This is a genomic window from Paenibacillus sp. FSL H8-0261, from assembly GCF_045040645.1.
GTDB lineage: Bacteria > Bacillota > Bacilli > Paenibacillales > Paenibacillaceae > Paenibacillus_AQ.
The window spans coordinates 2,825,897-2,941,239 of record NZ_CP150297.1 but is presented as its reverse complement, the minus strand read 5'-3'; the positions used below and the strand labels follow the sequence as shown (position 1 = coordinate 2,941,239).

The window sequence follows — 115,343 nt, the reverse complement described above, 5'->3', positions numbered from 1 at the left end:
TAGTTAATAAAAGAAAGGCCGCTTTGTCCTATTCAGGAACTTAGCGGCCTTATATCACTTTTTTTATTCTGAAAAATCAGCTAGCTTCAATATGACTGGGCAATGATCACTACCCATGATCTGACAATCAATTTGAGCATCAATTACATTAGGTGCAAGTCTAGAAGAAGCTAAGAAATAATCAATTCGCCAGCCCACATTCCGCTCTCTCACCTTCGGCATATAAGACCACCATGAATACACTCCCTCTAGCTCCGGGTGAAGATATCTGAACGTATCTATGAAGCCCGACTCTAGCAGTGTGCTCATTTTCCCTCTCTCTTCATCCGTAAAACCGGAGTTCCCACGGTTAGCCTTTGCATTCTTGATATCAATATCTTCATGGGCAACGTTTAGGTCTCCACAGACAACAACTGGTTTACGCTTATCCAGTTCTAAGAGATAATTACGGAAACGGTCCTCCCATTCCATTCTATATTCCAAGCGAGACAGATCTCGTTTGGCATTAGGCGTATAGACGTTGACCAGATAAAAATGTTCGAACTCTAATGTAATGATCCGGCCTTCTGCTTCTTCATCTTCTTCCATCCCATATCTCGCAGAGATCGGCTTGATTTTAGTGAATATTGCCGTACCGGAATAGCCCTTCTTCACTGCGTAATTCCAGTATTGATCGTATTCTTCGCCATGCTCCAGTGTAATTTGCCCTTCCTGAAGCTTTGTTTCTTGAACACAGAAGATATCCGCATCTACTTCTTTAAAATAGTCATTAAACCCTTTTTTGACACAGGCCCGAAGGCCATTAACATTCCATGATACCAGCTTTATCATCCGCTTTTCTCCTTGCATTTTGCTTTAATTATTCTCAGTTTATCATAGTTTTATATCCTAATCATTCAACATCCATGATACAATAACAAAATTGACTCTATACAAATATTAATTATTACGTGAGGTAAAAAAACTTATGAATGCACCAACACTATTACGAGGGTTTAACTTTTTGTATTTTGCGTTGCTGGCTATGTTCATTCCTTTTCTGCCAGTCTATCTAGGGGAGCAAGGTCTTAATCCGGCGCAAATTGGATTCATTATTGGTACTGGAGGGTTTGTTACCATTATTGCTCAACCCTTATGGGGGATGATCAGTGACAAAACAAGAACGATCCGCAAAGTGCTGTTAATTCTGTTGTTATGTTCTGCGGTGACGGGATACTTTTTATTCGATTCTAGCAGCTACGTGCGACTTATTCTTTTTGCGATGCTGCTCTATTTCTTCTTAATGCCTATCGATCCGCTAGCTGAAAGCTTGAATTTCCGGATCTCTGAGGCAGCTGGAATTAGCTATGGTTCGATACGTACATACGGTGCGTTGGGGTACGGTGTTATGGCCTTACTCACAGGTTATGTGATGAGTTATTTCGGTTCACAAGGTATGGCCTTGCTGTTCGTCGCGATTAGTCTTACAAGCTTTGTGGTCAGCTGGTTCATGCCAGATGCTCCGGTGACCGGTAAACCGGTCACACTTGACAGCCTGAAGCATTTTCTTAGTAACAAAGAAACACTGCTATTTCTAGTACTCATATTTATTAGCTCCGTTCCCGCACGAATGAACGATACCTTCCTTGGGGTTTATATTCGCGAGCTTGGTGGCAGTCCTGAATTAGTTGGTCAATCGTTCTTTATCGCCGCAATGAGTGAAATTATTGTGTTTGCCTTAAGCTTTTGGTGGCTGCGCAAAGGAAAAGAGTTAATCATTATTTCAATTTCTGGAGCCTTTTATTTTCTTCGTTTCTTTATTTCGGCCTGGATATCTGATCCGCATTTATTAGCTTATCTACAGATTTTACAAATCCTTACCTTCCCGGTATTCTACTCCGCAGCTATTCAGTATCTATATAGTATTGTGCCTGTGGAATGGCGTGCTACGGGTCAAACTGTGTTGGCGCTACTATTCTTCGGTGTATCAGGTATTCTCGCTTCTTATGCTGGTGGAGCATTATATGAAGCCTTTGGCGGTAAGGTCCTTTACTTAACAATTTCCGTGATGTCATTTATCGGTATGCTGTTCGGATTGATATTGTACAGAATCTATGGAAGTAAACACGCCAATAAAAAGAATATAGCCACTCATTAATCTTTCGACAATTAAACGGGTATGTCCCATAGCCATGTAGACGGCTGACGGACATACCCGTTTTCTATGAATAAGTATCGTAGTGTCCGCAAAAACAAGCTCCTTGTCCCCTATCAAAAAGTGCTAATTCACCGTGTCATTCGCTCTCCCATCAATAGATTTATCGCATAGTATATCCTATCAAAAGAAAAGGAGGTCGTTACTATGGCCATCGTATTACCGCTTCAATTGTTTGTTTTAGAACCTGTCATTGGCAAATCATATTATGAAAACCTTGCAGGTGGTATTAATGCTGCAGTTACAGTAAACAATATCTCGGACCATCCGGTACAACTGGTATTAACCCGTGTGAATGCTCCAGTTATCACTTACACGATTCCAGCATTCAATAGTCTTACACTTCAAGTTCATGCACTGTTGGTTGCAGCACTCTTAAGTACTCCTTCGGGCACAACATTCGGATTTATTGAAATCTCAACATCAGATTTCTAAGATTCATTTCACAATGCTCTCTAAAGCATCTCTAGTTGATAATTCAGCTAGAGATGCTTTTCTATGAACTTCTACCTAAGTCATTCTTTATGCTGCTCCATAAGCTGCTTCAGTTTGATTTCAGTATTTGAATCCGCAGCAGGCGTATAAATACTACAACGTAAATCTGTGCTGCCTTGAACCTGTAGTGAGGTTAAATGAAATAACATTTTCCCTGCTTTGGCATGTCTGAATTCCAATAGCACATCTGGAGCAGAGCTTACACGACTTTGTTCCCACATTTCATTAAACGCTGGATGCAGTTCCTTTAATTCCTCAATAAATTCATCGTACCAACGATCCTCTACATATTGTCCGTAATAAGCTCTGAAGATGGATAGATAACCACTTACGAAGTGTTCCCAATTTACAGCTAAACGTCTGAACTCCTTACGAACAAATAACAAACGAATCATGTTTCTCTCCTCGATGGGCAACTTAGAGAAATCTAGAAACACATGTGCTGCAGCCTCATTCCAACCTACAATCCCGCAACGCCGGTCTGAAATAATCGTAGGACAAGTCTTAAGCTCCTGTAAAATTTTCTGTAGAGAAGGACTTATTATAGAGGATTCCTCTTGCTTAAATAAAACGTTCCCTGTTCCAGTCTCTAGTGCTAGTGCAAAAAGATATTTCCTCTCATCATTAGTTAGCTTTAGGGCAGTCGCAATACAGTCCAGAACAGACGAAGATACTTTAATATCCCTGCCCTGTTCTAGCCACGTATACCAGGTACTGCTTACCCCCGCTAACTGTGCAACTTCTTCCCTGCGAAGTCCAGGCGTTCTCCTGCGTGTGCCCTCTGGCAGCCCAGCAGAGCTGGGTGAGATCGCAGCACGGCGTGCTTTTAAGAAATCTGATAATGCCTGCAATCTCGTCTGATTAGCCATACGCTTACTCTCCTCTCTGTTACATTCTTTAGTATAGTACAAATTATACTAGGATAAACGATAACTTGTAATAGGATAAAATAAGTGGAAAAATACCTATATACACTTCTTGAGGAGGTTCATTATGGAACGCGTAGTTATTACAGGTATGGGCTTAATCTCGCCCCTTGGAAATACAATAGAACAATTCTGGGATCGTCTAGTTTCTGGTGAGTCGGGTATTTCCCCAATCACTTCATTTGATACCTCTAACTTTAAGACAAAGATCGCGGGAGTCGTGAATGATTTCGATGCGGAGGCCAGATTTGGCCGTAAAGAAGCACGCAGAATGGATAGATTTAGTCAGTTCGCCCTGGCAGCCGCTGAAGATGCCTGGACACATTCCGGTCTACAGCTTGATAAGATTGACAAGGAACGTCTCGGGGTTTATGTAGGATCAGGCGTTGGTGGAATTCAAACTTTGTTGGAACAAGGGAATGTGCTAAAGGGCCGCGGACCAGATCGGGTCAGCCCCACTTTAATTCCCATGATGATCTCTAATATGGCTGCGGCGATGATCAGCATTAAATTAGGAGCTTTAGGTCCTACAATGTCTCCAGTAACTGCCTGCTCTATTGGAAATACGGCAATCGGTGAAGCCTTCCGGTTGATCCGTTATGGAGGTGCCGACATCGTAATTGCTGGTGGATCAGAAGCAGCCATTACTGAAATCTCTTTAGCCAGTTTCGGCAATGCCACCTCCTTATCCACTCGAAATGAGGAGCCGATTAAGGCCAGTCGGCCTTTTGACGGGGAACGTGACGGATTTGTTATCGGTGAAGGTGGCGGAATAGTTATTCTGGAGTCACTTTCTCATGCGCAGCGTAGAAACGCCAAGATTCACGGAGAGGTTATCGGTTATGGTGCCAGCTCTGATGCCTATCATATGGTCGCCACCCATCCAGAAGGAATTGGTGCTTATCAAGCGATGAAGCTGGCCCTGAATGAAGCTAATCTCCAGCCCAAAGAGGTGGATGTAATTAGTGCTCATGCCACGAGTACAGTAGTAGGTGACCGCTCTGAGACCCTTGCGATAAAGAAGTTATTCGGTGATCAAGCCTACCAGATTCCCGTAACCGCTAATAAGTCCATGACTGGACACGCCTTAGGGGCGGCCGGTGGCCTAGAAGCCATTGCCCTAATTAAGAGCATTCAAGAAGGAATCATCCCACCTACCATTAATCAGGAGGTCAAAGATTCCATCTGTGATTTAGATTATGTCCCGAACATTGCGCGAAAATCTGATCTTACTATAGGCATGTCTAACTCCTTTGGTTTCGGTGGGCATAATGCTGTCATTGTGATTCGAAAGTTTGAAGATTGACCACTCATCCATAAAACGGGGTTCCAGCTTAGTCATTCTCAGGACTAATTGGAACCCCGTTTTCTACTGCAAATTTCAAAAAAATCTATTATTCCATCGTTGATACGTGGCTCCCCCAGATAGAGATACCTTCCTTGGAAACCGCAGTAAACGTCATAACGTTACTAGCTGTTGCTTCATTCCACTCTTTCAGGAACACCCCATTATAAGTAGAACCGTCAATGGTAAGCTCAGCAGTATGATCATCAATAAGCTTCCATTTCCCTTTTACTGCTCCTTTAATCTTACCGCTTTTAGTTAATTCAATTAGCTCCGACTGCACGATATCAGCCGTAATGTCTTTGTTATGGTTTACATATTTATATTCGCCTGAAATTTGCTCTTTTGTGTATTTCTCTATGCTCTCTCCGCCATAGCGGTGCGGGGCTACAACCGGCCAACCCTCACTGTTCATAAACATCTGATGAACTCTTACCTCGTGCTTTTCTCCACGATTCGGGAACCGTGTATGGAAGATCAGATAATACTTGCCATTCTCTTCATCATAAAACGCTGAGTTATGACCTGGTGATACATATCCTTCTCCACTCACTGGCAGCTCGTCATCTGTATTCAAGAATTCGAAATTCCCCATTAGCTTCACTCCATAAGGAGCATATGCTGGATCATCGAACAATACGGATGGCGATCCTTGTGCATTAATCATATCTTGACCCTCAGAATCTTCGAAAGGTCCATCAGGCGCCTTTGAACGAGCTACACGGATGTTATATCCACCGTCTGCAGCCAGACCACCGTAGGATAGGAACAGATAGTAGTAATCCGTTTCCGGACTGTACAGCATATATGGAGCTTCTATCCGAGCATGGTTCGCACCCAGAAGCTTTTTGCCATAACCTTGATCTGGCAGCGGGAAACCTGTATTAGCATCTAGTTCCATAATAAAAATACCACCGGAGTAAGAGCCATAGACCATCCACAGCTTCCCTTCTTTATCAAAGAACACATCCGGATCTACTACATTCGGCTTTTGAGTGGCATCATATATTTCTCCATCATCACCCTTGCCCATCATACCTGACTTCAGAATGATTCCTTTATTCTTATAAGGTCCCTCAATATTGTCCGACACAGCTATGCCGAGTGCAGACAACGGGGAATCCCCTTTACAAGCATTGTAATACATATAGTATTTGCCATCCGCCAATTGGATAACATCGGGTGCCCATAAGGTATCCGTCTGTGCCCATTTTAATGCTTCAGCAAACTCCTCTTTGACATTAGGAATGAGAACGTTTCCTTCTACCACCCCAGAGGACAGCTGAGTCCAAGACATCAGATCATTTGATTTAGCAGATGCTAAATGAGAGCCGAACACATAGTATTTGTTATCTGTCATAATGATCGACGGATCATGTACAGATACATTTTTGAAGACAGGCTGCGCAGAGTCAGCTACGTTATTTGTGTTGCTGGAACTAGCTGAATTGTCATTGCACGCGGTTACTGCTAATAATGAAACGCTGATCATTGTAGTCATAATTGCTTTTCTCATCGTTATACCCCCTATGTATGCCTTTTCATTTTGAAACGAAAACGAACAATAGTCAATCCTTTTATTTAATTAAGTTCGTATTAATTCATATTTATTTAAATAATAGTGAACATTCATACACATAAAAAAAAACGCCAAGCCATCGAAATGGCCTGACGTTTCCTTTTATATTTTTCGTAAAATAATCTGTTTAATTAGCGCCTTCTTGTACCAAAACTGGCTCTGGATAAGCATTCTTAAGCACACGTTGTCTGTTCTTAACAACTGCCGGCGGTTCCACCTGAGGAGCCATCGGATGCATTAGCCAAGACTTCACCATATGGGTATCCGAAACCTTATACATTGGAGGCTCTTTCTCCATATCGATTTGCATAGCGTAAGTGCTACGTAGTGCGAATGCATCGCCCTTAGGCGGTTTGATCAAATCTGGAGGAGTACCAGGAATGGCTGTTAGCAAAGATCCTTTGCTCTCTAGACTTGGCATGGAAGCTAGCAAGCCCCAAGTGTATGGGTGTCTTGGATCGTAGAAGATCTCTTCCGCTGTTCCCATTTCAACAATTTGTCCGGCATACATTACAGCTACACGATCTGCCATTCTTGCTACAACCCCGAGATCATGGGTGATAAAAATAATAGCCGTATCAATCTTCTTTTGCAATTCCTTCATCAAATCAAGGATTTGTGCTTGGATGGTTACGTCGAGCGCAGTAGTCGGCTCATCCGCAATCAGAAGCTTAGGGTTCGCAGCAAGTGCCATTGCAATAACAACACGTTGACGCATACCACCACTGAATTCATGTGGATATTGATTGAAGCGACGTTCTGGAGAAGGAATACCTACAAGATTGAGAAGCTCAATCCCACGTTTATTCGCATCAGCCTTGGAGATGTTCTCATGTTTAAGCAGCACTTCAGTAATTTGTCTGCCGACCTTCATCATTGGGTTCAGAGAGGTCATCGGATCTTGGAAGATCATACCGATCTCTTTACCGCGGATCTTCTGCATCTGCTTCTCTGTCTTGCCAATCAAATCTTGTCCATCGAACAGAATTTGTCCGCGTTTATATTCTCCTGGTGGTGTAGGAACTAGCTTCATAACCGCTTGTGAGGTTACACTTTTACCCGAACCTGACTCCCCAACAATCGCTAGAGTTTCACCTTTATCTACATGGAAGCTAACACCACGGATCGCTTGTACCTCTCCGCCGTGTGTTTTGAATGATATCGCTAAGTCTTTTACCTCTAAAAGGCGCTCCATCTTGTCACCCTCTCATTTCCTCGTCAATTATGATAATGATTCTCAGCATGTTGTAAGCAATAAGTATTATTTTATCTAGTTTTAAGGGTTCTAGTCAAGATTTTTCTGAAAAAAATACGGCTAACCTCACACTTTAGTACTAGATCTAATTATTGCGTGCTCAATAGTTGCGATAGCTCCTCTTTAAAATACGTAAATAGAGAATAAGGAAGAACTACTAGGTGCTGCTAAATACAATAAATGGTATGGAAGGAATACTGCCATGATTCTAAAGCCCACTATCAAAATATACACGAATAATACAACCAAAGCAAAAGTTACATGGTCATGTACATCAGTAAGCAATGCTATTTGTGCATAAATGATCATGAAACAAACGTAGTATCGACAGCAGCTACAGCAAACTTACGGTATCAATATGTACACTCAGCCGTTCAAATATAAGAATTCTCCCCTACTGTTGCTCAGTCTCCCTATCTGTCATGTTGTAGTTGTGTCAAAAATGTGTTAATTCATGAACCGCTTCCAGCCCTCAAGCAGATTATCATGCGCCCACTCAAGGTGACCTTGGCTATCGTACTTACGCGAATAACACTCGATGAAGTAAATTAAGTCGATATATAAGTCGTAGAGTTTTTTACGGGCATGTTCGTTTGGGCTGTCGAAGCTATTCCCGTAACCTCTGCAGAAATGCTCTGAATTCTCAATATAGCGAAAATAATATTCCATAAGTGGATCGCCCCAAAGTGCCCGTTCCCAATCAATCAATGCAACAATGCGGCCCTCTCGCACAAACACATTGCCATCCCATAAATCCCAATGTATTAGACGAGGCTCAACGACTGCGTCCATAACATGTAAGTGACTTTTGATCTCTGCCTCTACAGTTTCTAACGGAATGGGCATTTCTACCTTTAAACGACGTGCATCTTCAAGCAGGTTCATTATCAAATGCTTAAAAGTTTCCCGCCATGAAGTTCCTTTTACTGGTGTGGACGCACTAAATAATCCGAAACGCTCACCAGGAATTTCATTAATTAAACGGGAATAACGACCTAACTCTTCCTCAATACTTATTCTCTGCTGCGAAGTTAGCGCTTCCTTAATTTCATTATAGGGCTGGCCAACTATTTTCTCCATGAAAAAAAACTCACTTGAAATCATTTCTTTACTGTTATCATAAGCGTATACCTCAGGCACAGGTACTGTCCCTTTTGACTTCATCAGTCGCATCGCCGCAACCTCTACAGACATAATATCATGCTCGTAACTAAGGGTATCTGCTTCAGCTGACGGTGCTATCTTAAGAATCATGTCTCTTCCATCTGATAATAAAAGGTCATATGCTGCGTTAAAATAACCACCTGTCAGTTCAGTACTTCGCTGAATGCTCACATGGCTTCCAAAAGTAACACCTACCAAATCATTCTGTTGCTCTGTCGTTAATTTTGTTTTAGTAAAGCTCTCCAAGATCTCACCACCATAATGAAATAAGTATCAAAGGATAAACAATCCTTCTCCATTTGATTGAAAATTGTTAAAATTAGAACAAACGAGTCTCATTAGCCTGCTTTTCATGAAAGAGAGGAAACGATTAACATGATTATTAAACCTAGAACACGCGGCTTTATCTGTACTACCGCACACCCGCAAGGTTGCGCTCGTCAAGTAGAGCGGCAAATCGAATATATCCAGACACAACCCGAGATCAAAGGACCACGCAAGGTGCTTGTCATTGGCGCCTCTACAGGATATGGCCTCGCCTCACGGATTACAGCCGCCTTTGGGGCTGGAGCCAGCACAGTAGGCGTCTACCGCCAGAGCAGCAGCAATGGAGCCCGTACAGCCTCTGCTGGATGGTACAATTCAGCAGCCTTTGAGGAACTTGCAGAGAAAGCTGGACTTCAATCCTACAGCGTAACCGGTGATGCCTTCTCCAAAGAAACTAAGGATAGAACCATACAGCTGATTCGCAGTGAATTGGGACAAGTTGATCTAGTCATCTACAGCGTTGCTTCTGCCCGTCGAACAGATCCTGTGACGGGTGAAGTTTATAACTCCGTAATTAAACCTATAGGAGATACCTACACGAATAAAACCGTAAACTTTCATACGGGTGAAGTCAGTCAAATTTCTATTGAGCCTGCTACAGACAAAGAAATCGATGATACCATTCGAGTGATGGGTGGTGACGATTGGCAGCTTTGGATTGAAGCTCTTCATCAAGCCGGAGCTTTGGCCGATCATGCCACCACCATCGCATTCTCATATATCGGGCCGGAGATTACCCAGTCTGTATATCGGAAGGGAACGATTGGACGCGCAAAAGATCATCTAGAATTAACAGCACACACTCTTAACGATGAACTATCTAGTATAGACGGTCGAGCCTATGTAGCAGTTACGAAAGGACTGGTCACACAGTCTAGCTCAGCAATTCCTGTCGTCCCCCTGTACACTTCTGCGCTATACAAAGTCATGAAAGAGAAAGGACTTCATGAGGGTTGTATTGAGCAAACCTATCGGTTGTTTGCAGAACGTCTTTATGCGATCGAAGGGACTTCTGTGGACGAAGAAGGGCGTATCCGAATCGATGACTGGGAGATGTCCCCGGATGTACAGAATCAAGTGACTCAAATCTGGGATAAACTCACGACAGACAATATCTATGAATTGACAGATCTAGAAAGCTACAAACAGGAGTTTTTCCAGTTATTCGGATTTGAGACTGAGGGTGTAGATTATGAAGCTGAGACTGATCCAGACGTAACGGTTACCAATCAGCGGTAAACAATACATTATGTTGCGGACTATCTTCTAGCAGATGTTAGTGGTTGCTCAAGTGCATACAATTCTTCTTCAATGGAAATCATCTTTTGCTCAATCACTTTACGGGCATCTGCCAGTGCCTGATTATAAATATAAGGTGAGAGTTCTTTGAGCATAAAATCAAGAAGATTCTCACTTGCTAATTGGCCAATTTCGCTAGACAGCTCCGTTTCAAAATAATCCTGAATGCTGGATGTAATTTGTAGTTTGTGTTCTCTCTGTATTTTTATCGGCTGCATGATCGTCCTCCAATTTGTATGGTTTAAAATTCAGATTATTAATACAGGAAAAATGACGTGCTTGCGCACGTCATTTCTTATATCTATACCCCTTAATCTAAACCCACCACATTTCTGCTAGTGGCTCCTCAATCAATACTTGTTGAAGATTACTTACAGCTTTGGAGAAGCCTTCTTCAACAGACATCAATCCATCTTCATGCTCAATACTGACCACATAATCATATCCTACCAAACGAAGAGCGCTCATAATATCAGCCCAAGTCTTAAGATCATGTCCAAAGCCAACCGAACGGAACTGCCATGCACGGTCAAGCATTTTGGTATAAGATTGCATATCAGTTAAGCCATGCATATTGACATTGACTGGATCAATAACTGTATCTTTAGCGTGGAAGTGATGGATTGCGCCTTGGCGGCCTAAAATATGAATTGCCTGCACCGGATCAATTCCTTGCCACCACATATGGCTCGGATCAAGGTTAGCTCCGATTACTTCACCCGCAGCTTCTCTCAACCGCAGTAGAGTAGCAGGTGTGTGAACGGAGAATCCGCCGTGCAGCTCAAGACCAACCTTCACATCATGCTCTGCGGCAAAGGCTCCCCATTCAGTCCAGTAAGGAATCACTTTATTTTCCCATTGCCAATCCAGAATTTCTTGATAATCATTTGGCCATGGAGCTACCGGCCAGTTCGGATACTTGGCACCCTCATGATCACCTGGACAGCCAGAGAACGTATTAACGACTGGAACTCCTAGCTTCTGCGCCAATTTGACCGAGTTCACAAAGTCCTCATGATCCTTCTGGGCAAGCTCTTTTTGTGGGTGTAGGGGATTTCCGTGACAGCTCAATGCACTGATCGTCAATCCACGGGATTCCACAGCATGTTTGAATTCTTTCAATGCTGTCTCATTCTCGAGAAGCATCTTAGGATCACAATGGCTGTTACCAGGATTCCCTCCTGTACCAATCTCTACCGCCTTTAGACCTTTGGACGCTACATAATCAAGAGCATCCTCCAGCTTGCGACCCCCAAACAAGACCATAAATACTCCAAGTTTCATTGTAAGTCACCTCTTTTGCAAATAGTTTACTTACCTTCACCATACATATCGAAGTCTTTTACTACTTGATTCTTCTCAGCAGATTCAAAAATAGCTTCAATCAAATTCTGAACACGCATTACTTCGGCATTCTTAACGATTGGCTCAGCTGTTCCCTCAATAACGGCTGCGAAATTGTCATAGAAGCTAGAGCCTAGCTCCGCAGGTTGAGGTAAAGCTTCTGTAATCGTAGCCCCTTCTGAAGGAGGCGCCATAGTTTTGGTTAATCCAACACCAGCACGTATAGGCTTAGGCTCGATCTTTTCACCTTCATTGTTTCTGGTTACTAAACGTCCAGTTAAAGACCAATCTTCGATAATGCCCGTTCCTTCAATACCCTTCACATACCATCTAGGCAGCGTAATAAAGTTAGTTGTCCCAACCTCAACGATAGCTTTAATTCCATTCTCAAATTGCAGGATGGCTTCAAATCCATCATCTACATCATTGCCTAGAATAAAGCTCAGACTGCTGCTCACACTGATGACTTTGCTATCGATCATAAATAAGAGCTGATCTAATAAATGAACGCCCCAATCTAGCAGCATTCCTCCACCTTGTGCCTTGACATGGCGCCAGTCTCCTGGAATACCATTCGCTCCGTGTACGCGAGATTCAAGCTGGAACAAAGAACCGATGGTCTCTTGATCATACATTTTTTTGATGGTTAAGAAATCCTCATCCCAACGTCTGTTCTGATGTACCATGAACACACGTCCTGCTGCATCCGCAGCAGCGAGCATATCTTGAAGCTCTTCCTTGGACATAGCGACTGGCTTCTCACAAATAACATGTTTGCCAGCTTGTAGCGCACGTATAGCGATTTCTTTGTGTACATCGTTTGGTGTCGCAATAAGAACAATCTCAACTGCAGGATCTGCTAATACTTCTTCATAACTTTCATATACCTTGTAACCAGCATTGATGGAGTCCGCACGACGTGCTTCAAGCAAGTCGTATGTCCCTACCACTTCTAGGGAGTTAGTATCCTTAATTAATTTCGCGTGATAACTTCCCATTCCACCAAAGCCAACGATGACTACGGAATGTATCTTTGAGCTCATGACTTCCACTCCTACTTCCCTATTAATTATCTGATGTGCCGTCAAAATACACAGCGCGACCTGTACGTGAAGATTCATAAATAGCTTCCAAGATTTGAGTAACAACGAGGGCCTGCTCAGGTTTAACTACAGGTTCCTTGTCTTCTCTAACCGCCTCAAGCCACAAGCGAGCTTCACGATCAGATTCATTTTCCTGTCCCCCATCGAAGAACGCTACTCCACCAGCAGACAAGTCCACTTTGGTCTCATACAGACGTCCACCACGGTCACCGTTTAGGCGCAGACCATCCTTCATATCTGCACCACCTTCTGTACCTGCAAGAAGCGTCTGAGCTTCTCGATACTCAGATACATTTAGTGCCCAGCTAGATTCAAGTACAATTGTAGCACCATTTTCCATGGTAATAAATCCAAAAGCTGAATCTTCTACCTTAAATTGCTCAGGATCCCAAGGACCAAAGGCATTTCCAGCGTTCTTTCGGTTACTCAGCTTATGGAAAGACGAGCCCATAACACTGCGTGGTTTATAATTATCCATCATCCATAAAGTAAGATCAAGTGCATGCGTACCGATATCGATCAGTGGGCCGCCGCCTTGCTTTTCTTCATCCAGGAACACGCCCCAAGTAGGAACCGCACGACGACGAAGGGCAATTGCTTTTGCATAATAGATATCACCTAGTTCGCCGTTTTCGCAGAGTGCTTTAAGGTATTCACTATCCGAACGATAACGGTTCTGGTAAGCGACAGACAACTTCATCCCCGTACGCTTCGCAGCATCCAACATTTCTTGTGCTTGGGCAGTGGTTTTAGCCATTGGTTTCTCGCACATTACATGGTTACCTGCTTCCAATGCAGCAATAGTAATCACGGAGTGACTGTCATTTGGTGTACATACATGAACAATATCAAATCCGCCAGCTTTCAAAAGCTCAGTGTAATCTGTATAAACAGCAGCGCCTTCAGCGCCATAAGTCTGAGCGGCTTTCTGTGCACGCTCTTCTATGATATCGCAGAAAGCTACCATTTCAGCATCCTTCTGACGTGACAAACTTGGCATATGTTTCCCATTTGCGATACCACCGCAACCTACAATAGCAATTCTCAACTTATTAGACATTAACTTTTCCTCCTTGATTTGCGTATGCTTTTACCCATTTCAAACTATCTTCTACACTTTCTAATGGTGAACGACTGCAGAAATCCTGCTCTACTACCGCCCACTCCACATTTGCCTGTACAGCTGCATTTAAAATTGCAGTAAGGTTCACTTCACCTTCACCTAGTACAACAGTTTCCGGAGAGCCGTCTTCTTTTTTCTTCAAATCCTTCAGATGGATGATCGGCAGTCGACCTGCATATTTATTGATATATTCAACTGGATCATAGCCTGCATGATGTACCCAGCAAGTATCCATTTCCACTTGCAACAGGTCAGCCGGCACCTCTTCAAACAATCCATCAAAAGCAGTACGGTCACTATCACCATATTTATCTGTTAACTCGAAATCATGATTGTGATACAGAAGAACTGCTCCGCCCGCTTTGCACTTTTCTCCAATAACCTTCAGATTCGCGGCAACCTCTACATAGTTACGTTGTTCTTCTGACAAATAAGGAACAATCAAATTTGGATTTCCAATCTCAAGATTGTAAGAGATCTCTGCTTCTGTATCATTCAGCAATGCGTCATATGGACGATGTGCGCCGAGCGCAACTAGTCCAAGCTCATTTAGCAATTGTTTGACTTCTGCTGCGGTGCGGCCGAAATAGTGGAAAAACTCTACGCCTTTATATCCAAGGGCTGCTACCTTACGCAGTGTTCCTTCAAAATCCTGTTCCAATTCTTCTCTAAGCGTGTACAATTGCAGACCTATCTTCAGCATTTTCTAATCACTCCAATGGGTTTAGGGTTAGCTTACTAATTCATTTAAACTTCTTTCTGCTGCTCGTCCCCAAAGAGATCAACAGCAGCAATCACTTGAACAATAATGCTGTTGCAGAATTGACTAATCTGATTCCCATTAGTTTCCTTCAACTGCCATTCTTGTTTGCATAGCTAATATCGACTCCGTATAGCGTGGATGGTCGATTTCTTTCTTTATTGCTTAGGTACATAGTAATATGAAAGCGTATATAATAAAATGAATAATATGATTAAAACATGAACAATCTGATTATCATTTCTAGACATCAAGGAGGACACATGAATCAATCAACTACCTGTCACGTTTTATCTGCTGGATTTTCCTTTCACCGCAAACCTTTTCATATGTCACATAGCCATGGAAATCAGAACTATTTAATTCGTCTGCAAACAGAGGGCCGAAGCCGAGCAATGATCGACGGTGTGATGACTCCAGTAGAGAGCGGCGATATCATGCTGTTTGCTCCTAATGATCCTTACTATTTAATCATTGATAAGGAAGAGTATCCTGTGGGTAAGCCGCGGATTGAAAGCGGAGATTATCATATTTTTTGTGAAGGAACTTGGATTGTTGAATGGTGGGAACGTGCTCAGAGACCCTCACTCTTAAGTGTGCCACTTAGTGAGAATTTCCTCGGCTTATTTCGTCAACTGATTCTTGAGCACAGACGTCTTTCCGATTTCTCACCAGCGATATCTGCCTGTTATCTGCAAATCCTGTGTATGGAAATCGACAGACTCATTACAGATCAGCCAGCGATTACGCCTAAAGGCTATCTAGCTTACCGAATGAAGCAATATGTTGAGGAGCATGCAACCTTACCTTTTCTGTTGGAGGATGTTGCCGCACATGTAGATATTTCCGTCTCCCGTGCCGTTCATTTATTTAAGGAGGCCTTCGGGACCAGTATTATCAAATATGTAAATGATGTCCGGCTAGAGATGGCAAGAGAACGAATAACCTTCAGCCCGATGCCGCTGGAGCAAGTAGCAGAAACCTGCGGTTTCGCGAACTATACTTATTTTCACCGTGTATTCCGAAGTCGTTTCGGCATGTCCCCTAGACAGTACCGTGTACACAGCAGAACTCAAGTATAATATAGAGGTGAATTGCATCAACAAAAATAGGGCTATCCCTATAGTAGATAAACTACTAGAAGATAACCCTTGCTTCTATATTCAAACAATACTCATGTTAATGAGATGATTATTCTTTTTCAGCTGAAATGATCAGGAACATCGGCCTGCGATCCTCGTCCTTCATCCACGGATCATTGCTCATTTCATCAGAAGGCTTAGGCTCCTTAACTGCTTTGATAGCAAACCCGGCTCCAATCAAGTCATTGAAGTAGGTTGAGATTGTGCGATGATATTTAATCACATTTTCTGTTAAGAAGGTCGTTTCACGCAACCCCTCAGACTGATAATGATCTACAGGCCAATGAAGACGATTGCCTTGGTCATCCACATACCAATCCTGTTCATTTCGAGAAGTAAAGATGGGATGCTCCACTGAAAATATAAAGCTACCGCCTGGCTTAAGGTAAGTATGAACCTTGCGACAGATAGCTTCAAAGGACTCTACATAATGCAGGGCCAATGAACTGATGACCACATCAAATTGTTCGCTCGCAAATTCAATATCTTCAATCGGCATCTGGATATATGAAATAGCTGGATCGTCTGTTTTTTCACGCGCTTCTTGAAGCATTTTTTCAGAGATATCTACGCCAACGACTGAGCTTGCCTGCTGCTCGCGTGCATATAGACAATGCCAGCCAAATCCGCAGCCTAAATCAAGAACACTTTTATTATGTAAGTCTGGGATCAGAGGTTGTAATACATGCCATTCTCCAGCTGCTTCAAGCCCACCAATGGAACGAGGCATTTGTTTATAGGCTGAGAAGAAATTCGTATCGTCGTATTTATTTTGTTTCATCAGTTATATATCTCCTATCCATAATGTCTTCCATCAGTATATTCTTAGTGACGCATTATTTTCAAATCGCCAAATAAAAAGGAGCATCATCTTGGAAGATCCGCTCCTTGTGTTTGTTCTTATTCAATTGCTGTTGTTTGCTCGGCGTTAACCGTACATGCTGTGAAATGGCGCCATAATCTCCATTGGATCTTCGACTTTGAGCTGCGCACCAGGTTCCTGAGCGCTCTGCCTTTAACAAGGCTTTTTGAGTCTTGGTTCGTGCCATGTGGCACCACTCTCCTATTCATAGATGAACTATTAGACAACTACAGTTTAACATAATACAGACTATGAGCGCAGCCAGAATTCCGTTACAATGAGATCACTGCTAGTTTTCTTACTTATCTAAATAGATTCGGAGGTTTTTAGTGATGAAATACGATGTTTTGTACGAGGGTGCTTTTGCAATGTTAAAGGTATATTTGGACCCCGGCGAAAGTGTTAAAGCTGAGATGGGCGCAATGGTTGCCATGTCTCCTAACGTAGAATTAAAAGGAACCGCTGATGGAGGCGTAATGCGCGGTCTGGGAAGAATGCTGAGCGGTGAAAAGTTCTTCTTCCAGGAACTCAGAGCTATCCGTGGTCAAAGTGAGGTCCTACTGTCTCCTGGATCATTAGGTGATATCCAAGCTATCGAATTAGATGGTTCCTATAAGCTGTTAGTTCAAAAGGACGGATTCTTAGCCGGAACGGAAGGCATTCAAGTAAATACCAAAATGCAAAATTTAACACGCGGACTTTTCTCTGGTGAAGGCTTCTTCATTGTAGAAATCAGCGGCAGAGGAACAGTATTCCTGTCCTCCTTCGGAGCGATCCACGCCATTAATTTAGCACCTGGTGAAGAGATGATTATCGACAATGGACATCTCGTCGCTTGGCCAGATTATATGGACTATAAGGTAGAAAAAGCAGCCTCGGGTTGGTTGAACAGTTTAACCAGTGGTGAAGCGTTAGTCTGCCGATTCCGCGGAGAAGGTGTAATCCTCGTTCAGAGCCGTAACCCTGGGAGCTTCGGAACGTGGATTAAATCCTTCGTACCCACTCGAAGCTAAGAAAAATGTCATAGGCTTTCTCATAATTAGGATTTCCTTTAACTGTTTAAAAGGCAAGATAGCGCTGCTCCGGTTTTCAAGAAGCGCTGCTGTGCGTGCAAATTAAGGAATATCTCCCTATAATTCAGAGATGTCTGCGCATTTGACTACTAATTAGGGAAATCCTCCCTATAATTCAACTTATTTGTTGTGAAATATAGATATTTGTCCGATTTATAGGGAGGATTTCCCCATTTCCATTCGTATCGGGCAATTATCAGTTATTTAGAGGGAGTTTTTCCCTAATTCTTTTCCGAAAAAGAAGCTGCCCCCTAAGTAGTACTTACTACTTCTGAGACAGCTTCTTCTTTTAGGTAGAAAGCGGCTTAAGAAACCGCTTTGTTTGCTTTTTCTTTTTTGCAGCCTGTTCGTTTACATGTGTCATAAGTGCCCTTGAAATCAAGGCGGTGATCCGTGACGTTAAAGCCATATTCACGTTCCACTCTTTTCTCCAGCTCCACCAGCCAGTCATCCTTAATTTCCTCCAACCTGCCGCACACGCTGCATATCAAATGATGATGCATGTGAGAATGATCATTCCCGCGCAGATCGTAACGAGCGACTCCATCTCCGAAGTTCATCTTTTCTACAATGTGAAGCTCGCATAAGAGCTCAAGTGTACGGTATACCGTTGCCAGCCCTAAATGCGGATAACTGTTCTTGACAAGCATATATACTTCTTCTACGCTGAGATGATCTTTCTCATTGTCGAGCAATATGTTCACTATGGCCTCACGCTGGGGCGTTAATTTATATTTTTGCGCCGCAAAAAGCTGACTGATATTTGAAATTTGATCCATTTGATCTCCTACCTTCCCGGAATGATTTAACATCCGTATCCACTGAGACGCACCCATTTATGCATCAAATATTAAACGTAAATAGTAATCTTTACGATATAATCATATCAAAAATAATCACGAATGAATAGAGCCTGACATCATTATAACATTTCAGCTCTCTTATCCAAAGTTCTTTCATCCATTCCTGCCTATTTTTCTGCCAAAATCTACTTTTTCGTGAAATATTATAGGTTTGACCGCAACCTTTCCATATTTTTCTGCGTTTAAGTTTGTGATAGCGGCCACGAGGCCTATCCATACAACGAGGTGAAATAACCATGAATATGAAAAAAAGAACGTTAGCCGCGATTACAACCGTTACGATTCTCTCCTTCTCTTTGGGTGGCCAAATATTTGCAGCCGGAAATACCTTTAAGGATATTGATAATATAAACGGCAAAGAAAAAATTATTTCTTTAAAAAATCAAGGCTTGATCAAAGGGGTTAGTGAATCCCAATTCTTGCCCAGCTCCAAAGTAACAACAGCACAAGGGATCCAGTTCATTTCGGGTGGACTCCAGCTTAGTCTCGCGGCTATTGATTTCAACAAAGCTCCCGTTGCCAGTGGCTTGTTCACGAAAGTCAAGGATAAAGCTTGGTACGCTGAAGCCTTTATCAATGCGTATTACAATCATGTCGAGCTTCCTAAGGATATTGATCCAACCAAAACAATGACCAAAGAAGAGTTCACCAATTATCTAGTGCAAGGGGTCGAAGGCATTGGGAATCTGCCGATGATCAATATAGTGCCCGTAGATATCGCTGACGATGCTGCGCTGAATCCTTCTTATCAAGGCAGCATTCAACGTTCTCTTAAATACAAGATTAATAGTTTAGACGCCAATGGGAAGTTTAATCCAAAAAGTGAAATCACTCGCGCCGAAGCTGCGATTATGCTCTATAATGCTTTGGAATTTCTGAAGACCGGTATTAAATCCTAACCTAGAAGCGACACACCAATAACATTGAATGGTAAACAAGAAAAAGCAGCCCAGGTATAGTCCTGGACTGCTTTTTTGCGTCTTGATCGTCTTCTATACTTCTTCTCCACTAATTCTGTTCAGAAATTGTAGAGCACGAGGATGCTGCGGATGCTCAAGAACTTCTTGCGGAGTCCCTTGCTCTAGAATATGGCCTCCATCCATCAGAATGATCCGGTCAGCCACATCCGCAGCAAATTTCATCTCATGGGTCACTATCACCATAGTCATTCCCTCTGCCGCTAACTGTTTAATAACCTTAAGTACTTCCCCCACCAACTCTGGATCAAGCGCAGAGGTAGGCTCATCGAACAACAGCACCTCTGGATCTACTGCCATGGCACGAGCGATAGCTACCCGTTGCTGCTGGCCACCAGACAGTTGGTGCGGATAAGCATCCGCTTTGTCCGCCAAGCCAACTTTAGTTAACAACTGAAGGGCACGTTCGCGTGCTTCGTCCTTGGATCGTTTCTGGACCGTCACCTGCCCTTCCATCACGTTGCCTAGTGCAGTCATATGCGGAAAAAGATTATAGGACTGAAAGACCATCCCTGTTTTTTGGCGTAATGCCAAAATGGACTTCTGGGGAATTTTCTTGTTATCCGTGAAATTAATTTTAATATCACTGAGCGATAAGCTTCCTTGATCAGGGACTTCAAGCAGATTAAAGCAGCGTAAAAGCGTTGTTTTGCCTGAACCCGATGGGCCAATAATGACCAGTACCTTGCCGTGCTCCATTTCGAGATCAATGCCCTTTAATACCTGCAGCTCACCGAAGGATTTATGCAAATTAAGTATTTCAATCATAATTGTCTCCCCCTTTAGCTCGCAGAGTAACGACTCAGTCGTTTCTCCAAGTAATTTTGCAGTGCTGATAACACTGAGCAGAATAGTAAATAGAACAATCCTGCCTCGCAATAGATCAGCAGTGGCTCATAGGAGGTGGAAGCGACCTGCTGTGCTGTTCTAAACATCTCCGTATAGGTAATGGTCGCTGCCAGTGAAGTGTCTTTGACCAAGCTAATAAAGGAATTCGATAACGGCGGTACAGAAACACGGGCAGCTTGTGGCAGTATAACACGGCGCAGTGCCTGGGTACGAGTCATCCCAACGGAGAAGGCCGCTTCCCACTGACCTTTATGTATAGACAGGATAGCAGCACGTATAATTTCTGATGAATAAGCCCCTACACTAAGCGTAAATCCAATGGTTGCGGCTATGAAAGGGTCGAGCACGATTCCAACTGCCGGCAAACCATAGAAAATAATAAACAGTTGCACCAACAAAGGGGTTCCACGAATGACCCATACATAAAAGCGAGCGATCAGCTTCGGAAGTACCCACGGGGAGAGACGAGCTAATGCAGTCAATATCGCTAAGATCAGTCCCAGTGCAAATGATATCAATGCCAAAGGAATGGTAAAAGCCACCCCAGCTTTTAGCAGGGGTAGCAGTGAATCTAAGAAAATTTGTATTTTGCGGTCATCCATTTTTAGACATCCTTTTTTGGCTCCAAGCTGGTTAGCTTCTGAAACCTTGTATTATTTTGAAACGTCAGCACCAAAGTATTTCTCAGAAATCTTTAAGTATGTGCCATCGCTCTTCATTTCAACAATTGCATCACTAACTGCTTTTACCAACTCATCGTTGCCTTTTAAGAAAACAGCTGCGCTTTGCGAACCGTCAGGAATCTCATCTACCACTTTAATTTTCACATCAGGCTTTTGCTTTTTCAGGTCCAGATAAGACAAACCATCATTTACAGTCGCATCAATACGGCCTGAGGTCAATAGGTCCATCGCTTGATTGAACCCGTCTGTAGCAACGATTTCAGCACCGTTCTCACGGGCGATATCGGACAGGTTACTGGTTAGAGATTGTCCAGCTTTTTTACCCTTAAGATCTGCAAATGTTTTGATATCCTCATTGTTTTCACTCACTATCAATACCGCTTTAGATACGATATACGGTTCAGAGAAATCATATTTCACTTTACGATCTTCATTAATGGATACTTCGTTAAAAATAACATCAAAACGCTTGGCATCCATCCCAGCAAAAATGCCGTCCCACTGTGTCTCAAAAAATTCTGGTTCAACACCGAGGCGCTTCGCTACTTCCTCAGCAATTTCTACGTCAAAGCCGGTCAGTTTCCCCGAAGCGTCATGATAAGTAAAGGGTGCATACGTCCCTTCTGTTCCTATACGCAATTTGCCGCTAGCTTTAACAGCTTCCAGACTGTTTTGCGCAGTGGCTGTATTTCCACCATTCGTTCCAGCTGAAGAATTTTTAGAAGTATCGGTATTCGAATTATTGCCGCAGGCCGCTACAAACACCACGGTTAACGCCAATAGAATAGTTAAACTTAATTTTTTCATTATTAATTCCCCTCTCTTTACCCGGAATTCATCCGGTAAATTGTATACTACACTGGCTGATGTTTACCGTCAATGATTTTTTCCGATTATATTCATCGGAATTGTAATATTAGGTAAATCTCTACCCTTATATTACCCATTCTTAGAATAATCCTTCACAAGATCCTCTCTTTACATCTCAGAAAGATATGGTATATTTATAAACAAATTAAATATGGAACTGTTATTTCACTAGGGGAGTCGGCCGACTGAGACGGAGCTTCAAGCTCCGGACCCTTGGAACCTGATCTGGATCATACCAGCGGAGGGAAGTGGAGCAGAATTTTCATCCCATGCATTTTTAGTGTTCCTATGCTGAATGAACTTTTTGACCCATTTATTTCCCACCGGAAATGAATGGGTCTTTATTTGTTTACAATCAATCACAAAACTTAAGCGTAGGCTTTCGAAGCAAGTTTTGTACGATGCTTTCCAAGAAGCCAACGCTCACAAAACTTTTTAGGAGGTTCGATCATCACGACAATCCTATCCATTCAAGGCTTAACCTACTCTTTTCCGGAATCAGAACAACCCCCTGTATTCGCAGATCTATCCATGGATATCAGGCAAGGTGAGTTTGTTTCTGTCATTGGGGCTAGCGGATGCGGAAAAAGTACGCTTTTCAAAACTATAGCAGGCTTACTCGAACCCACTCATGGGAAAATAATAATTCATTTGAACTCGTCATCCTCTACTCGCTTAGGTCAGATCTCATACATGCCTCAGCAGGATTTGCTGCTGCCTTGGAGAACTGTGCTCGACAACTGTCTTTTGCCCTGGGAGATTAAACCAAGGTTTAGTAAACAACAGACGATCTCTCACATTCGGGAAATGCTGTCACGCTTCGGTTTGGCCGATGTAGAGAGGGCTTATCCCCATGAGCTATCGGGTGGCATGAAACAGCGAGTCGCATTTCTACGAACGCTTGTAGCTGGCGGCGGGGCCGGTCTTATGCTGTTAGATGAGCCATTTGGAGCGCTCGACGCTATGAACAAACGTGAGATACACCGTTGGCTGTTGGAGCTTTGGGATGAGCTGGATCAAACTGCGATGCTCATCACCCATGATCTAGAGGAAGCGCTGTTACTAAGCGATCGGATTTATTTATTGTCTGGAGGCATGCATAGCGAATTACAGGAGATCGTCGTTGATTTACCGAGGCCAAGACATTACAAGATGAACTATGAACCCCGGTTTATAGCGTTACGGGAAGAGTTGGAGCGGAGACTGTATGCAGCCCATACCTTTTAAAAAACATCTAAACAATTACGGCCCCTTCATTCTACTGCTATTGTTCATTCTTGTGATCTGGGAATCAGCTGTTCGTCTTCACTTGATTCCAGCCTTTATCCTACCTGCACCTTCTTCAATAGGTATCGCATTGATCGAACACAGGCAATTACTCAGACCGCATTTAATGGCGACACTGCAGGAAATATTGGTAGGTTTTGTTCTCTCGGTTATCTGTGGTTCACTGCTGGGCACCGGAATGTTCTTGTTTCGCCCCCTTGAAAAAGCCATCTATCCGTTCCTTATTATCAGTCAGACGATCCCGTTAATCGCGCTATCCCCCATTTTTATTATGTGGTTCGGATATACGCTGTGGAGCAAAGTGGCTGTTGTGTTTCTAACTGCTTTTTTTCCAGTCGTTGTGAGTACATATGACGGACTTCGTACAAGTGGTCAAGCCTACAAAGACTTATTGTTAACATTTGGCGCAAACCGCTGGCAACTGCTTGCTAAAACCCAAATTCCGCTGGCGCTGCCCTCTTTTTTCTCAGGACTAAAGCTATCCATTGTGTACTGCGTGATTGGAGCAACCATCGGCGAATGGCTTGGAGGCAGCAAAGGACTCGGTTACTTTAGCCGAAGGATGGCCGGAAATATGCAAAGTGCCGAAATGTTCGCCGCTGTATTTCTGTTGTCCGCGCTCGGTGTAGTGTTGTTTCTGATGATAGCTCTGCTCGAACCATTATTTTTAAAGAAAAGAGGATCTAAGCAATGAATGATTTGAATTTCCAAAGAAAATGGCTTATTCCCGTATTTCTCATATGTTCACTCCTAATCTTCACCAGCTGCGGAAAAGCATCCAATGTAAGTAGTCCTCCTGCTAATTCATCTAATAACGAAATTATACAAACGCACAAGCTGAAGATTATGCTCGATTGGTATCCCAATGCCGTTCACTCTTTTTTATATGCTGCTGAGCAGAATGGTTATTTCCAAGAGGAAGGTCTGGACGTAGAGATCCAAATGCCCGCAGACAGCAATGACGCACTGAAACTTGTAGCAGCGAATCAAATCGATTTAGCGTTTAGTTATCAACCTCAGGTGCTCATGGCACGCAGTGAGAACATTCCAGTACGTTCGATTGCTGCGATTGTGAGACATCCGCTTAATCATTTAATGGTACCTCAGGCTGGTGACATTCATAGTCCCAAAGACCTCATAGGTAAACAGATTGGGTATTCTTCCATTCCTCTTTATGAAGCCATGATTCGTACGATGATCCAAAACGATGGGGGTGACCCTAAGGCCAGCAAATTAATAGACGTAGGCTTTGATCTTATTCCGGCGATTGCGACGGGGCAAGTGGATGCCATTATGGGAGGGTTCATTAACCACGAACAATTAATCTTGGAAAAAGAAGGTTATCCCGTGAACTCGTTCAATCCCACGGATTACGGAGTCCCCGATTATTATGAGCTAGTCCTTGTCGCCAGCGATCAAGGAATACAAAATTCTGAATCCTATTTCAAAAAGTTTCTAAATGCAATTACAAAAGGACAACAATTTGTGCAGGATAATCCGGAAAAAGCGTTAAATTTGCTGCTTGCACACGAAGATGAGACCTCTCCACTCGATAAGCAAATTGAAGAGAAGAGCCTAGCGATTCTACTACCGTTAATGAATGCGGGTGATCAAGATTTTGGATATCAAGCGCCAGCGTCTTGGGAGAAGGTAAGACAGTGGCTATCGGACAATGATTTACTGTCTACTGACATCAAAGCTGAGGATTCTTTTATTAATCTTTAAACATTAGCTATTCGCTAATAAAACTTGAGGAGGAATAAATCATGAGTTATCTATCCAAAGTACGGGAATCCAATCCACTGGTCCACAATATCACCAACATCGTCGTAGCCAATTTCTCAGCCAACGGTCTTTTGGCGCTGGGTGCCTCCCCCTTTATGGCGGATGCTCACGAGGAAGTGGTCGATATCGCCGCATTTTCATCTGCTGTAGTTCTAAATATCGGCACACTGAATGACTATGCCATTCAATCCATGGTGCTCGCGGGACAATCTGCGAATAAGCACGGCGTTCCCTTAGTTCTTGATCCAGTGGGTGCGGGAGCCACTTCTTATCGAACAGCGGTCACTCAAAAGCTAGTGAATGAGATGCAGATTACCGCTCTACGTGGCAATGTAGCTGAAGTTGCCAATGTCATTGGTGAAAGCTGGTCTATTAAAGGGGTAGATGCAGGCGAAGGGGATGGCGACGTAGTCGTCTTGGCTGAGACAGCCGCGCGGAAGTTAGGCTGTGTAGTTATCATCACCGGAAAAGACGATGTCATCACAAATGGATATAACACCTACATTGCCAGCAATGGTCACCCAATTCTAACGAAAGTAACGGGAACCGGTTGTCTGCTAAGTGCAGTAGTCGGTGCATTTCTAGCGGTAAGTGAAGGAGCATCTCTTGAAGCCGCAGTCGAAGCTCTCTCCTTCTATGGAGTGGCTGCTGAAATAGCCGCTGAACTAACGACTGGACAAGGTCCGGGGAGCTTTCAAATCGAGTTTCTAAATCAATTGAGCTTGGTCACAGCTGAAACTTACCAAGATAAATCAATAATCAAGCAACTCAGATAACAACCCTAAGGAGTGAACAATGATGATATCTAAAGCTTTAACTATAGCCGGCTCGGATAGCGGTGGTGGCGCTGGCATCCAAGCAGATCTAAAAACCTTTCAGGAGCTTTCTGTATATGGAATGAGTGCTCTTACGGCTGTGACAGCCCAGAACACCCTCGGAGTTCAAGGCGTTTATCCGTTGACACTGGAAGTTATTACTCAGCAGCTTGATTCCATTGGACTTGATCTGAAGCCGGATGCTGTGAAGACCGGGATGCTTTTTAGCAGTGACATTATACGTATCGTAGCAGAGAAGATCCAGCAATACAGCTGGCGTAATCTTGTAGTTGATCCTGTGATGGTTGCTAAAGGAGGTTCCACGCTGCTACAGCAAGAAGCTGTTCAGTCCTTAATCAATCATCTCCTCCCGCTAGCCTTAGTGACGACACCCAATATTCCAGAGGCTGAAATGATTACCAACAGAAGCATCACTACTATAGACGATCGTAAAGAAGCAGCTAAAATCATTCATGCCATGGGCTCTAACTATGTAGTGCTAAAAGGTGGGCATGATACTTCAACTAAGGCTGTTGTGGATCTCCTATATGATGGTCACGAATTCATCTTTATGGAGAGTCAACGAGTTCAGACTAGACACACGCACGGCACAGGCTGCACCTATTCAGCAGCAGTCACTGCCGAGCTTGCCAAGGGCAAAACCGTTCCCGAAGCAACACACATAGCTAAAGCTTTTATACAAGCGGCGATTGAAGACGAGCTGGGCATAGGGGCTGGACATGGACCTACGAATCATTTTGCATATCAGAATAGATTGCGAGGGATGAACCTTGAAGCAAATAGACAGTGATCAACTGCGGGATTTATTAAAAGTCTATTTCATTATGGGCAGTGTGAATTGTCGGATAGCCCCAGCCAAGGTATTAAAAGAAGCCGTCGCGGGAGGCATAACGATGTTCCAATTTCGTGAAAAAGGTACGGGGGCATTAACTGCCCAAGTTAAATTTAATTTAGGAAGACGGCTCCAAAAGATATGTCGTGCTAACGGAGTCCCTTTTATCGTTAATGACGATATTGATCTAGCCATCGCCCTTGATGCGGACGGCATTCATGTAGGACAAGATGATACCCCTGCGCTAGCGATTAGGCAGTTGCTTGGCGAGGATAAGATCGTTGGTGTGTCCGCTCATTCGCTCGCCGAAGCTCGGCAGGCGATAGCGGATGGAGCCGATTATCTGGGCATTGGTCCTGTTTATCCTACCTCTACCAAGGAGGATGCCCAAGCTGTTCGAGGCACATCAGTTATTGAAGAAATACGAAACAGCGGCATTACGATTCCTTTGGTTGGCATAGGCGGGATCACGGTGCACAATGCAGCACCAGTACTAGCTGCGGGTGCGGACGGTATCTCCGTTATCTCAGCTATTGCGGGCGCTGAAGACATCGCCTTGGCAGCCAGAGGATTTGTTCACGAAGTTAATTTAAGCGGGTCATAAGCTCACTCAGCTCTTCTCCGCTCAAATGCCGCCATTGTCCTCGCTCCAAACTATCAAGTGTAATATTCATGATTCTTATACGCTCTAGCTTTAGTACTCTATATCCTAACTCCTTGCACATTCTGCGTATTTGCAGATTAAGGCCTTGAGTTAGGATAATTCTAAACTGACATTCCGCGATCCGAGAGACCTCACAAGGTTTTGTTGTGACGCCAAGAATATCCACACCACTAGACATGGCATGTATGAACTCTGACGTTATTGGCTTGTCTACATGAACTACATATTCTTTTTCATGCCCATTCTCGGAACGCATCATTTTGTTTACGATATCTCCATCGTTGGTTAACAAAATGAGGCCTTCCGAGTGTTTATCTAATCTGCCGATCGCAAAGATCCGTGAGGGATAACCTACAAAATCTATAATATTCCCGGCCACATTTGGCGCAGCTGTACAGGTGATGCCTATCGGTTTATTCAGCGCGAGGTATACCGGCTCCCCTTTACTGCTTGTTATGGGCTCTCCATCAATCCATACGATATCCTCTGGCTCTAAAAGAATATTCGCATCACAGACGATGCCGTTAACAGCGATCCGCCCTGCGGCAATGAGTCGTTTCGTTTCCCTTCTGGAACAGAAGCCTGTTTCGCTTATATATTTATCGATTCTCACTGATGGTCCTACTTTCCTTCTGATACTTGCATCTATCCATAAAAAAACACCTGATTTTAACGATCAAAATCAGATGTTAACCTTCAGGAATAATTGATTTCAAGGGAGCTATTTCGAGCTTCCGCTTTTTTTCACGTTATTGCCCTTGCTTCCACTTGTATCTTTAGCGCCTGGACCCGTGGTTGGAGCACCTTTTGCAGGTTTAACTGGTTTTGCTGTTTTGTTCCAGCGTGTCCAGCCCTTACTCCCCGTACCTCTGCCCGTGCCGCCACCTTTACTTTTTGCACCCATCTTATCACTCCGTCAGTCATTCAGAATTCGTATAGTTTATACACTTCATCTATTTTACCACACTCTCAAACTTTCTGTTTAAGTAATAGCTCAGCTTCGTCTAACGATGCTCTGATTAGTATTTAGCATCTTTATTCATTTCATGAATATCAAAGGTATCTTCATGTATTTCAATCGCGATGACAGTACCCTCTTTTTCGAAAAATTGCACATGCCCTAACCGCTTATTCTCCAACTCCACCCAGCCAGCATCCTCTAATTTATTAAAGTAGTGGTCAGGTCGATAGAGACCTTGTTCTCCCCCTATATTATCCAATTCGTATTTTACGCCTATTTTTATATTGGGGTTACTTGAAGTTGTTGTCACTTCGATTTCCTTTGCTTTCTTAGGAATAGGAATTTCAGCATTTATAGAAGATATTCCGTACTCTTGCTCCTCTTGAGTTGATGATGTACATCCGCTTGTGAATAGTATTAAAGGTAACCATAAAAAAGCTAATAAATATTTATACAGGTATATCAGCTCCTTCCCTAACTTATTTTACCAAATCAACCCATTAAAAAACACCCCATCAAAGACTAAGCTTTGATGAGGTGTCTATTTCGAATCAGCTTTACAGCTTATCCATTTTATTTAGGCTGAATATAACCTTCTGCTTTCAGAAGCTCAGCGATCAATACAGCACCGCCAGCTGCTCCGCGCAGGGTGTTATGGGAGAGACCTACGAATTTGTAATCATAGATGGCATCTTCGCGAAGTCTGCCCGTCGATACGCCCATACCATTCTCAATATCACGATCCAGTTTGGTCTGTGGACGGTTCTCCTCTTCGAAATAAGTAATGAACTGTTTAGGGGCGCTAGGCAGTTCAAGCTCTTGAGGACGTCCTTTGAAGCTATTCCAGAGTTTCAGAATCTCTTCTTTGGATGGCTTTTTCTCAAAAGAAACAAATACAGCAGCCATATGTCCATCCGCTACAGGCACACGGATACACTGCGAAGTAATCGTCGGCGCTTCACTTTTTACGATGCCTTCCTCTTGTACGCTTCCCCAGATGCGCAATGGCTCTTGCTCGCTCTTCTCTTCTTCGCCACCAATGTAAGGAATCACGTTGTCTAGCATTTCAGGCCAGTCAGCAAAAGTCTTGCCCGCACCCGAAATTGCTTGGTAAGTGGTGACTACAACTTTAGAAGGGTTGAATTCTTTAAGTGCATGAAGCGCAGGCACATAACTTTGAATGGAGCAGTTAGGTTTAACCGCAATGAAACCAGTCTCAGTTCCCAGACGTTTTCTTTGCTGCGCAATAACCTCAAGATGCTCTGGGTTAATCTCAGGAATAACCATAGGCACGTCCGGTGTCCAACGATGCGCTGAGTTATTGGAGATAACTGGAGTACCCGTACGAGCATAAGCTTCTTCGAGCGCTTTAATCTCTTCTTTTTTCATGTCTACTGCGCAAAAGATCAGGTCTACGTCCGCAGCTACTTCTTCTACCTTAGAAGCATCTTGAACCATAATATTCTTCACGTTCTCAGGCATTGGAGTGGATAGCTTCCATCTGCCCTTGGCCGATTCTTCATACGTTTTCCCAGCAGATTTCGCACTGGCAGCAATCGCAGTTACTTCAAACCAAGGATGATTCTCTAGAAGGGCAATAAAACGTTGTCCTACCATACCTGTGCCGCCAACTATGCCGGCTCTTAGCTTTCTTGACATCAGAAAATACACTTCCTTTTGATTAACTGTCCTATTGTGAATAATAGGCCGATAATTAATGATATACGGGTCGAGAACATTTGGCGAGTGTTAACATCAAAATAACATTAAAAAATTTAATATTTTCATTTAAACCAGCCTTTTTCCTTAAATCGAGTGATCGCTTCAATCCGATTTCCCACATCCAGCTTATCGAGGATAACAGAAATGTAGTTCCGTACCGTACCGGTGGTAATGTACAGCTCGCTGGCAATTTCTTTCGTATTTTTGCCATCGGCGATCAGGCCGAGTACTTCCTTCTCCCGCTGAGTCAATGGATTCACTTCACCGCTGTAGGCTTCATCCATCAGCTCCGGTGCATACATGCGTCTGCCTGCCATAACATTCCGGATAGAGAGTGCCAGCTCTTCACTAGGACTGTCCTTCAGCAAATAAGCATGAACACCCGCTTTGAGCGCACGTTCGAAATATCCCGCCCGGGCAAAGGTCGTTAATATCATCGTTTTGCAGCCGCTAGTCTTCAGGGCTTCTGCAGCGTCGAGACCACTCATTGCCGGCATCTCAATATCCATAATACAGATATCCGGTTTAAGCTGCTGAACCATTGCAACAGCTTCTTCCCCATTACTTGCTCGGCCTACGACCTTCATATCCTCTTCTAAATCAAGCAAAGAAGCCAACGCCCCGAGGAGCATTCGTTGATCCTCAGCGATTACAATTTTAATCATTATAGGATGACCTCCTGTTCCTGATGTTTGAATGCATTGGGTACTTTAATCACAATTGTAGTCCCGCTATCTCTCACGATATCCATACAGCCATTCACAAATTCAAGACGCTCTCTCATGCCTTGCAGCCCATGACCTTTAAAATAAAGATCATTTCCAGGTATACCGGTCCCATCATCTTTCACTTTAATGACTAGATCCGTGCGTGAGGGGTTAATCTGAATAGAGCAAGACTTTGCCCCGCTGTGCTTCACAACATTAGTGACAGCTTCCTTTATACACATGCTTAGCACATTTTCAGTTATCAATGAGGTATTGGTTAGCTTCGGATTTCCCTCCAGCTTAAAATCAATCTCAGCAGCTGCAAGAAACTGCTGAATATGAATAAGTTCATCTTCAAGCCGAATGCCACGCATTCGCGTAACCATCTCACGAACCTCTTTCAGCGCACTTCTCGCCGTTTGTCGAACATCATTGATCTCTGCTTTTGCTTGGGTAGGATTAGAGTCGATTAGCTTTCCTGCCAAATCACTCTTCAGACCAATTAATGAAAGCTTCTGACCTAATGTATCATGAAGATCTCGCGAAATCCGTTGACGTTCTTCAATCTTAACGAGTTCGGAGATTCGCTTATTCGCATCCTCCAATTGATCTTGTAACTTGCCCTGATTATTTCGGTTATACGTACTGATTGGAAGTAGAATCACTGCAATCATACTTACTAGCACGAACGGTAGTTGACTAATAAACACTGAATTACGCGAGAGCAGCTCATAATTGATTGTAATGATCGTAGTTAACAGATGAATAGAGTACAGTGTGAAGAACCCTACTCGATTCTGTATATTCCCAATAAAAAAGGCTAAAAAAAGCGCAAAATACATATATCCGAACAAAAGCGTCATTGTTATAGAAACTATAATTTGGACACTCGTCCAGAAATAAACCAGCCACCCCTTAGAAACAAAGGAAAGCACATAACAAACAAAAAATACAGCAATCATCAAGATTCCCCAAACTACTTGGTAGGTAGAGGAGGAGCGAAATATAAAATAAAACGGTAGAATGTAAAAAACGACCCACACATAAGGGCTGAGACCTGTGCTTTTATGAAAAATATGATGCCACTTTTGCATGACCGCTCTCCTTTTTACCATACATTACTCTCCTTATTCTAGCACAAATTCAGTGAAAATCTGTTGAACCACTACGATAAATAGAAAAAGATTAGAGCCACGAATGATTTCTCCGGCTCTAACCTTTCTTTATACTCCTATTTTGTTCGAACCTATAGTTATTATTCTCCTTGGAGTCTAGTCTTATGAACTTGCAGGACTTCTCCCGCTACCTTAGGTTTGCTTAGTCTCGACTTTACCTCTTTAAAGCTGATGAAGCACTTATTCTCCTCATCCCAAAGACGGAAGTGTAGAGCCTTCAAGCTAGTGCTAAGCGTTATGGTCGTCGCCTTTTGCAATGGTGGCGTAGCATTATGTGCTTTTTCTAAATTATAGTTGGGTACCTTTGGACTTAAATGATGGACATGGTGGAACCCGATGTTCCCTGTGATCCATTGCAATAGCTTAGGTAGCTTGTAATATGAGCTTCCCTCTACTGCAGCCATAACATAACTCCACTCCGATTCATTCTCGAAGTAGGAATCCTCGAACTGATGCTGAACATAGAACAACCATATTCCGAGAAAACCGGATACAAAGGCTATTGGCAATTGCACCATGATAAAGGCTTGCCAGCCGATCGCCCAAATAAGCAAACCGTAGAGAGCTGCGATAGATACATTTGTTAAATAGGTATTCATCCGTTCTTTACGTCTAGCGCCTTTAGCATTAAACCGATATTGAATCATAAAAACAGCAATAGGTCCTAAACCGAACATCACGAGTGGGTTACGGTAAATCCGGTAATACAGACGTTTCCAGGATGAAGCTGCTTCATATTCATCGACAGTCATAATCCATATGTCACCAATCCCTCTTTTATCGAGGTTACTGGAGCTGGCGTGATGAATGGAATGACTATGCTTCCACTGCCGATAAGGAACAAGTGTAAGTACACCTGTAATCGTTCCGATAATGTCATTCGCCCTACGATTCTTAAAGAACGAACCATGTGTGCAGTCATGGAAAATAATAAAAGTTCGGATTACAAATCCTGCTGCAGGAATGGCCAACAAAAGGGTGAGCCAGTAGGAAACGGATAAAGAGAAATAAGCTCCGCCCCATAACAGCACAAGTGGCCCTAAAGTATTAATGAGCTGTCTTAAGCTCGCGTTGCGGTCGTTTTTTTCGTAAGGGGCTACACTTTTTTTAAGACTGGAGAGCTGTGATGTCTGTTTTGTAGTCATCTTTATCGTTTCCTCCTTGATGTGTCTGGCTAAGGATCTTTTTATCTATCCTAAGTATAGGAGATAAAGTGTCATCCTATAAGTCATAAACATCAAGTAAAGGGTATGATAAATGTCATACTTATGCCCTATTTCCCCCCTTTTGCTATGCAATCCGTGTACTTCTTCGTTAATTAACCTGCCTCGTATGCTCTTCACGATATTCCGTAGGCGTCTGACCGCTAGCTTTTTTAAAGACTTGAGTAAAATATCGCGGATCCTGATAACCAACTAGTGGAGCGATCTGATATACCTTCACATTACTACTTTGCAATATATCCTTCGCCTTCTCCATTCGACAGTGAGTCACATACTCCAAGAACGTATAGCCTGTTATTTGTTTAAATAAAGTACAAAAATGACTGACACTAAGATCGGCAAGCTCCGATACTTCTTCAATACTTAAGTCTTTATAGTAATTACTCTCGATATAACGTTTCGTTTTCTCGATGGAACTGCGTGTATCTTCCCGATTCACAGGTTTACTACCTTGATCCAATCGCTCCCCAAATTCTTCCTTCAACGCAGACATCATTTCACTCAAGGTAACCAAATGGTGCAGCTTACTTAGTAATCCATGTAGAGACCAATCCGAATTTAGATTCAAATGTTCAAAATGTCTGTATAACACAACAACCATTTCCACAAGAAGACGTTCTGCTATCTCTTTAGGAATAGCTTGAGCCTCAATATATAATGCCAACTCATCAAACAATGATGACATTTGGTTTCTATTCAAGGTACGAATACTCTCTATCAACGAGGTCTCCAGCTCTTTTGGATATTTCACTTCTGTATTGTCTGCGAAGGTTGTTTCCTCATCTATATACACCCCGGCAAGACCATAATAGAAACGTTGATACAAAGCCTTCGCAGCCAATGGATACACCGTACTTAATTGATCAATCCCTTGTGTACAGCGGCTGATTCCTACAGAGCAGCTTAACTTGGAGTATCTTTTGATCCCTGTAATTAAATGTTCACCTAGTTCTCTTCTGCTCGCGCTTAAAGATCCAGGAAAGAGCAATATCCACTCCCCGTTATGAAAAGGAAAGACTGTAAGTACTCCATGTTCCAGAGACCACTCTTCAACAATATTACGGATCGCAAACAGCCACAGCCGCTTTTCTTCCACACTCCACTGCCCAGTAAGCACAGAATAATCATCCAATTGGACAACAGCCATGAAATATCCACTCTCAAGTTCACTGTTCTCCAGCCATTTCAGGTGTTCAAGCGGCCTTGCATTTCCCAAAGTAATTTCAGCAAACATCCGTTCACGAGCTAGCATCGACAGCATCTGAACGGAATGCATCATCTGATCGTTCTCTTTTTGCTCATCCAGCCTCGTTTTCGCTCGGTATAGCATTTCAACCAGTTCGTCATGGTCGATGGGTTTCAGCAAATAATCAAAGGCTCCTTGACGCAAAGCTTCTCTCGCATATTCGAACTCCCCATAACCACTTATAAAGATAAATACCAGCTTAGAATTCTTTGGTAATACTTCCTTCATCAAAGTGATTCCGTCAATCACAGGCATACGGATATCGCTGATTATAATATGCGGTGTAGTTTCTTCTATTAAGCGGAGGGCTAGTTCTCCATTTCGAGCCTCTCCCACAATTTCCATCTGGAGATCATCCCATGGAATAGCTACTTTTAGACTACGAAGAATAATCGGCTCATCATCTACGAGCAGTACTTTATATTTCTCTTCTATCTCATCCATTCCAGCACCTCCATGCTTATTGAACACTTGAGTTTTGGATCAGATTCCAGTATTCCATCGATGATGCCTGCACTAGCTTTAAAGCGTGATCTGCAGACATTTCTTCGTTAATCATTTTTTCGATGACACTTAGGAACATTTTCTTAACTTCAGGTGATAATACGTTATCGTAAGGCACAAAGCTCTTGCGGTTCACTTCCATCATTTCCATCACTTGCGCGAATACCGGACCGGTCTTCTCCGGATCAAAAGCAATACGAATGGATGGAATTCTCAGTCCTTCATATACAATTCGGGTCTGAACTTCCTGCGTGTAAAAAGCCTTCATAAGATCCAAAGCGGCTTCCCGTTTAGCTCCATTTAGTTCGGAGGAAAGACCGATGCCGATGGTATATCCCCCTGCAATCGAAGGCTCCTCTCCTTGCTTCAAGGCAGGAAATGGAATAACGCCTACCTCATTCTGAAAATCTGCTGGAGCCGCACTACCAGAAAATAAATTGATATCCCAGTTCCCGTTTAAATACATCGCAGCCTTGCCGCTTGTAAACAAACCGACTGCATTTTCAGTTGAGAGATCATTAGACTGGGGACTAAAGGCACCTTCTTTTATCCATTGATCCAAATGCTCAAAAGCCTTTAAATAGGACTCATTCTGAAAGCTCGCTTGATCTTCACCTGTGATTAGCTTTTGGAACACTTCGGAGCCAGCATAACGATCCATTAAATAATGTGCAAAGATCCCGGCAGGCCAGCGATCCTCGTTCCCGAGTGCAAACGGAATGTATCCTCCAGCCTTGAGCCTCAGTATGACATCATCGAGTTCTTGAAGCGTTGTAGGCGCCCCTAGACCAAGCTTGTTGAAAATAGTCTTATTGAAATACAGTGGTTCAGCGTTTCCTTCGATGGGCAATCCATAAATATGGTTGTCAAAGGTCCATAGATGCAGATCCTTGAATTGATTGGTTAGACCGTTCTCTCGAACAAAATCAGTCAGATCAACCAGCCGATTGGAGCGCACGTACGGCTCTATTTCAGCTCCACCAAATAAAACAAACATATCTGGTGGCGTGCCAGTAACCATCTCGCTTTTCAGCTTTTGTTCACGGTGTATCGTCTGGTCTAGTCCTTCAAAATTGACTTTCACATTCGGATGCGCAATTTGGTATTTATCCACGATCTCTTCAAAGATAGCCAGCAGTGGCCGATCATGCTCTTTGATCCAGAAGTGACGGAAAGTCAGCGTTATTTTTTCTGGTGAATTATCTTCAATCGGTTCGTGATCTCCTAACGTAATAAATAGAACAGCGCCAGATATCAGCACTAGATATATCCACATCCAGCCCCACTTCAATAACCACTTCATGTCAATCTCCCCCTGTTTCCTCTGTATGATCGATTATGGCAGTATTTTTGGTATTCGGATTCGAATCGTTGAACCAAATCCAGGGGATGAACACACAAGTAAGCCATATGGACTGCCGAATCTGATATTCAGGCGCTCATGAACATTCTTAAGCCCTACACCACTGTCACTATATTTCTTCTGGCCGCCTCCCTCGTTATCCCATAGATTCATCATCTTGGCTAAGTCGAAGCCCGGACCGTTATCTTTTACGATAATGATCATATCCGTACCCATTTCATAGGCTGTGATTTCGATGATTCCAGGGTCCTCCATCGGTTCAATCGCATGGTACAATGCATTCTCTACAATGGGCTGAACAATCAGCTTTTGAGTCATAAACGTTCTAAGACCCTCAGGAAGATTTATAATATACGAAAATTTATCCTCGAAACGGAACTTCTGAATATCCAGATAATGACGAACATGTTCAAACTCCATTTGCAGCGGTATCAGCTCTTGATTCTGACTAATACTGATTCGCAGCAGCTTGCCGAGTGAAATGACCATTTTACTAATATCTTTATTACCTTGCAGCACGGCCATCGAATTAATCGATTCTAGTGAATTGTAAATAAAATGAGGATTAATCTGCGCCATTAATGCCTTCATTTCCGCTTCCTTTTTGCGACCCTGCTCCGTCTGCACTTGCACAATCAATTCGTTGATCTGTGTGCTCATCCGGTTAAAGCCATCAATCAGAAAATCACTTTCATCATCCGCACGATATCGTGTAGTGATAGGTGTAAAAATCCCCTGCTTCACTCGTTTCATCCCGTTGACCGCGCTGTTAATGCTATAAACGAGCCTTCTAACAAAATATCGGTCAAACAAAATGGCGGATAACAATGAAACCGTACTCAAAATAATCGCAATATTACGAATAGATATAGATTCCGAAGAGATTAGATTCATCGGTGTAATCGCTGCCAAATACCAGTCTTTATTATGTGAAGGAAGGAAAGTTATGAGTGATTTTTCCCCCTGATAGTTGTCGATGTAATAGTTTTGTTCCTTGGCATAATCATTTTCTAAAAAAGGGAACTCCGTGCGCTGCCCAATATGTTCACCGGATTTGTTAAAAACGATATTCCCCAGCTTGTTCACCAGCAGAATATCACCCTTCTTAAGAGTTGCTGCCTCCCAGAAAATCTGATCCAGTAAATCAGGTTTAACATTCACGACCAAATAGCCTATATCTTCAAGAGAGTAATAATCTTTGATTACTCTGGCTTGCACAAGTACCGGATGGCCCGATAATGCCGAACCGTTCTCACCAGGTCCTGACCATACAGGGCGACCCTCAGCACTTTCCATAGTATGAAACCAGCTTTGCTTCTTCATCTCCTCAAAGGACATCGGCGCATTGTATTGATAAAGCAACCGATCTTTACTATATAAACTAAATGAAGTAATCATCGGATGATTAATGAGTAAATTGTTGAGTTCCTGCTTGCGATCATAGGTGAGCACAAAGTTAGTCTGCTTGAGCGATTGTTGAATAACCGGTTGTGTGATCGCAGAATTTGAGATCGAGGAGATCTCACTAAGGGCGAATTTGAGCTTTCGATCCGTTTCGAGCAGTGAAACCCAGTAGAAGTTACTTGATTTTTTCTCCATAGCGTTAGAGAAGTTAACGTAAGTAACAATCCCCATCAGAATCACTGGAATAAAGACGAGAAGAATAATAGCGAACAAGATTTTACGGCGGAGCTTCATGGTATTCCCCTTCCCCCTGCTGTCTCTGTCCTCTAGTATTCTTCACGAAACCGCCCATTCCCTTGTAAATGTTAAAAGTAAAATCAGCTCTTAATAGCTCCTGAGGTTAGTCCTGCAATTACCCAACGACTAAATAACAGGAAGACGATCAGCAGTGGCAAGGTCGCCGTAAACGTAGCTGACATGATCATTCCATAATCCAGACCGTCGCGATTGGAGAATAACTGCTGGAGCGCGATTTGTATTGTAAAATGCTCTTGGTTCTTTAACACAACCAAAGGCCAGAAGAAGTCATTCCATACGGTCATAAAATTCAGTATGCCTAATGTTGCCATAGCTGGAGTGATAACTGGAATGGCGATGTTCCAGAAGATCCGGAAATGTCCTCCGCCATCAATCCGTCCAGCTTCGATCAGTTCCGTATGTACAGCTGTAGAGATATACTGCCGCATCCAAAAGATCCCAAAGGCATTAACCATTGCCGGAACAATCAGCGCCTTGAAAGAGTCGATCCAGTGGAGCTTGGCCATAATTACATAAGTAGGTAACACACCAAGCTGCTGGGGTACAAATAGAGTGGCAATAACAAAGTAAAATAGAATATTTTTAAACGGGAATTCATATTTAGCAAAAGCATAACCAGCCAGTGTACAGAAAAATACGACCGATATGGTTACCATAGACGAGACGAATAATGAGTTTCCAAGGGCTTGGAAGAAATCCGTTTTATCCAGAACCCGCTGGAAATTATCAAAAAACTGGTTCCCAACCGTAAGCAAAGGGGGGACATGGAATACTGCGCCCCTATCATTTGTGCCAACTACAAACATCCAGTAAAAAGGAAAGATGGACACGAGTGCACCAAGAATCAGAATGAGATAAAATCCTACTTTGCCGAAAATCCCAAGATCATCCGGATCTTTTTTTAATAGACGCACAGTACTCACGCTTTACCCCCTCCTGTATCTCCACCCATGCGGCTTGAAACCAGCATATTAAGGACAGAAAATATAATCGTGACCACAAACAGCAGGACTGCCGTAGCCGCCGCCGTACCGAAGAATCCATTGCGGAATGCCTCGCTGTACAAATAGGTAACCATAGTGATGCCTTCCTGACGTGTAGATCCCGTTCCTGATTGTCCTAAGAATACATAAGGCTCAGTGAACAGCTGCAGGGCGCCTATAGTCGATAGCAAAGTGACAAATACGATGAACGGTTTCAGTAATGGCAATGTAATGAAGGTTAATTGTTGCCTTCTGTTCGCTCCATCAATACGGGCTGCTTCATACAAATCCGTCGGAATACTTTGAAGTCCTGATAGAAAAATAATGGCATTATACCCTGTCCAGCGCCACATCACCATGGTTGAGATCGCGATTTTGACCCCCCACCAGCCAGAGTTGAAGGCCACACTATCTAGCCCTAAACCACTGAGCATCCAGTTGATCATCCCGTTGTTCCCAAACAGCGTACTAAACACCAGGGTAACCGCAACGATAGACGTAATATTGGGCATGAAAAAGAGAACACGGAACGTTTTCTTGAAACGAGTCATCCCCGAATTCAACAATACGGCAATCAAAAGCGCCAATAGGATCTGTGGAACAGTTCCGAGCAGTCCCATAATTAAGGTGTTGCTAAAAGAAATCCAAAAGGTAGGGTCGCTTGTGACCAATTCATAATTTTTCATTCCTACGAATTTCATAGGATTCAAGGCATCCCATTTAAAGAATGAGAGGTAGATCGTAAAGAAGATCGGATATAGTCCAAATATCGAGAACAGAATAAAAAAAGGAGAAATGAAAGTATAAGCGGTGATGCGGCTCCTTCTTTGTTCAGTTAAAAACGGGCGCTTGCTCTCGGCATGCGGACTCGAAATAACAGGCTCAGCCATGTCACACCTCCAGGTAATCTAACGTATTAAGCACAAACGTCTTTGACGTCTCTATAAGGACGCTAAGCGTTTATGCGAGATAAATCCGAATTCATAGAGAATACCATTCTCCATGAATCCGGACCTTCTAGAAATAGAGTGCTTTTATTAGAAATCTTAACTGCGTTCAGCCAGTGTTTTCGCTTGTTTTACAGCTTCATCCCACTCTTTAGCCGGATCAGCCTTTTTCTCTAGCACATTTTTCAGTGCATTTTTGAAGAAGGTATCGGTTTGGTCATGAAGAGGACCGTAGTATACAGGTTTTACACGATTAGCAGCTTTACCAAATTCAACAGCCGTTTGTTGTCCACCGAAGAATTCATCCTTGAAATCTACGAATGCCGGATCTTCGTACAGGGCAGGTATAGAAGGCATCAATCCTTTAGTTTTGAATGATTCCAGTTGATTATCCTTGTTATCCATCCATGCGATAAAGTCATAAGCTTCTTTAGAATGCTTACCTTCTTTAGGGAGTGTCAAGAACGAACCACCCCAGTTACCAGCACCTTCTGGAAGCTGCGCGATTTTCCATTTGCCAGTGGAGTCTGGAGCATTACTCTTAACATTCCCTGCCATCCAAGCAGGTCCCATAACCACTGCAAATGATCCGTCGTTCATCCCTTGTCCCCATTCAGGAGACCAGAGCATCACATTGCTGATCCAGCCTTCTTGGATACCTTTAACTGTGAAATCATAAGCTTTGCGAACTTGCGGATTAGTGTCTCCGATAAAGCTGCCATCCGCTTTGCTGAAATAGATTTCATCCGCAGATTGGTCACGTAATGCGTTAAATGTAAGATCAGTAAGGTCTACAAACGGTTTGCCTGTCTTTTCCTTGAAAGCTTTGGCTACAGCTGCGAACTTGTCCCAAGTATCAATCGCTGCGCCAAATCCTTCGGAGTCACTTGGCAATCCTGCTTCTTCAGCCAAATCTGTTCTGTAATACACAACCGTTGGACCGATATCTGTAGGAAGACCCAGCTGGAAGCTTCCATCTACGGAAGAGGCTTGTTTCCATTTCCAATCCAGATAGTTCGCTTGAATATCTTTGGCTCCTAGATCATTCAGGTTATAGAATTTATCCTGTGCATTAATAAAACGCTCCATGAAACCGATTTCAAGTTGGAAAATATCTGGTGCGCCCGACCCCGCCGATAAAGCAGTGGTCAAATTATTATGGTGAGCCGTTTGGTCACCGGTATTTTGAACCTTGATCGTAACGTTTGGATGTTCCTTCGTGTACTCTTTCGCTAGATCCTCGTAGTTCACGTTACCGAGTGTCCAGAAAGAAAGTTCGATTTTCTCAGCAGGCTCAGTACCCTCGTCTTTTGTAGGTTCATTTGTGCTTGCTGCGTTGTTACCTGTATTTTTACTTGATGCATTATTCTCGGCGTTGTTGCCTCCGCATGCTGCCAGTGAACCTACAAGCATGATAGCGACTAACGAAAGCGCCAAGTGTTTTACTTTATTCATTCCCCTGTACCCCTTTCAAAGGTTTCTCTTACAAGATTTAGTGTACAGGGTTTATATTCTTTTTTTGAGGAGGCAAACTTCCGATTTATGGTGGAAATACTTCTGATTCAATTAAAAAAAGCCCTCATAAGAGGACTCAAAGTTCATTACCATAAAATTTGTTTTCCCCACCAGCGTTTTTATAGGCTCTGAGAACGTTTAGCATGGCCTGTTTCTGACGTTTACTCAGTACTATGTCTTCCTGGTATAAACCCAATCCTGTCAATCGCACAATTGTTTTCTCGGCATTAGCCATCGCCTTTATCATCTTTAAATCTTTAAGATAAACAGTATCTTCATAAACTTCACGTACAGTACTATAAGAAAATGATTTCTTTATTAGAATTCCCGCATTATTAGTAACTTCAAAAACTTCATCATCTGCTCTAATCTTAATCCACTTTGTATCAATCTGACGATTACCTATATAATCAACCACATAATGAAGATTTGAGACAATACCTTCTTCGTTTTTTATGAAATAAACGTAAAAATCATTCTTGTCTATGTTATCAATGGTTGTTTGTGCATAATAGACTGAGAATTCTCCAAACTCATCCCTCTCCTCAATCAGACCAGATAATGCTTTATTGACTTCTTCGGGTGATTTCGTGGGTTCCGGTGGTGTATTCTGCACATTTGAAGAACATGCTGATAAAGATATGACTAGGAGCATCAAATAAAGTGTTTTTCTATTCATGCCTCTTCTCCAGCTCTGTAGCTTGCGCGCTGTCATCGGTAGCATTATGCCCTAAAGTTTCGATAATCTTCTTTTTCAATGTCTGACCTCCAATATATTAATATACCAAGTATATCCAAAAACCGGGTGATAGGGTAGGACATTGTTAAGAGACTACGAATGTACCGCTGCAGCTAACTACATCTACAATGCCGTCGATATGAGTTCCACGATTAACGGTTTGTGATTGTTTTCGTTAGATTTTCCAGCAAGCGTTCAAAAATCGTTGCTAACAAACCACATTCAATTGAATGTGGTCTTAAACATTTACTTCGTATCTTTGACCTTCCTTAAATCAATATTTCATACAGACCTATGCCTACTAATAACAATCCACCGATAAGATCAGAATGTTTACCTAGCCAAGTTTTGGACATTCGATTCCCGATTTTCATTCCGGCAGCAACAGTGATAAACGAAAAGGCACCCACTGAGATCGCTGTGAATGTTGCGTTCACGCCGCTGATCCCTGCTCCAAAGCCTGTAGCAATGCAGTTTATAGCCAACGCCACACCAAGCCAAATCGATTCTTGCCATTTTAAAACATGACGATAGCCAGTATCTGTAGAAGATGTGCTGAGGACGTTGCTCTCTATATCCATGCTTACATTTGAAGTTGGTTTTTTATGCACAGCTCTAATACTCCAGATTCCCATAAACAGAATCAAGCACCCTCCAATGGCATTTCCATTCGCTTCAGAAAAATATTCTGACACATACTCACCTGAAGTTATTGAGATATATGTAGCCAGCATCGACAGAACAGCAATAATCAGATTAGAAAATGTTGTAATTCTTGTGGACCTAGCGCCAAAGGAAACGCCTATTCCTAAGTTATCCAAATTTGAAGCCAACCCAATAATGATGATGGAAAGCCAATGCATATCTAGACCCCCTTAATACATTCATAACTATGTTATGTCTGAGATGGGCGTATAGAATTTTGTCCAAATGTGCTGCTCATAAAATGTTCGTCAGCTTCATTTATATTGGATTTCTCATGCTTCCACAGGTATACTATTTTTATTTCTAACTTCATTAAATGATCAAAAGGAGTTAAATACTTATGCCAATTAACCGCCCGCTGCTAACAGACAGCGATTTCCAAGAAGCCGTTGACCGCAAACTACCTGTTCGTGTATTTCAGGACGATCATTTGGTGAATTCAGGGGCCACTGTTGTCCGCTTCACCGATTCTGATGTAGTTATTCAGTCGAGGGTTAGCGATCTGACTTATTACGCTCGTAAGAGTTGCCAATTTTATGAGGTTAGACCCTAAAAAAAAAGCCGGAACACACTGACCCTTGGGATCAATGCGTTCCGGCTTTTTTCAGCAGACATATGTAGTAGCTCTTACTTAATATTTTTGTATGTGCCATACACTTTCATTTTTTCATTCAAGACTTCCTGAAAACTCTGCTTCTTCTTATTAGATCTCTCTTGTTTAGGATTGACCACGGGCTGAGGTCTAAAAAACTGATGATTGTAAGCCATAAGATTATGTACCATCACATTCATTGAATTCCAACCTCCTTAGGTAATCATTTCCTGAAATACGCGGAGCAACCACTACTACTTAAAAGTTACTTACCCAGCAACATATAGACCGAAACAAGTTTATCACATGTTCATATGAAAACAACCTCCAAGCTGTAAAAACAGCTGGAGGTTGTTTAATTTCAGCTCATTTTCTCAACGCTGTGATGGAAATCTAGCGTTCCCAAAACCTTTATTACTATGATCAACTTGACCTCTCATCAGTTCAAGCAAATATTCGGGATCAGAGTTCATATCTAACATTTCCAACGCATTTTTTGGAGCAAACCCTTCACTTACACTGTGAGTGATCATGGCTAACAGTGGATTAAAATAACCTCTTATATTCAGCAGCCCTATAGGCTTCTGATGAATCCCAATCTGCATCCAGCATAAAATTTCAAATAACTCATCAAAGGTTCCGAGACCACCCGGCAGGGCAATAAACGCATCAGCCATACCGCTCATAACGGCCTTTCGTTCATGCATACTAGAAACCTCAATCAGATTCGTTAGCCCAGAATGCCTAATTTCATCTTTAAAAAGATCCACTGGCATGATACCGACGACTTCACCACCATTTGCCAACACTCCGTCTGCCACCTGTCCCATCAGGCCATTTCTTGAACCTCCATAAACCAGCCTACAACCTTGTGCAGCTATATGATAACCCAACTCTCTAGCCATTTCTGTATATTCTGAATTAAGACCTGGATTCGAACCGGCGAACACACATATTGTAAAAGCCATACCTATCACTCCAGACTGGTTATTATGGTTCAATTGAGATAATTCACTTATTGTACATCAGAATATTAAAATAAGTGTTAAATGAAAGTCATCTTATTGTTTGTATCGTTAATTGGTACAGTTTATTATTCCACTCTGCAGTAACACCTAGTGCCTTAGCCAAAGCTGCCGCTGGAACAAGTGATGCATAACTTACTTTAATGGCACCCTCTTTAAAGATGATTTTCTTGCCTTCTTTCGAGAGCGTCATATCTCCGTCCCATGAGAGGGTATAGCCCAGACTTTCCGCCACTTCCCTAATTGGTACTCTTACACTTCCATCCAACAATATAGCAGACTGCGCGGAGTCGATCTTCTTCCCATCCACGATTACAGTAACAGGCTTCAAGATAGGAGATACAGTAAAAGGACGTGAATCAAGCGCGCTGATTCCAAGTTGACCAAACATATTCGTCCCCCAAGCTACTGCTGTTCCATCCTTCAAAACTGCATATTTACTATTTTCCCCCGTGGCAAAAGAAACCGGATTACTCAAGCCTTTGATTTGTTTAGGTTTAGTAAAGACCCATTTACTGTCGGTTGATGATTGGGTATTCCAAGTCCATGCGGTGCCATCTTTTTTAACAGCTACAAAGCCACCTAAATCCAGCGTAAGTTTGGAGATCGGCTTTATGACTGTGATCTTTTGCAGACCTTGCAATAAAGTGCCAGCTTCCCATACCCAGTATTCTCCTTTTTTATTGGCAACAAGATTGAACCCATTTTTCGTCTGAACAGATACAATATCCGTAAGACCTGGCATCTTCTTCATCATGATTTCGTTATAATTATTGCTGTCAACCGTTGCCCAGACACTTCCATTCTCAGTTAACGCCAGTATACTCCTCCAGTTCATAGAAACGGACTTCACATGGTATAAATCCTTGACTGGGGTCGGCTTCTTCACCGCTTTTGTATTCTCTATTTGCGGGTTAGCGCTCCAAATCCAAAGAGTACCGTTGGTGCGAATTGCGGCCTGATAGTCACTGTTACCGACCCACATTACCTCACTTAAACCCTGAACCTTGGTAGCAGCAGGCAACACTGTAAAACCTACATCAGTGATTTCTGGAGGATTCCACTGGAGTACGCTTCCATCCTTTCTCAAAGCTAAGGTATTGTGCATGCCTGAAGCTATACTGACTACATCGGTCATCCCAGAGATAACCTGAGGAAGCAGCACCTTGTGCTGTTTAGCGCTTACCCCATTGCCTGCTTCTATAGCATTCTTATCCCGGTAATCTCCCCAAGCTTTAACCGTCCCGTCTTCGTTCAGCGCAACATAATAAATTCCACCGATCTCTAACTGCTTCGTACGATCAAGCGCTGCTATGCTATGGGGAGTAATCGTCCACCCTTCAGGACCTACAGTTCCATTTGCAAATTGTCCAAAAACATTGCTCCCCCAAGACCATACGGTTCCGTCAGTCCCCAGTGCGAAGGAGCTCCCTCCCCAAAATCCAGAAGTGGCAACAATCTCCTTAATTCCACTCAGCTTCGCGGATGAGGGATCCGCGCTTATCACTTGTGGGACTGACGTAACAGCCATAAAAGTAGAACAAACAGCCAAACTAAACAGCTGTAGCTTCCTTGCTAATAAGTTCATCTTGTTTTTCCCTTCTTATGATATTATTGTAATTATTATTCATCTTACACTAAGACGCTATTAAGCTGCTCAAAGTTGTATAATTTTTAAATCCCGGGATTCAGATTGCTTTGAATTATGTTATAATTACGCTGCCTTGGATCTACTCTTTTCAATCGCAATACCGGAACCAAATGATTATGGAGGGAAGTTATGCTTAAATTTATAGGTGTTTTACTGCTCTTCAGATTAGTGGGCAACCCTTTTCTGGCTATATTCATCCTGCTTCTTATCTTGTATTTCTTGGATCGGCGATATGTGGGCATCTTCCCCAGCATTACAAAGCCCTTCAAAAGAATGCGTCAAATTTCCAAGTTACGTACAACCATTTCTTTAAATCCTAATGATGTTTCATCCAAATTTGATTTAGCGCGGAGTTTGGCAGAACGTAAAAAATACAGGGAAGCGAAGGATCTCCTACTGCAAATCGAGGACCGTTATGAACAATCTGCTGAATATTGGGTAGAACTCGGACATGTGAATCTTAAGCTAGGCGCTTTGGAGGAAGGCGAAGCACAAATGCTTCGTGGTCTGGAGATCAACCGTAAGGCTCGATATGGACAGCCATATCTTTGGTTAGCGGAAACTTTCCGCCATACGAATCATGATAAAGCATTACATTACGTTACTCAGTATCAAGAAATCCAGTCTTCTTCTTCTGAGGCGTATTATCTGGCTGGCTCGATGTATAAAGCGCTTGGCAGATCAGAGGATGCGAAACGAGCTTTCGAAGAATCCACCGCTGTTTATCGTTCACTGCCTAAATATAAAAAACGGCAGGAGCGCGGTTGGGCGTTGCGCAGCTTTTTCGCCAAGATGAAATAAACTTGACGACTCCTTAACCCAAAAAACGGAGAACACTTCTGATTATCAGAAATGATCTCCTTTTTTTTATAATAAATTGGGGGGAAACGATGTTATTAGTTCGTCACTAATTTCCAAAGCGATAATGCCGACTCCGGATTCCAGTTGGTATCACCGAAACTTCTAAATGTCACTCGAGCTTCATAAACGTTACCCTTGTATTCAACTTTTGTTCCTACAATGTACAACCCGGTTACATTCCAAGCTGCTACATCTGGTAATACGGGTTTCACAAGGGTTGTGACTGTATACAAAGAGCTCTTGTCTGAAATATTACCAGCAGCGTCTACAGCTCTCACATGATAATTGTACGTAGTGGAAGCTTGCACCGATAAATCCGTAAAGGAAGTTCCCTTAGTTTGAGTCAATTCAACACCCTCTCGATACACAACATAATGATCAACACCTACATTATCTTGAGAGGCGTTCCACATCAGATTAACACTATTGTGCTTCACTGACATGGTATGCAGCCCCTCAACCATCGAAGGCTTCACAGTATCTGGTGTTTCCACTGGAGGTATAACCACTTCCGGGTTTGGTGTGCTAACAACAATAATATTACTTGAGCCTGACGTGTTTCCTGCACGATCCACCGCAACAATATAATATGTATAAATTTTACCTGGTTCTACAGTAATATCTTTAAAGCTCGTTGTTGAGGATGTTCCGATTTGTTTCGCTATACCGACGCTATCCCCGCGATAAATCATGTAATGATCTACACCTACATTATCTGTTGCAGCATTCCACATAAGATCTACACTGCTCGATTCTACACTCATCGTGTGTAACCCCGTTACTGTTGACGGCTTCTCCGTGTCTGGTTGTACCCCAGGTCCTGATTCACCGTTCTTTAGATTCACATCAATGACTTGGTAGAAGGCATTCGCTGTATCATCAATATCCCACACCGCCAAAATAACATGGTATCCACTGCGGTCAGTTGGGACATTTACTTTGTGCGTCACAGAACGCTCAGGCTGTTTACCGCCATTTTCAAAAGTTCCAATAAGCTCTAAATCGGAACGTTTAATTGGCGTATTAGGATTCCAACCTTTTTTCGTAATATAGTAATGCCATTTTGTTGTTCTATGTTGTGCTGTATGATACCAAGTGATGTCATTGACTCCTCCAACCATATCGTGCTTAATCCAGCGATCACTTGATTGTTGATCCAGAATTCCTCCGAACATGCCACCCGCAGATGCAATCTTCCCGTCCACAGGACCCGCCAATGGGAAACCCTTTGGTGCCTCTAGACTCTGTGGCTCATATTGAACAGAACCCACATTATTCGCTGCACCAAGCTTCGCACGACTTGCTGGTTCGGATACATAACCGTGTCCTAACGCTTTATCGGTATCGATAAGTCCTACTCCGGCAATAACCCCCGCTGTAATAACAAATGGAGCAACCTTCTTTGCGATACTGCTGTTCTTCATGCTTACTTTCATCATTCATCATCTCGCTTTCTAATTGTAATTTGGAGACTTTGAAAACGAATCCAGTGTTATTATAATTTTCTAAAAACATAATAACAATAACCTAAAGAACCAGACGTCAATGGATAAAAGACCCATGACAATTGAACGGATTAGTAGTTCTCCCCGCTAATAATGCCCCATCGAAACGATTCATTCTACTCAAATAAAAAGCCAGCCACCGATAAATATATCGGTGGCTGGCTGCAAAAAAACAACTTGTTATGACTTCTGATTCATAAATGGGGTATAGTCCCATTTACATATTTAAATCCTGCTTGTTAGCTTCTCCGCTCTGTTTAACCGAAAATGGCCACCAATTTCCTCGGCCGAAGATCCGTACCATTACAGGGACAAAGAACGGCAGGAAGATTAAAGCATACAAGGCCAATCCTACGAGCACCACTGTAGCAATCTGCATCATCGACAATACCCCAGAAGGATACATCGAAGCGAAGGTACCACCCAGAATAACTACAGCTGAAAGGATAACTGTACCCATATTGCGCATAGCGTGTAGAATCGCTTCTTTTACGTCCCATGTTTTATTTTCGTTAAACCGGGCCATTAAGAAAATGCTATAATCCACACCTAGTGCAATCAGCATAACAAAACTAAAGAATGGCGTCGTCCAGGTAATCCCTTCATAGTGCAGAAGATTAACGAAAATTGCCTCTGTAACGCCCAACGCTGAAAAGTAAGTGATCAAAAGTGAAATAATAAGGTAAATCGGCATTACAATTGAACGGAGCAGCAACACTAATATGATGAAAATACCGCTCAGCATCAAGATTACTGTACGCGTATAGTCTTCATTGGAAATATTCCGCAAATCGCTTTGACTGCTTGTAACCCCGCTAATAGCTGTTTCAGCATTTTCAAGCTTCGTACCTTTAACTGCACGATCTACTGCTGCTTGAATATCACCCACACTATCTATAGCCTCTGAGCTGTAAGGATTCTCGGTGAATACCACGTCCAATGTCATCACCTTACGGTCATCAGATAAGTACGTGTCAAATACCTGCTTTATACCTTCAGCTTTAAGTGCCTCAGCCGGTACGAAGAATCCGCTCAGCTCTTCATCCTTAGCCGCTTGAATCTGATTCAAGTATTCTTGTGCCGAGCCCAGACCGCTTGTAATTTGCTTCAATCCATCAGCACTATCGCTTAGTCCAGTGGTTAAGGCTCCAATCTGACCTGTCAATTCACCAAAACCATCTGCAAGCTGCTTCTGTCCGCCTTGCAATTGATCAAGACCACTTGTGATAGATGGAATCTTTTCTACGATCTGTCCTTGACCTGCTGCCGCCTGATCGAGTCCAGATTGCAGTTGACCGATTCCAGCTACAAGCTTAGCTAAACCTTGCGCGAGCGCGGTTTGCCCAGCCGCAGCTTTGGCATAACCGGCATTCGCCTCATTTAAGCCTATAGCTGCACCTTTAAGCTGTTCTGAAACCTGACCAAGACCGGCTGCTAGTTGCGCTGCACCCGTACCACTTTGTGCTACTGTACCTTTGATCGTCAAATAATTTACATCCTGAACAATTTCCGGATAACTGCTCTCTAGGCCAGCGAAGGAACCGTCCAGTCCTTTTAATGCCTCTGCAACACCTTGTAGCTGCTTCGGAAGCTGCCCGAGTCCTTCATCCAGCTGGGTTAAGCCTCCACCGATTTTTTTATAGCCCTCAAGTAACTTCGCATTTGCATCTGCTAACTGTTTAGCACTTGTTGCTGCCTGCTGAAGACCGGATTTGATCTCTCCTGCACCCGCTGAGCCACTCTTAATCCCGCTCTCAATCTGGGTGAGCCCAGCGCCTAAAGCAACAATTCCGTCTTTGAGATCCGCTGTGCCCTCTGTCAGCTTAGCACTCCCTGCAACAGCCTCTGTAAGTTTAGGGGCATTATCGCTAAGCTGTTTACTAGCTTCAGACAAGCCGGTCTGAATTTTGGTCAGACCTTCGTTACTCTGGTCCAGTCCATCAGAAAGAGTACCTACCTGATTCGGAATCAAGAAATCACTAATCAGCTCACCTGTAGGACGTGACATGCTGCGAACGGATTTTACGCTATCCACTTTTTCCAGCTCGCGGCTAATTTTCTCCGCAAGTCCCAGATATTCTGAATTGTCCATACGATCATCATTCTTGATAACGATCTTGCCAGGCATCGATTCACCTGGTCCGAAGCTCTCCGAAATAATATTAAAGCCTTTTACGGAAGCATATTCCGAGCCAATTTCCTCCAAGCTGTTAAAGGACAGCTTACCGCTATAGGTGACTAGGAATGGGGATACGATTACTGCAACGATTAGAAGTGCGGCCCACGGTCTTTTTAAAGAAAAAGAACCTGCCCATCCCCAAATACGGCTCTCACTATGCTCCAGCTTGCCACGGGAGGGCCAGAATAGCTTTTTGCCTAGAACAGCCATAAAGAATGGAACAATCGTCACAAGTGCCAATAGCATAACTGCAATACCAACTGCAACAGCTACTGCTGAACGATAAAGAATAAATTTCGATAACCCAATCGCTACAAAACCTACAAACACCGCTAAGCCCGAATAGAACACCGTTCCTCCAGCTTTTCGATAAGTTGCAATGATTGCACTTTTAGTATTTTCTGCGGTCATCAATTCTTCTTTAAAGCGACTGATCAGCAGAATACAATAATCCGTACCGATCCCGAACATGACCGCAACCATAAAGATTTGAGTAAACGTTGATAAAGGAAAATCATAACGATCCACCAAAAAAGCCACGACAGATTGGGATACAATATAGCTGATACCCACGGTCAGCAGCGGTACAAAAGGCGCTACGAACGAACGAAACACGACGAATAGAATAAGTAGGATAAAGACAACTGTAATATACTCCGACTTCTTTAGCCCTGCTTCTGAGCTTGCAATCATATCCTCTGTAATCAGACCTTCACTGGTCAAATAATGATCTGCTTTAACACCTGAGAGCATCTCATCCACTTTATCTGGCAGCGCAGTAACAGCCTCTCCTTCACCTTTTACGGACAACGCCACCATAATAGTCTTGCCATCTTTGGAAATCAGTGTATCTTTAAGCTCACTTTGTGAAAAAGGATCGGTGATGGAATCTAACTGCAAAGCTTCCTTATTCGCAGCCAGCTTCTCAACGCCTTGTTGAATACTTGCTGTTTCTTCCACTCCGATTCCCTTCGGGTTATTGAACACAAGGGCTACTTGATGGAGTGATTCGCCTCCCTTGTCACTTGACGCTTCCTTCATGATTTCTGCTGCTCTTGATGAAGGGTATCCCTCTGGAACGGTAACCTGCCCCTTCTCACGGACAAGATCAGAGAAAGACGGGGCCGTCATCACTAGCACCACCGCTACAGCGAGCCAGATTGCGATAACCGCCCATCTTGCTTTTAGAATCGTCTTCATTGGCTCTTCCCTCCATTATCATTCTGAATTAGACTTGCCAGTTTCTCAAACATCATGATGAACGTCTCAATATCCTTCTTTTCAAAATGAAACAAATACGGGGCCACTACTTCATGTACTTGCGACTCAGCTGCTTCAAATACTCTTTTACCATGCTCTGACATCGATAAATACACCTGACGACGATCATTCTCGTCACGAGTGCGCTCAATAATGCCCGCTTGCACCAGTCTGTTGATTATTGCTGTAATGGAGCTTTTACCCACGCAAAAAGTTTCTGCTAGATATGTAGATGTACATTGTTCCTGAGCATTAATCAGACGCAGAATTTGATACTGATCATTCGTTGTATCTGCAGCAATGCTATCTTTAATTCTTGCGGCTACTTGTCTAGTCACCATCATATAAGCATCCATATAACGGTTAATCCAATGCTGAACTTCATCTTCCAAAGCTTCCTACCTCCAAATATAGTTCAACTGTAGAATAGTTTCATTGTCAAACTATAATCCCATTTATTTCAAAAGTCAACTTTACAATTCTAAGGAACAATTTAAGGTGACCCAACAAAAAAACAGGCCGAGATTTCATCTCGACCTGCCATTGTATGTCTTCTAAAAATTGTTTATTCCTCATCCTCGATCTCTTCTACTTCATAAACACATCTCAGCGTTTCAATGCCTGCTGCATTTTCGCCGAGGCTGTACACCATGAACCCAAGACTACGGTAGAAATCTGCAGCAATCTCATCCTCTGTTTCAGCTACCAGATAACGCGGCTGACGCGTAGTAAGCAGCTCCAGAATCATCCCCCGTGCATAACCTTTTCCTCTGTTCTCTGGCAATACAGCAATATGCCGAATATCCAAGGAACCATCTTCTGTTTCTTCAAAGCCTACAAGACCAAGCAGTAATTCTTCCTCTTCCCAGCCATATAACTTTAGCCCGGCTTGTTCGCTATACTCAGACGAAGTCTGCTGTAGAGCATTCGGATCATCTATGACCGCATAGGTCAGCAGCTCATTCACCTCAGATGTACCAATGAGGGATTTAAGATCAATCAACATTCTTCACATTTCTCCTTCTTTGTTCCTTTTACAGCTAATCACTCGAAACAATCCGTAGCCTGTCCACACACCCAGCATGTTTAATAGTAAATCATCAATATCGAAGCTTCCCACATGCAGCAGCATTTGCAAGCACTCCAAAAGCAGAATACAAGGGACAGCATATAGCGAGATTCTAAGCCAAGAAACCGGACGTATCTTTACTATTGGCGAAAGAAAACCAAATGGAATAAAAACTACAACATTTCCTAGCAGATTTACTAGCCGATTGATAAGTGATAAACCGTTATCCAAGTTGAAATAAAGTGACACCGTGCGAAATGGAACCAGATTATACTGAAGAGGACCTCCGGTATGTACCTCACGTCCAAATCCAATAAACATCCAATAGATAACAGTAGCACTATACAGAGTTAGCACTACCCGTGTCAATCCTTTTAGCGGCCATGAACGGTAAGTTTCTTTATGTCTGCGGTTAATCAATTCTTAGGTTGAGCTTCAATAATTTCGATAGTTCCATCAAGTTTACCTACGATCGCCATCGCTGCAATCCCAATAAATAGGCCGTGATCTACAACACCCGGGATGTTTTGGATGGTCAGTGCAAGCTTCGGTGCAGCTTCTATCGCTTCAAATCGGCAGTCCGCAATGTAATTGCCATTATCCGTCTTGTACAACTCTTCTCCGCTGCCACGCAATTCAGGTTGGCAACCCAGTTTGGCAAGCTCTGCCACAGTCCATTCCCACGCGAAAGGAACGATTTCCACCGGCAACGGAAATTTGCCTAGCGTGTTTACAACTTTACCTTCATCCGCAATCACAATCATTCGGGTACTATTACTAGCTACAATCTTCTCACGAAGCAAAGCGCCGCCGCCGCCTTTAATTAATTGCAGACTGCTGTCTAGCTCGTCCGCTCCGTCAATGGTTAAGTCCAGACTATCAATATCACAAAAAGCTACCAGTGGAATTCCCAGCTCTCGTGCCTGCTCTTCGGAAGCGCTTGAAGTAGCTACTGCGGTAATTTTCAAGCCTTCACTGACGCGTTCACCGAGCTTGCGGATTGCCCAGTAGGCAGTTGATCCCGTACCCAGACCTACCTTCATTCCATCTTCTACATATTCCACTGCTTTTTCAGCTGCTAGTTGTTTAACGTTGATACTCATTTTAATACCCCCATGTTATCCATTATAAAAAATGTATATTAATCTTGAAATCACCTATTAATCAGGAGGACTCCGATAGAACATCGACATCCAAGTTTTTGCCGTAACAGAGACTATCCGGATCACCTATGTAGGGTCCAAATAAATCAATCGGTTGGTAGCCATGCTTGACGTAAAGCGCAATCGCTTCTGGCTGCTTAATTCCGGTCTCCAATCGGATCTCCTTAAACCCCGCCGCTAATGCTTGTTCTTCAAGGAATAACAGCATATTTGTAGCTATGCCCATTTTACGATAACTAGAATCTACATAAAAGCGCTTCAACTCCATCGTTGCAATCTCTATTCCGATATAATCCAGTGGACGAAGCCCACCACAGCCCACTGGTTTTCCGTTTAAGTAGGCTACTACGAAAGTCATTTCTTTTACTTTGGGATCCTCGAAATCAACAACATAGATCGTCTCATGCGGATAACGCATCTTCAGTTCCTCATCCAGAAACGTAATAAGTTCTCTTAAATCAGCGTTCTCTGGATCAACTACTTCAAAATTCACTTCTGTTACGGGCGACACTCTATTTCCCTCTTTTCTTGTATCCAAATTCGTATTATCCTTCTTGCAGCCAAAAAAATCAATATTCTTCATTCTGTCTTATGTATATTGTAATTTCACTACATCCTCTAAGTTTAGGATCATCTCTTTTTCAGCGTGGTTAGCAGCCCTATGTAAGTAAGCTTTATGCTCAATGAAAGCATCTGAGGGGGCTGCCAATTTAATGTGCTCCAGCACACTGCGTTCGACATCAGCGAGAACTAGATTTCCTCTACCCGCACTTACTCTACATAGATTAATGATTGCTAAAGGCTTATTCACAACTGCCTGCCCGCTGGACTCCACAAAAACTGTGTATTGAACTAAAGGTATTACGTCTAGATCTTCCACACTAGCAGCGCAAGATTGGTCAAAGATAGAATACATTAGTGAAGGATTGCGTGATAAAGTCCCTAATTTTTTCTGATTAGATACCAATTTGCTGTTCTGGTAGGCCAAGAATCCGGCAACTGACAACACGAGCACAAGCAAAATAACTAATATCGAGTACATTTCATCACGTCCCACCCAATACTCCATAATAACAATACCGATTATATATTATCATGGATAACTGCATAGACCAATCCTATATTATCAACACTATAACAAGTGTAAGCGATATTCAATCTATAAAGTTATTTTGAAATATTCAAAATAACAGTTGAAACTTCGTTTGACATGTCTCATAATGAAAATATGAATATTGTTTGTCAATCCATATGGAAATCAAGGGAGGAAACTTAAAATGAAGTTTTTCTTGGACACCGGAAATATTGAAGAGATCAAACGTATTACTCGCCTCGGATTAGTGGATGGCGTAACGACTAACCCGTCGCTCATCGCTAAAGAAGGAAGATTGTTTAAAGATGTTATCAAAGAAATCGTAGCAATCGTTCCAGGTCCAGTAAGTGCAGAAGTAATCGGACTTACAGCAGAAGAAATGCTTAAAGAAGCATACGAAATTGCTGAGTGGGCTCCAAACGTTGTCATTAAACTCCCTATGACTGAAGATGGCTTGGAAGCTTGTTATGAGCTTACAAAAAAAGGTATCAAAACTAATGTAACGCTTGTCTTCTCAGCGGCTCAAGGCTTAATGGCTGCAAAAGCAGGCGCAACTTATATTTCTCCTTTCGTAGGACGTCTGGATGATATCGGTGTTGACGGAATGAAGCTGATCAAGGATCTGAAGACCATCCTAACTAACTACGGTATGACTTCCGAAATTATTGCAGCATCCATCCGTAACATTGCGCATGTTGAGCAAGCCGCTCTTGCTGGTGCTCACATTGCTACCATACCAGGTTCGCTCCTGCCTACCCTCTGGAAGCATCCGCTGACAGATAACGGTATCGAACGCTTCCTGAAGGATTGGGAATCCGTACCACAAGCATAAGATTGTCTTTCATTCTTTTATTAAAGGGCTATCCCGCAAGCTACGGCAACGTAGCTTATGGATAGCTCTTTTTTCCATCTAAAGTCCTTGCAGAAGTCTGACGAACACGCTTTGACAAGAGTCGCGCATCTACCTGCTCCGTTTCTTTCACGTCAGATTCTCCCTTGCTCCCCTTGCTTGGCGTTACTGCAAATAAGGTCAGCAATCCACCAATTGCGCCGACTGTAGCCATCAAAGCGAATAATACCCAATGACCACTGCTTAACAGCAGCGATACCACTGGCGGTCCTGCGGCTACCCCTATAAACCTCATACTGCTATAGAGAGCGGTTATCGTGCCGCTATTTTCTTTCTCAATTCCCTCCGTGATTAATGCATCCATACAAGGAAGCACAATCCCGATTCCAACACAACCTAAGCCCATAAACCCGACTAAGAAATAAATACCTTTATTGAACCCCGCAAAGATCATTGCTGCAGTAAGTAACACCATACCTCCAAAGCCCAGCCATTTCATTAGCGTTTTGTTCTGACCAATGATCTTTCCAGTTCCATATGAAGACAGACATAACAAGGCTAATGGTATTGCCAGCACAAATCCCTTCATTGCCCCATGCATTTTAAATTTAGATTCCAGCATTTCCGATAAATAGAATTGAACGCCAAAGGTTACAAACATACAGATACCGCCTATGGCAAAAATAGCATACAACCATCGTCCCTTTTCTCGCAAAATTCTCACAATTCCGGATAAAAATTCTCTTATACCCTGTTTCTCAGGTTGTTCCTTCGCTTCCGGCTTTCGAACCAGAAAAAGAACTAAAGCAAATGAAATTAGACATAGAACAGGAATAGCGATAAAAGGTGCAAACCAGAGCCATATTCCAAGATAAGCACCAAGAATCGGACTGAGTACTTTACCAAAGGTATTTGAGGTTTCAATAATTCCCAGACTTTTGCTTACATCCTCTTCTTCCTTGAATAAATCACCAACGAAGGGCAGCACAATAGGAAAAGCACCAGCCGCACCTATCCCTTGTAACAAACGTCCGGCCAGAATGACCCAATAGGCGGTAACGCCCTTCATAAACCAAGCCGCCACCACACAGACGACTCCACCAATAGCAGCAATGATCAGACTCGGAAGAATCACCTTTTTTCGTCCATAAGCGTCAGACAGGTACCCTGCAATAGGAATCATCACGATAGCCATCAATCCATAAACAGTAATCAGCATACTCACCTGAAAAGAGCTAATGCCTAGTTCTTTAGAAATCTGCGGCAAAATAGGGAGCAGCATGGAGTTACCGAGGGTCATAATTAGTGGAATGGATGCCAGTGCAAGCAGATCCCATTTTCTTTCCTTCATGAACTGACCACCTTTGTCATTGTTTGCGACGACTCTCTATATTGTGGTTTGTTCATCCCTCTTTATTCATACATATAAAAAGACCGTCCCCCCGCCAATGCGAAAGGACGATCTTATGATCAGAAGATGAGGCTTTACAGCGATTTTGTAATCATGGTCTTCGCTTTTACAGATGGAAGAAACCGGTTTGGTTCTCCTAGGCTAAAAATATGCAGTAAGTGCATCGCTCGAGTGCAAGCTGTATAAAACAGTTTACGCTCACTTTCTCTGCCGTATCGTTCAGCTGAACCATCGTAAATGATGACAGCATCAAACTCCACACCTTTAGCTAAGTAAGCAGGTAACACCAATGTTCCCTTCTGGAAATTCGGCGTTTCTTTCGTAACGAGCCTTACTGGTAGCCTACTATGTAGTTCATCATGAACTCTTGCGCTTTCTTCTGCTGTTTTACAGATGACAGCCACATAATGATACCCCTTGGATTGCAAATTCCGGATATCCATTTCAACTGCATTCAGAAGCTCATCCTCGCTAGACACCACACTTAGCTGAGGTTCTTCTCCTCGTCGATTAAACGGCACAATTCTTTCCCCTCCAGGAATCATTGAACGCGTAAATTCTACAATTTCAAAAGTGGAGCGATAGCTTCGGGTTAACGAGATCACTTCTGTATTCTCTTCCCCATAAATACTTACCAAACTAGACAAATCACCGAGCACCTCACCTTGTGCATAGATCGCCTGATTCAAATCACCCAATACGGTCATTTTTGCCCTTGGAAATAAACGGCGCATGAACTCTAATTGGAAAGGTGAGTAGTCTTGTACTTCATCCACAATCACATGACGAATCAGCGTATTGGTACGGAAGCCTTGGCTTAACTCCTTCAAATAAAGGAATGGTGTAGCATCTTCGTAGGCAAGCTCGTTCACTGCGATAGATTTTAGTGTTTGTTCACAGATCTCATCCCAGATTTCCGGCAGAGAATTAACACCATTTAGGCGTTCCATAAGCTCCCGATCCGTAAACAGCGTACTGTACAACCCCTTAACATCCACAAAACGACCTCGTTTAGTCCATCCGCGCAGTGGTTTTAAGCGTTGGCTGACTACATACCGGGATAACACTTCTTTTTCAGTATCAAAATCATCAAAACTATCCTGCGTGGCTTTCTTCTTACGTCGCAACATCTGATATGCACGATGGTAATCACTGGAGTCCAATAGCTCAATTTGATCTTCAACCCATGAAGCATTTCTTTCCTCATGGCTAAAATCAGCGATCTTCTTCAGTAGCCAGCGTGTCATTAAGTCTACACGGTTCGCAAGCTTAATGGCGGGATCATAGGCATAGAAATGACGTTCCATTTCTTCTTTACTGACTACCGCTCTACCTTGAAACATTAAAGGCTTGAACAGCATGCCCTCATGTTCCAGCATCGTAGCATACCGACGAATCACATCGAGAAAAGGTACGGATGATTTATAAGCGATGCCTTCTCTGCGTATACCCACTTCAGGGCCATCAGGGGCATTCAATAGGTTTTCCGTCTGACTAAAGACATCTTCCAGCTGGAATTCATGTCCTAAACGATGCTCAAGATACATCTGAAAAGTGGTTTGTTGCATATTTTCTTCACCTAGCTCTGGGAGCACAGTTGAAACATAGCTATTAAACAGCGGGTTCGGCGAGAACAACAACATCTGGTCTGCTTGCAGAACTTCACGGTATTTATACAAAAGATAAGCTACTCGCTGCAATGCTGCAGAGGTTTTCCCGCTTCCTGCGGCACCCTGAACGACCAGCATTCGGCTTTTGTCGTTGCGGATAATCGCATTTTGCTCTTTCTGGATGGTAGCTACAATACTCTTCATTCGATCATCGGCACTATGGCTAAGCACTTGCTGCAAAAGCTCGTCGCCGATCGTTACCCCAGTATCAAACATAACTTCAATAACACCATCAGAAATCACAAACTGACGTTTAAGATTCATTGTACCGGAAACAAGTCCACCAGGTGTCTCATAAGCTGTTGGGCCAGGAGCTCCGTCATAATATAAGCTCGATATAGGCGCCCGCCAGTCATAGATCAAGAAGTTGCCATCATCCTCCATCAAGGATCCAATCCCCAGATAAATCTTTTCCGTTTCTCCATTTGGTGCTTCTGTAAAGTCAATACGCCCAAAATAAGGAGAGACGAGTAGCTTTTTATATTTTTTTAGAGCCTTGCTCGACTGTAAATGATGGCGTTCACGTTCATTCAAGATTTGGGATTGTTGGCGCAGACTTGTTGAAGTTTCCCCTAAATCATCTGGACTACTGAAGTTTACCGTTACCTCTTCCCAGAAGTCTTTCCGCATATCCACTACATCACTGCGATGGAGTCCGAGCTCCTCAGATAATCGCCGGATATGGGCAGACAAAAGCTTAGTCACTCCGTCAACCCGCTGCTGTTCCTCTTTCCATTCAGTTTCATGATTCTCCACTACATTTCATCCCCTTTGGAAGGTTGATATTTCAAGTGAGGATACTCTTAATAGATGAATCCTTAAGCTTATATGTTGCACATCACAAGGTTATGTTTTAAGCTTCGCGATCCGTTTCTTTTTCCTCAGTCGCTATACGGTTCATCTGATCTGCCACTTTATCAAGCCGTTCTAATTGATATCCGTAATCGTAAATAGCTGCGGCTACAACATACAATCGTAGTTGACCTATTTTCTCCGCATTATACCCCAGGATCGTTGAATTCAAAAATCCATCATTCTCGTCTCCCAAGGGTTCCGATTCATTAGTGTTTGGTTTTAGTTTATCTTCAAATTTCAGCAAGATCAGTTGATGATATTTGATTAACTGCTCCAAATGACTGTCAAACAATGCATCTGTCTCTTCACTTCGATCCGCTTGAAAATAATGCCGATCCACAGCCTCAAGAACATCGAAGCCTTTTTGCAAAGAAGATAACAGGTTCTTATAGACAACCATTTGTCTAGTCTGACTGTACTTCGCCCTCTTTAGCTGTTTCTGCTCTTCCTCAAACAAAGCGTACTTATCCGCTAAAGATTTAATAGATGACTCCAGTGCAAGTTTTTCATCACGAAACACACTTTCCTTCATCTCATGAGATACAGCCGTTCTTAGCAGCAAGGAAAGACTGGCAAAGACGTTCTCGATTTGCTTGATGTACTGTTTCCGTGGTTTCGGAGGAACTACTATAATATTGATTAGAAATGCAGAAACAATCCCTGTCAATGTTAATAAGAAACGATTCAGCGCAAACTGCCATTCACCAGAAGCCTCCATCACTGTTATAACGGTGACGAGTGTCAGGCTAATAGTATCCGCTCGGTTAATTTTCATACTGATCATAATGACAAGAATGCAGACCAACCCAACCGCAATTGGACTATTGGATAACAGCATTCCTCCCAGAAGAGCGAGTACCGCACCCATTGTAGTCGTTGTCAGCTGATCAAGAAAATAACGCCAAGAGCGATAAATAGATGGCTGCATCGCGAAAATTGCTGCAATCGCAGCGCCCACAGAAGATGGAAAATGTAGCAGTTCGGCTAAATACAAGGCAAGCGTGACTGCCATTCCTGTTTTAAATATGCGAGCTCCAAAAGCCAAAAATATCCCCCCTAAAAATTGGCCCACTCTGCAATATGGACATCTACGAATCCCTCATTCCTCTAATTACCCAAGCCTAATGTTGATGAATTTTATGATCATTTAAGCTCTCACTTATGATTCTTTCAGCTTTCAGGGAATACTAATTCAAGTAAGTACCTATCACATATAACATACGAGGTGAGTGAATGAATAACAACATCAAAAAATTAGTGACCATCACAGCTGTTCTTTTCCTCAGTCTGTCTCCAGCACTTGCTCCTACTCGGAGCGTGTCAGCTGAGAATGTAACCTCCACTGCACCTGATTCTGGGCCTTCGGAAAAAGGTCATAGACCCCCACCAGGGAAAGACGGGAAATTCAGAGCCGGCGGACATTTCATTATTTTCGAAACAGCCAAGCTGCTTGAGATGGATCGTACAGAGCTAATCAATAGCCTTAAAACAGGCAAAACCCTCCCCGAGCTTGCCCTTGAGAAGAAAGGCTGGACAGAAGATCAATATATTCAAAAGCTCAGCGAATCCGCAAGTAAGCGGCTGGATCAAGCCATCAGCGAGGGACGTCTAACAAAAGACGAAGCTCAAAAGCTAAAGGCTGGACTTCCTTCTATGCTGAAGAAAAAAATAAGTAAAATGGGTCATTTCCAAGATCATAAATCTTCGGAACATCATGTGATGAACCCTCAAGCAAAAACGCCTTCGGTGTCCTATTTAGGACGGTAAGCGTTTATGCGAGAAATATAATGATAATGTATAGCGTGAAACATATATATTCTTATATTTTAAAATATCCCCACAAAAACGGGTATCTTCATTTCTTATGAGGATATCCGTTTTTTATAGGCTTCAAATAGACTGATGGATAACATCAGCCACGCGCCACTTGCAGCATAACCACCAATTACGTCGCTAGGATAATGAACTCCCAGGTAAATACGACTCCAGCCAATGCCCACAGTCATGAATACCGCAAATATTATTAACAGGATTCTTTCACTTCTTCGCGGCAAATGACGCCACAGTAAATAGGCAATTACCCCATAGAGGGAGAAGGCTGCCATGGAATGTCCACTTGGGAAACTATAACCGAGCTCTTGGACAATACGATTGAAATTTGGACGCTCTCTTTGAAACCATAACTTCATAAGTGTATTCAATAGCTGTGAGCCTAGTCCAACCCATAGGAACAGAATTAGCTCAAGCCGATGTTTCAGCAGAAAATACAGCAGTGCCATCGTGACGATAGATATACCAATCGCTACCTTGGAGGAACCAATCAGAGATAGTCCTTTGGCGAATGTGGTCAGTCCAGGTGATTCAGCGGATTGAACAAAATGAATCATATAATTATCAAATGATGATACCTTGTTCATATGAACTAGGATCGCAATAACGACGAAACAAGCAGCAAACCCTATAAAATAACGAAAACCTCTAGACCAGTTCTGATAATAAAGCATAAATACCTCCGTGTCTAATTTTGTGCCTGTCGATCACATTTCCTGAGAAGCTATAACCCGTGCTATAATTATAGAGAAATAAATATACAAAAAGATGGAGTGCTGCCAAAGTGGAGAGTCTAAAATTGCAGGAACGTTTGTTGAATCAGTTTATTTCCACAAAGGTGCCCGTGACGATTTTTACAACAAATGGTGTAAAAATGCAAGGCGTCGTAACCTCGTATGATGCATTCACAATCACTTTACAGGGTCAAGGTGATGGCAGACAGAATGTGCTCTTCAAATCTGCAGTATCCACTATTGTACCTCTTAAGCCCGTCTCACTCAAATAGTTCACACATTCATTAAACTTCTTCATCCTATTTTCAATAATAAAGGGAACACCGGACTACATCTCCGGTGTTCCCTTTATTATTTTCTTAAATTGTCTTATTCACTCTTCAAAACGAGTTTCTTTTATACTGGGAAAATCACAGGCTTCACACACACCGGCTTGGATACCTCGGCAGTATTTCCAGTAAAGACGAGACGACCACTGGTCTCTTCAATAGAGAACACAACCAGGTTATTAGCATCACGATTTGCAACAATAAGATAAGCCCCATCCGGAGTTAATGAGAAGTGTCGTGGATGCCCTCCACGAGTAGATACATATTCAATTAGTGTAAGCTTGGCAGTAGCGTTATCCACTGCAAACACTGCGATGTTATCCGCTCCACGATTAGAAGCGTAAAGATATCTTCCATCTACTGAAGTGGCAATTTCAGCGCAAGTATTCTCTTCCTTAAAATCCTCAGGCAAAGTTGAAACTGTATCTACCGTGTGAAGAGTCCCTGTAGCACTGTCATATGTAAACGATGTTATCGTGGAATCCACCTCGTTTATAACATAAGCAGACTTTCCATCTGGATGAAAAGTAAAATGACGAGGTCCCGCCCCTGGATGAAGCGCAGTATCTCCGTGAACTTCTAGTTTGTTCAAGTCTCTATTGATTTTATAGGACCGAATAATATCAAGCCCAAGATCAGAAACAAACAGATACTGTCCGTCCGGACTGAAAATAGCCGAATGGGGATGTGGGCGATCCTGACGTTCAGGATGGTGACCATGACCGGAATGAATCGCGACATCCGCCAGTTGATTAGCAACTTTTTCTTCATCTAATGTGATCAAGCCTACACTGCCACCATGATAACTACATACAACAATGTATTCATCGCTTAGATCTCTTGAAATATGGCATGTGGTCGTTTGACCATTACCTGAAGCAGGCATTGAGGCTATACGGTTCAATTCGCTCAATTTCCCACGCTTAGCATCGATAGCAAAGGTAACGACTTCTCCCTCTTTTCCACCTTCACCATTTGGCTTTTCTCCTATGGCATATAAACGCAGGGCTGAAGCATCTACATTAACAAAGGTGGGGTTAGTTAGACCCTGAACCGAGTCGATTAATTTTAACGTACCTCCTGCTTCGCCATCGAATTCAAATACCTGCACACCGCTTTCCGTGGCACTTGCATAGGAACCCGTAAACAGCAATAACTTAGTCTGCTTTTCCATCTCTACATCCTCCTCCAAAGTATTGCTATTATATAATTTACAATTTTTAAACGTTAAAGACAAACTATAAAGTAAAAAGTGTGACAAATAGTTCAAAAATAAGGCTTTTCAATGATTAGGGATTGTGCTATAATGAAAGCGCTAACATTAGTCTTTTATTAAGTATAAAGGGGGAACATGAATGAGTAGCATCCTGCTGGAAGCCAGAAATGTATACGAGGACTTCGAGGTGGAAACAGACATTCTGTTCTTTAAGGTCGGGGACCATGATTTGGTCATTTTTCACGGCAGAAACTACAACATAAAAAAGAGAATGACTGCCGAGCAATTAAAACGATTGTTATCCAATTCTACTTACTATCATGTGTACGGTGGCTGTTATGTCAATCTAAACAAGATCAGTTCTATTGAAGACGACTGCATTTATTTCGGAGAAAAGGGCCTATTCGCTAAAAACGTACGGGTCCCAAGACGGAAACAAGAAAGTATTCGTCATCTATTGAAAGGACTGAAGTAAACATCTTATTCCCATAAGCCGGAAGGGCATGTTACCGATGCCATTTCCGGCTTTTTGCTTTTTATTAATAGAAACTTAAAAAGATCCTATCTTTTTTTATACTTTCTTAAGGTTTAGGATCTGGATTTCTGTTAAAGTTGTAAATAGACAAGCAACACCTATATTGAAGGGAGTCATTACTAATAATGGACAAAAAAGACCTGAATGGAAATGAGAACTTAGAAAACAACGGTACTCCGGAAGAAGAATTGAACACTACCGAGAATACCAATGAAGTAAATGAAGTGGAGGTCGTAGCTGCTGAAGAACCTGTGAATACAACAAAAGAGGAAAGTGTTCCAGTAATGAACAAAGTCGGCAGCAACAATAATACGACGCCACCTGCTCCACCAGTTTCTCCTAAAGGTAACAAGGGCTGGATGATTGCCTCTGTGGTTCTGGCTGCGGCACTCATCATTGTATTGATTAAGCCTCCATTCCAAAAGGACGACAGCAGCACAGCTGTTGCTAGCGTTAACGGAACTAACATTACTAAAGAACAACTTTATGATAAATTGATCGAAGCAGGCGGAGAAAGCACACTGCAAGCTATGATTACTACTGAACTCGTTGATCAAGAAGCTAAAAAAGCCAACGTAACCGTTACTGATGAAGACATCAATGCTGAATTAGAAGACCTTAAAGCACAATTCGGCGGAGAAGCTGCATTTAATGCTGCATTGCAACAAAGCTCAATGACCGTTGATGACTTGAAGAAGCAAATGCCGCTGCAAGTAAAACTGCGTAAGATTCTTGAGCCGCAAGTGACTATAACGGATCAAGAAATCAAAGACTACTATGAAGCAAATAAAGCTACTTTCAATGAAGAAGAACAAGTTCGCGCTTCCCACATTCTCGTTGAGACTAAAGAAGAAGCGGATGCAATTCTGAAGCAATTGAAAGATGGAGCAGATTTCGCTGAACTTGCTAAAGAAAAATCTTCAGACACTGGTTCCAAAGCTAATGGCGGAGATCTAGACTTCTTCAAACGTGGAGACATGGTTGCTGAGTTCTCCGATGTAGCCTTTAAGCTTAAAGTTGGAGAAACAAGCGGTGCTGTGAAATCCGATTACGGTTATCACATCATTAAAGTTACCGACCACAAAGACGCTAAAAACTACACCTTGGAAGAAAAGAAAGATGAAATCAAAAAGACGCTTGTGTCTCAAAAGGTTTCCACTCTTTCCACTACTTGGTTATCAGATACAACTGCAAAAGCAAAAATCACAAATTCACTTACGGATGCCAAAAAAGAAGCAACAGCTTCTCCTGAGCCATCTGCAAGCGCAGAAGCAGGAACTGAATCTGCTAAATAATACGACAGTAAAAAGCAGGACAAGCGTTAATAGACGCTGTCCTGCTTTTTTTGTACCTCTATTTCCGAACTTTTAATTAATGTCCTTTTTTACGGACCTGCTTATCACGATTCTCTCCCCACTCTTTCGCTTGTGCGGTAGCAATAGAGATCGCCCTTCCCTCTTCATATCCTTCTTCTAGCAGTGCATTAGCAATATCAATTGCCTTATTACGAACAGGTGCTGTGAAGTTTTTCAGTGAATCAGGATAATCGGCTTTATTCCACGGCATACAAAAACCTCCTTGACCAGACTATATAATTAATTAGCCTGGTCAAGGAGGTTTTAAACGCTCTTTTTAAGCTTATTTAAAGACTTTAACGCGATCTTCAACCGGTTGGAATTGTTTCTCACCTGCTGGAGTTACAGTCTTACCAAATGGCAATTGAGCAATCAGTTTCCAGTCTTGCGGGATGCCCCAAGCTTCTTTCACTTCGTCATCAATCAGTGGGTTATAGTGCTGCAGGGATGCACCTAAACCTGCTTCAGAAAGTGCAGTCCATACTACGAATTGCAGAATGCCTGAAGATTGGTTAGACCAAACTGGGAAGTTCTCGGCATACAATGCGAAGTTTTCTTGAAGGTTCTTCACTACCGCTTGATCTTCAAAGAATAATACGGAACCGTAACCTGCTTTGAAAGATGCTAATTTTTGAGCTGTTCCTTCAAATTGTTCTGCTGGAACGATTTTGCGCAAAGTTTCTGTCGTGATATCCCATAATTTATCATGCTGTTCACCTAAAAGAACAACCGCTCTAGAGCTTTGGGAGTTGAATGAGGTTGGGCTATGCAAAACCGCTTGCTCAACGATTTCAATAATTTGAGCATCGGCTACAGTGGATTCTTTACTGATGGCATAGATGGAACGTCTTCCTTTAACTGCTTCAAGAAAATTGTTAGACATAAAATAACTACCTCCATTTATTTAAGTAACTTACTTTTGTACATCTTATCACCTTTTTTCTGAAAACACAACATCTATTCACAACTTATTTTGTCGGATATACAATTAGCCTCGATTAGTAACATCTCCCCTTCACTTTTCCGATATACATTTCGGCTAAAAATAAGCTACAATAGTGCAGCAAAAGTGCAGAAGGAAGGTTATATAAATGAATTTTTCAACAGATAAAGTTCTTATTCTACATAAAAAAATGGTCATATTCTCTTGTGTAGTGCTCTTTTTCCTTAGCTTGGTACTAACTGGCTGTAAAGACACAAAATCGTCTAATTTAAACGTTGTGGAACTTGGTCAAGCTGAACTAAAACCTGTCTCTTTCTGGGTCGCCACAGACACTCACTTTTTGGATAAGGATCTTCAGGATGGTGGACAGGCTTTTCAAACTTATGTCACTGGAGGCGATGGAAAAATGCTGCCCTACAGTGATGAAATGGGTGAAGCTTTGGTCTATGACGCTGAACAGAAAAAACCTGCGTTTATCATCCTCAGTGGCGATTTAACTAATAATGGAGAACGCAGCAGCCATCAAAAATTAACCGAAAATTTAAAACGAATCGAACAACAAGGAACCTCTGTTTATGTCATTCCAGGCAATCACGACTTATTTAATCCTTGGGCTAGATCCTTCAGTGGCGATAAACAGCTCCTTACGGATTCAATTACAGATAAGGATTTCGTCAAAATGTATGCGGATTTCGGCTACAAAGAAGCTGCATCACGTGATAAGGAATCACTAAGCTATATCGTCAAGGCTGCCCCCAACTTATGGATTCTGATGATAGACAGTAGCCAATACCTTAATAATAAAAAATACGGTTTCCCTCAGACCGATGGACGTATTGCTTCCTCTACGCTTTCATGGATCGATGAATCCGTTAAGCTTGCAGCCAAAGAGCACGCTTCAGTGATCACGGTGATGCATCATAATTTATTAAGTCACACTTCTATGTCTGTTTCAGGCTTCAAGCTTAATAACAGCCAGGAAGCTATAAAATCCTTACGGAAGAATGGACTTAATCTAGTTCTCTCAGGACATATTCATATGCAGGACATTCAAGTAGATCCAGCAGACGCGAATCAAGATACAGCATCCTCTGAACAAATGCCAATCTATGATATCGCTACGAGTGCGATGGCCGTCAATCCGCATCAATATGGAGCCATGACCTTCGATCCCGTCTCGCGAACCGTAAATTATAAAGCAACGTCTTTGAACGTAGAAGGTTGGGCTGAAGCTAACCAGATTACAGATCACAATCTCTTAAACTTCAAGGCTTATGCCGAAGAAGCCTTTGCTACTAACTCCTATGACAAAGCTATGGATAGTCTTAAGGAAAGTCCTTTAACGGAGTCTGAAAAAGAATCCATGGCGAAGGTAATGTCCAATCTGAATGTACGATACTTCGCAGGAACTGCGGGTACTTTTGCTAAGGATATTAAAGCGTTGCTTGGCTACAAGCTTTGGGAGGAACAGCAGGACGGTTTCTTAGGAGGCTATGTCCAAAGTATGGCTGAAGAAAAAGCGTTAAGTAATGTCGACCTAGAGGTGGTTTTAACGAAGCAATAAAAAGATGCCTTATTTCATATAAAAAACCCAGCTCCACCCGCAATACTGCGAAGTTAGAAGCTGGGTTTGTTTGTGTTATTTAGCCAATGAGGATCGAACTAACTATTTACGTGTAATAGTAATCCAACCATCTTCATCTACATACACAGTAGCATGAAGTGCTTCAGCAAGCAGACGCAGCGATACATAGGCATCACCATATTCGTCAACAAATACAGGCTCTGCAAGCTTCACTTTTTCACCGTTAATCACTGCTTCGGAAGAACCGATTTTGAATACCAGTTTATCACCGTACACACCATCAGTTACGATAATAGCACGATTGACTGTATCCCATTCCACAATAGCATCTAAATCTTCTGCAAAATACCGAAGAGGAATGTACGTCGTATTATTGTCAACGATCGGATAATAATATTCGTCGTCTGGTTCGATGACAATCGTTCTCTTGGTGATACCAAGATCGTCTTTCAATATACGATAAACGTTAGAATTTGGATCAAAATTGTTCAAAGTCTCTCCAGGAGTCAGGTCACCGGAAGAAACATCAAGTGCTCCTTCAGTACTGATTGGATCTGCCGTTACAGCTCCACCAATGTTCCAAATCTGACTGGAAGCCTTAAGAGAGAAGCTCTTTAATGGCATATCTTCAGTACCTGGAAGCGCCACTTTCAGATCAACATTCTGTTTACGAACATGTAGTCCACTGTCTACAAAAATGTCGACAGCAAGCTTCGTATCCTTACTCAGAACCGTCTTAAGCTCAGGGGTAGCTTTGTAAAGACTGTCTAGTTGATTGTCATAAACCAGCAGTAACGCATCCACAGCCAATTTTGCTGCATCATGCAGTACAGTTACAACAGCTTCTTTATCACCCAGAGGAATTACTCCAATACCTGGAATTTCATAATCACCGGAGGCTTTTTCGTCCATAGCTTTGATCACAGGATACAGATAGTCATATAGACCACCAACCAATTCTGTAAAGCCTTCTGTATCTTTAGAGATCGATTTCAGGAATCCTTTTAACAATGCCGGAAGCTCATCACCCGTCACTTCGGTATGTAACTTCGTCATATTCACCTGCTGGCCATACACAGCCTCACTAACGGGTGTTACGCTAATTACGCTTGGATTAGGAAGATTCTTCACCACAAACTTCGTTAGCAGCTTACTAAGATCTTCAGCTTTAGTCAGATCCAATCCAACTTCAGCAAAGACCTCATCATAGCCTTGAACCGGGAAGTAAAACGGTTGTTTTGCTCCTTCAACCGTAAAGACTAAAGTTTTTTTGTCCATAAACAATGAGAATGGAATATTCAATTGTTTATAGCCGATCGTTCCATTGGCAGATACATTACCATTCTCTTGTAACTTTGCATTGCTAATACTCAGGGAAAAAGAATTTATGAGATCGACCATTTCCTTATCTTCTGCGCTAATTCCTTCTGAAGGTTCAGCGTTCATAGAAAACGTCATGCTGGATTCTGATGATTTAACATCGACATCCCCGATCAATGCCTTATTAACATCGAAACCTCCAACCGATTGACAACCGGCCAGAACAAGCAGCAGTGCAACAAAAGGAATAAACCATTTTGCCCTAGCTTTCATTCTCCTCATAGCAAGTCTCCTTTTTTAAGATTTTTTGAAATCAATCCATTATCTCAGCAAAGGCAACATTTGTAAATCAAAGTATTACTTATTGTAAAAATACTATAGATTCAACAAAGTTCGCCATTCGATAGAAACCCATTCATTGTATATTACGCCTTTAAATAACGCTAAAATCAGTAAATGCGCAGGATAAAAAGACCACCACACCCAGCGTGGTACCCGGTGACGCTCTAAATATCCCCAAAGTGCAGGCGCCAAAGCAATCAACAGCGTTGGTAAAATACTAAGCATTTGCACAACCCAATAATTATAAAACATGTAGAACAGATTAAGTGCCAAATGTGCTACAACAAGCCAATATGACTTCGTATAACGGAATATCAATACTAGCAGCAGGCCGTACGCATTATAATCTATCGGGAAATAATCCATTAACGCGATAGCTGCAATGACGACTGGTATTCCAAGCCATGGAGTAGGCAGTTTATCTAAAATAACCAATACGGTTGCGGATAACAAAAGCGTAAACACCACGTTCCATCCACCAGGATTAATCGCTAAATTGTATGGGATCTGAGCAATAATAGCGATAATGAGCAGTCGGAACAAGTATTTCGGTCTGGATGATGTATGGATATGCCCCTGCACAAGCCCGTAACAGTAGATTGGAAAGGCTATTCTTCCTACATATCTCCAAGCAATATCCTCTGGAAAAAAGATATAGCCAATATGGTCGATTAGCATCGTCAGCATGGCGAGAATCTGCATATCAAACCTCCTTAAAATAAGTTGATATCATACATTCGCCAATGAGTACTTCATCTCCTTCGCCTGTACACAAATGATGACTGCAATAAAAGAGAACTGAATTTCTGGTTTCTTGCCTCTTGACTTTATGGGGTGCAATTGAGTACTATGAACGAGCAACATCATATGGCAATGATCAAAGACAAGATTTCCTATACGAACTGTCCAGAGAGAGAGGTCTAGGCTGAAAGCTTCTCCAGTACACGATTGTGAAGTTACCCCTTTGTAGCCGTGACGCTGAATCCGCAGATCTAAATTTTGCGGTAGTATGTGGCACCGACTTATCCACGTTAAAGGATACCAATGAGGTCCTATACTTGTGATAGGTCGAATTAGGGTGGAACCACGAGTTGAACGCACTCGTCCCTTTCTGGGAGAGATGCGTTTTTTTGCGTTCACCACTAACAATTTTTGAGAAATGGAGGCTAACAATCATGGAGATCAAGGTAACACTGCAAAACGGAACAATTAGAGAGGTACTGCAAGGAACGACGATTAAAGAAGCAGCAGGTGCCATAAGTACCAGTCTGAAAAAAAATGCTGTAGCTGGAATAATCGATGGAAGATCCGTTGATCTAAACCAAACGATCGAACATGATTGCCAGCTCGAAATTGTTACGTTGGATAGCAAAGAAGGCCTGGAAATTTATAGACACAGTACAGCACATATCATGGCGCAGGCCATAAAACGTATATATGGAGACAAGGGTGTCCAGCTCGGCATAGGTCCAGTAATCGAAGATGGCTTCTATTACGACATTGATATTGAGACACCTCTATCCACGGATGATCTTGTAGCAATCGAACAAGAGATGGCGAGAATTATTCAAGAGAATCACCCGATTGTCCGCCGTGTCGTTCCCCGCGCTGAAGCAATCAAGCTTTTTGAAGCGATGAATGAGCCCTTAAAGCTGGAGCTTATCCGTGATCTACCGGAAGACACAGTATTGTCTATTTATGATCAAGGTGAATTCTCGGATCTCTGTCGAGGCCCACATCTTCCCTCAACTGGCTTGGTCAAGGCTTTTAAGCTGTTGAATGTAGCAGGTGCCTACTGGCGTGGAGATTCGAATAATAAAATGCTGCAACGTATTTACGGAACTGCTTTTCCTAAGAAAGCTCAACTTGAAGAGCACTTACTCTTTCTTGAAGAAGCTAAAAAACGTGATCACCGTAAGCTCGGCAAGGAACTGGAATTGTTTATGTTCTCTGAAGAAGCTCCAGGTATGCCCTTCTATCTTCCCAAGGGGATGACTATCCGTACAGAGCTTGAAAATTTCGCACGTGAATTACAAAGACAGAGAGATTACGATGAAGTTCGTACACCACTGATGATGAACAATCGGCTTTGGGAGCAATCCGGACACTGGGATCACTACAAAGACAATATGTATTTCACCAATGTAGACGAAACAAAATTCGCACTCAAACCGATGAACTGCCCGGGTCATATGATGATCTACAAAAATAATCTACATTCTTACCGAGAGTTGCCTATCCGAATTGCCGAATTTGGTCAAGTACATCGCCATGAGTTCTCTGGGGCACTTAACGGGATGATGCGTGTTCGTACGTTCTGTCAGGATGATGCCCATCTCTTCGTATTACCAGAGCAGATTGAGGATGAAATAAGCCGGGTAATCTCACTGATTGACCATATTTATCAAGTGTTTGGCTTTGAGTACAAGATTGAATTATCTACTCGCCCGGCAGATTATATGGGATCAGAAGAACTATGGGATCTAGCTGAACAATCTTTACAAAGTGTATTAGACAATCTCGGAATCGATTATCGTGTGAATGAAGGTGATGGCGCATTCTACGGACCAAAGATTGATTTCCATATCTTAGATGCGTTAAAACGAAGCTGGCAATGTGGAACCATCCAACTAGATTGGCAAATGCCAGAGAAATTCGATCTTACTTACATCGGGGAAGATAACCTTAAGCACCGCCCGGTCGTAATCCATCGCGCTGTTTATGGGTCGATTGATCGTTTTATGGGGATTATTACGGAGCATTATGCCGGAGCATTCCCGCTATGGCTAGCACCCGTTCAAGCGAAGTTATTGCCCGTCTCTGAGAACTACGTTGCTTATGCATTTCAGGTGAAACAATCCTTAGAACAAGCTGGCATTCGTGTCGAGGTTGATATCCGAAATGAGAAACTAGGTTACAAAATTCGTGAAGCCCAACTTGAAAAATCACCCTATATGCTCGTTCTCGGTGAGAATGAGAAAAACTCTGGCAGTGTTTCTGTAAGAAAACGTGGTGAGGGTGATCTTGGTTCAAAGAGTATCCAAGAGATTATTGAACAGATTAGTGAAGAAATAGTTAGTAAAAAATAAAGCTCTGCTTCAAATTAAACGTTTAAGGGCTGTCTATTCGTAGAAATGTACGAACAAGACAGCCCCTTTTTTGATCACATATTAATATTCACAGGGACACTATTTCACGTACAGACGACTGCTTTCATCCCAATACTCGCCTGGTTTGAGACTGAATAAGCCGATCTCATCCGCTGGCAGATCTACCATTGGTGCATTAACCAAGTTGATTTGCGGCTCTGGGCAGAAGAACTGCTCAGAAGCACCATTATTCCAGATCATCCACTGCTTGTATGAAGTCCCAACGTCATAAACTAAAGTGACTCCAGCTTTGCTGTCGGTAAGCTCCATCCGGTTACGTCCATTCTGAGCTACAGCTGTGTAATGGTTGTCCATCGAAGCGAAATAAGGATTCACACCTTCATCACGAAGCTGAGCTTCACCTGGCTCCAGCTCTTGAAATTTACCAGTCGGCAGCATACGGTCGTTCAATTCCCAGCGATTACCGATGGTCGCTTTTACAAGGTAGTCTTGTGGTGTGCTACCTGGTGCGAATGGTGCATTAATCGCGGTATGGAATGCCAACAAGCAAGGCATCTCTTCATCACCATCATTATGGACTTGTACCTGTTGAGATAAGCCACCTTCACCAAGGGTATAACGTAGTTTCATTGTGTATTTAAACGGCAAGTATTGATAAGAAGGATGGTTCTCATCCACTTTGATGAATACGGTTACGAAGCTTTCGGTCTTACCGCTACCGAACTCTTCCACTTCCCAAGCTGCCGTATGTAAAAATCCATGTAAATGGTTGCCTGTTGCGACTTCATTTACCGGGAGTTGATAAGTTTGACCATTCCAAGGAAATTTGCCATCTTCATAACGATTCGGAGGAAATAATACAGGAATACCATGGATGCCTGGACTTGCTTTGAAGGCTTCCATTTCCTCAGCTCCCGGTTCATGCAAGAAACGGTAACCGTTTTCGGTATCACGGAAACAGATCAAGTTGCCACCGATGCCTGGTAAGATAGCTGCCTCATAACGGCCAGCTTTCAACCAGATGGCTGCTTCTCCTTCATATTGTCCTTCATAGGCTGTGATAGACATAATAATGTGTTCTCCCTTCCAGTGTCTGATAATTGTCTCTACTTGATAGATTACCACATCTGGTCATGACGTGACATGCCCTTTTTTAGAGCTGTTCCACTTCAACGCTCATGACATGATCAATTTTCTTCACATCATAATAAATCTCTGTAGCGTAATCTTTATCCGGCGCTGAGATCACCATATCGATCATTTGTCTTCCATCTTCCAAATCCTTAATTTTCATTCTGCGGATCGCCCGGGATGGACTTCTAGTACTTCGTTGGGTACTAACCTGAGGTCTCTCAATTTTTTGGATCACTTCAGTAAGGACAAAATTAGCTTCCATGATGATTCTCACCGAAACTTCATGCTTGTTAAGCACTTCAGGACCAATCGAACGAATTAAATGAGGAACTAAATTCACCGCAAACATTAGAAGAATAACCGCATATGCTGCTTCAATATAGAATCCTGCTCCCACAGCTATACCAATCCCCGAAGCTGTCCAGATGAGTGCTGCCGAGGTCAAACCTGATATCGCATCACCGCCTCTACGCAGGATAACACCAGCCCCCAAGAACCCTATCCCACTGACAATTTGAGCAGCGAGGCGCATCGGATCCATATTTGGATGCTCAGGACCTGCAAACTTATCAAAGGCATGAATAGACACTACAGTTACAAGACAAGAGGCAATACTAATGACCATACTGGTCCGAATCCCCAGCGGTTTCTGCTTGATCTGTCGGTCAATCCCGATGAACAGCCCGAACAGCATGGCCACTAGCAGCTTAATTAATGATTCAATATGAAAATCCATAGTTCATTCTCCTTTCTCCACAGATACTCCATTATAACGGAAAACGGAGATTATGATTAGCTTTATTTTACAGCAAAAAAACGGCACTCCTATCCTCCATGTATATGCGCAGACAGCTTATATAATCCGCATAACGAAGAGGATAGAATCCGTTTTGGTGAAAGATTATTTAACCATGGAGCAACGATTCTGCACCGTCACAATAAATCTCAGTTCCTGTAATATGATCGGAATCCTCGGAGGCCAGAAAAAGTGCCAGCTTTGCAACTTGATCAGGACGCCCAGGACCTTCCTCTAGCGGTTGATCCCCTTCCGGAAATTCGACAGGGATCTTTACCTCTTTGAGATCCTCGGATGGAAAAGTGTTGTCATCTATATTGGTCTTAATAGCCCCAGGACAGATTGCATTTACGCGAATTTGAAATTGAGCCAGTTCTAATGCTGCCATTTTCATAAAAGCAACCTGACCTGCCTTTGTCGTACTGTAAGCAGAAAAACCGATGTTAGAAAATACACGATTTCCGTTAATGGAGCTGTTAATCAGGATACTGCCACCGCTTTCTTTTAGATGCGGTATCGCATATTTAACAGTCGCGAAGGTTCCACGAAGGTTGATGTGAATCGTCTGGTCCCAAGACTCAATATCCATCGTTTCAATGGGCGTCATGGCTCCATTAATCCCTGCGTTTGCAAAAACAACATCAAGACGACCCCATTTCGCGGCCGCCTTGTTTATGGCAGCTTCCACTTGCGGGGGTTCAGCAACATCGCATTCAATTACGAGAGCTTCTCCGCCTTCTTTCTCCACTTGTTTTCTAACCTTTTCTGCATTCTCAACAGTTCTATCCAGCAACACAACTTTGGCCCCGTTACGAGCGAACTCAAGCACAGTTGCTCGTCCAATGCCGGAACCACCTCCTGTTACAATCGCTACCTTACCTTCCAGCTTCTTATCTGCCATGTTTAAGTATCCTCCTTCTTGTCATGCAAGCCTTCCAGTTAAGTTCTTTCCTTAACCTTAACCTCGCATACAGAAGTTGAATCGATAGATCTTTAATACCCCAAAGGATTATTTTTATTCACCCTGCCGAAGATGGATAATGAGATCATTTAAACCGGCTTCACGGATGCCCTCTACAATAAGATCAGCAAGCAGACGTGCTCCTAAAATCTGAAAATGTGTATTGTCTTGTACGCCAACTGGATGCAAGATATATTCTCCCGGATAGGACCACATGAACAGATCCTTCGTTCCTTCCACACCATATTCTTCAAAAAGCTTACGACTCTTCTCCGCCAAATCGATTAGGGGGATCTGCTCAGTCTCAGCCAACTCTTTCATTGCCGTTAAATACTCTCCATGACTGTCTACTATAGCTTCAGCAGGATCAAATCTCCGCCTATGTACAGCGGTCACCAGTACCGGGTAGGCTCCTGCTTTCCTAGCAACTGTAATCATCCACAGCAAATATTCTTTATATGTAGTGAAAGGTTCGGTGTGTCTATGTTCATCCCCTTTTGAATCGTTATGACCAAACTGTATGAATATATAATCTCTGGGCCGAAGCACAGTAGAAATATTGTCCAAATGCCCTTCCTCAATAAAGCTCTTGGAGCTACGTCCTGAAATGGCTCGATTATCCACTACAAGACCTGCTTTGAAGCAGCGAGGCAGCAACTGGCCCCAGCCAGCATAGGGATAACCAGCTTCTCCTTGATCGGTCACCGTAGAATCACCAGCCAAATATAAGACGAGCGCTTCGTTGTCAGGCTCAATGTCGAGAGCATTTATTCGAGGCGCAATACCTGAGAAGGAGAGCTTTAGCTGACCACCCATGATTCGCATCGCAAATGATTCTCGTATATACTGACCTGCCGGGACGTTCAATGTATCTAATACGTACTTACCATCACCTGCTCGAATTATTGTACTCGTATCTGCTAAGGAGTCACCAAGTAACAAAGAAATCCGGTAAATCCCATCAGGAATATCTAACAGGAAGACTGCCTTCTGCGGAATGCAGAAATCACTTCTTAATGGATCTGCTCCTCCCCTGGAACGCCCGAATACTGTCGAGTCTGAAGTAAAACCAAATCGCGCATCCGGAGAGTATCGTGAGTCCGGCCGAATTTTGGTGTAGCCGGGCGCTGTATCTTTAATCCCAAAGTCAAAATGATAGCTATCCAAATTCAGCCGCACCTTTCTTCATTAGATATTTTATCCTTTCAAACCACTGGTGCTGATTCCTTCCACAATCTGCTTTTGAAAGATAAAGAAAATAATCATGACGGGTGCCAAGCTAAGAACGGACATGGCGAACATGGGTCCCCAGTTGGACACGGACTCACTGTCGAGGAACATTTTCAGCCCCATAGAAACTGTATATTTAGATGGAGAGTTCAGGTACAACACTGGCCCAAGCAGGTCTTCCCAGCGCCAATAGAAGGAAAAGATCGCTGCAGTAGCCATAGATGGACGGATGAGTGGGAGAATGATTCTGAAGTACAGACCAAATTTCCCGCACCCATCAATCGTAGCCGCTTCGTCAAGTTCAACAGGTATTGTCCGAATAAACTGCAGCATTAGGAAAATAAAGAACGGAACACCGAAGAACTGTGGAACCACGATCGGCTTGATACTATCGAGCCATTCCAATTTCGCATAGATGATATATTGCGGGACTAGCACTACATCTGAAGGAAGCATAAGCGTCATCATCATGATACCGAACCATAAGCCATGCCCTACAAACTTATTACGTGCAAATCCGAAGGCTACCAGTGAAGAAGAAACCACCGCTCCTAGAGTGGCTACAACGACAATAATTAATGAATTCTTTATGAAGACACCAAAGGAATATCCGGCAATCCCTTCCCAGCCTTTAGCATAATTCCCCCATACCCATGGATCGGGAAGAAGCTGCTGAGCGGTAACGAATACAAGCCGGCTCTCTTTAAAAGAGCTCATGATCATCCACAAAATCGGATACAGCATAATGATAGCGAGGCCACCGATAAGAATGTGATACAGCGGCCATTTCAGTTTCATTTTCGCCATGGATTATTTTCCTCCTTCCGATTCGTAGAAGACCCACGATTTGGATGTCTTGAACAAAATTCCGGTCATGATGCCGACTAGCAACAACATCACCCACGCCATAGCTGAAGCGTAACCCATGTTATTAAACATAAAGGCCTGACGGAATAGATATAGAGAATACAACATCGTACCGTCCATTGGTCCGCCTTCACCTTTAGAGATAATATAAGCTGGAACAAAGGTCATAAATGCACTGATCGTCTGCATGACTAGATTGAACAGAATAACTGAGCTTAGGAGGGGCATTGTAATCTTAAAGAACTTTCTGAAAAAGCCTGCTCCATCTACACTAGCTGCCTCGTACATTTCACCAGGAATATTCTTTAGACCTGCCAGAAAGATCAACATGGATGAACCAAATTGCCACACGGATAAAGTGATCAACATAATAAGCGCAGCGCTCGGATTACCAAACCAACTTACTGGACCAAGGCCGAAAAAACCGAGCATGCCATTAATAATTCCAGTATCACTAAAAATATTACGCCACATGATGGATACCGCCACACTGCCACCTATAATAGAAGGTAAATAATAAGTTGTACGATAGGCTCCGATCATGCGCGATTTAGTATTTAGAATCATAGCCACAAATAATGCAAAGGTGAGACGTAAAGGCACACCAATAAATACGTAAAGCAGCGTCACCTTTAATGAATGTAAATATTTCGGGTCATTCGAGAACATTTTGATGTAATTATCAAATCCGATCCATTTAGGTGGAGCGAACAAATTGTATTTGGTAAATGAAAGATAAAGAGAAATGATCATCGGGATCAGTGTGAAGCAAAGGAAGCCAATGACGAATGGACTGATAAAGGCATATCCTGTAAGGTTGCTTCGTAAACTCCGGTCTGTTAGCTTCTTTTTCTTAAAAGCCAGCGGATTCGAAGGAAGGGGATTCGTGGATGCCAAGGGTCTCCAACTCCTTTTTATGTGAATAATAAGGGAAACGGACTGCCGCCTAACCAAATGGCATGCCGTTTCCCATGTTAGACGCAGTATAGTTATCTGTTACCTTCTATTACCGGCTGGAGAGAATAGCGTTCGCTTCTTTTCGGAACTGTGCGGCGGCGGCGGCTGGGTCAATCTTGCCGAAGTTCATTTGTTCAGCAAGGTCTGTAAGGAGTGCTACTACCTCTGGCGATCCAACTGGCGGACTCATTGGAGAAGTAGTAGGCTCCATGTCAGCTACGAATTTAAATACTTGCTTACCGGAATCCGTTAATTGTGAAGCTACAGATTCTTTGATTTTGCTTGAAATTGGCACACCACGTTCGCCTTTGATTAAATTGTTGGCTTCGGGATCATTAATCCAGAAATCAACGAACTTCGCTGCTTCTTCCTTCACTTTTGAGTTAGAAGTAACCGACCAATACATACTTGGCTGCATGTAGAGTCCTTTTTCCATATCCGGACCAGGCATTTGTGCCAGTGCCATAGGGCGATTTACAGCGATTTGCAAAGCAACATATTGGTTCGACCATTGCCATACGCCGATGCCTGTTCCTTTAACAATATCAGACTCTTCGATAACGCCTTTGTTTTGGCTCAGTTTGTCTTGGGATGGAACCGCTCCATCTTTAATTAAACCAGACAACATTCCGAAAAAGTCAGTGAACAAGGCATCATCCTCATATCCAAGCGCTGAACCATCATTGTTATAAAGTGCCAGCCCTTTTGTACGCAGATAATAGTTGAAGAATACGTCAGCTGCCATAGAACCGTCGATATACAGTCCAGCTGATTTAGCTTTCGCAGCAATTTCTTTGTATTGATCCCAAGTCCAGTTCTCAGGAATGGAATCCACCCCTGCCTTCTTTAGCAATTCTGGGTCATATTGAAAACCAAGTACGTTAACGCCTAATGGAATTCCGAATTGCTTCTCATTGATTACCCCAGTACTAAGGACGTTCTCATTCACATCGCCGACTTGTATCTGAGAGTTCAAATAAGGCTTCAAATCTTCGAGCTGTCCGTTAGACCCATATTGATTAATATAAGAAATATCCATTTGAACGATATCAGGAAGTCGATTCGCTGCTGCTTGAGGGGCAAGCTTCTTCCAATAATCATCGAATGAAGCATATTCAGGTTCAATCGTTACATTCGGGTATTTGGCTTCATACATATCAATCACTTGTTGTGTATAAGAATGCCGTGTATCTCCACCCCACCAAGCTATACGCAGAGTTACGGGTTCTGCTGAAGTTGTAGCTGCGGGTTTCGTTTCTGAAGGCGTGTTTGTAGCGGAATCCGTAGCGGCAGCACTATTATTGTTATTACCTCCACCACAACCAGCTAACATCGATGACAACAACAATGGTACGGCTAGTAAAGCGAATCTCTTTTTCAAATTCATGTCCCCTTTTCCTATAATAGTATAAAGGCTCTGATCCCTTTAGGTAGCGCTTTCATGTATAAATCTTCTCAAATATTCAGTAATTGTTGAATACAAAAAACCGTCTTGTTTGTTCAATAATCAGTTCCCTTGAGAGGGTTTCATAAATTCTGTGGGTGTCTGCCCAGTTACTTTTTTGAACACTTGACTAAAATACTGTGCATTCCCACCGAAGCCGAACATTTCAGCGAGCTCAAATACTCTTACATCACCACTATGCATAATGTGTTCTGATGCTTTAGTAATCCGGTAATTGGTAACGTAATTAGAGAATTTCTCCCCCGTGATTTTCTTGAATATTTTCCCGAGATAATCAGGATTCATATATAACATCTCAGCAGCGACTGAGCTAAGTGACAGTTCCGCATTCTTATAATCATCCGCAATAATTTTGAACATTTTATCTACGATTAAGGATTGGCGACAGCGAAAATGACGATCATACATCGCTGTCAAACGAGCAGCAGCATCTTTTACATAGGCTTTAAGACCACTTAAAGTCCTGATCTCAGCCAGTTCCACCATACTTGAAGTAAAGGTATTTCTTTCATCAGGGACGGCTAGACGTATCATCGCAGAATACAATTGTAAAACATAAGATCGCGTTACATTAATATCTACACGCTGTTCAGCTAGCAGATTAAATAACCGCTCTAATTCAAATTCTACTGCACTTTGTTCGCCCGCCTTAATCAGCAGACAGATTTGCTCTTCATCTAGTTCAATGTCATTTCTTCCGCTTAGTTCATCACTAGGAATATCACTTCCTGTGATCAAACCTCCCTCTTCCATATAAAAACAGTGGTTAAGGCATTGCAGAGTCTGACGATACAATCTCCGTGAATGTATCATGAAGTCCGCATCACTAATCGCAATGGTTACATCCACTTTATAAAATTTGTAGAACATTTTCCTTACATCAGAAATTCGTTCAAGCAGTGTACTATTCAGCGCAGCCTCTCCTTCGACTTCCATTAGTGTCAGAATAAATCCGCCTATCCTTGTACTAAGCAGCGTTTCTTGCAGCATATCCTGTGCAATATTTTGCAAAGCAAATAGTTGCTCATATTCATAAGAACCTTCCAGTCTGAACAAGATCAAACGCACCACTTTGTCATTTAATTCGATGCCTAGCAGCTCCTGATAATACTCTAAATCTTGACTCCCGTACGTTTTGTTAGAGATCCATTCCTTCAAAAATTGTTCCTTTACATGCGGTAGAACTTTAGTAAAACGTTGCTTCATATCATTTACAAATTCCATCCGGCCCTTAAGTTCATTGAGCTCTGCTACCAGTTCAACTAACGCATCATGAATTTGATTCTCGTTGCACGGCTTAAGCAGATAATGTTTCACTCCATGCTGCATAGCGATACAGGCGTAGTCAAAATCCTTATACCCCGTCAACATAACGAACTTTACCTCAGGAAACCGTTCACTGCATTTCTGCACCAAGCCTAGTCCATCCAATCCGGGCATGGAAATATCAGTAATCACTATTTCAGGGCGAAGCTCCTCTATTTTCTCTAAGGCTTCTATCCCGTTTCGCGCAGTACCCACAAGTTCCGTTCCTGCCTGTGCCCAGTCCACTACCTGAGATATGCCTTCTAGTATCAACCGTTCATCATCAACCAGCAGTAACTTATACATTCTCTTGCACTCCTTTTAAATAAGGTATACGTACATGTATTGTCGTTCCTTGACCTGGCTCACTTTCAATCACTGTACCCCATTCTGGGCCAAATACGATTTGAATACGCTCTGCGATGTTCGCTAACCCAATGCCTTCGCCACGTGTCTTAACTCTTCCCTGCTGTAAATCTTTGATGAACTCGGCACTCATCCCCGGCCCATTATCACTAACAAGAATATCAAGGCCCTGTTCTTCCTCACTTACGGTTATAGAAATCGTGCAAGGCTCGATATTAGGCTCCAATGCATATCGGATCGCATTCTCGATCAACGGCTGAAGCGTCAGCTTCGGAATTAAAGCGTCATGCAAATGCTCTGGAAAATCCATGCGAAAATCAAGTCTCTCGTCAAATCGTGTCTTCTGGATAATGACATAATTGCGCACAATGGTGAGCTCTTTTTCAATCGTAATCAACGGGTCTTTAAGACCAATCGAACTGCGAAACAAATAGCCAAGCGCTTCTACCATTTCAGAGATTTTAGCTTGCTTGTTCATCTTCGCTAACCAATTGATCGATTCAAGTGTATTGTACAAAAAATGCGGATTGATCTGTGCCTGCAGTGCTTTAAGCTCGGTCTCTCTAATAATGAGCTGCTTCGCATAATTCTCATCGATAAGTTCTCTGATTCTGCGGATCATCATTTTAAAGGTTCTGTTAAGCTGACTTACCTCGTCCTGCGCAGTTTGTGAAACGACACCTAGCGACTGTTCCTCCAGATTATCCAGATCTCCCTTTTCGATTTGTTTCATTTTTTTGGTCAGCTTTGAAATCGGGCGTACAATACTTCGGGCTAATCGATAGCCTAAGAGCAATCCAATTAGTAATATGAGCGCGAATATGATGACGACCAATTTTTTTACAAAAGTAATATGTTTGAACATCTCATTGAAGGGGGTCGCATTGATATACATCCATTCCATATAAGATGATTTAGTCTTCGTTATAAAATATGTTCCTTCTTCATACTTAGCCGTACGATAAAGTTCGGAACGTTCCGTTTCCGCTTTAAGCTCATTTGGCAGCAACATTGGAGTTTGGGGATAAACCGCTAGCCCTGAAGCCGCATCTGCAACAATCAACTGATCGCCATCCGAAGTGTTACTAGTGCTATCTGCAATAATACGATCAATCCGAATTCGAATGACTAACGTTCCTAAATCGTCCAGCGTAAAGGTTGATCCGGTGTAAGATTTAATCTGCCGAACAGCCAGGAGTGAATTCTTATTCCCTTGGGGATACCACACAATACTACCGCTAGCTTCCTTAGCCAGAGGCTTTAATTGATCCTGGAGATCCTGTGATACACCTTCCCGATTACCCGCAGTCATAGCGCCGCCATTCGTATCCAACAACATCATGGAATAAACGTATTTCTCTGCTCCTGCAAAGGCAACTAACCTGTTAATGATTTTATTATGTAGGACCTGCCGCTCATATGGTTGAGGATCATCCTGCAACTGGCGAAGACATTCCTGAATTTGCTCATCAGAGACCACTGTAAAAGAAAGTTGTTCCAGCTCTCTCAAAGTACTCTCTATACTGATAGATGACATTCCCAGCACTTCAGATGCCTTTTCATAGATTTGCTTGTCATAAATTCGATAAACATACTGCAGGACGGTTAAAGAGAACAGAAAGGACAGCAGCAGCAAAAATGAAATGATCAATATCATTTTATTAAAAATTCCTGAACTCCTGTAAGCGCTAACATTCTTCCAAAACATAAGCATCCTCCAATTCACTCCAAACCCTTATTATGGGAAGTAATATTTATCATCACTATATCCTATCATAAATGATATTGAAGCATTTGGGAAAACTTACAACAAAAAGGACTTAAAGCGAAATCCAGAGTCAGAATTCACTTTAAGCCCCTATCCTGAGCCTAAGATACTCCTATAAAAGACTAACCAAGCATCATTCGATCATCCGCCAGTTTATGACCACTGATGGTCTCAAATTCTCCCAGCAGGCGTTCTACCGTAAGATCCTTTTTCCTTGTTTCATCAATATCAAGGATAATACGGCCTTTATCCATCATGATAAGACGATTGCCAAGACGTATAGCCTGCTCCATGTTATGGGTAACCATAAGCGTAGTCAGCTTCATCTCACGGACGATAGACTCTGTCAGTTTAGTAATCAGCTCCGCTCGTGAAGGATCAAGTGCCGCTGTATGTTCGTCTAATAACAAGATTTGCGGCTGGGTAAAGGTTGCCATTAGCAAACTCAGTGCTTGTCTCTCCCCACCAGATAATAACCCTACCTTTGCTCGCAGACGATTCTCCAATCCAATCCCGAGACGACTTAACTCCTCACGAAACATCGTCCGTCTCGCTGCATTTACACCAAACGATAGTCCTCTACTCTTCCCTCTTTTGTAAGCCATCGCTAAATTTTCTTCAATCGTCATCCGTGGAGCCGTACCTGCCATCGGGTCCTGAAAAACCCGTCCGATCCAGCGACTGCGCTGATATTCTGCTAAATGGCTGATCGAATTCCCTTCAATACTTGCTGAACCAAGATCCGGCTTCATCACACCAGAAATAATGTTCATTAGCGTTGATTTACCAGCACCGTTGCTTCCAATAATGGTAACAAAGTCACCGGGAAGAAGCTCCAAATCAATGCCAAGTAGCGCGATCTTCTCATCCGGTGTTCCAGGATTAAACAGCTTAGATACGTTATCCAGTTTAAGCATCGATGGTGCCTCCTCTCTTGCTGCTAAACGCTTGTTCAGCTAATTCAAGCGAACGTTTACGCGCCATATTCTTCTGCTTCAAGAAACGCTGAATCGATGGGAATACAAGTGCGAAAATAACGATAATCGCCGTAATCAGCTTAAGATCCGAAGGTCTCAACCATGGTACATACAAGGCTAGTGCAACTACGATTCGGTAAACAATAGATCCCAGAACAACTGCCAACGTCGCACGGAATACATTTCCAGCACCGAAAATGGCTTCACCAATGATTACCGAAGCTAATCCGATAACAATCATCCCTATTCCCATTGAGGAATCCGCAAAAGTGGAATACTGAGTGATCAATGCACCTGAAAGTGCCACCATTCCGTTGGATAAACTGACTCCGAGAATTGTCGTATTATCTGTGTTTACACCCAGACTACGGATCATTCTTGCATTATCTCCGGTAGCCCTTAAAGCAAGCCCAAGATCAGTACGCAAGAATAAATCCATTAGAATTTTCACGAATAAAACAATAAAAGGAAGAACAAGAAGTGGATTGATGGACGAGAACAACGTGGTATCACCCATTAGTGACCAGTTAGGTTTACCGCCAAAAATTCTCAGATTGATGGAATAAAGTGCGATCATCATTAGAATCCCGGATAACAATCCATTAATCTTGCCCTTCGTATGTAGTAGACCCGTACACATTCCTGCCAGCATCCCACCTGCAATAGCAGCAAGCGTGGCTAACCAGGGTGCATAACCATTGGTAATCATAACGGCAGCAATAGCGCCGCCAGTAGTAAAGCTTCCATCTACAGTCAAATCAGGAAAATCCAAAATGCGAAAAGTAATATACACCCCTAAAGCCATAAATGCATAGAGCAACCCCATTTCCACAGCCCCGAGCATTGAATCATACATAGAAGTCTTCTCCTTTCAAGCATCAAGGGGCGCCCTCATGGAATCGCCCCTATAGAATGTCTTATTGAATAATATTGTTAGCTTGATCGGTAACTTCTTTTTTCATCGCATCCGTCACTTCTATACCTTGTGCGGCAGCGGCTTTAAGGTTAAGGATAAGATCGAGCTTTTCTTGCATCGTTACTTTCATATCTGCTGGCTTTTTACCATTCTTCAGAATGTCCACTGCCATTTGTCCAACTTGGTAACCATGGTCGAAATATTTGAAGCCAACGGTTGCAAATGCGCCTTTTTCAACGGTATCCCGGTCGCTGGAGAAGAACGGAATTTTCTTATCATTAGCTGTTTGAATAATCGTATCAACAGCACTCACTACTGTGTTATCCAAAGTAATGTAGAATGCATCTACACGACCAGCGAGTGATTCAGCAGCTTGCTTCACTTCAGAAGTATTTGTGATGGCTGCCTTCACAAGCTCAATGCCATGTTTATCCAGCTCTTTCTTAGCAATATCCGCCATAATTACAGCATTTGGTTCACCCTCATTGATAACAATGCCCAGCTTCTTCACATTAGGAAATTGAGTAGCAATGAATTGCATTAATCTATTAATAGCTTCAGGATTCGTATCTGATACACCAGAAACATTTCCACCTGGGTGCTCCAGATCAGTTACGATCTTTGCATCGAGTGGATCAGTCACTGCTGCGAACAGTATCGGAGTGTCCTTACTTGATTTACTAAGCGCTTGAACAACCGATTGAGCAGAAGGTGTCGCAATAGCCAATACCAAATCATTAGTGTCAGCAGCAATCTTCTGAGCAATGGTCAAGTTATTCGCAGGGTCAGCTTGAGCATTCTCAAGGTCAACCTTCAGGTTCTCTCCTTCAACAAGCCCGGCATCCTTCAAAGCAGCAAGAATACCTTCGCGTGTAGCATCAAGTGATGGATGTTCAACGTATTGCGAAATTGCGATTTTGTACGTTTTGGAATCAGCGGTTCCGGCATTCGTTGGCGCATTACCAGTGTTTGTTGCGTTTCCTGAATTTACAGCGGCATTATTGTTGCCACAGCCAGCAGCTACTAGCATGAAGCATAAGCTTAAACCTGCAAAAATGTTTCTCTTTTTCATTAAAGTACCCCATTTCATTAGATTATTAACGCGTGCATCAAAGTGAGCGACTCAGCATTATTACTTTTATCGATAAAAGCATTAAAGCATAAGCTTACACGTACCTCACAATAATGATGGAAATCTATTAAACCTATATTATATGGAGGTTGTTTATCCGTCAATCACTTATCCTACTTCCATAGATTACAAATTTTATAGCGCATAACTCACCAATATAGGAAGGACTTGGTTATGTCTTACAGTGATTGCCTTCGGCCTCATTACATAAAAAAAAGCCCCCTGCACAAACTTAAACTACAGTTTGAACATGGAGCGTGTCATATGACTAATAACCACAAAAAATTACTATCCACTGCTACTGTATTGCTCGCTGCCGTTTTATCAAGTACCGCATGCGGTTACTCTTCACAATCACAAAAACCCAAGGTAAACGCCGTAACTCCCGATGGCATGCAAGCCTCAAGTTATTATGAAAAGTCCGCCATCACCGATGCTCAAGGAAAGTACTGGATTCCACTCAAACCTGCGATTACTTCACTTGGCTATCGAATGAAAGATGATGCTACTCATGGTGGATACACCAAAATTGGCTACAGTGATGTTATGTATATGCTGCGCCCTGGCTCTACTCAAGTCTTCTCCCTAGGTGAGAAAATCACATTACCGCAGGCACCTAGACGACAAGAAGGTCAAATCTATATCACACCGCTAGCTCTATCCAAATTTCTTCAAACGGAGGTGGGTTGGAATCCTCAGTCTGGTGAAATCAACATAGCCACACCGACCGACCATGAAGCTATTATAAAAACACCATCTACTAAGTCATTAAATGAAGCTAAACCATTTCACATTCAAAGTATTTCTGAAGCAGACAAGAAGGAATTAGTTACTTATGCCAAAAAATTCTTAGGTGTGCCTTATGAATTCGGTACCGGGCCTTATGAAGAGACTAAGAAATTTGATTGCTCTTCTTTTACAAGGCATGTATTCAAACAATTCAGTGTAAACTTACCGCGTTTAGCCAAGGATCAAGATAATATAGGTTCTCGCGTGCAACGCAGTGCACTAGATGTCGGCGATCTTATATTCTTCACTGTCCCAGGTCGGTTTGAAAGTGACGCTATACCCGGGCATGTCGGTATTTACATTGGGGATGGAAAGTTCATTCACACCTGGGGTGATCCCGGGGTTCAGATCAGTGAGCTTGACTCAGGGTATTGGAGCAACGTAATCCTGCATATGCAGCGCATTCTGTAACCCACATTCACTGGCTAAAGGCACCTATTAAGAAAGCCTGAATCCTCCACTATGGAAGGGTTCAGGCTTCTTTGTTGCAGCATAAATTGGTATTCTTAATCCCAGTTCTTGCCCTTGCCACTTAAACGTACAAACAGCTTTACAAACTCTACAATCACTATAATCGCCAGTGCTGCAGCAATTACAATTCCCCACTGTAACCCGCTTAAATGTGAGACACCAAACCAGTCATTCAGTCCTGGGATGATGATCACCAGCACCAGCATAAGTGTAGAGATCAGTGATGCCCACAGCATATACCGGTTGCTGAACCAGCCAATCTGGAACAACGATTTCGTATTGGATCTGACGTTAAATGCATGAGAAATTTGCAGCAATCCTAATGTGGCGAATGCCATCGTAACCGCAATTCCCTCATTGTAATGGGTATGTGCCCACTGGTATACAAACAACGTAAGCGCCGCCTCTAATATCCCCTGGTAGATGATCCCGATTCCCACGCCACCAGCAAAGATACTGCTGCTGGCTTTGCGTGGTTTCTTCGACATCAAATCATCCCCCGCCTTCTCAAGCCCAAGAGCTAATGCCGGTAGGGTATCGGTAACAAGATTAATCCACAGAATATGAATTGGCTCGAGTATACGCCAGCCGATCATGGTTGCAATGAATAGCGTAAGCACTTCCCCAAGATTGGCTGAGAGTAGGAACTGGATGGCCTTACGGATATTGCTGTAAACCTTCCGTCCTTCTTCAACAGCAACAACTATGGTCGTAAAGTTATCATCAGCTAGCACCATATCTGAGACGCCCTTTGCTACATCCGTTCCTGTGATCCCCATCCCGACACCGATATCTGATGATTTAAGCGCAGGAGCATCATTCACACCGTCACCCGTCATGGCAACAATCTTCCCTTTTTTCCTCCATGCCTTAACGATCCGAACTTTATGTTCAGGAGATACACGTGCATAAACCGAATAATTAGTGACTTTCTCAGCAAATTCCTCTTCACTGAATTTATCCAGCTCACTGCCGGTCAATACGCCTGTCTCATCTTCGATAATACCTAATCTTTTAGCAATGGCCGCTGCAGTATCTCGATGATCTCCTGTAATCATTACAGGTCTAATCCCCGCTTTACGACAGATAGCTACCGCATCCCGTACTTCCTCTCGTGGAGGATCAATCATACCGACTAAACCGATAAATACAAGTTCTTTCTCCGTAGCTTCCGGGGAGAGGTTAGTCGGTAGCTGCTGTTCATCTCTGAAAGCAAATGCCAGCACCCGCAGTGCATCATTCGCAAGCATTGTATTACTTTCCATGATATGTCGTGAATGTTCATCATTAAAAGGAACGATCTCTCCATCCACATAGATATGGCTGCATTTGGACAAAAGCACATCTGGTGCACCTTTCGTTAATACACGATAACGTCCGTTCTCAACTTCATGAATCGTCGTCATCAGCTTGCGATCGGAGTCAAATGGCAGTTCATTTTTACGTGGGAATTTCTTTTCTAAATCCCTTTTGTCAGTACCTATACTGAGCGCGTAGTCCACTAACGCTGTTTCCGTAGGATCCCCGATAATCGCTTTACCACTCTTAGTTTGTGGGTCCTTAGCTCCTTTATTCCCTCCAGGTTCTTCAGAGGAATTTCCTTCGTCAATGCTGGAATCATTACAAAGCGTCATAGCCTGAAGCAATAGTTCACCACCCGGTGTCCCTTCAAGACCTTCAGCAGCTTCTTTCGTAGTTCCATTGACATGCACTTTTTCGACAGTCATCTTGTTTAGAGTCAAAGTACCTGTCTTGTCAGAGCAAATAATTTCGGTGCTTCCGAGCGTCTCTACAGCGGGGAGTTTGCGAATGATCGCTTTACGTTTAGCCATCCGCTGCACTCCGAGTGCCAAGATAATCGTCACAATTGCTGGCAGCCCTTCAGGAATCGCTGCTACTGCAAGTGAGATCGAGGTGAGAAGCATATCCAAAAGCTCTCTACCCTCAAATATACCGACGGCAAAAATGACTACACAGACACCAAGAATAATAAAGGTGAAATATTTTCCTAGTTCATCCAGTTTCTTTTGCAGCGGTGTTACATCATTCTCTTCCTCCGAGATAAACCCAGCAATCCTGCCGACTTCAGTCTGCATTCCTGTAGCTGTGACGACACCAACCGCTCTACCGTAAGTTACATTGCTGCTCATATAAGCCATATTGGTGCGATCCCCGATAACAATGTCGCTTCCCTCAAGCACACCTACCTTCTTTTCTGAAGGTAATGATTCTCCGGTTAACGCGGCTTCCTCTGTTTTCAAAGAAGCAGCTTCTAACAGTCTAATATCCGCCGGAACTACATTTCCAGCTTCCAGCAATACAATATCCCCAGGTACGAGATCTTCACTTTTAATCTCTGAGACCTGACCTCCACGCCGCACTCTGGCATGCGGAGAGGACATACTTTTCAGGGCATCTAGCGCCTGCTCTGCCTTATTTTCCTGAATAACGCCAAGTACCGCATTCAGGATGACTACCAACAAAATAATGACTGTATCTGTCCATTCTCCCAAAACCCCAGACAATACTGCCGCCACTAGCAAAATAAAGATCATTACATTTTTAAATTGTTCAATAAATTTTCCTAGCAGAGATTTGGTTTTTGCTTCTTGAAGTACGTTCTTCCCATACTGCTCCAGAAGTTTAGCGGCTTCACCGGAAGACAAACCATCTTTCCTTGTTTCCAGCCTTTTGAGCACTTCTTCCTCACTTAGTGTATGAAAAGGTACCTGCCCCTGCGATTTTGGATCATTTGAGTTCAAGACAATAGCCTCCTTCCGGGATTGAGATTCTGGTAAAACCTCTCATATGAGTCTTACCCAAAAAAGGCATGGTGATTCTAGAACGTTATGTACAATTTTAGAAATTAAGCTGTTCCGTCTGCTTGACTCGATCAAAGCTCTTGAATCTAGTCCCTTGATAAAGGAGATCTCCTCGATCCCCTTCTACAATCAGACCAAAATCCTGATTTCTAACCTGCAATTCCAAGCGTCCACCATCCTCAAACTCAAACGTCACATAATAACTAGTATGTGCGCTCGATTCACCCGAACCACCCCATACCTCAGTCCGTTTCGTCACAGCTTTAGAGCTAGCTTTTATCAAGGGGCTTGCGTTGTTGGCTATCCAGCTTCTCACTGATTTATAAATTATAAAAACGAAAACACCTAGAATAAACAAAGCAAATAATTTAAAAAATAGGGGCATCTCATGAATGAAACTTCCGAAAAAGCTTCGTTTATCAAAACCGTTAAAATCCTGCCATTCGCTCAAATTTATACCTCCTGACTGATACAAGATAATAAAAGTCTTCTTTTCTACGAAATACGTCATTTTTCCCGTTCGGTTTCTTGTTTTCATCGTTTTCAAATGAATTTTTTTCACAAAACAATTTGGAATCAAATGAAAAGGTATGGTATGCTTTTTATACTACATACAGTTGGGAGGTGTTATTTCGGTGCAATATATAGCGCGCTTGTCACTACTTTGGTTTCTTCGTATAGTCCTAATTCTGGGAATGATGTTTTCTTTTCCACCGGTTTGGTCTGGAGGATTATTCACTACGGAGCAAGAATCAACGACAACCGAAATTGAACGCTACGAGCGAAAGTTTATAGCTCCCGTAAGGACGGTACCCCAAATAACTCCTCAAATAGGAGCCATCAAAATAATTGAACAGTGGGGAACTAAATCTATTGCGGTAGCCGCGATACTCCCTGTACTTTCTTTTGTATTCCGTCCTGTGATCTATAAATTCTTGCTTCGACTGCGACTGTACCTGTTAAAATTCACTTCTCACTTTCTAATATCACGCAATGCGAATTTCATCTCTATCTTAAATGATTGTTACTGAGGGTCATTTAGAACTTCCATTGATAAAAATTCGAAGAAAGCGAAATAATTATAAGACACCTAAATGCAGGCTAGACTTTCATGGATTATAGAGAATCGGATTTAACGGGAATCGGTAAAAATTTGTTATGCAAACATACTTCTAGCATAGGAATCAAAATGTATCTATAAATTATTGGATACAGTATATAAATTAAAGAAGTGACATACTGCTAAAATTATCCCAAAAAGCTGTCGCTCTCTACGAAAATGAATAAAGTTGTTTCCCCTGCTAAAGGAGGAAAAACATTGCAGACTAAGACAACACAACATAAACAATTACGTAAAAATTCAGTATTCCGAGTTCTAACCGTTATTGCAGGAGCACTACTTGCCGCAGTAGGATTAGAGTTATTTCTCATACCACATGGGCTTGTAGTTGGTGGAATCACAGGTTTATCGGCATTATTCGCTCATACCACTGAGATGCGGCTGGGATTGTTTCTTTTTCTATTCAATCTACCTTTTATATTCATGTCTCGAAAGCAAGTGAATCTTCGCTTTGCTCTGTATACCGTTCTAGGATTAGCTTGCTTGACCATCGCTTCTCTTGCTCTACACCGTTTTCCTGCAGTGATTAGTGATCCTTTACCTGCTGCTATGGCAGGTGGCATCTGTTTAGGACTCGGTATCGGTATATCTGTCCGATTTGGTGGTGTGAACAAACATGCAAGTGATCAAGGATATTCACTTCTGAGTGGTGGACCGCCAAAGTCAACCGAAGTCGTCATCATGATTCTGAACTGTGCTATTTTGCTTATAGCAGGCACACTATTTGGCTGGGAGCAAGCCATGTACTCCATTATTGCTTACTTATTGGCCTTCGAAGGTGTGAGATTCTCACTCCGAGGGTTATCCGATTCACGCGCTGTATGGATTACCAGCAATTGTTGCATGGATATCCAGGAAGCGCTCGAAAACTCATTAAATCGAGAAGTTGGGCTTGCTGAAGGCTCCGGGCAAAATGGAGAGCTGAGCACATTGTTTTGTCTCATCAACAAAATGGAAGAACATCAATTGCGGATCATCGTCCTTAATTGTGATCCTGACAGCCAAATTGTGCTCAAATCAGCTGCCAGTGATCAAAGATTGAGTAACCTGCCATCCTAACTAATAGGGCAGTACGATGAGTAAGATAAGTATGGTGAGTACGGTGAGTAAGATGAGTACGTCTTCTTTGTTTGAAGGTAACCTTTATGATTCCACGTAATAGAAATAGCGTTTCTCCCGTGTATGGGGGGAGCGCTACTTTTGCGATATCAACCGGGGTTCTTTCGCTGGAATTACGAAATCCTGCAAAAATACATCTTTTTGCACAGATATCCGCTCCATTAAGCCCAAATCCTGCAAATGTACAGGAATATCCTCATTTATGGCTCTAAAGCTTCTTCTGATGCAAGAATTCCTGCAGATTTGCAGGAATCAATACTTTAACCCTCCTCGTATCATCTAAAGATGTACTATTGCAGGATTTTCACCGGAAAATTATTGGTTAGTCTACGTTCGTTAATCAGTGTTCGTCAGTCGACGTTCATTAATCAACGTTAATGAGCCAGTGTTTGTTTGTCTGCTTTTCCCTAGAATTCATCCTTGGTTCACACAAAAAAAAGCTGTCTCAAAAGCAGCATTCACTACTTTTGAGACAGCCTCTACTCCTTTAGCTAGCTGAGAATTAGACCTAAGATCTAGCCTATACTCGCTAGCAAACTTTCCTAACGGAACATTCCCCACAAACGGATCAAGTGGAAGGTGTTGTTTGGATCAATTTTCTGAGCGATAATAAATTTCACAATTTGGTCTTCCTGCGTCGAGGTCAATTTCTCGTTCAGTACACCTGACGCATTCCGTACCAGCCTGCGAACAACTGCCGTGTCCTGTAGCTCTTGTTTCGAGACGCCGTTAATCATATTTTTAATACGATCTTTGACAGTCGCGTTTTTCATCTTCAGCTTGATGCGTTCCACGAGCTGAGGGCTAATTCCGAATTGTTGATAACCCAAGTGTAGCACCTCCCGTCATATCCAATCTTTCACAGTATATGAGGCTTAGGAGCTAGATGTGCCTACTTAGTCAATTAATTCCCCTTGGAAAATTTGCTCGCCTTGTAAATAATGCCGAAGAGGTGCATATTCAGGAGATGTCCAGAACTTCTCATCCTTAAGCAGCTCTGCCACATCATCACGCGCCTGCTCCAGCACTTCAAAGTCAGCCGTCATATCCGCCAAGCGAAACTCCGGTAATCCACTCTGCTTGGTTCCAAAAAAATCACCTGGGCCACGCAGCTCCAAATCTCTCCGCGAAATCTCAAATCCATCATCGGTGTCCGTCATAGCAGTCATTCGTTCACGCCCGATTTCAGATTTCGGATCAGCCACTAGTACACAATAAGAGGCATGCTGACCTCTACCAACCCGTCCACGAAGCTGGTGCAGCTGTGATAATCCGAACCGGTCTGCATCCATAATAATCATCAACGTGGCATTAGGAACGTCTACACCCACCTCTACAACCGTTGTGGATACTAAGAGTTGCAGTTCATTGTTGTAAAATGCTCGCATCACTTCATCTTTTTCAGCTGGAGACATCTTTCCATGCAAAAGCCCAACTTTATAGTTAGGAAAAGCTTGGCTCATCTGAATATGTAAATCTATAGCATTCTGTACATCCAGTTTCTCCGATTCTTCAATGAGCGGACAGATCAGATAAGCCTGACGTCCCAGCTCTATTTCACGCTTAATCAGATTTAGAACACGATCCATGAGATCATGCTTGACCCAATAACTAGTTATTGGCACTCGGCCTTTCGGTCTTTCCGACAGCGTGGATACATCCATATCTCCAAAAACAGATATCGCAAGTGTACGTGGAATAGGTGTTGCAGTCATCGTAAGTACATCCGGATTATATCCTTTACGCCGCAATACACCTCGCTGGTTTACACCAAACCGATGCTGCTCGTCCGTAACTACAAGACCCAGATCACGGAAAAATACATCTTCCTGAATCAATGCATGCGTTCCTACAACAATATCGAGCATCCCCATTTGTAGTGAAGCTAACAATTCTTTACGTTTCCGTCCAGTTACGCTCCCTGTTAACAGACCAACCGTAATTCCAAACGGCTCAAACATCTTCGTAAGTGAACGCATATGCTGCTCTGCTAAAATCTCAGTGGGCACCATAAGCGCACCCTGAAAACCAGATCGCACGGTGGCAAAAAGCGCGACGGCAGCTAGTACCGTTTTGCCGGAACCTACATCACCTTGAAGCAGTCGATTCATGCAATATGGTGATCGCAGATCATGTAAGATCTCCAGCTCTACTCGTTTCTGAGCATCTGTAAGCTCAAAAGGTAAGCTGCGAACAAACTGGCGCACGGTTGCGTTATCTACGGTATGGACTACACCATCCATCCTACCACGATTGAGTACCCGAAATGCCTGCATCTTCAACTGGAACAGAAACAACTCCTCATACACCATCCTGCGGCGTCCCTGCTGCCCTTCACGCGTATCCTCTGGCCTATGAATGGTTGCAATCGCCCGTTTACGGGGCATAAAATCATATTGCCGCATAATAGAATGTGGTAGTATCTCAGGAATTAGATCTCCATACTGCTGAAGCGCCTGATTAATGCTTTTCCTGATCCACGACTGCGTGATCTTTCCACCGATGGAATAGACCGGCTGTAGACTCCCAGTCTTCCCTTCCCCACGATCGGGAAATTCAAAATCCGTCACTGTAATTTGATTTCGCTTCTGATCCCATTTACCTGTGAGTACAATTTCTCTCCCCACAGTAAGTTGCTCACGCACGTAATGACGATTAAACCATGTAGCTGTGAACATCCAAGGCTCCGCAACCATTTTACAACTCAGTCGTGACTTGCCTCCAAAACGTTGCAGTACAGGGATACCGATCACTTTAGCCTCTGTAGTCACTTTATCCCCATGTTTGGTTTCACTCAGCGAGCGTGGGCGATAATCCTCATAACGGAACGGATAATACTCTAACAAATCCTTTACTGTAAAGACGCCAAAGGCGTGAAGCTCGCTTTGCTTTTGAGCACTCACGCCAGTTATGTTTTTTACTTCAATTTGATTTAATGACAGTGTCATATTCATCCCTCATTTTGCAGGCCAAATGAATACAGCTAACGTACCGTTTCCGACATGGCTGCCCACGACAGGGCCGACGTTCGTCAGCACTTTCTCTTCTAGTATAAAATGTCCTGACAGCTCTTTCAGGAACTCTTCACCGGAAGCCGGTTCAGCCGTATGACCCACGGCCACATTGATTTTGTCTACACCTTGAATATCCTTCTTAAATAATTCAATCATACGGGCAATAGCCTTCTTACGGCCTCTAACTTTCTCCACCGCATATATTATTCCTTCTGCATCAATAGACAGGATCGGCTTAATATTAAGAAGCGTTCCCAGAATGGCCGAGGCCTTTCCGATTCTCCCGCCTTTTTGTAAATATTCAAGTGTATCTACCAAGAAGTAAAGCTTACGAGATTGGCGCAGACTTTCTACAGCTTCAAGAATCGCTTCGGGACTCTTATCTTCAGCAGCCAATCTGGCGGCTTCCACCACCATAAATCCAAAACCGTAAGAAGCGGAGAGAGAATCTACTACAGTGATCCCTTCTCCCTCTTCCTCCAACATCGATTTAGCCAATAGTGCTGATTGGTACGTACCGCTTAGTCCAGAAGAAATATGAAACGAAAGGATAGGACTTCCCGGGTAACGTTCCAAAATATCTCGATACACATTCATGTATTCAACCGGTGAGGGTTGAGAAGTAGTCGGCAACTGTGACGAGCGGGGAAGTCGCTCATAGAACTGCTCCGGCGTCATATCCAGATTGTCCCGGAAAGCCTCTTCGCCGAACATCAAGGTCAAAGGGACGACCTCAATGCCATACGCTTCCGCCATTGCTGGCGGGATATCAGATGTGCTGTCGGTGACGATAATGGTACGATTCATGGATTATCTCCCCCATACTATAATTTTGCCAACTACGTAATTAGCAAGTTGCTCCTGAATTGTTATAGAACCCTCAGCATCTACCTATGGCTCTACGGAGAAAAGATAATAATAAAGGGGTTGGCCACCCTCATGAATCTCTACTTCCACATTCGGGTAAGTCTCTTCCAGCCACTCGCTTAAGGAATCTGTGACCTCAGAATCAGTTTCTGCTCCAATAAGGATCGTAACGATTTCATCGCCATTCTCAAGCATGTTGGACAGCAACGCCTGACTTGCAGCTAACAGATCATCTGCGGCAGCGACAATTTTGGAGTTCGAAATTCCGATAAATTGCCCGGATTTAATCTCCAGATCATCAAAGCTTGTATCACGGACAGCATTTGTTACTTGTCCCGACTTGACCTGTGAGATTGCTTCTAGCATGTTCCCAGAATTAGTCTCCACAGAATCCTCTTCTTGGAACGCGAAGGCTGCAGCGATTCCTTGAGGAATGCTTTTGCTTGGAATAACCGTAATCTCACGTTCGCCTTCCAAGAGCTCCTTAGCTTGCTGAGCGGCAAGAACAATATTGGAGTTATTCGGCAGAATGTATACATGCTTCGCAGATATAGAAGAAATCGCGTTAACGAAATCCTCTGTGCTAGGGTTCATAGTCTGACCTCCAGCTAGGACTACGTCCACACCGAGACTTTTGAAAATATCTGCAATCCCAGCTCCTGATGATACTGCGATGAAGCCGTAAGGCGCCAAATCATCTGCTGGTGGTTCAGCTGGAGCTGATTGTACACGGCTCTGCTCATCCGGCATATCCGCGAAAACATCTGGCATAGGTGCAATATCCATCCCTGCAGTTAACAAGTCACGGTGTTGCTCACGCATATTGAGAATATGAATCTGCGTAATTTCCCCATAGAGGAGTGCCAGATTCAAAACTTCACCTGGAGCCTTGGAATGCACATGCACTTTAATGGTTTCATCATCCGAAATTACAATAATGGAATCTCCATTTACTGACAACGCTTTCCTAAAGGTTTCCTCATCAAAGTCCGTTCTCACGTTACCGCCTAACTGGCGATTAATGAAGAACTCCATATCATATAGAAATTCTATGTCCTCTGTTGAAAGCTGTGATTGCGCAGAAGACTGTACAGAAGACAGTTCGCTTTCAGGTTTCTTTAACACCGGTACTGGTGTTGGCACGACTGGTACCTGAGGTTGTCCTTTTACAGGTTCAGACACACCGGAGCTTCCGCTCGTCAGATGCTGGTGAAAACCTTCATAAATATAGACCAGTCCTTGACCGCCAGAGTCTACGACACCGACTTGCTTCAAGACAGGCAATTGCTCGGGTGTATAGGCTAAGGCTTCCTTTGCTTTGGCCAATACCTCTGTCATGAGCTCTGTAACATCTGTAGTTCGGCGAGCATAGTAGACAGCATGTCTTGCAGCCTCTTTAGCCACTGTAAGAATAGTTCCTTCTACAGGCTTTACAACTGCTTTATAGGCTGCTTCCACTCCGCTTTGCAATGCAGCAGCAAATTGCTGTGTGTTTAGCTCATCATGTTGAGCTGCAGATCTGCTAAAGCCTCTGAACAATTGAGATAAAATAACTCCGGAGTTCCCCCGTGCGCCCATTAACAAGCCCTTAGAGAGTACACCTGCACATTGACCGACAGACGTTGTATTATTTTTCTTCAATTCATTCGAACCTGCGGTCATCGTCAAATTCATGTTAGTTCCGGTATCTCCGTCTGGAACCGGAAAAACATTTAGGGAATTGACGTGTTCTGCATGCTGTTGCAGCTTATCCGCTCCAGCCAATACCATAGCGGTAAAATCTGTTCCGTTTATAGAACGCTTACTCAATTGAGAATTCCCCTTCCTAACTTCATGCCTAATCATTCTATGATTAACAGGACATAATGCACTAATTTACATTGTACTATAAGTATTAAAAGAAATAAATGTTTTTGAATCGGTTGACGTAGCAAAATTTGCTGTGATATTATAGATAAGTATTGTTTTATGCAGGTGTTAGGAATAAGGAGGTGTAATCTATGTCCCGCAAATGTGCAGTAACAGGCAAGAAACCGAGCAGCGGTAACAACGTGTCTCACGCCAATAACCGCAACCGTCGTACTTGGGGAGTTAACGTTCAGAAGGTCCGTATCCTCGTGAACGGTAAACCAAAACGCGTGTACGTCAGCACCCGTGCTTTGAAAGCCGGTAAAGTTGAACGCGTTTAGTCTTTTGCAATTTTAAAGACCGAGCGATCACTCATATGAAGCAAAAAGCACCCTTTACATTTGTAAGGTGCTTTTTTTCATGTTTTCTTTTCTGTTCCAAGCCCAAGATCAACTCTTCTGAAATGTGTTCAAAATCGCTTTAACAAAACCTCCCAAAAACCTTGGCAGCTTAAACGTGTAAAATTTCATGGTTTACCCTCCCATCAATTCATGCCGTACGCAGGAGACTTTCTTCTTGTTCTAACGGTAACGTACTGCAGTCCTCCCTGCCAAAACAAAAAAGGCTACATGAGATTTCTGCTCATGTAACCATATTTATGCGTCGAGGACTTGGCCTATACCTTTAGTCGTAATAGCCTATTTTTTTAACGAAGTGCCGCTTCCGCTGCTTCTCGAATCTCAAGGATCGCTGCAGCACGATCACTCCGGCCAAAAACTGCATTTCCTGCAACTAAAACATCCGCCCCTGCACTGACAACCAATGACGCTGTAGCTTCCGAAACACCACCATCGACTTCAATAAGTAGATCTGGATTGACTTCATTCGCCCATTCTCTAATTTGAGTAATTTTGCGCAAAGTGTTAGGAATGAATGCTTGACCTCCAAAACCAGGATTGACGGTCATCACGAGAATCATATCCACATCCTCAAGCACCTCACGCACCGCTGATGCCGGAGTGCCAGGATTAATAGCTACTCCTGCCTTAAGACCCAATTCCTTGATCTGATGCACCACACGGTGTAAATGAACGCAAGCCTCTGCGTGGACAGTAATCACACTAGCGCCTGCGGCAGCAAAATCAGAAATATAACGTTCTGGAGACTCAATCATTAAGTGAACGTCTAGTGGAAGTTTGGTATGTAACGAGACCGCTTTTACGATTGGTGGACCAAGCGTTATATTCGGTACAAAATGACCGTCCATTACATCCACATGGATCCAATCCCCGCCACTGACCTCAGCTTCTGCAACCTCTGAACCTAAACTTGCGAAATCGGCAGACAATATAGATGGTGCTATTCGTATCATGACTTAGTACCTCCGCTTTTTATCTTTCATTTCATTAAAAAATAATTTGTAATGTTCATACCGGCTATCAGCGATATTTCCAGCTTTCCATGCCTCGATGACTCGGCAGCCTGGTTCATGCTGATGACTACAACCACGGAATTTACAATCCCCAGCATAGTTTGCAAATTCACGGAAACAAGTAGAGAGCTCTTCAACCCCAAGCTCAAGAAAATCAAGCTGACTAAAACCAGGGGTATCCGCTACAAAGCCGCCCCCGCCAATATCCATCAATTCTACATGGCGGGTAGTATGACGACCACGGCCCAGACGTAAGCTGATCTCACCTGTCTCCAGTTTAAGTCCTGGCACAATACGATTCAATAAGGTCGACTTTCCTACCCCAGATTGTCCGGCAAATACACTAATACCACCAGTTAGCCGCTCTCTAAGTTCATCACTGCCAGCTCCTGTAATTGAGCTTGTAACCATCACTTCATAACCAATATCTTCATAGAGCTCTTTAACATACTTAGTGGCTTCACCATTATCATTAGCCAAATCCTGTTTGGTCAGAACGATTAAAGGTTCCAGTCCCGAGTGCTCAATATGAACTAGGAACTTGTCCAATAGATTCAGGTTCATATCAGGTTCCCGCACAGAAAATAATAGAACGGCAAGGCTTACATTCGCTACAGGTGGACGAATTAACTCAGATTCTCTAGGGAGAAGCTCATCCACCATCCCTTCACCATGCTCAGTCAGCATATAGATCACGCGGTCACCTACAAGAGGAGCGATCCCCTTTTTCTTAAGTATGCCTCGGCCTCTGCATTGAACTGAAACTTCCTCTGTTGCAATTAATCCTTCACGAAGCGGTTTTACGTAATAATATCCGCTTAACGCCTTTACTATTATTCCTTCAGGCATACATAGTGAGCCTTCCTCTCCTGATTTTGCGAAAATGACCCAAGTTTGAAAATCCCCGGGTCACTTCGCTGCCACAACTATTCAAGCACTTCTGCCCTGATTAGTTATCGCTTTTATCTTTAGATTTGTCTTTGTTTTTATTATTATGCTTGTCATCATTTTTATTACTGTTCTTGTTGTTACCACTATTGGTCGATTCATTATTCACCGAATTGTTAGTAAGGAATCCCGTCTGATTGGCTGATCCAGTATTAGTAGACCCTTCGTTATCTGAACTTGGAGGCAGGATCTCAGGCTCAATGGTCGGTTCAGCAGTAGGTGTAGGATCTATCGGTGTCTGAGTCGGCTTCGGAGTCGGAACCGTCGGTGGTTCAGGTTCTTGCACCGTGCCATTCTTCGCATCAATATATGGGATCACATAAGTGTCTAAAAGCACTCCATCTCGGGTAACAATAACAGAGCCATCTTTATTCGGAGCAAGCACTAGATTAACGGACAGCACTTGGCTCTTTCCAATGGTACGCGTTCCCCAATCTTGTTTTTCACCATTATTGCGCGCATCAACGAATTCAATTCGAATCTTGCTCTTCTTTCCATCCTGTGCAGGAGCTACTGGTACATTAAAGGTATAATTCAGGGCTTCAGGTGGATAACCTGTACTTAAGTAAATCGTAATCGCTGTTCCAGGTGGAACAGAGATACCTTTCTCATAAGCCCAAGTTTTCGTTACCTTACCTTCATCAACTGTGAAGCTGGATTCTTCCTTTACATCTCCGAGGACCAGTTTGGATTCTTCCAAAAGCGCCTTAGCTTCACTCTCCGTCTTACCGATGAGGTCTGGCATCGTGACACTTTCTTCTCCTTTGCTAACGTAGAGGGTGATTGAAACCGTCTCTGGATCAAACTCGCTGTCAATGGCTGGGTCTGATTTTACAACCTTACCCACCTCCATATTTTCATCGAAGAGAGGTTCATTCTTAATTTGATTCTGGGGTACACCCTTTGCTATTAGCGCTTTAACCGCTTCGTCAAAGCTTAATTTTGTAACATCTGGCATCTTAGTTAATGGTTTCGCCGTATTCACAGTTAGTATTAGGGAGGCTCCCTTTTTCACTTTGGCGTCCTTTTCCCTACTTTGCTTCATGACCACATTCTCTTCGAAATTCGGACTGTAGTCATACAGTATAGGATCAGCAACCTCAAGCCCCAAATCCTCTAGTTCAGTCTTCGCTTGTTCCAGCTGTTTACCGACCACGTAAGGAACCGATACCTCAGGAACAACTAATTGGGATTTAACGTACCACACGAGACTGGCCATAGCCAGCAGTAACACTAAAGTTAAACCAATCCATAATGCAGGTTTAGTCCATTGTTTTTTACCTTTTTTCACAGGTACCGGATCGTCATCATCATCTTCATCATTATCCATCCGGTCGTGGCGATGATTACGATTTCCATTGCTTCTTTGGATCGGTTTAATCGCTGGTATGACCCGCGTTCGATCCTCGTCTTCCTCATCGTTAAAAAGAACTTTTGCTTCACTACGGCGCTCCGGCAACAAGCAGGTTTCTAAATCCTGCAGCATTTGCTTTGCAGACTGATAACGCTCTTCCGGATTTTTACGCATTGATCTTAGAATTACATTCTCAACGCTTTGCGGAATAAGTGGATTTATCAGCCTTGGCTCTTCAAACTCTTCTTGCAGATGCTTTAGAGCTACGCTAATCGGACTCTCCCCTAAGAATGGAAGACTTCCGGTAAGCATTTGATAGAGTACAATCCCTAATGAATACAGGTCGGATTTCTCTCCTGTTGAGACACCTTTAGCATGTTCTGGTGAGAAATAATGAACTGAACCTACTACAGAGCCTGTCTGAGTAATGGTAGTAGATGTTACCGCACGAGCAATACCGAAATCCGTTACCTTCACCCGGCCATTGCGCCCAATCAATATATTATGCGGCTTAATATCTCGATGAATAATTTGATTCTGATGAGCATGATCAAGGGCATCACAGATTTGTGAAGCGATCCTTACGGACTCGTCAACCTGTAATGGCGCACGTTCTTTTATAATTTCATTAAGATTCTTGCCCTCAATATATTCCATAACAATATAATGAATATCGTCTTCTTGCCCTACATCGTAAATACTAACCACATTCGGATGAGACAAAGATGCAGCTGATTGCGCCTCACGCCTAAAACGGCGGATAAATTCCTCGTCATGAACAAATTGATTACGCAATACTTTAATGGCGACGTTTCGGTTTAAAAGAATGTCATGTGCTCTATAGACGAGCGCCATTCCACCTCCGCCGATCCGTTCGATGACTTGGTAACGGCCGCCCAATTCGTGACCGATCATCAATCCCACTCCTTTGTTTCGGGCACAGCGGCCTCTCCATGATGTTCTAACAAAGCGACGCTAATATTATCGCCGCCGCCAGCAAGCAGTGCCAACTGAAGTAAGCGGTCCGCTCTTTCCTCTAACGGTATCTCATGTATACCCGCTACCTTGCCCAAATGCTCATTGTTAACAAAATTACTTAGACCATCACTGCAGAGAAGCAAAATTTCCCCAGGTAGCAGGGTAACAGGCACTAAATCAACCTCGACCTCAGCATCTGTTCCAAGTGCTCTCAGCAGCACATTCCGTCTCGGATGATTATCTAATTCCTCCACACTGATCTGACCGTTCTTGAACAGCTCATTGACTAGCGTGTGATCCTCGGTTAATTGAACTGCTGCACTGTCCTTGATTAAATAGGCTCTGCTGTCACCGATATGACCAATATATCCGTTTGAGCCATTCATCAGGGCAGCAACGACAGTAGTACCCATATTGTGGTACTTTTCGTCGCTGGAAGCCTCCTTAAAGACAGTGCTGTTAGCTTCCAAAATAGCAGCTGATAACGCATCACGCAGGGCCTCGTCCTGAAGCTCAGGTTGCAACCCGTCAAGGGTATTCCTCATCGTCTCCAAAGCAAGCCTACTCGCGGTTTCACCAGCCTGATGTCCACCCATCCCATCGGCAATTATGCCGAGTGTATAACCGTGGCGCGTCGCGCCGATCCAGACCGAATCCTCATTGACAGAGCGCACTCGGCCAATATCGCTGGCATGAACTGTTCTGATCAAATATCCTCACCCCAACTCCATATGTTTGGCACGCAGCTGTCCGCATGCGGCCGCGATATCATGGCCTTGCTCACGACGAATGGTAACATTCACGCCGTTGTCAGCCAAAATACGTTGAAACTCAAAGATATCATTACGTGAAGTACGTACATATTTCCGCTCTGGCACGTGGTTTACTGGAATCAAATTCACGTGACATAACATGTTCTTAAGCACACCTGCTAATTCCTCAGCATGCTCCGGCTGATCATTCACCCCGCCGATCAATGCATACTCAAAGCTGACCCGTCGCCCCGTCTTAGCTTGATAATAACGTAAAGATTCAATCACATCATCAAACGGAAAGCGGCGGTTAACTGGCATTAGCTTCGAACGCAGTTTGTCGTTAGGTGCATGAATCGAAATCGCCAAATTTATTTGTGTATCTTCTTCTGCAAATTTATAAATGCTCGGCACAATCCCGCTAGTGGAAACAGTAATATGCCGTTGTCCGATATTTAGACCTTTCTCATGAATCATAAGACGCAAGAATCTCATTGTTGCATCATAGTTCTCAAACGGCTCACCAGTACCCATGATAACAATACTGCTGACACGTTCACCCCGCTCATCCAAGATCTGTTGAGAGCGTACAACCTGAGCTACAATTTCACCCGCTGTCAAATCACGTTTCAATCCACCAAGCGTAGAGGCGCAGAAAGTACAGCCGATTCGGCAGCCTACTTGAGTTGTTACACAAACGCTATTTCCATAATTATGTTTCATGATAACTGTCTCGATCGCATGATCATCATGCAATCCAAACAGGAATTTTACTGTTCCATCTTTCGATTCCATTTTAGTAATCTCAGTGAGCGCTGCAATGGAGAATTGCTCGTTCAGCTTCTGTCGAAGTCCTTTAGACAAATTGCTCATAGATTCGAAGTCACTTACACGTTTTACATACAACCAATCAAAAATCTGTCCACCACGAAAAGCAGGCTCACCGTTATCTTTCGCCCACTGCTGTAACTCTTCTAAAGAAAAATCATATATTAAAGGTTTCATTATTATTAGCACCTGTTCTTTCATAAGGATATGCGTATTATTTCTCATTCTTCCTATTTTAACACAAATTTCAGAGACGGTAAAAGAAATAGCCCGCCGTACATTAGCCCGGCGGGCGGAAGATACAACGATTGTCAGTAAATTTGCTATATTACAAGACTCTTTGAAGCTTGGAGATATAGAACCCATCACTGCCATAATGATGTGGCAATAACTGAATCCCCTCACCTACAGCCAGCGCAGTACCTTCCAATCTCCCCCACAGCGGGGAAGCAAATGTTATAGAAGTGAAATCAGGATTTTGCTCCAAAAAGGCAGCTACAACCTCACTATTTTCCGTTTGTTCAGTCGTACAGGTACTATAAACCAGAACACCACCCGGTTTCAACAGTTTAGAAACCGACTGCAGCAGCTGACCCTGCAGTGATGCTACACTTACAACATCCTCAGGCTGCTTACGCCATTTGAGATCTGGCTTACGGCGGATTACACCAAGCCCAGAGCAAGGCGCGTCCAAAAGAATTCTATCGAAGGAATGATGCTCTAAGGTATGCTCAAGCTCCAGTGCATCTGCACTGCCTGTTACTACGCTTTCGAGACCTAACCGTGCAGCTTGATCCGAGATAAGCTTAGCTTTATGTGGATGCAGATCGTTAGCGAAAATAGATCCTTCATCTTTCATCAGCTCGCCCATGTGGGCCGTTTTGCCCCCAGGCGCGGCGCAGCAATCAAGCACTCTCATTCCAGGCTCAGGTGCAACAGCTTCAGCTACAAGCATGGAGCTTTCATCCTGAACAGATAGATATCCATCCCGGTACCAGGATGAAAGAGCCAGATTACCTCCGCCTTTTACAACAATACCATAAGGACTTACTTCAGAAGCAGAAGCTTGCAGACCTTGTTCAATCATCTGACTCAATAGGGCTTCACGGCTAATCATCGTAGTATTTACGCGTACACTGACAGCGGGTGGCTCATTGTTAGCAGCGCAAATAGCTTCCGCAGTGTCAACACCATACTCCGTAATCCAGCGCTTCACTAACCATATAGGATGGGAATACTGAATAGATATCCGTTTCGCAGGACCCAATCCATCAGGTATTATCGGCAGATTTCCAGCGCGCAGCACACTACGAAGCACGCCATTAACCATGCCCGAAATTCCTTGATGGCCCTTTTTCTTAGCTATATTAACAGCCTCGTTTACAGCTGCATGAGATGGTATGCGATCCAGGTACATAATTTGATATAAGCTTAGACGCAGTAAATTACGCACCCAAGGCTGTAATTTAGCGATCCCTTTGCTAACAAATTCCTCGAGCACATAATCAAGTGTATTCATCCGAGAGATGGTACCATAGACAAGCTCTGTAACTAGTCCAGCATCTTCTCTGCTGAGTGCAGACTTCTGCAGACTGCTGTTCAGCAATAAGTTGCTGTAAGCCCCTTGTTGTTCGACTTTAACCAGGATATCGAGAGCGATATCGCGGGCAGAAGCTGTAGCAGCTTTACCTTTATTTCCGCTACCGCCCTTTTTACCACTCACTGCTTTATGATCGTTATTATTTTTATTGCCAGAGCTATGACTTACTCCTGATCGGCCCGCACCGTTACCGCCCGCGCTCAACCTAGCACCGTCCCTGGTTTCATGACACCGCCACGGCTAAAATCCGCAGCACTCATCGCTTTCTTACCAGCAGGTTGAACCGTAGTTAGCAGCAGACTTCCGTCTCCTGTCTTAACCTCGACACCATGTTCAGTGACCGAAAGTACCGTTCCTGGCGCACTATCAGTTGATTTCTGCTCAGCAGGAATTTTTGAAGCCCATACTTTGAAGGTCTCTCCATTCCAAAGCGTAAACGCACCGGAAAAAGGTACTAATCCACGAATTCGATTATAGTTATCACGTGAGCCAGCGTTCCAATCCAAACGCTCATCCTCACGATTTAGGTTAGGAGCAAAGGTCGCTTGACTGTCGTCTTGCGGAGTCGCTTGAACAAGGCCGTTTACTAATCGCGGCATTTCAGACTTCAAAAGATCACGTCCAGCAAGGCTAAGCTTCTCGAACATCGTGCCGGAAGTATCCTCATCCTCGATAGCCACCTCGACGCGCGAGATCATATCTCCAGTGTCAAGTCCTTCAGCCATATACATCAAGGTAACGCCGGTAACCTTCTCACCGTTAATGATACTACGTTGAATCGGTGCGCCACCCCGGTATTTAGGAAGTAGTGAACCATGAACATTCACACAACCATTACGCGGCAAATCCAATACAGCTTTAGGCAAAATTTGACCATAAGCCGCTGTAACAATCAGGTCAGGCTCATATGCAGCTAGCTCTGCGACAGCCTCAGGTTTGCGCATCCGTTCAGGCTGGAGCACTGGTAAACCGAGAGATAATGCGGCTTCTTTAACTGGTGAAGGAGCCAAGATCTTTTTACGTCCTTGCGGTCGATCTGGTTGGGTGACGACTGCTACAACTTCATAGCCTTCATCCATCAGCATTTGCAAGCTTGGTACCGCAAAGGCTGGGGTTCCCATGAATACAATCTTCATATCCTCACTCCTCAGTCTCATTGCGTTCAGCTGTCATCTCGTATACTTTTTCAGCGATATCGGTAAACAGTACTCCGTTCAGATGGTCAATCTCATGTTGAAAAGCCCGAGCAAGTAAACCACTGCCGGTAATGGTAATTTCTTTTCCCTCACGGTTAAGACCACGTACGGTTACTGTCTCTGCACGGCGTACATCACCATTCAATCCGGGAATACTAAGACATCCTTCAGGTCCTAGCTGCTCCCCTTCTGTACCGATGATTTCCGGATTAATCATTTTGATCAGCCCGTGCTCTTCATCTGCATCCACCACAATTAGGCGCTTCAAAATACCAACTTGTGGAGCTGCCAGCCCTACACCTTCAGCGTCATACATCGTATCAGCCATATCATCTAACAATTTTTTAACATTAGGTGTAACTACAGTTACTTCTTTTGCTATTTTGTGCAACACTTCATCCGGTTCCTTAACGATCATACGTATCGCCATTAAAAACACCTTCCCGTTCTGTACATCTCTATATTTAGAGTTTATTGATCTAGCTCTTTTTTTACATTGTAACATGATAACGATTTACATCAACATTTGCGGATCAACATCAATGCTGATCTGAAGCCCTGTATCCCGTACAGAATCCTCCAACTCCTCAGCCACTTGTCGAACAAGCCCTATCACATCGATGGCGCCGCGCCATTTTATCATACATTGGAATCTATATCTACCCTTTAAACGAGGGATTGGAGAAGCTACGGGACCTAACAGATCTAGTACATCCGTGGTTAGCTTATCTAGACTCCCATACCATCTTAGATTTCTGGCCTTCCCCTGCAGATTCATAGCGTAATTCTCTGCCATCCGGAGTAATAGCGGTAACTGCTCATGGGATAATGTAACGAGTATCAGTCTGCAATAAGGCGGATAATGTAGCCCTCTGCGATGCTTCAGCTCTTCCCTTACAAAAGAGAGATAGTCATGCCCGCTAGCATGAATAATAGAATAATGCTCTGGTGTATAAGACTGAACAACGACCTCACCCGGAAGCTGATGCCGACCTGCTCTTCCAGCAACTTGTGTAAGCAATTGGAAGGTCTTCTCCGCTGCACGAAAATCGGGCAGGTTCAACGCTGAATCTGCTGTAATTACGCCAACAAGAGTTACGTCAGGAAAATCCAAACCTTTTGCAACCATCTGAGTGCCTAGCAGAACATCCGCTTTTTTGTCTCTGAATTGATTCAGCAGCTTCTCATGCGAACCTTTTTCTGTCGTTGTATCCACGTCCATACGAATTACCCGTATCCCAGGGAACAACTTACCAAGCTCTTCTTCCACCCGCTGCGTCCCCGTTCCGAAGAAACGGATATGCTCACTTCCACACTCTGGACAAAGCTTAGGTGCCGGTTCAGCATGACCACAATAATGACAACGCAAATTGTCACTACGACTATGGTACGTTAATGAAATATCACACTCGGGGCAGCCTGCTACATATCCGCAACTCCGGCACATAACAAACGTCGAGAAACCTCTACGGTTAAGCAATAACACGGTCTGTTCTCCACGTTCCAATCTTTCAGCCAGTGCAGCATGAAGCTTTCGACTGAACATTGAGCGATTACCTTCTTTAAGCTCCTCCCGCATATCCACGACATTTACCTTCGGTAGTTCGTTACCAAGCGCGCGGGTAGGCATCTCTAGAAGGACTGGTGAAAAATGAATATCACTCTGCGCTCTAGCAGCATGATAGCTTTCTAACGAAGGCGTGGCGGAGCCTAAAATCACGGCTGCCCCACACTGTTCGGCTCTGCGAATAGCTGCATCACGGGCATGATATTTCGGATTTTCCTCCTGCTTATATGAGGTTTCATGCTCTTCATCCATAATAATCAAACCTAGGTTAGAGAACGGGGCAAACACCGCTGAACGGGCGCCAACGGCAACCGTAGCCTTTCCTTCACGGATTTTGCGCCACTCATCGTAACGTTCGCCAACAGATAATCGGCTATGCATTACCGCGACACCACTTCCGAAGCGCCCCTTAAAGCGCTCCACCATCTGCGGCGTTAATGCGATTTCTGGGACGAGCACTACGGCCTGTCTACCCTGATCCAGACAACGTTTGATACATTGCAAATAGATTTCTGTCTTACCACTCCCCGTAACGCCATGTAACAGAAAAACTTCATGGAGCTGTTCTTCTAGCGTTCGTGAAATACGTGTGTATACAATCTCTTGTTCTGCTGTAAGTGGCAGAGGCGTAGTAGGCTTAAAATCACGTCCTTGATAAGGGTCGCGATAGACTTCGATTTCACTGATTTCGATAAAGCCTTTTTCCTCTAAACCCTTCACGGTGCTTGCCGTCACTTGAAGTGCAGACAAGACTTCCTTAAGCGCCATTGGGAGTGTAGCTTCCCTTTCAATCAGAAAGCTAAGTACTTCCTTCTGTCGCGCGGACTTTTTGGGGAATTTATTCAACGCCTCACGAGCAGCCGTGATCCCTATCGCAAGATCTACTGCTTTCAGCTTCTTCTTGCCCATTTTATCTTTAATCGATTGGCTCTCTACAAGAACTCCACGTCTTAACATGAACTTCACCGTCTCCGCAGCCTCCGGAAATGCACGGGTGAGCTGCTTCATGGAAACTTCGCCATTACGTCCGATAAACTCAGTAATTAGTCGTTCCTCATTCCCTGTATCTGCAAACATAGGGAATAATTCATCATCAGAAAATGCTGCTTCTTCTTCCACATCTCCTAGCGAAATCAGTCGTTCTGCCTTCCCTTTTAGAGCAGTGGGCAGCATCGCTTGCAGGGCTGAAATTCGTCTGCATGCATATCTTTTACTCATCCAGTCCGCTAGCTCAACTAATTCAGGAGATAAAGGTGGAAGCAAATCCAGCACCTCTTGAATAGCCTTAAGACCAGGATTCACTACTGTTTCACCTGACTCCAGAGAAACGACAAAGCCTTGCACCGTGCGGTGTCCAAACGGTACTGCTACTCGGCTGCCCACTTCAATCCATAACTTTAGTGATTCTGGAATACTATAATCAAATGGCCGGTCAGTGCTGCGTACAGGCACATCCACAATGACCTTGGCAATATCCATTATAATGAAGCTCCAGTAATCCGCTCTGCCACGAGCGTCAGCAAGCGGCGAGCGACCTCATCCTTAGACAATTGTGGCAATTCGAGCACCAATCCATCTACATCATAAATCGATACAATATTCGTATCCGATCCGAATCCGGCTCCTGCAGCCGCTACATTGTTTGCAACAATGAGATCGCAGTTTTTGCGGACCAGCTTGTCCTTTGCATAAAATTCTGTGTTTCCCGTCTCCGCAGCAAAGCCGATCAAGAACTGCTTGTCTTTGTTCTTACCTAGCGTTTCCAGAATATCCGTTGTTTTTATAAGCTCAAGAGTCAGTGTATCTCCACTTTTTTTAATTTTGGATGGCTCACTTTGCTTAGGCCGGTAATCCGATACAGCAGCCGCCTTGATCATGATATCGCAGCTATCCCACTGCGCAGTAACCGCATCGTACATCTCTTGTGCAGATTGAACACGAATGACATTCATATCCGGGTCCTGCGGAGGCGCTTCATCTGTTCGCGCAGCAATCAAGGTAACCTCAGCACCCATTGCACGTGCAGCACGTGCCAATGCAAAACCCATCTTACCGGAGGAATCATTGGAGATATAGCGTACCGGATCAATCCGTTCTACTGTACCACCAGCTGTGATGACGATCTTTTTACCCTTGAGGGGACTAGACTTCACACTTTCTTGCAACGCAAAAAAATCCTCAACATAACTTACAATAGTCTCCGGTTCCTCTAAACGTCCTTTACCCACGTAACCACATGCCAGCAGACCTTCTCCAGGCTCAATAAACTGAATACCTCGTTTAGCGAGGGTATCCAAATTGCTAAGTACAGCGGGATGCTGATACATATGAACATTCATAGCCGGTGCCACCATTATAGGTGCAGTAGTAGCGAGTAACGTTGTGGATAACATATCATCCGCAATTCCGTGCGCCATTTTAGCAATAATATTAGCAGTTGCTGGTGCTACTATCACAAGGTCCGCCGAATCAGCCAAATCAATATGTGAGATGGAGGATGGATCCCGTTCCTGGAATGTATCGCTATATACTCGTTGCTTCGACAGTGACTGTAGAGTTAATTCTGTAATGAACTGCTTTGCCGAAGCTGTCATAATGACATGAACCTCGGCTCCTTTTTGGACAAGCTTACTGGTTAGGGCTGCTGCTTTGTAAGCGGCAATTCCCCCTGTAATCCCAAGTAAAATAGTCTTCCCCTTCAAGCTCTTCAACATGATCTCCCCCCTGTTCCCTTCTCTTACAACGAATGATCTATTTCTTAAACTTCTTATATTTTGAGAAAAAAATAACAACCTTCCGGTTGTCAGAAACAGCCCGGTCTTGGGCTATCAGCATTCATTAAAGACCCATAATTGCTCCATAACCCAAGAAGAAACGGCATCGCCTAATAACAAATAGGCGGTATCCGTTTCTACAAAAGGTCATATCTAAATAGACTTGAGACTACTCTTCACCACGGGTAAGCGTAATGCGATCTTCGTAAATTTCCTCAAGAGCAACACCGACAAATTTATGCGATCTAGGGTTCTTCACATCTGTCTTGCCACCCTCACGCAATTGTCTAGCACGACGTGCTGCGGCTACAACGAGCGAATACTTACTGTCAACCTTGGTCATCATTTCATCAATTGATGGATATAGCACAGGGACACCTCTTCATAGTTTACTGGTAATACCTTCAGCCTTGCAGCATTCATTATCTAACTTTACAATGTTCGGCGATAATAATGCTTTCTATTCTCTTACAGGCCAGATCAATCTCATCATTTACAACAGCATAATCATAATGCTGCATTAGATTAATCTCATCCTCCGCTACAGTCATGCGGTGATCGATCACATCTGGATGTTCCGTACCCCGTCCGCGTATGCGGTCCTTCAGCTCATCCATAGAAGGTGGAAGAAGGAACACAAAAATACCTTCAGGAAATTTTTCTTTAACTTTGAGAGCTCCCTGAACCTCAATTTCGAGAATAATATCTTTGCCGCTATTGAGAGTTCTCTCTACAAAATCACGTGGAGTACCGTAAAAATTACCTACGTACTCCGCATATTCAAGCAGTTGATCGGCTTCTATCATAGCCGAAAACTCCTCTTTGCTTTTGAAAAAATAATTCACGCCGTCTTCCTCACCCGCACGCGGACTGCGAGTAGTAGCAGAAACTGAGTAGACAAGTTCGGGCATCTTCGGTCGTAGCGCAGTACATACAGTACCTTTACCCACGCCGGAAGGTCCGGATAATATGATGAGCAATCCTTTTGACATAATACACTCCATTTAGTTGTTATTCGTCGTTGTCGTCATCTTTACTGGATAAGCGATGCGCTACAGTCTCCGGCTGTACAGCCGACAGAATGACATGATCACTATCTGTAATGATTACGGCACGAGTCCGTCGGCCATAGGTGGCGTCGATCAACATATGTCGATCTCGAGCCTCCTGGATAATACGTTTGATCGGTGCAGATTCCGGACTGACGATGGAAATAATGCGATTGGCGGACACAATATTCCCAAAGCCAATGTTGATAAGTTTGATTGCCATGTTCCGGTAGTTCCCCCCATAAAGTTCTATGCTATTGCCTGTTCCCGGTTACTCTATGTTTGCCGCTTGTTCACGAATCTTCTCCAGCTCAGCTTTCATGTCTAGCACAAGACCCACGAGTGTTAAATGATTACATTTCGATCCGATTGTATTCGTCTCCCGGTTCATCTCCTGAATGAGAAAATCCAGCTTGCGTCCTACCGGTCCTTTCCCCTTCAGGAGGGTTCTGCATTGTTCGAAATGACTATACAACCGGGTCAACTCTTCATCAATATTACAGCGATCTGCAAAAATAGCGATTTCCATCCCGAATTTATGCTCATCAAAAGCGAACGTCCCATCATTTAACTCATTTAATCGATGACGAAGCTTGTCACGATATTCAATGATTACAACAGGTGCAAGTTCGACCATTTCAGCATGCATGGATTCGAGATGATTGAGACGCTGTTCAATATCAGCGGCTAGAAAACTGCCTTCACGGGCGCGCATCTCTAGCAGAGACTGCAAACTCTGCTCAAGTCCCGTCTCCAACATTTCAGAGTAGTCTTCTAAGGCCGCGGACACGGCACCCGCAGCCTCATCTTTGCTTTCCATAATACCGGGTATAGAAAGTATATCACGTAGAGTCAACTCACCGGACAAACCATACTCGTTCTTAAGCTGATCTGCTGCCTTAAGATAAGTCATGACAGTAGAGCGATTCAGAACCGGTCCGGAAGACGACTCATCGTGCTCTCTATTGATGGTAACATCTATCCTTCCCCGTTTGACGTGCTGCTGAACCTTTCTTCTCAGCACATCCTCATAACCCGTCCAATCCCGGGGCATCCGCAGTACAACTTCGCAGTACCGGTGATTCACCGATTTCACTTCGAACATAATCTTGTAGCCGCCGAATTGCAGGGACGATTGACCGTATCCGGTCATGCTAAATGACAACGGAATCACATCCATTACACTATTGTAATTGATTATTACTAGCGAAACAAGGGGGACAATTTACGTCCTGATTTCTCCCATACATACTCGATCAACTGTGTACTCATATCATAGAACATAAACGGTGTCATCAAATAGATCCCA

General features: G+C 43.2%; 110 protein-coding genes and 1 riboswitch (1 of these 111 cut by a window edge). Of the genes, 25 read left to right on the top strand and 85 right to left on the bottom strand.

Annotation, left to right across the window (positions count from 1 at the left end):
• Positions 1–63: 63 nt before the first annotated feature.
• A complete protein-coding gene (locus MHI27_RS12965) occupies positions 64–828 on the bottom strand; it encodes an exodeoxyribonuclease III (protein ID WP_149644574.1) in 765 nt (254 codons plus the stop codon).
• A gap of 139 nt (positions 829–967) precedes the next feature.
• Here MHI27_RS12965 and MHI27_RS12960 point away from each other — a divergent pair, with 139 nt between their 5' ends.
• Together MHI27_RS12960 and MHI27_RS12955 are read left to right on the top strand one after the other, a co-directional pair.
• Positions 968–2,137 carry an MFS transporter gene (locus tag MHI27_RS12960; RefSeq protein ID WP_076299410.1) on the top strand — a complete coding sequence of 390 codons (1,170 nt, stop codon included), beginning with the start codon at positions 968–970 and terminating at the stop codon, positions 2,135–2,137.
• A gap of 204 nt (positions 2,138–2,341) precedes the next feature.
• Positions 2,342–2,629 (top strand): hypothetical protein, encoded by a 288-nt coding sequence (locus MHI27_RS12955; protein ID WP_076299411.1) that lies wholly within the window; start codon positions 2,342–2,344, stop codon positions 2,627–2,629.
• Positions 2,630–2,709: 80 nt separating this feature from the next.
• Here MHI27_RS12955 and MHI27_RS12950 read toward each other — a convergent pair whose 3' ends face one another.
• Positions 2,710–3,558: a helix-turn-helix transcriptional regulator gene (locus tag MHI27_RS12950; protein WP_405176431.1), complete on the bottom strand. Its 849-nt coding sequence runs from the start codon at positions 3,556–3,558 to the stop codon at positions 2,710–2,712.
• A gap of 124 nt (positions 3,559–3,682) precedes the next feature.
• On the opposite strand from MHI27_RS12950, the gene fabF reads away from it, so the two are divergent.
• A complete protein-coding gene (gene fabF / locus MHI27_RS12945; RefSeq protein WP_405176430.1) occupies positions 3,683–4,921 on the top strand; it encodes a beta-ketoacyl-ACP synthase II in 1,239 nt (412 codons plus the stop codon).
• An 88-nt stretch (positions 4,922–5,009) separates the two neighbouring features.
• Here fabF and MHI27_RS12940 read toward each other — a convergent pair whose 3' ends face one another.
• The 3 genes from MHI27_RS12940 to MHI27_RS12930 all read right to left on the bottom strand — a co-directional run bounded on the left by MHI27_RS12940 (position 5,010) and on the right by MHI27_RS12930 (position 9,204).
• Positions 5,010–6,476 carry a glycoside hydrolase family 43 protein gene (locus MHI27_RS12940; RefSeq protein ID WP_405176429.1) on the bottom strand — a complete coding sequence of 489 codons (1,467 nt, stop codon included), beginning with the start codon at positions 6,474–6,476 and terminating at the stop codon, positions 5,010–5,012.
• A 190-nt stretch (positions 6,477–6,666) separates the two neighbouring features.
• Positions 6,667–7,734, bottom strand: a complete 1,068-nt coding sequence (locus MHI27_RS12935; protein WP_076282847.1) for an ABC transporter ATP-binding protein — start codon at positions 7,732–7,734, stop codon at positions 6,667–6,669.
• A 507-nt stretch (positions 7,735–8,241) separates the two neighbouring features.
• A complete protein-coding gene (locus MHI27_RS12930) occupies positions 8,242–9,204 on the bottom strand; it encodes a phosphotransferase family protein (RefSeq protein WP_405176428.1) in 963 nt (320 codons plus the stop codon).
• A 129-nt stretch (positions 9,205–9,333) separates the two neighbouring features.
• Between MHI27_RS12930 and fabV the strand changes: the two genes are divergently transcribed.
• On the top strand, positions 9,334–10,524 hold the full coding sequence (fabV, locus tag MHI27_RS12925; RefSeq protein WP_405176427.1) for an enoyl-ACP reductase FabV: 1,191 nt from the start codon (positions 9,334–9,336) through the stop codon (positions 10,522–10,524).
• Positions 10,525–10,544: 20 nt separating this feature from the next.
• Here fabV and MHI27_RS12920 read toward each other — a convergent pair whose 3' ends face one another.
• The 5 genes from MHI27_RS12920 to MHI27_RS12900 form a co-directional block, all read right to left on the bottom strand.
• Positions 10,545–10,802: a DUF2164 domain-containing protein gene (locus MHI27_RS12920; protein ID WP_042187544.1), complete on the bottom strand. Its 258-nt coding sequence runs from the start codon at positions 10,800–10,802 to the stop codon at positions 10,545–10,547.
• Between the two features lie 97 nt (positions 10,803–10,899).
• The gene (locus MHI27_RS12915) at positions 10,900–11,868 is read right to left on the bottom strand and encodes a sugar phosphate isomerase/epimerase (RefSeq protein WP_042187542.1); all 969 of its coding nucleotides are present in this window, start codon (positions 11,866–11,868) and stop codon (positions 10,900–10,902) included.
• A 26-nt stretch (positions 11,869–11,894) separates the two neighbouring features.
• Positions 11,895–12,971 carry a Gfo/Idh/MocA family protein gene (locus tag MHI27_RS12910; protein ID WP_405176426.1) on the bottom strand — a complete coding sequence of 359 codons (1,077 nt, stop codon included), beginning with the start codon at positions 12,969–12,971 and terminating at the stop codon, positions 11,895–11,897.
• Between the two features lie 22 nt (positions 12,972–12,993).
• Positions 12,994–14,091 (bottom strand): Gfo/Idh/MocA family protein, encoded by a 1,098-nt coding sequence (locus MHI27_RS12905; protein ID WP_042187538.1) that lies wholly within the window; start codon positions 14,089–14,091, stop codon positions 12,994–12,996.
• Positions 14,084–14,857 (bottom strand): sugar phosphate isomerase/epimerase, encoded by a 774-nt coding sequence (locus MHI27_RS12900; protein WP_042187536.1) that lies wholly within the window; start codon positions 14,855–14,857, stop codon positions 14,084–14,086. The genes MHI27_RS12905 and MHI27_RS12900 overlap by 8 nt, the downstream gene beginning before the upstream one ends.
• 320 nt (positions 14,858–15,177) lie before the next feature.
• Between MHI27_RS12900 and MHI27_RS12895 the strand changes: the two genes are divergently transcribed.
• Entirely contained in the window at positions 15,178–15,996 is an 819-nt protein-coding gene (locus MHI27_RS12895) for an AraC family transcriptional regulator (RefSeq protein WP_042187534.1), read from the top strand.
• A 109-nt stretch (positions 15,997–16,105) separates the two neighbouring features.
• On the opposite strand, the gene MHI27_RS12890 is transcribed toward MHI27_RS12895, so the two are convergent.
• Both MHI27_RS12890 and MHI27_RS12885 read right to left on the bottom strand, forming a co-directional pair.
• Positions 16,106–16,837 (bottom strand): bifunctional 2-polyprenyl-6-hydroxyphenol methylase/3-demethylubiquinol 3-O-methyltransferase UbiG, encoded by a 732-nt coding sequence (locus tag MHI27_RS12890; protein ID WP_042187532.1) that lies wholly within the window; start codon positions 16,835–16,837, stop codon positions 16,106–16,108.
• 61 nt (positions 16,838–16,898) lie between these two features.
• On the bottom strand, positions 16,899–17,105 hold the full coding sequence (locus MHI27_RS12885) for a hypothetical protein (RefSeq protein WP_042187530.1): 207 nt from the start codon (positions 17,103–17,105) through the stop codon (positions 16,899–16,901).
• A 145-nt stretch (positions 17,106–17,250) separates the two neighbouring features.
• Between MHI27_RS12885 and MHI27_RS12880 the strand changes: the two genes are divergently transcribed.
• On the top strand, positions 17,251–17,931 hold the full coding sequence (locus tag MHI27_RS12880) for a TIGR00266 family protein (protein ID WP_042187527.1): 681 nt from the start codon (positions 17,251–17,253) through the stop codon (positions 17,929–17,931).
• A gap of 365 nt (positions 17,932–18,296) precedes the next feature.
• Here the strand turns inward: MHI27_RS12880 and MHI27_RS12875 are convergent, their stop codons facing one another.
• Positions 18,297–18,770: a Fur family transcriptional regulator gene (locus tag MHI27_RS12875; protein WP_042187525.1), complete on the bottom strand. Its 474-nt coding sequence runs from the start codon at positions 18,768–18,770 to the stop codon at positions 18,297–18,299.
• A 320-nt stretch (positions 18,771–19,090) separates the two neighbouring features.
• Between MHI27_RS12875 and MHI27_RS12870 the strand changes: the two genes are divergently transcribed.
• Entirely contained in the window at positions 19,091–19,753 is a 663-nt protein-coding gene (locus tag MHI27_RS12870) for an S-layer homology domain-containing protein (RefSeq protein ID WP_042187523.1), read from the top strand.
• A gap of 93 nt (positions 19,754–19,846) precedes the next feature.
• Here MHI27_RS12870 and MHI27_RS12865 read toward each other — a convergent pair whose 3' ends face one another.
• Genes MHI27_RS12865 through MHI27_RS12855 form a run of 3 tightly spaced genes read right to left on the bottom strand, consistent with a single transcriptional unit; the run spans position 19,847 to position 22,170 of the window.
• Positions 19,847–20,599 carry an amino acid ABC transporter ATP-binding protein gene (locus MHI27_RS12865; protein ID WP_042187521.1) on the bottom strand — a complete coding sequence of 251 codons (753 nt, stop codon included), beginning with the start codon at positions 20,597–20,599 and terminating at the stop codon, positions 19,847–19,849.
• Positions 20,600–20,613: 14 nt separating this feature from the next.
• Positions 20,614–21,282: an amino acid ABC transporter permease gene (locus MHI27_RS12860; protein WP_042187519.1), complete on the bottom strand. Its 669-nt coding sequence runs from the start codon at positions 21,280–21,282 to the stop codon at positions 20,614–20,616.
• 51 nt (positions 21,283–21,333) lie between these two features.
• Positions 21,334–22,170 (bottom strand): amino acid ABC transporter substrate-binding protein, encoded by an 837-nt coding sequence (locus MHI27_RS12855; protein ID WP_076282859.1) that lies wholly within the window; start codon positions 22,168–22,170, stop codon positions 21,334–21,336.
• A gap of 223 nt (positions 22,171–22,393) precedes the next feature.
• Positions 22,394–22,497, top strand: a riboswitch (TPP riboswitch).
• Positions 22,498–22,764: 267 nt separating this feature from the next.
• On the opposite strand from MHI27_RS12855, the gene MHI27_RS12850 reads away from it, so the two are divergent.
• From MHI27_RS12850 to thiE, 6 genes are read left to right on the top strand one after another with little or no spacing between them, the layout of a single operon-like run.
• Positions 22,765–23,460 (top strand): ABC transporter ATP-binding protein, encoded by a 696-nt coding sequence (locus MHI27_RS12850; RefSeq protein WP_405176425.1) that lies wholly within the window; start codon positions 22,765–22,767, stop codon positions 23,458–23,460.
• Complete coding sequence (locus tag MHI27_RS12845; RefSeq protein ID WP_405176424.1) at positions 23,441–24,214, top strand: ABC transporter permease; 774 nt, start codon at positions 23,441–23,443, stop codon at positions 24,212–24,214. Before MHI27_RS12850 ends, MHI27_RS12845 begins: the two co-directional genes overlap by 20 nt.
• Positions 24,211–25,245, top strand: a complete 1,035-nt coding sequence (locus tag MHI27_RS12840; RefSeq protein WP_405176423.1) for an ABC transporter substrate-binding protein — start codon at positions 24,211–24,213, stop codon at positions 25,243–25,245. The genes MHI27_RS12845 and MHI27_RS12840 overlap by 4 nt, the downstream gene beginning before the upstream one ends.
• 41 nt (positions 25,246–25,286) lie before the next feature.
• Positions 25,287–26,081: a hydroxyethylthiazole kinase gene (gene thiM, locus MHI27_RS12835; protein ID WP_042187511.1), complete on the top strand. Its 795-nt coding sequence runs from the start codon at positions 25,287–25,289 to the stop codon at positions 26,079–26,081.
• A 22-nt stretch (positions 26,082–26,103) separates the two neighbouring features.
• Positions 26,104–26,931 carry a bifunctional hydroxymethylpyrimidine kinase/phosphomethylpyrimidine kinase gene (gene thiD / locus MHI27_RS12830; protein ID WP_042187509.1) on the top strand — a complete coding sequence of 276 codons (828 nt, stop codon included), beginning with the start codon at positions 26,104–26,106 and terminating at the stop codon, positions 26,929–26,931.
• Positions 26,921–27,577, top strand: a complete 657-nt coding sequence (gene thiE, locus MHI27_RS12825) for a thiamine phosphate synthase (protein WP_405176730.1) — start codon at positions 26,921–26,923, stop codon at positions 27,575–27,577. Before thiD ends, thiE begins: the two co-directional genes overlap by 11 nt.
• Here thiE and MHI27_RS12820 read toward each other — a convergent pair.
• The 15 genes from MHI27_RS12820 to MHI27_RS12750 form a co-directional block, all read right to left on the bottom strand.
• A complete protein-coding gene (locus MHI27_RS12820) occupies positions 27,558–28,250 on the bottom strand; it encodes a pseudouridine synthase (protein WP_339803072.1) in 693 nt (230 codons plus the stop codon). The genes thiE and MHI27_RS12820 overlap by 20 nt on opposite strands.
• 108 nt (positions 28,251–28,358) lie before the next feature.
• Positions 28,359–28,541, bottom strand: a complete 183-nt coding sequence (locus MHI27_RS12815) for a DUF3934 family protein (protein WP_405176422.1) — start codon at positions 28,539–28,541, stop codon at positions 28,359–28,361.
• Between the two features lie 115 nt (positions 28,542–28,656).
• Complete coding sequence (locus tag MHI27_RS12810; protein ID WP_405176421.1) at positions 28,657–28,908, bottom strand: hypothetical protein; 252 nt, start codon at positions 28,906–28,908, stop codon at positions 28,657–28,659.
• 263 nt (positions 28,909–29,171) lie between these two features.
• Entirely contained in the window at positions 29,172–30,257 is a 1,086-nt protein-coding gene (gene asd / locus MHI27_RS12805; RefSeq protein WP_076282867.1) for an aspartate-semialdehyde dehydrogenase, read from the bottom strand.
• Between the two features lie 125 nt (positions 30,258–30,382).
• Complete coding sequence (locus MHI27_RS12800) at positions 30,383–30,985, bottom strand: response regulator transcription factor (protein WP_042187498.1); 603 nt, start codon at positions 30,983–30,985, stop codon at positions 30,383–30,385.
• Positions 30,985–32,121 carry a sensor histidine kinase gene (locus MHI27_RS12795; RefSeq protein WP_341061130.1) on the bottom strand — a complete coding sequence of 379 codons (1,137 nt, stop codon included), beginning with the start codon at positions 32,119–32,121 and terminating at the stop codon, positions 30,985–30,987. Before MHI27_RS12795 ends, MHI27_RS12800 begins: the two co-directional genes overlap by 1 nt.
• A 161-nt stretch (positions 32,122–32,282) precedes the next feature.
• Positions 32,283–33,347, bottom strand: a complete 1,065-nt coding sequence (locus MHI27_RS12790; RefSeq protein WP_405176420.1) for a fatty acid desaturase — start codon at positions 33,345–33,347, stop codon at positions 32,283–32,285.
• A 169-nt stretch (positions 33,348–33,516) separates the two neighbouring features.
• Positions 33,517–35,115 (bottom strand): response regulator, encoded by a 1,599-nt coding sequence (locus MHI27_RS12785; RefSeq protein ID WP_339270726.1) that lies wholly within the window; start codon positions 35,113–35,115, stop codon positions 33,517–33,519.
• Positions 35,116–35,131: 16 nt separating this feature from the next.
• Positions 35,132–36,478, bottom strand: a complete 1,347-nt coding sequence (locus MHI27_RS12780) for an ABC transporter substrate-binding protein (RefSeq protein ID WP_076282869.1) — start codon at positions 36,476–36,478, stop codon at positions 35,132–35,134.
• Between the two features lie 33 nt (positions 36,479–36,511).
• Positions 36,512–38,236, bottom strand: coding sequence for a sensor histidine kinase (locus tag MHI27_RS12775; RefSeq protein ID WP_341145008.1), 1,725 nt, complete (start codon positions 38,234–38,236; stop codon positions 36,512–36,514).
• An 83-nt stretch (positions 38,237–38,319) separates the two neighbouring features.
• Positions 38,320–39,183, bottom strand: coding sequence for a carbohydrate ABC transporter permease (locus MHI27_RS12770; protein ID WP_094868591.1), 864 nt, complete (start codon positions 39,181–39,183; stop codon positions 38,320–38,322).
• Positions 39,180–40,133: a carbohydrate ABC transporter permease gene (locus MHI27_RS12765; RefSeq protein ID WP_042187483.1), complete on the bottom strand. Its 954-nt coding sequence runs from the start codon at positions 40,131–40,133 to the stop codon at positions 39,180–39,182. The genes MHI27_RS12770 and MHI27_RS12765 overlap by 4 nt, the downstream gene beginning before the upstream one ends.
• 156 nt (positions 40,134–40,289) lie before the next feature.
• Positions 40,290–41,645 carry an ABC transporter substrate-binding protein gene (locus MHI27_RS12760; RefSeq protein ID WP_076282873.1) on the bottom strand — a complete coding sequence of 452 codons (1,356 nt, stop codon included), beginning with the start codon at positions 41,643–41,645 and terminating at the stop codon, positions 40,290–40,292.
• 136 nt (positions 41,646–41,781) lie between these two features.
• A complete protein-coding gene (locus tag MHI27_RS12755; protein WP_379421810.1) occupies positions 41,782–42,384 on the bottom strand; it encodes a hypothetical protein in 603 nt (200 codons plus the stop codon).
• Positions 42,385–42,713: 329 nt separating this feature from the next.
• Entirely contained in the window at positions 42,714–43,307 is a 594-nt protein-coding gene (locus tag MHI27_RS12750) for a manganese efflux pump (RefSeq protein WP_341125435.1), read from the bottom strand.
• Between the two features lie 182 nt (positions 43,308–43,489).
• On the opposite strand from MHI27_RS12750, the gene MHI27_RS12745 reads away from it, so the two are divergent.
• Complete coding sequence (locus tag MHI27_RS12745; protein WP_042187476.1) at positions 43,490–43,702, top strand: hypothetical protein; 213 nt, start codon at positions 43,490–43,492, stop codon at positions 43,700–43,702.
• A gap of 74 nt (positions 43,703–43,776) precedes the next feature.
• Here the strand turns inward: MHI27_RS12745 and MHI27_RS12740 are convergent, their stop codons facing one another.
• From MHI27_RS12740 to MHI27_RS12730, 3 genes are all read right to left on the bottom strand, one after another.
• On the bottom strand, positions 43,777–43,941 hold the full coding sequence (locus tag MHI27_RS12740; protein ID WP_188114458.1) for a hypothetical protein: 165 nt from the start codon (positions 43,939–43,941) through the stop codon (positions 43,777–43,779).
• A gap of 174 nt (positions 43,942–44,115) precedes the next feature.
• Positions 44,116–44,709: a TIGR00730 family Rossman fold protein gene (locus MHI27_RS12735; RefSeq protein ID WP_405176419.1), complete on the bottom strand. Its 594-nt coding sequence runs from the start codon at positions 44,707–44,709 to the stop codon at positions 44,116–44,118.
• 88 nt (positions 44,710–44,797) lie between these two features.
• Positions 44,798–46,354: a stalk domain-containing protein gene (locus MHI27_RS12730; protein ID WP_405176418.1), complete on the bottom strand. Its 1,557-nt coding sequence runs from the start codon at positions 46,352–46,354 to the stop codon at positions 44,798–44,800.
• A gap of 192 nt (positions 46,355–46,546) precedes the next feature.
• Here MHI27_RS12730 and MHI27_RS12725 point away from each other — a divergent pair, with 192 nt between their 5' ends.
• Positions 46,547–47,218, top strand: a complete 672-nt coding sequence (locus MHI27_RS12725; protein ID WP_149644218.1) for a tetratricopeptide repeat protein — start codon at positions 46,547–46,549, stop codon at positions 47,216–47,218.
• Positions 47,219–47,313: 95 nt separating this feature from the next.
• Here the strand turns inward: MHI27_RS12725 and MHI27_RS12720 are convergent, their stop codons facing one another.
• The 8 genes from MHI27_RS12720 to MHI27_RS12685 all read right to left on the bottom strand — a co-directional run bounded on the left by MHI27_RS12720 (position 47,314) and on the right by MHI27_RS12685 (position 55,496).
• Entirely contained in the window at positions 47,314–48,717 is a 1,404-nt protein-coding gene (locus tag MHI27_RS12720; protein ID WP_405176417.1) for a lytic polysaccharide monooxygenase, read from the bottom strand.
• Between the two features lie 283 nt (positions 48,718–49,000).
• Positions 49,001–52,162 carry an MMPL family transporter gene (locus MHI27_RS12715; RefSeq protein ID WP_405176416.1) on the bottom strand — a complete coding sequence of 1,054 codons (3,162 nt, stop codon included), beginning with the start codon at positions 52,160–52,162 and terminating at the stop codon, positions 49,001–49,003.
• Positions 52,159–52,614, bottom strand: a complete 456-nt coding sequence (locus MHI27_RS12710; protein ID WP_076282879.1) for a MarR family winged helix-turn-helix transcriptional regulator — start codon at positions 52,612–52,614, stop codon at positions 52,159–52,161. Before MHI27_RS12710 ends, MHI27_RS12715 begins: the two co-directional genes overlap by 4 nt.
• 173 nt (positions 52,615–52,787) lie before the next feature.
• Positions 52,788–53,228 carry a GNAT family N-acetyltransferase gene (locus MHI27_RS12705; RefSeq protein WP_405176415.1) on the bottom strand — a complete coding sequence of 147 codons (441 nt, stop codon included), beginning with the start codon at positions 53,226–53,228 and terminating at the stop codon, positions 52,788–52,790.
• 3 nt (positions 53,229–53,231) lie between these two features.
• Positions 53,232–53,711, bottom strand: a complete 480-nt coding sequence (locus tag MHI27_RS12700) for a VanZ family protein (protein ID WP_341054186.1) — start codon at positions 53,709–53,711, stop codon at positions 53,232–53,234.
• Complete coding sequence (gene rpiA, locus MHI27_RS12695; protein ID WP_405176729.1) at positions 53,708–54,388, bottom strand: ribose-5-phosphate isomerase RpiA; 681 nt, start codon at positions 54,386–54,388, stop codon at positions 53,708–53,710. The genes MHI27_RS12700 and rpiA overlap by 4 nt, the downstream gene beginning before the upstream one ends.
• 67 nt (positions 54,389–54,455) lie before the next feature.
• A complete protein-coding gene (locus tag MHI27_RS12690) occupies positions 54,456–54,965 on the bottom strand; it encodes a GNAT family N-acetyltransferase (RefSeq protein WP_262495482.1) in 510 nt (169 codons plus the stop codon).
• Between the two features lie 78 nt (positions 54,966–55,043).
• Positions 55,044–55,496, bottom strand: a complete 453-nt coding sequence (locus MHI27_RS12685) for a hypothetical protein (RefSeq protein WP_405176414.1) — start codon at positions 55,494–55,496, stop codon at positions 55,044–55,046.
• Between the two features lie 235 nt (positions 55,497–55,731).
• Here MHI27_RS12685 and fsa point away from each other — a divergent pair, with 235 nt between their 5' ends.
• Positions 55,732–56,379: a fructose-6-phosphate aldolase gene (gene fsa / locus MHI27_RS12680; protein ID WP_042126959.1), complete on the top strand. Its 648-nt coding sequence runs from the start codon at positions 55,732–55,734 to the stop codon at positions 56,377–56,379.
• A gap of 55 nt (positions 56,380–56,434) precedes the next feature.
• Here the strand turns inward: fsa and MHI27_RS12675 are convergent, their stop codons facing one another.
• The 3 genes from MHI27_RS12675 to MHI27_RS12665 form a co-directional block, all read right to left on the bottom strand.
• Positions 56,435–57,748: an MFS transporter gene (locus tag MHI27_RS12675; protein WP_405176413.1), complete on the bottom strand. Its 1,314-nt coding sequence runs from the start codon at positions 57,746–57,748 to the stop codon at positions 56,435–56,437.
• A gap of 134 nt (positions 57,749–57,882) precedes the next feature.
• Positions 57,883–60,234 carry an RNA polymerase recycling motor HelD gene (gene helD / locus MHI27_RS12670; protein ID WP_405176412.1) on the bottom strand — a complete coding sequence of 784 codons (2,352 nt, stop codon included), beginning with the start codon at positions 60,232–60,234 and terminating at the stop codon, positions 57,883–57,885.
• Positions 60,235–60,331: 97 nt separating this feature from the next.
• Positions 60,332–61,378 carry an aromatic acid exporter family protein gene (locus tag MHI27_RS12665; RefSeq protein ID WP_042187452.1) on the bottom strand — a complete coding sequence of 349 codons (1,047 nt, stop codon included), beginning with the start codon at positions 61,376–61,378 and terminating at the stop codon, positions 60,332–60,334.
• A 188-nt stretch (positions 61,379–61,566) separates the two neighbouring features.
• Here MHI27_RS12665 and MHI27_RS12660 point away from each other — a divergent pair, with 188 nt between their 5' ends.
• On the top strand, positions 61,567–62,100 hold the full coding sequence (locus tag MHI27_RS12660; RefSeq protein WP_076282886.1) for a hypothetical protein: 534 nt from the start codon (positions 61,567–61,569) through the stop codon (positions 62,098–62,100).
• A gap of 95 nt (positions 62,101–62,195) precedes the next feature.
• On the opposite strand, the gene MHI27_RS12655 is transcribed toward MHI27_RS12660, so the two are convergent.
• Positions 62,196–62,837, bottom strand: coding sequence for a phosphatase PAP2 family protein (locus MHI27_RS12655; RefSeq protein WP_339270693.1), 642 nt, complete (start codon positions 62,835–62,837; stop codon positions 62,196–62,198).
• Positions 62,838–62,947: 110 nt separating this feature from the next.
• On the opposite strand from MHI27_RS12655, the gene hfq reads away from it, so the two are divergent.
• Positions 62,948–63,169, top strand: coding sequence for an RNA chaperone Hfq (gene hfq / locus MHI27_RS12650; RefSeq protein WP_042126951.1), 222 nt, complete (start codon positions 62,948–62,950; stop codon positions 63,167–63,169).
• A gap of 124 nt (positions 63,170–63,293) precedes the next feature.
• Here hfq and MHI27_RS12645 read toward each other — a convergent pair whose 3' ends face one another.
• Entirely contained in the window at positions 63,294–64,400 is a 1,107-nt protein-coding gene (locus MHI27_RS12645) for a lactonase family protein (RefSeq protein ID WP_405176411.1), read from the bottom strand.
• A 181-nt stretch (positions 64,401–64,581) separates the two neighbouring features.
• Between MHI27_RS12645 and MHI27_RS12640 the strand changes: the two genes are divergently transcribed.
• Positions 64,582–64,917: a hypothetical protein gene (locus MHI27_RS12640; RefSeq protein ID WP_042126947.1), complete on the top strand. Its 336-nt coding sequence runs from the start codon at positions 64,582–64,584 to the stop codon at positions 64,915–64,917.
• Between the two features lie 185 nt (positions 64,918–65,102).
• Positions 65,103–66,272 carry a peptidylprolyl isomerase gene (locus tag MHI27_RS12635; protein ID WP_076282889.1) on the top strand — a complete coding sequence of 390 codons (1,170 nt, stop codon included), beginning with the start codon at positions 65,103–65,105 and terminating at the stop codon, positions 66,270–66,272.
• Positions 66,273–66,348: 76 nt separating this feature from the next.
• Here MHI27_RS12635 and MHI27_RS12630 read toward each other — a convergent pair whose 3' ends face one another.
• Entirely contained in the window at positions 66,349–66,543 is a 195-nt protein-coding gene (locus tag MHI27_RS12630) for a DUF2188 domain-containing protein (RefSeq protein WP_405176410.1), read from the bottom strand.
• Between the two features lie 72 nt (positions 66,544–66,615).
• The gene (locus MHI27_RS12625; RefSeq protein WP_042187439.1) at positions 66,616–67,215 is read right to left on the bottom strand and encodes a nitroreductase family protein; all 600 of its coding nucleotides are present in this window, start codon (positions 67,213–67,215) and stop codon (positions 66,616–66,618) included.
• A 208-nt stretch (positions 67,216–67,423) separates the two neighbouring features.
• Here MHI27_RS12625 and MHI27_RS12620 point away from each other — a divergent pair, with 208 nt between their 5' ends.
• Complete coding sequence (locus MHI27_RS12620; protein ID WP_405176409.1) at positions 67,424–68,839, top strand: metallophosphoesterase; 1,416 nt, start codon at positions 67,424–67,426, stop codon at positions 68,837–68,839.
• Positions 68,840–68,941: 102 nt separating this feature from the next.
• Here MHI27_RS12620 and MHI27_RS12615 read toward each other — a convergent pair whose 3' ends face one another.
• Positions 68,942–70,462 (bottom strand): copper amine oxidase N-terminal domain-containing protein, encoded by a 1,521-nt coding sequence (locus MHI27_RS12615; RefSeq protein WP_081382863.1) that lies wholly within the window; start codon positions 70,460–70,462, stop codon positions 68,942–68,944.
• A gap of 93 nt (positions 70,463–70,555) precedes the next feature.
• The gene (locus MHI27_RS12610; protein ID WP_076282892.1) at positions 70,556–71,224 is read right to left on the bottom strand and encodes a TraX family protein; all 669 of its coding nucleotides are present in this window, start codon (positions 71,222–71,224) and stop codon (positions 70,556–70,558) included.
• Between the two features lie 473 nt (positions 71,225–71,697).
• Between MHI27_RS12610 and thrS the strand changes: the two genes are divergently transcribed.
• Positions 71,698–73,611: a threonine--tRNA ligase gene (thrS, locus tag MHI27_RS12605; RefSeq protein WP_341127927.1), complete on the top strand. Its 1,914-nt coding sequence runs from the start codon at positions 71,698–71,700 to the stop codon at positions 73,609–73,611.
• Positions 73,612–73,710: 99 nt separating this feature from the next.
• Here the strand turns inward: thrS and MHI27_RS12600 are convergent, their stop codons facing one another.
• The 12 genes from MHI27_RS12600 to MHI27_RS12545 all read right to left on the bottom strand — a co-directional run bounded on the left by MHI27_RS12600 (position 73,711) and on the right by MHI27_RS12545 (position 87,446).
• On the bottom strand, positions 73,711–74,700 hold the full coding sequence (locus MHI27_RS12600; protein WP_149644204.1) for an aldose 1-epimerase: 990 nt from the start codon (positions 74,698–74,700) through the stop codon (positions 73,711–73,713).
• A gap of 85 nt (positions 74,701–74,785) precedes the next feature.
• Positions 74,786–75,502, bottom strand: coding sequence for an MgtC/SapB family protein (locus MHI27_RS12595; protein WP_042126933.1), 717 nt, complete (start codon positions 75,500–75,502; stop codon positions 74,786–74,788).
• A gap of 169 nt (positions 75,503–75,671) precedes the next feature.
• Complete coding sequence (locus tag MHI27_RS12590; RefSeq protein ID WP_042187431.1) at positions 75,672–76,463, bottom strand: SDR family NAD(P)-dependent oxidoreductase; 792 nt, start codon at positions 76,461–76,463, stop codon at positions 75,672–75,674.
• Positions 76,464–76,577: 114 nt separating this feature from the next.
• Positions 76,578–77,690: a rhamnogalacturonan acetylesterase gene (locus tag MHI27_RS12585; RefSeq protein ID WP_405176408.1), complete on the bottom strand. Its 1,113-nt coding sequence runs from the start codon at positions 77,688–77,690 to the stop codon at positions 76,578–76,580.
• A gap of 30 nt (positions 77,691–77,720) precedes the next feature.
• Positions 77,721–78,560: a carbohydrate ABC transporter permease gene (locus MHI27_RS12580; protein ID WP_042126927.1), complete on the bottom strand. Its 840-nt coding sequence runs from the start codon at positions 78,558–78,560 to the stop codon at positions 77,721–77,723.
• A gap of 3 nt (positions 78,561–78,563) precedes the next feature.
• Positions 78,564–79,484: a sugar ABC transporter permease gene (locus MHI27_RS12575; RefSeq protein WP_340974822.1), complete on the bottom strand. Its 921-nt coding sequence runs from the start codon at positions 79,482–79,484 to the stop codon at positions 78,564–78,566.
• 142 nt (positions 79,485–79,626) lie between these two features.
• Positions 79,627–80,964 (bottom strand): extracellular solute-binding protein, encoded by a 1,338-nt coding sequence (locus MHI27_RS12570; protein WP_149644202.1) that lies wholly within the window; start codon positions 80,962–80,964, stop codon positions 79,627–79,629.
• Between the two features lie 120 nt (positions 80,965–81,084).
• Positions 81,085–82,653, bottom strand: coding sequence for a response regulator (locus tag MHI27_RS12565; protein ID WP_405176407.1), 1,569 nt, complete (start codon positions 82,651–82,653; stop codon positions 81,085–81,087).
• Positions 82,646–84,421, bottom strand: a complete 1,776-nt coding sequence (locus MHI27_RS12560) for a sensor histidine kinase (protein ID WP_081382864.1) — start codon at positions 84,419–84,421, stop codon at positions 82,646–82,648. The genes MHI27_RS12565 and MHI27_RS12560 overlap by 8 nt, the downstream gene beginning before the upstream one ends.
• A 182-nt stretch (positions 84,422–84,603) precedes the next feature.
• Entirely contained in the window at positions 84,604–85,398 is a 795-nt protein-coding gene (locus tag MHI27_RS12555; RefSeq protein WP_076282899.1) for an ABC transporter ATP-binding protein, read from the bottom strand.
• On the bottom strand, positions 85,391–86,314 hold the full coding sequence (locus MHI27_RS12550) for an ABC transporter permease (protein WP_076282900.1): 924 nt from the start codon (positions 86,312–86,314) through the stop codon (positions 85,391–85,393). The genes MHI27_RS12555 and MHI27_RS12550 overlap by 8 nt, the downstream gene beginning before the upstream one ends.
• Positions 86,315–86,375: 61 nt before the next feature.
• Entirely contained in the window at positions 86,376–87,446 is a 1,071-nt protein-coding gene (locus MHI27_RS12545; protein ID WP_076282901.1) for an ABC transporter substrate-binding protein, read from the bottom strand.
• 324 nt (positions 87,447–87,770) lie between these two features.
• On the opposite strand from MHI27_RS12545, the gene MHI27_RS12540 reads away from it, so the two are divergent.
• Positions 87,771–88,706 carry a C40 family peptidase gene (locus tag MHI27_RS12540; protein ID WP_076282902.1) on the top strand — a complete coding sequence of 312 codons (936 nt, stop codon included), beginning with the start codon at positions 87,771–87,773 and terminating at the stop codon, positions 88,704–88,706.
• Between the two features lie 95 nt (positions 88,707–88,801).
• On the opposite strand, the gene MHI27_RS12535 is transcribed toward MHI27_RS12540, so the two are convergent.
• Together MHI27_RS12535 and MHI27_RS12530 are read right to left on the bottom strand one after the other, a co-directional pair.
• Positions 88,802–91,528, bottom strand: a complete 2,727-nt coding sequence (locus tag MHI27_RS12535; protein WP_405176406.1) for a calcium-translocating P-type ATPase, SERCA-type — start codon at positions 91,526–91,528, stop codon at positions 88,802–88,804.
• Between the two features lie 97 nt (positions 91,529–91,625).
• Positions 91,626–92,039, bottom strand: coding sequence for a DUF2500 domain-containing protein (locus tag MHI27_RS12530; RefSeq protein ID WP_405176405.1), 414 nt, complete (start codon positions 92,037–92,039; stop codon positions 91,626–91,628).
• 867 nt (positions 92,040–92,906) lie between these two features.
• Between MHI27_RS12530 and MHI27_RS12525 the strand changes: the two genes are divergently transcribed.
• Positions 92,907–93,767, top strand: coding sequence for a YitT family protein (locus MHI27_RS12525; RefSeq protein WP_405176404.1), 861 nt, complete (start codon positions 92,907–92,909; stop codon positions 93,765–93,767).
• Between the two features lie 602 nt (positions 93,768–94,369).
• Here MHI27_RS12525 and MHI27_RS12520 read toward each other — a convergent pair.
• The 4 genes from MHI27_RS12520 to MHI27_RS12505 all read right to left on the bottom strand — a co-directional run bounded on the left by MHI27_RS12520 (position 94,370) and on the right by MHI27_RS12505 (position 99,517).
• On the bottom strand, positions 94,370–94,657 hold the full coding sequence (locus MHI27_RS12520; protein WP_042187408.1) for a stage VI sporulation protein F: 288 nt from the start codon (positions 94,655–94,657) through the stop codon (positions 94,370–94,372).
• A 66-nt stretch (positions 94,658–94,723) separates the two neighbouring features.
• On the bottom strand, positions 94,724–96,775 hold the full coding sequence (gene recG / locus MHI27_RS12515) for an ATP-dependent DNA helicase RecG (RefSeq protein ID WP_405176403.1): 2,052 nt from the start codon (positions 96,773–96,775) through the stop codon (positions 94,724–94,726).
• A gap of 9 nt (positions 96,776–96,784) precedes the next feature.
• Positions 96,785–97,648, bottom strand: coding sequence for a DegV family protein (locus MHI27_RS12510; RefSeq protein ID WP_405176402.1), 864 nt, complete (start codon positions 97,646–97,648; stop codon positions 96,785–96,787).
• Positions 97,649–97,732: 84 nt separating this feature from the next.
• Positions 97,733–99,517 carry a DAK2 domain-containing protein gene (locus tag MHI27_RS12505; protein ID WP_405176401.1) on the bottom strand — a complete coding sequence of 595 codons (1,785 nt, stop codon included), beginning with the start codon at positions 99,515–99,517 and terminating at the stop codon, positions 97,733–97,735.
• A 191-nt stretch (positions 99,518–99,708) separates the two neighbouring features.
• Between MHI27_RS12505 and rpmB the strand changes: the two genes are divergently transcribed.
• Positions 99,709–99,897: a 50S ribosomal protein L28 gene (rpmB, locus tag MHI27_RS12500; RefSeq protein ID WP_042187400.1), complete on the top strand. Its 189-nt coding sequence runs from the start codon at positions 99,709–99,711 to the stop codon at positions 99,895–99,897.
• Positions 99,898–100,005: 108 nt separating this feature from the next.
• Here the strand turns inward: rpmB and spoVM are convergent, their stop codons facing one another.
• The 16 genes from spoVM to MHI27_RS12420 all read right to left on the bottom strand — a co-directional run.
• Positions 100,006–100,086, bottom strand: a complete 81-nt coding sequence (spoVM, locus tag MHI27_RS12495) for a stage V sporulation protein SpoVM (protein ID WP_020431362.1) — start codon at positions 100,084–100,086, stop codon at positions 100,006–100,008.
• Between the two features lie 176 nt (positions 100,087–100,262).
• Entirely contained in the window at positions 100,263–100,928 is a 666-nt protein-coding gene (gene rpe, locus MHI27_RS12490; protein WP_405176400.1) for a ribulose-phosphate 3-epimerase, read from the bottom strand.
• A 3-nt stretch (positions 100,929–100,931) separates the two neighbouring features.
• On the bottom strand, positions 100,932–101,837 hold the full coding sequence (rsgA, locus tag MHI27_RS12485; protein WP_042187397.1) for a ribosome small subunit-dependent GTPase A: 906 nt from the start codon (positions 101,835–101,837) through the stop codon (positions 100,932–100,934).
• 100 nt (positions 101,838–101,937) lie between these two features.
• Complete coding sequence (pknB, locus tag MHI27_RS12480) at positions 101,938–104,205, bottom strand: Stk1 family PASTA domain-containing Ser/Thr kinase (protein ID WP_405176399.1); 2,268 nt, start codon at positions 104,203–104,205, stop codon at positions 101,938–101,940.
• The gene (locus tag MHI27_RS12475) at positions 104,205–104,978 is read right to left on the bottom strand and encodes a Stp1/IreP family PP2C-type Ser/Thr phosphatase (protein WP_405176398.1); all 774 of its coding nucleotides are present in this window, start codon (positions 104,976–104,978) and stop codon (positions 104,205–104,207) included. Before MHI27_RS12475 ends, pknB begins: the two co-directional genes overlap by 1 nt.
• Positions 104,979–104,984: 6 nt before the next feature.
• Positions 104,985–106,025, bottom strand: a complete 1,041-nt coding sequence (gene rlmN / locus MHI27_RS12470; protein WP_042187390.1) for a 23S rRNA (adenine(2503)-C(2))-methyltransferase RlmN — start codon at positions 106,023–106,025, stop codon at positions 104,985–104,987.
• Positions 106,026–106,176: 151 nt separating this feature from the next.
• Positions 106,177–107,571 carry a 16S rRNA (cytosine(967)-C(5))-methyltransferase RsmB gene (rsmB, locus tag MHI27_RS12465; protein ID WP_405176728.1) on the bottom strand — a complete coding sequence of 465 codons (1,395 nt, stop codon included), beginning with the start codon at positions 107,569–107,571 and terminating at the stop codon, positions 106,177–106,179.
• 77 nt (positions 107,572–107,648) lie between these two features.
• On the bottom strand, positions 107,649–108,584 hold the full coding sequence (fmt, locus tag MHI27_RS12460) for a methionyl-tRNA formyltransferase (protein WP_149644189.1): 936 nt from the start codon (positions 108,582–108,584) through the stop codon (positions 107,649–107,651).
• Positions 108,585–108,588: 4 nt separating this feature from the next.
• Complete coding sequence (def, locus tag MHI27_RS12455; protein ID WP_042126884.1) at positions 108,589–109,074, bottom strand: peptide deformylase; 486 nt, start codon at positions 109,072–109,074, stop codon at positions 108,589–108,591.
• An 84-nt stretch (positions 109,075–109,158) separates the two neighbouring features.
• Entirely contained in the window at positions 109,159–111,690 is a 2,532-nt protein-coding gene (gene priA / locus MHI27_RS12450) for a primosomal protein N' (protein WP_076299453.1), read from the bottom strand.
• The gene (gene coaBC, locus MHI27_RS12445) at positions 111,690–112,925 is read right to left on the bottom strand and encodes a bifunctional phosphopantothenoylcysteine decarboxylase/phosphopantothenate--cysteine ligase CoaBC (RefSeq protein ID WP_339802983.1); all 1,236 of its coding nucleotides are present in this window, start codon (positions 112,923–112,925) and stop codon (positions 111,690–111,692) included. Before coaBC ends, priA begins: the two co-directional genes overlap by 1 nt.
• Before the next feature lie 229 nt (positions 112,926–113,154).
• Positions 113,155–113,355, bottom strand: a complete 201-nt coding sequence (rpoZ, locus tag MHI27_RS12440) for a DNA-directed RNA polymerase subunit omega (protein WP_036686188.1) — start codon at positions 113,353–113,355, stop codon at positions 113,155–113,157.
• Between the two features lie 52 nt (positions 113,356–113,407).
• Positions 113,408–113,977: a guanylate kinase gene (gene gmk, locus MHI27_RS12435; RefSeq protein ID WP_076282916.1), complete on the bottom strand. Its 570-nt coding sequence runs from the start codon at positions 113,975–113,977 to the stop codon at positions 113,408–113,410.
• 19 nt (positions 113,978–113,996) lie between these two features.
• Positions 113,997–114,257: an extracellular matrix/biofilm regulator RemA gene (remA, locus tag MHI27_RS12430; protein ID WP_006209218.1), complete on the bottom strand. Its 261-nt coding sequence runs from the start codon at positions 114,255–114,257 to the stop codon at positions 113,997–113,999.
• Between the two features lie 48 nt (positions 114,258–114,305).
• Entirely contained in the window at positions 114,306–115,199 is an 894-nt protein-coding gene (locus MHI27_RS12425; protein ID WP_042187381.1) for a YicC/YloC family endoribonuclease, read from the bottom strand.
• A 38-nt stretch (positions 115,200–115,237) separates the two neighbouring features.
• Positions 115,238–115,343: the 3' end of a bifunctional homocysteine S-methyltransferase/methylenetetrahydrofolate reductase gene (locus MHI27_RS12420; RefSeq protein ID WP_379421835.1), read on the bottom strand. The gene runs 1,766 nt beyond the window's last position; the window shows 106 of its 1,872 coding nt (coding positions 1,767–1,872); its start codon lies beyond the right edge, outside the window — the gene reads right to left on this strand; its stop codon occupies positions 115,238–115,240.

Excerpts from the sequence above, each read along its gene's own strand:
- MHI27_RS12935 (WP_076282847.1), bottom strand. The coding sequence starts at position 7,734 with ATGGAGCGCCTTTTAGAGGTAAAAGACTTAGCGATATCATTCAAAACA.
- MHI27_RS12870 (WP_042187523.1), top strand. The coding sequence starts at position 19,091 with ATGAATATGAAAAAAAGAACGTTAGCCGCGATTACAACCGTTACGATT.
- asd (WP_076282867.1), bottom strand. The coding sequence starts at position 30,257 with ATGTCAAGAAAGCTAAGAGCCGGCATAGTTGGCGGCACAGGTATGGTA.
- MHI27_RS12725 (WP_149644218.1), top strand. The coding sequence starts at position 46,547 with ATGCTTAAATTTATAGGTGTTTTACTGCTCTTCAGATTAGTGGGCAAC.
- gmk (WP_076282916.1), bottom strand. The coding sequence starts at position 113,977 with ATGTCAAAAGGATTGCTCATCATATTATCCGGACCTTCCGGCGTGGGT.
- MHI27_RS12765 (WP_042187483.1), bottom strand. The coding sequence starts at position 40,133 with ATGGCTGAGCCTGTTATTTCGAGTCCGCATGCCGAGAGCAAGCGCCCG.
- fsa (WP_042126959.1), top strand. The coding sequence starts at position 55,732 with ATGAAGTTTTTCTTGGACACCGGAAATATTGAAGAGATCAAACGTATT.
- MHI27_RS12705 (WP_405176415.1), bottom strand. The coding sequence starts at position 53,228 with ATGTTGATTGATCTTAAATCCCTCATTGGTACATCTGAGGTGAATGAG.
- MHI27_RS12595 (WP_042126933.1), bottom strand. The coding sequence starts at position 75,502 with ATGGATTTTCATATTGAATCATTAATTAAGCTGCTAGTGGCCATGCTG.
- MHI27_RS12745 (WP_042187476.1), top strand. The coding sequence starts at position 43,490 with ATGCCAATTAACCGCCCGCTGCTAACAGACAGCGATTTCCAAGAAGCC.
- fmt (WP_149644189.1), bottom strand. The coding sequence starts at position 108,584 with ATGAAGATTGTATTCATGGGAACCCCAGCCTTTGCGGTACCAAGCTTG.
- MHI27_RS12890 (WP_042187532.1), bottom strand. The coding sequence starts at position 16,837 with ATGAAACAAAATAAATACGACGATACGAATTTCTTCTCAGCCTATAAA.
- MHI27_RS12950 (WP_405176431.1), bottom strand. The coding sequence starts at position 3,558 with ATGGCTAATCAGACGAGATTGCAGGCATTATCAGATTTCTTAAAAGCA.
- rsgA (WP_042187397.1), bottom strand. The coding sequence starts at position 101,837 with ATGCCTGAAGGAATAATAGTAAAGGCGTTAAGCGGATATTATTACGTA.
- MHI27_RS12860 (WP_042187519.1), bottom strand. The coding sequence starts at position 21,282 with ATGGATGACCGCAAAATACAAATTTTCTTAGATTCACTGCTACCCCTG.
- MHI27_RS12625 (WP_042187439.1), bottom strand. The coding sequence starts at position 67,215 with ATGTCTAACAATTTTCTTGAAGCAGTTAAAGGAAGACGTTCCATCTAT.
- MHI27_RS12550 (WP_076282900.1), bottom strand. The coding sequence starts at position 86,314 with ATGTATGATTCAATGCTCGGGGCTGTGGAAATGGGGTTGCTCTATGCA.
- MHI27_RS12895 (WP_042187534.1), top strand. The coding sequence starts at position 15,178 with ATGAATCAATCAACTACCTGTCACGTTTTATCTGCTGGATTTTCCTTT.
- priA (WP_076299453.1), bottom strand. The coding sequence starts at position 111,690 with ATGGATATTGCCAAGGTCATTGTGGATGTGCCTGTACGCAGCACTGAC.
- MHI27_RS12655 (WP_339270693.1), bottom strand. The coding sequence starts at position 62,837 with ATGCTTTATTATCAGAACTGGTCTAGAGGTTTTCGTTATTTTATAGGG.
- MHI27_RS12750 (WP_341125435.1), bottom strand. The coding sequence starts at position 43,307 with ATGCATTGGCTTTCCATCATCATTATTGGGTTGGCTTCAAATTTGGAT.
- MHI27_RS12795 (WP_341061130.1), bottom strand. The coding sequence starts at position 32,121 with ATGCAAAAGTGGCATCATATTTTTCATAAAAGCACAGGTCTCAGCCCT.
- MHI27_RS12715 (WP_405176416.1), bottom strand. The coding sequence starts at position 52,162 with ATGAAGACGATTCTAAAAGCAAGATGGGCGGTTATCGCAATCTGGCTC.
- MHI27_RS12880 (WP_042187527.1), top strand. The coding sequence starts at position 17,251 with ATGAAATACGATGTTTTGTACGAGGGTGCTTTTGCAATGTTAAAGGTA.
- MHI27_RS12875 (WP_042187525.1), bottom strand. The coding sequence starts at position 18,770 with ATGGATCAAATTTCAAATATCAGTCAGCTTTTTGCGGCGCAAAAATAT.
- MHI27_RS12755 (WP_379421810.1), bottom strand. The coding sequence starts at position 42,384 with ATGAATAGAAAAACACTTTATTTGATGCTCCTAGTCATATCTTTATCA.
- MHI27_RS12780 (WP_076282869.1), bottom strand. The coding sequence starts at position 36,478 with ATGAAGTGGTTATTGAAGTGGGGCTGGATGTGGATATATCTAGTGCTG.
- MHI27_RS12855 (WP_076282859.1), bottom strand. The coding sequence starts at position 22,170 with ATGAAAAAATTAAGTTTAACTATTCTATTGGCGTTAACCGTGGTGTTT.
- rlmN (WP_042187390.1), bottom strand. The coding sequence starts at position 106,025 with ATGAAACCTTTAATATATGATTTTTCTTTAGAAGAGTTACAGCAGTGG.
- MHI27_RS12905 (WP_042187538.1), bottom strand. The coding sequence starts at position 14,091 with ATGTCTAATAAGTTGAGAATTGCTATTGTAGGTTGCGGTGGTATCGCA.
- thiM (WP_042187511.1), top strand. The coding sequence starts at position 25,287 with ATGAGTTATCTATCCAAAGTACGGGAATCCAATCCACTGGTCCACAAT.
- MHI27_RS12800 (WP_042187498.1), bottom strand. The coding sequence starts at position 30,985 with ATGATTAAAATTGTAATCGCTGAGGATCAACGAATGCTCCTCGGGGCG.
- MHI27_RS12940 (WP_405176429.1), bottom strand. The coding sequence starts at position 6,476 with ATGAGAAAAGCAATTATGACTACAATGATCAGCGTTTCATTATTAGCA.
- MHI27_RS12920 (WP_042187544.1), bottom strand. The coding sequence starts at position 10,802 with ATGCAGCCGATAAAAATACAGAGAGAACACAAACTACAAATTACATCC.
- MHI27_RS12510 (WP_405176402.1), bottom strand. The coding sequence starts at position 97,648 with ATGAATCGTACCATTATCGTCACCGACAGCACATCTGATATCCCGCCA.
- MHI27_RS12850 (WP_405176425.1), top strand. The coding sequence starts at position 22,765 with ATGGATATCAGGCAAGGTGAGTTTGTTTCTGTCATTGGGGCTAGCGGA.
- MHI27_RS12630 (WP_405176410.1), bottom strand. The coding sequence starts at position 66,543 with ATGCCGTGGAATAAAGCCGATTATCCTGATTCACTGAAAAACTTCACA.
- MHI27_RS12615 (WP_081382863.1), bottom strand. The coding sequence starts at position 70,462 with ATGAGGAGAATGAAAGCTAGGGCAAAATGGTTTATTCCTTTTGTTGCA.
- MHI27_RS12685 (WP_405176414.1), bottom strand. The coding sequence starts at position 55,496 with ATGTACTCGATATTAGTTATTTTGCTTGTGCTCGTGTTGTCAGTTGCC.
- MHI27_RS12740 (WP_188114458.1), bottom strand. The coding sequence starts at position 43,941 with ATGAATGTGATGGTACATAATCTTATGGCTTACAATCATCAGTTTTTT.
- MHI27_RS12775 (WP_341145008.1), bottom strand. The coding sequence starts at position 38,236 with ATGAAGCTCCGCCGTAAAATCTTGTTCGCTATTATTCTTCTCGTCTTT.
- fabV (WP_405176427.1), top strand. The coding sequence starts at position 9,334 with ATGATTATTAAACCTAGAACACGCGGCTTTATCTGTACTACCGCACAC.
- MHI27_RS12915 (WP_042187542.1), bottom strand. The coding sequence starts at position 11,868 with ATGAAACTTGGAGTATTTATGGTCTTGTTTGGGGGTCGCAAGCTGGAG.
- recG (WP_405176403.1), bottom strand. The coding sequence starts at position 96,775 with ATGACACTGTCATTAAATCAAATTGAAGTAAAAAACATAACTGGCGTG.
- pknB (WP_405176399.1), bottom strand. The coding sequence starts at position 104,205 with ATGATCGGTCACGAATTGGGCGGCCGTTACCAAGTCATCGAACGGATC.
- MHI27_RS12955 (WP_076299411.1), top strand. The coding sequence starts at position 2,342 with ATGGCCATCGTATTACCGCTTCAATTGTTTGTTTTAGAACCTGTCATT.
- MHI27_RS12885 (WP_042187530.1), bottom strand. The coding sequence starts at position 17,105 with ATGGCACGAACCAAGACTCAAAAAGCCTTGTTAAAGGCAGAGCGCTCA.
- MHI27_RS12565 (WP_405176407.1), bottom strand. The coding sequence starts at position 82,653 with ATGTATAAGTTACTGCTGGTTGATGATGAACGGTTGATACTAGAAGGC.
- rpmB (WP_042187400.1), top strand. The coding sequence starts at position 99,709 with ATGTCCCGCAAATGTGCAGTAACAGGCAAGAAACCGAGCAGCGGTAAC.
- remA (WP_006209218.1), bottom strand. The coding sequence starts at position 114,257 with ATGGCAATCAAACTTATCAACATTGGCTTTGGGAATATTGTGTCCGCC.
- rpe (WP_405176400.1), bottom strand. The coding sequence starts at position 100,928 with ATGATACGAATAGCACCATCTATATTGTCTGCCGATTTCGCAAGTTTA.
- thrS (WP_341127927.1), top strand. The coding sequence starts at position 71,698 with ATGGAGATCAAGGTAACACTGCAAAACGGAACAATTAGAGAGGTACTG.
- MHI27_RS12785 (WP_339270726.1), bottom strand. The coding sequence starts at position 35,115 with ATGGATGAGATAGAAGAGAAATATAAAGTACTGCTCGTAGATGATGAG.
- coaBC (WP_339802983.1), bottom strand. The coding sequence starts at position 112,925 with ATGTTGAAGAGCTTGAAGGGGAAGACTATTTTACTTGGGATTACAGGG.
- MHI27_RS12555 (WP_076282899.1), bottom strand. The coding sequence starts at position 85,398 with ATGCTTAAACTGGATAACGTATCTAAGCTGTTTAATCCTGGAACACCG.
- MHI27_RS12570 (WP_149644202.1), bottom strand. The coding sequence starts at position 80,964 with ATGAATTTGAAAAAGAGATTCGCTTTACTAGCCGTACCATTGTTGTTG.
- MHI27_RS12660 (WP_076282886.1), top strand. The coding sequence starts at position 61,567 with ATGAATAACAACATCAAAAAATTAGTGACCATCACAGCTGTTCTTTTC.
- MHI27_RS12560 (WP_081382864.1), bottom strand. The coding sequence starts at position 84,421 with ATGTTTTGGAAGAATGTTAGCGCTTACAGGAGTTCAGGAATTTTTAAT.
- MHI27_RS12900 (WP_042187536.1), bottom strand. The coding sequence starts at position 14,857 with ATGCTGAAGATAGGTCTGCAATTGTACACGCTTAGAGAAGAATTGGAA.
- MHI27_RS12910 (WP_405176426.1), bottom strand. The coding sequence starts at position 12,971 with ATGAGCTCAAAGATACATTCCGTAGTCATCGTTGGCTTTGGTGGAATG.
- MHI27_RS12540 (WP_076282902.1), top strand. The coding sequence starts at position 87,771 with ATGACTAATAACCACAAAAAATTACTATCCACTGCTACTGTATTGCTC.
- MHI27_RS12730 (WP_405176418.1), bottom strand. The coding sequence starts at position 46,354 with ATGAACTTATTAGCAAGGAAGCTACAGCTGTTTAGTTTGGCTGTTTGT.
- MHI27_RS12735 (WP_405176419.1), bottom strand. The coding sequence starts at position 44,709 with ATGGCTTTTACAATATGTGTGTTCGCCGGTTCGAATCCAGGTCTTAAT.
- MHI27_RS12635 (WP_076282889.1), top strand. The coding sequence starts at position 65,103 with ATGGACAAAAAAGACCTGAATGGAAATGAGAACTTAGAAAACAACGGT.
- MHI27_RS12760 (WP_076282873.1), bottom strand. The coding sequence starts at position 41,645 with ATGAATAAAGTAAAACACTTGGCGCTTTCGTTAGTCGCTATCATGCTT.
- MHI27_RS12865 (WP_042187521.1), bottom strand. The coding sequence starts at position 20,599 with ATGATTGAAATACTTAATTTGCATAAATCCTTCGGTGAGCTGCAGGTA.
- MHI27_RS12790 (WP_405176420.1), bottom strand. The coding sequence starts at position 33,347 with ATGACTACAAAACAGACATCACAGCTCTCCAGTCTTAAAAAAAGTGTA.
- MHI27_RS12545 (WP_076282901.1), bottom strand. The coding sequence starts at position 87,446 with ATGAAAAAGAGAAACATTTTTGCAGGTTTAAGCTTATGCTTCATGCTA.
- MHI27_RS12640 (WP_042126947.1), top strand. The coding sequence starts at position 64,582 with ATGAGTAGCATCCTGCTGGAAGCCAGAAATGTATACGAGGACTTCGAG.
- def (WP_042126884.1), bottom strand. The coding sequence starts at position 109,074 with ATGGCGATACGTATGATCGTTAAGGAACCGGATGAAGTGTTGCACAAA.
- MHI27_RS12645 (WP_405176411.1), bottom strand. The coding sequence starts at position 64,400 with ATGGAAAAGCAGACTAAGTTATTGCTGTTTACGGGTTCCTATGCAAGT.
- MHI27_RS12600 (WP_149644204.1), bottom strand. The coding sequence starts at position 74,700 with ATGTCTATCACAGCCTATGAAGGACAATATGAAGGAGAAGCAGCCATC.
- MHI27_RS12720 (WP_405176417.1), bottom strand. The coding sequence starts at position 48,717 with ATGATGAAAGTAAGCATGAAGAACAGCAGTATCGCAAAGAAGGTTGCT.
- MHI27_RS12845 (WP_405176424.1), top strand. The coding sequence starts at position 23,441 with ATGCAGCCCATACCTTTTAAAAAACATCTAAACAATTACGGCCCCTTC.
- MHI27_RS12580 (WP_042126927.1), bottom strand. The coding sequence starts at position 78,560 with ATGGCGAAAATGAAACTGAAATGGCCGCTGTATCACATTCTTATCGGT.
- thiD (WP_042187509.1), top strand. The coding sequence starts at position 26,104 with ATGATATCTAAAGCTTTAACTATAGCCGGCTCGGATAGCGGTGGTGGC.
- MHI27_RS12610 (WP_076282892.1), bottom strand. The coding sequence starts at position 71,224 with ATGCAGATTCTCGCCATGCTGACGATGCTAATCGACCATATTGGCTAT.
- fabF (WP_405176430.1), top strand. The coding sequence starts at position 3,683 with ATGGAACGCGTAGTTATTACAGGTATGGGCTTAATCTCGCCCCTTGGA.
- MHI27_RS12815 (WP_405176422.1), bottom strand. The coding sequence starts at position 28,541 with ATGGGTGCAAAAAGTAAAGGTGGCGGCACGGGCAGAGGTACGGGGAGT.
- MHI27_RS12675 (WP_405176413.1), bottom strand. The coding sequence starts at position 57,748 with ATGAAGGAAAGAAAATGGGATCTGCTTGCACTGGCATCCATTCCACTA.
- MHI27_RS12590 (WP_042187431.1), bottom strand. The coding sequence starts at position 76,463 with ATGGCAGATAAGAAGCTGGAAGGTAAGGTAGCGATTGTAACAGGAGGT.
- spoVM (WP_020431362.1), bottom strand. The coding sequence starts at position 100,086 with ATGAAATTTTACACGTTTAAGCTGCCAAGGTTTTTGGGAGGTTTTGTT.
- MHI27_RS12840 (WP_405176423.1), top strand. The coding sequence starts at position 24,211 with ATGAATGATTTGAATTTCCAAAGAAAATGGCTTATTCCCGTATTTCTC.
- MHI27_RS12960 (WP_076299410.1), top strand. The coding sequence starts at position 968 with ATGAATGCACCAACACTATTACGAGGGTTTAACTTTTTGTATTTTGCG.
- MHI27_RS12620 (WP_405176409.1), top strand. The coding sequence starts at position 67,424 with ATGAATTTTTCAACAGATAAAGTTCTTATTCTACATAAAAAAATGGTC.